Annotated in this window: 93 protein-coding genes and 2 pseudogenes (2 of these 95 cut by a window edge); 68 read left to right on the top strand and 27 right to left on the bottom strand. The window is 43.7% G+C overall.

The genetic code is table 11. From position 1 onward, the window contains the following. The 3 genes from FE296_RS28390 to FE296_RS28380 all read left to right on the top strand — a co-directional run. Positions 1–316, top strand: the 3' portion of a protein-coding gene (locus FE296_RS28390; protein WP_124114751.1) for a GNAT family N-acetyltransferase. The gene continues 248 nt to the left of window position 1, outside the view; 316 of the gene's 564 nt are visible here — the last part of the coding sequence; the start codon falls outside the window, past its left edge; its stop codon occupies positions 314–316. A 78-nt stretch (positions 317–394) separates the two neighbouring features. Further along, positions 395–580 (top strand): hypothetical protein, encoded by a 186-nt coding sequence (locus FE296_RS28385; protein ID WP_150367209.1) that lies wholly within the window; start codon positions 395–397, stop codon positions 578–580. Positions 581–934: 354 nt separating this feature from the next. Next, entirely contained in the window at positions 935–1,513 is a 579-nt protein-coding gene (locus FE296_RS28380; protein WP_150367208.1) for a hypothetical protein, read from the top strand. A gap of 530 nt (positions 1,514–2,043) precedes the next feature. Here the strand turns inward: FE296_RS28380 and arfA are convergent. Beyond that, a complete protein-coding gene (arfA, locus tag FE296_RS28375) occupies positions 2,044–3,552 on the bottom strand; it encodes an arabinosylfuranosidase ArfA (protein WP_124114754.1) in 1,509 nt (502 codons plus the stop codon). A 209-nt stretch (positions 3,553–3,761) separates the two neighbouring features. Between arfA and FE296_RS28370 the strand changes: the two genes are divergently transcribed. The 5 genes from FE296_RS28370 (at position 3,762) to FE296_RS28350 (ending at position 10,670) form a co-directional block, all read left to right on the top strand. Next, positions 3,762–4,694, top strand: a complete 933-nt coding sequence (locus FE296_RS28370) for an ArsR/SmtB family transcription factor (RefSeq protein WP_124114755.1) — start codon at positions 3,762–3,764, stop codon at positions 4,692–4,694. Positions 4,695–4,925: 231 nt separating this feature from the next. Then, the gene (gene licT / locus FE296_RS28365) at positions 4,926–5,774 is read left to right on the top strand and encodes a BglG family transcription antiterminator LicT (protein WP_150367207.1); all 849 of its coding nucleotides are present in this window, start codon (positions 4,926–4,928) and stop codon (positions 5,772–5,774) included. A 157-nt stretch (positions 5,775–5,931) separates the two neighbouring features. Then, positions 5,932–7,863 carry a beta-glucoside-specific PTS transporter subunit IIABC gene (locus FE296_RS28360; protein ID WP_150367206.1) on the top strand — a complete coding sequence of 644 codons (1,932 nt, stop codon included), beginning with the start codon at positions 5,932–5,934 and terminating at the stop codon, positions 7,861–7,863. A 42-nt stretch (positions 7,864–7,905) separates the two neighbouring features. Next, a complete protein-coding gene (locus FE296_RS28355) occupies positions 7,906–9,372 on the top strand; it encodes a glycoside hydrolase family 1 protein (protein ID WP_150367205.1) in 1,467 nt (488 codons plus the stop codon). A 173-nt stretch (positions 9,373–9,545) separates the two neighbouring features. Then, a complete protein-coding gene (locus tag FE296_RS28350) occupies positions 9,546–10,670 on the top strand; it encodes a phosphotransferase enzyme family protein (protein ID WP_223869076.1) in 1,125 nt (374 codons plus the stop codon). A 98-nt stretch (positions 10,671–10,768) separates the two neighbouring features. On the opposite strand, the gene FE296_RS28345 is transcribed toward FE296_RS28350, so the two are convergent. Then, positions 10,769–11,620 carry an AraC family transcriptional regulator gene (locus FE296_RS28345; protein ID WP_150367204.1) on the bottom strand — a complete coding sequence of 284 codons (852 nt, stop codon included), beginning with the start codon at positions 11,618–11,620 and terminating at the stop codon, positions 10,769–10,771. 176 nt (positions 11,621–11,796) lie between these two features. Here FE296_RS28345 and FE296_RS28340 point away from each other — a divergent pair, with 176 nt between their 5' ends. Next, the gene (locus FE296_RS28340) at positions 11,797–13,203 is read left to right on the top strand and encodes a family 4 glycosyl hydrolase (protein WP_150367203.1); all 1,407 of its coding nucleotides are present in this window, start codon (positions 11,797–11,799) and stop codon (positions 13,201–13,203) included. Positions 13,204–13,284: 81 nt separating this feature from the next. Here the strand turns inward: FE296_RS28340 and FE296_RS28335 are convergent, their stop codons facing one another. Beyond that, complete coding sequence (locus tag FE296_RS28335; protein WP_124114761.1) at positions 13,285–14,172, bottom strand: LysR family transcriptional regulator; 888 nt, start codon at positions 14,170–14,172, stop codon at positions 13,285–13,287. A gap of 385 nt (positions 14,173–14,557) precedes the next feature. Here FE296_RS28335 and FE296_RS28330 point away from each other — a divergent pair, with 385 nt between their 5' ends. From FE296_RS28330 to FE296_RS28320, 3 genes are all read left to right on the top strand, one after another. Beyond that, positions 14,558–15,304 (top strand): acetoacetate decarboxylase, encoded by a 747-nt coding sequence (locus tag FE296_RS28330; protein WP_124114762.1) that lies wholly within the window; start codon positions 14,558–14,560, stop codon positions 15,302–15,304. Between the two features lie 14 nt (positions 15,305–15,318). Continuing rightward, the gene (locus FE296_RS28325; RefSeq protein ID WP_150367202.1) at positions 15,319–16,350 is read left to right on the top strand and encodes a ketopantoate reductase family protein; all 1,032 of its coding nucleotides are present in this window, start codon (positions 15,319–15,321) and stop codon (positions 16,348–16,350) included. 192 nt (positions 16,351–16,542) lie between these two features. Continuing rightward, entirely contained in the window at positions 16,543–17,193 is a 651-nt protein-coding gene (locus FE296_RS28320) for a hypothetical protein (protein WP_150367201.1), read from the top strand. 38 nt (positions 17,194–17,231) lie between these two features. Here FE296_RS28320 and FE296_RS28315 read toward each other — a convergent pair whose 3' ends face one another. Together FE296_RS28315 and FE296_RS28310 are read right to left on the bottom strand one after the other, a co-directional pair. Next, the gene (locus tag FE296_RS28315; RefSeq protein ID WP_150367200.1) at positions 17,232–18,950 is read right to left on the bottom strand and encodes an AraC family transcriptional regulator; all 1,719 of its coding nucleotides are present in this window, start codon (positions 18,948–18,950) and stop codon (positions 17,232–17,234) included. A 169-nt stretch (positions 18,951–19,119) separates the two neighbouring features. Further along, positions 19,120–20,073 (bottom strand): ABC transporter substrate-binding protein, encoded by a 954-nt coding sequence (locus FE296_RS28310; protein ID WP_150367199.1) that lies wholly within the window; start codon positions 20,071–20,073, stop codon positions 19,120–19,122. A gap of 406 nt (positions 20,074–20,479) precedes the next feature. Here FE296_RS28310 and codB point away from each other — a divergent pair, with 406 nt between their 5' ends. Together codB and FE296_RS28300 are read left to right on the top strand one after the other, a co-directional pair. After that, positions 20,480–21,757, top strand: a complete 1,278-nt coding sequence (gene codB, locus FE296_RS28305; protein WP_105598770.1) for a cytosine permease — start codon at positions 20,480–20,482, stop codon at positions 21,755–21,757. Next, positions 21,726–22,994 carry a cytosine deaminase gene (locus tag FE296_RS28300; RefSeq protein WP_150367198.1) on the top strand — a complete coding sequence of 423 codons (1,269 nt, stop codon included), beginning with the start codon at positions 21,726–21,728 and terminating at the stop codon, positions 22,992–22,994. The genes codB and FE296_RS28300 overlap by 32 nt, the downstream gene beginning before the upstream one ends. A gap of 88 nt (positions 22,995–23,082) precedes the next feature. Here the strand turns inward: FE296_RS28300 and FE296_RS28295 are convergent, their stop codons facing one another. Then, positions 23,083–24,207, bottom strand: a complete 1,125-nt coding sequence (locus FE296_RS28295) for a GerAB/ArcD/ProY family transporter (RefSeq protein WP_124114769.1) — start codon at positions 24,205–24,207, stop codon at positions 23,083–23,085. A gap of 130 nt (positions 24,208–24,337) precedes the next feature. On the opposite strand from FE296_RS28295, the gene FE296_RS28290 reads away from it, so the two are divergent. Further along, positions 24,338–25,300, top strand: a complete 963-nt coding sequence (locus FE296_RS28290) for a helix-turn-helix transcriptional regulator (protein ID WP_150367197.1) — start codon at positions 24,338–24,340, stop codon at positions 25,298–25,300. Between the two features lie 56 nt (positions 25,301–25,356). Next, a pseudogene (locus tag FE296_RS28285) lies at positions 25,357–25,795 on the top strand (VOC family protein); the annotation flags it as partial. Here the strand turns inward: FE296_RS28285 and FE296_RS28280 are convergent. Further along, positions 25,792–26,643, bottom strand: coding sequence for an AraC family transcriptional regulator (locus FE296_RS28280; protein ID WP_223869074.1), 852 nt, complete (start codon positions 26,641–26,643; stop codon positions 25,792–25,794). The pseudogene FE296_RS28285 and the gene FE296_RS28280 sit on opposite strands and share 4 nt — an antisense overlap. A 129-nt stretch (positions 26,644–26,772) precedes the next feature. Between FE296_RS28280 and FE296_RS28275 the strand changes: the two genes are divergently transcribed. Continuing rightward, positions 26,773–28,710: a glycoside hydrolase family 127 protein gene (locus tag FE296_RS28275; protein WP_150367195.1), complete on the top strand. Its 1,938-nt coding sequence runs from the start codon at positions 26,773–26,775 to the stop codon at positions 28,708–28,710. 191 nt (positions 28,711–28,901) lie between these two features. Next, positions 28,902–29,165 (top strand): ABC transporter permease subunit, encoded by a 264-nt coding sequence (locus FE296_RS33640; RefSeq protein ID WP_223869073.1) that lies wholly within the window; start codon positions 28,902–28,904, stop codon positions 29,163–29,165. A 45-nt stretch (positions 29,166–29,210) separates the two neighbouring features. On the opposite strand, the gene FE296_RS28265 is transcribed toward FE296_RS33640, so the two are convergent. Beyond that, positions 29,211–29,840 (bottom strand): GNAT family N-acetyltransferase, encoded by a 630-nt coding sequence (locus tag FE296_RS28265; protein WP_150367194.1) that lies wholly within the window; start codon positions 29,838–29,840, stop codon positions 29,211–29,213. A gap of 173 nt (positions 29,841–30,013) precedes the next feature. On the opposite strand from FE296_RS28265, the gene FE296_RS28260 reads away from it, so the two are divergent. From FE296_RS28260 to FE296_RS28235, 7 genes are all read left to right on the top strand, one after another. Further along, entirely contained in the window at positions 30,014–31,321 is a 1,308-nt protein-coding gene (locus tag FE296_RS28260) for an AraC family transcriptional regulator (RefSeq protein ID WP_190945612.1), read from the top strand. 145 nt (positions 31,322–31,466) lie between these two features. Then, complete coding sequence (gene map, locus FE296_RS28255) at positions 31,467–32,207, top strand: type I methionyl aminopeptidase (protein WP_150367192.1); 741 nt, start codon at positions 31,467–31,469, stop codon at positions 32,205–32,207. 165 nt (positions 32,208–32,372) lie between these two features. Then, positions 32,373–33,611: a DUF418 domain-containing protein gene (locus tag FE296_RS28250; protein WP_150367191.1), complete on the top strand. Its 1,239-nt coding sequence runs from the start codon at positions 32,373–32,375 to the stop codon at positions 33,609–33,611. 172 nt (positions 33,612–33,783) lie between these two features. Continuing rightward, entirely contained in the window at positions 33,784–34,047 is a 264-nt protein-coding gene (locus FE296_RS33060) for a hypothetical protein (RefSeq protein WP_124114773.1), read from the top strand. A gap of 16 nt (positions 34,048–34,063) precedes the next feature. Continuing rightward, positions 34,064–34,435: a DUF7674 family protein gene (locus FE296_RS28245; protein WP_150367190.1), complete on the top strand. Its 372-nt coding sequence runs from the start codon at positions 34,064–34,066 to the stop codon at positions 34,433–34,435. Positions 34,436–34,851: 416 nt separating this feature from the next. Beyond that, positions 34,852–35,238 (top strand): ArsR/SmtB family transcription factor, encoded by a 387-nt coding sequence (locus FE296_RS28240; RefSeq protein ID WP_150367189.1) that lies wholly within the window; start codon positions 34,852–34,854, stop codon positions 35,236–35,238. Further along, positions 35,235–36,101, top strand: a complete 867-nt coding sequence (locus FE296_RS28235) for an aldo/keto reductase (protein WP_150367188.1) — start codon at positions 35,235–35,237, stop codon at positions 36,099–36,101. The genes FE296_RS28240 and FE296_RS28235 overlap by 4 nt, the downstream gene beginning before the upstream one ends. Here the strand turns inward: FE296_RS28235 and FE296_RS28230 are convergent. Genes FE296_RS28230 through FE296_RS33055 form a run of 3 tightly spaced genes read right to left on the bottom strand, consistent with a single transcriptional unit; the run spans position 36,095 to position 39,313 of the window. After that, positions 36,095–37,444 carry a response regulator transcription factor gene (locus FE296_RS28230; RefSeq protein ID WP_150367187.1) on the bottom strand — a complete coding sequence of 450 codons (1,350 nt, stop codon included), beginning with the start codon at positions 37,442–37,444 and terminating at the stop codon, positions 36,095–36,097. The genes FE296_RS28235 and FE296_RS28230 overlap by 7 nt on opposite strands. Further along, the gene (locus FE296_RS28225; protein ID WP_223869072.1) at positions 37,444–39,072 is read right to left on the bottom strand and encodes a sensor histidine kinase; all 1,629 of its coding nucleotides are present in this window, start codon (positions 39,070–39,072) and stop codon (positions 37,444–37,446) included. The genes FE296_RS28230 and FE296_RS28225 overlap by 1 nt, the downstream gene beginning before the upstream one ends. Further along, the gene (locus tag FE296_RS33055) at positions 39,044–39,313 is read right to left on the bottom strand and encodes a hypothetical protein (RefSeq protein WP_190945721.1); all 270 of its coding nucleotides are present in this window, start codon (positions 39,311–39,313) and stop codon (positions 39,044–39,046) included. The genes FE296_RS28225 and FE296_RS33055 overlap by 29 nt, the downstream gene beginning before the upstream one ends. A 155-nt stretch (positions 39,314–39,468) precedes the next feature. Here FE296_RS33055 and FE296_RS28220 point away from each other — a divergent pair, with 155 nt between their 5' ends. The 5 genes from FE296_RS28220 (at position 39,469) to FE296_RS28200 (ending at position 45,981) form a co-directional block, all read left to right on the top strand. Then, on the top strand, positions 39,469–40,353 hold the full coding sequence (locus FE296_RS28220; RefSeq protein ID WP_124115555.1) for an ABC transporter permease: 885 nt from the start codon (positions 39,469–39,471) through the stop codon (positions 40,351–40,353). An 18-nt stretch (positions 40,354–40,371) separates the two neighbouring features. Beyond that, complete coding sequence (locus tag FE296_RS28215) at positions 40,372–41,241, top strand: carbohydrate ABC transporter permease (RefSeq protein WP_017688372.1); 870 nt, start codon at positions 40,372–40,374, stop codon at positions 41,239–41,241. A gap of 292 nt (positions 41,242–41,533) precedes the next feature. After that, positions 41,534–43,219: a type 2 periplasmic-binding domain-containing protein gene (locus FE296_RS28210; protein ID WP_124114783.1), complete on the top strand. Its 1,686-nt coding sequence runs from the start codon at positions 41,534–41,536 to the stop codon at positions 43,217–43,219. A gap of 71 nt (positions 43,220–43,290) precedes the next feature. Then, the gene (locus tag FE296_RS28205; protein WP_150367185.1) at positions 43,291–45,009 is read left to right on the top strand and encodes a discoidin domain-containing protein; all 1,719 of its coding nucleotides are present in this window, start codon (positions 43,291–43,293) and stop codon (positions 45,007–45,009) included. A gap of 30 nt (positions 45,010–45,039) precedes the next feature. Beyond that, positions 45,040–45,981, top strand: coding sequence for a family 43 glycosylhydrolase (locus FE296_RS28200; RefSeq protein WP_150367184.1), 942 nt, complete (start codon positions 45,040–45,042; stop codon positions 45,979–45,981). Between the two features lie 78 nt (positions 45,982–46,059). Here the strand turns inward: FE296_RS28200 and FE296_RS28195 are convergent, their stop codons facing one another. The 3 genes from FE296_RS28195 to pdxR all read right to left on the bottom strand — a co-directional run bounded on the left by FE296_RS28195 (position 46,060) and on the right by pdxR (position 50,299). Continuing rightward, positions 46,060–46,587: a DinB family protein gene (locus FE296_RS28195; protein WP_150367183.1), complete on the bottom strand. Its 528-nt coding sequence runs from the start codon at positions 46,585–46,587 to the stop codon at positions 46,060–46,062. Positions 46,588–46,727: 140 nt separating this feature from the next. Further along, complete coding sequence (locus FE296_RS28190; RefSeq protein WP_150367182.1) at positions 46,728–48,749, bottom strand: ATP-dependent DNA helicase; 2,022 nt, start codon at positions 48,747–48,749, stop codon at positions 46,728–46,730. A gap of 59 nt (positions 48,750–48,808) precedes the next feature. Continuing rightward, positions 48,809–50,299, bottom strand: coding sequence for a MocR-like pyridoxine biosynthesis transcription factor PdxR (pdxR, locus tag FE296_RS28185; protein WP_150367181.1), 1,491 nt, complete (start codon positions 50,297–50,299; stop codon positions 48,809–48,811). A 147-nt stretch (positions 50,300–50,446) separates the two neighbouring features. On the opposite strand from pdxR, the gene pdxS reads away from it, so the two are divergent. The 8 genes from pdxS to FE296_RS28140 all read left to right on the top strand — a co-directional run bounded on the left by pdxS (position 50,447) and on the right by FE296_RS28140 (position 62,246). Further along, positions 50,447–51,331, top strand: a complete 885-nt coding sequence (gene pdxS / locus FE296_RS28180; RefSeq protein ID WP_200869424.1) for a pyridoxal 5'-phosphate synthase lyase subunit PdxS — start codon at positions 50,447–50,449, stop codon at positions 51,329–51,331. 205 nt (positions 51,332–51,536) lie between these two features. Then, positions 51,537–53,996, top strand: a complete 2,460-nt coding sequence (locus FE296_RS28175; protein WP_223869071.1) for a GH39 family glycosyl hydrolase — start codon at positions 51,537–51,539, stop codon at positions 53,994–53,996. 203 nt (positions 53,997–54,199) lie between these two features. Next, the gene (locus tag FE296_RS28170; protein WP_150367180.1) at positions 54,200–55,432 is read left to right on the top strand and encodes a PTS sugar transporter subunit IIC; all 1,233 of its coding nucleotides are present in this window, start codon (positions 54,200–54,202) and stop codon (positions 55,430–55,432) included. A gap of 19 nt (positions 55,433–55,451) precedes the next feature. Beyond that, positions 55,452–57,725, top strand: coding sequence for a beta-glucosidase (locus FE296_RS28165; protein WP_150367179.1), 2,274 nt, complete (start codon positions 55,452–55,454; stop codon positions 57,723–57,725). Between the two features lie 371 nt (positions 57,726–58,096). Continuing rightward, a complete protein-coding gene (locus FE296_RS28155) occupies positions 58,097–59,179 on the top strand; it encodes an ABC transporter substrate-binding protein (protein ID WP_124114791.1) in 1,083 nt (360 codons plus the stop codon). A 148-nt stretch (positions 59,180–59,327) separates the two neighbouring features. Beyond that, positions 59,328–60,176, top strand: a complete 849-nt coding sequence (locus tag FE296_RS28150; RefSeq protein WP_223869070.1) for a stalk domain-containing protein — start codon at positions 59,328–59,330, stop codon at positions 60,174–60,176. Positions 60,177–60,453: 277 nt separating this feature from the next. Next, positions 60,454–61,113 carry a TetR/AcrR family transcriptional regulator gene (locus FE296_RS28145; RefSeq protein ID WP_133384850.1) on the top strand — a complete coding sequence of 220 codons (660 nt, stop codon included), beginning with the start codon at positions 60,454–60,456 and terminating at the stop codon, positions 61,111–61,113. Further along, the gene (locus FE296_RS28140; RefSeq protein WP_150367178.1) at positions 61,110–62,246 is read left to right on the top strand and encodes an alpha/beta hydrolase; all 1,137 of its coding nucleotides are present in this window, start codon (positions 61,110–61,112) and stop codon (positions 62,244–62,246) included. Before FE296_RS28145 ends, FE296_RS28140 begins: the two co-directional genes overlap by 4 nt. A gap of 137 nt (positions 62,247–62,383) precedes the next feature. Here the strand turns inward: FE296_RS28140 and FE296_RS28135 are convergent, their stop codons facing one another. Beyond that, positions 62,384–62,722 carry a cupin domain-containing protein gene (locus FE296_RS28135; protein WP_150367177.1) on the bottom strand — a complete coding sequence of 113 codons (339 nt, stop codon included), beginning with the start codon at positions 62,720–62,722 and terminating at the stop codon, positions 62,384–62,386. A gap of 79 nt (positions 62,723–62,801) precedes the next feature. Next, positions 62,802–63,629: a helix-turn-helix transcriptional regulator gene (locus FE296_RS28130; protein ID WP_150367176.1), complete on the bottom strand. Its 828-nt coding sequence runs from the start codon at positions 63,627–63,629 to the stop codon at positions 62,802–62,804. A gap of 201 nt (positions 63,630–63,830) precedes the next feature. On the opposite strand from FE296_RS28130, the gene FE296_RS28125 reads away from it, so the two are divergent. The 6 genes from FE296_RS28125 to FE296_RS28100 all read left to right on the top strand — a co-directional run bounded on the left by FE296_RS28125 (position 63,831) and on the right by FE296_RS28100 (position 71,241). Continuing rightward, positions 63,831–65,300: a sensor histidine kinase gene (locus tag FE296_RS28125; RefSeq protein ID WP_124114797.1), complete on the top strand. Its 1,470-nt coding sequence runs from the start codon at positions 63,831–63,833 to the stop codon at positions 65,298–65,300. A gap of 6 nt (positions 65,301–65,306) precedes the next feature. Continuing rightward, positions 65,307–65,999: a response regulator transcription factor gene (locus FE296_RS28120; protein ID WP_150367175.1), complete on the top strand. Its 693-nt coding sequence runs from the start codon at positions 65,307–65,309 to the stop codon at positions 65,997–65,999. Positions 66,000–66,118: 119 nt separating this feature from the next. Continuing rightward, positions 66,119–67,627, top strand: coding sequence for an S-layer homology domain-containing protein (locus FE296_RS28115; RefSeq protein ID WP_150367174.1), 1,509 nt, complete (start codon positions 66,119–66,121; stop codon positions 67,625–67,627). A gap of 10 nt (positions 67,628–67,637) precedes the next feature. Continuing rightward, positions 67,638–68,342 carry an ankyrin repeat domain-containing protein gene (locus FE296_RS28110; RefSeq protein ID WP_150367173.1) on the top strand — a complete coding sequence of 235 codons (705 nt, stop codon included), beginning with the start codon at positions 67,638–67,640 and terminating at the stop codon, positions 68,340–68,342. Between the two features lie 311 nt (positions 68,343–68,653). Beyond that, positions 68,654–69,367 carry a beta-glucanase gene (gene bglS, locus FE296_RS28105; RefSeq protein WP_105598802.1) on the top strand — a complete coding sequence of 238 codons (714 nt, stop codon included), beginning with the start codon at positions 68,654–68,656 and terminating at the stop codon, positions 69,365–69,367. Between the two features lie 188 nt (positions 69,368–69,555). Next, positions 69,556–71,241, top strand: a complete 1,686-nt coding sequence (locus FE296_RS28100) for an extracellular solute-binding protein (protein ID WP_124114801.1) — start codon at positions 69,556–69,558, stop codon at positions 71,239–71,241. Between the two features lie 156 nt (positions 71,242–71,397). On the opposite strand, the gene FE296_RS28095 is transcribed toward FE296_RS28100, so the two are convergent. Both FE296_RS28095 and FE296_RS28090 read right to left on the bottom strand, forming a co-directional pair. Next, the gene (locus FE296_RS28095) at positions 71,398–73,074 is read right to left on the bottom strand and encodes a response regulator (RefSeq protein WP_223869069.1); all 1,677 of its coding nucleotides are present in this window, start codon (positions 73,072–73,074) and stop codon (positions 71,398–71,400) included. Beyond that, positions 73,050–74,759, bottom strand: coding sequence for a sensor histidine kinase (locus FE296_RS28090; protein ID WP_091018941.1), 1,710 nt, complete (start codon positions 74,757–74,759; stop codon positions 73,050–73,052). The genes FE296_RS28095 and FE296_RS28090 overlap by 25 nt, the downstream gene beginning before the upstream one ends. Before the next feature lie 146 nt (positions 74,760–74,905). Between FE296_RS28090 and FE296_RS28085 the strand changes: the two genes are divergently transcribed. The 4 genes from FE296_RS28085 to FE296_RS33630 are packed head-to-tail and all read left to right on the top strand — an operon-like array spanning position 74,906 to position 81,251. Continuing rightward, the gene (locus tag FE296_RS28085; protein ID WP_017688355.1) at positions 74,906–75,856 is read left to right on the top strand and encodes an ABC transporter permease; all 951 of its coding nucleotides are present in this window, start codon (positions 74,906–74,908) and stop codon (positions 75,854–75,856) included. A 15-nt stretch (positions 75,857–75,871) separates the two neighbouring features. Then, a complete protein-coding gene (locus tag FE296_RS28080; protein WP_017688354.1) occupies positions 75,872–76,750 on the top strand; it encodes a carbohydrate ABC transporter permease in 879 nt (292 codons plus the stop codon). Positions 76,751–76,793: 43 nt separating this feature from the next. Continuing rightward, entirely contained in the window at positions 76,794–79,922 is a 3,129-nt protein-coding gene (locus FE296_RS28075) for an S-layer homology domain-containing protein (protein ID WP_223869068.1), read from the top strand. A gap of 39 nt (positions 79,923–79,961) precedes the next feature. Then, entirely contained in the window at positions 79,962–81,251 is a 1,290-nt protein-coding gene (locus FE296_RS33630) for a carbohydrate binding domain-containing protein (protein ID WP_223869067.1), read from the top strand. 120 nt (positions 81,252–81,371) lie between these two features. On the opposite strand, the gene FE296_RS28070 is transcribed toward FE296_RS33630, so the two are convergent. Further along, a complete protein-coding gene (locus FE296_RS28070; protein ID WP_150367171.1) occupies positions 81,372–82,223 on the bottom strand; it encodes an aldo/keto reductase in 852 nt (283 codons plus the stop codon). A 181-nt stretch (positions 82,224–82,404) separates the two neighbouring features. On the opposite strand from FE296_RS28070, the gene FE296_RS33625 reads away from it, so the two are divergent. The 3 genes from FE296_RS33625 (at position 82,405) to FE296_RS28060 (ending at position 85,338) form a co-directional block, all read left to right on the top strand. Further along, positions 82,405–82,533: a DUF6254 family protein gene (locus FE296_RS33625; RefSeq protein ID WP_219845137.1), complete on the top strand. Its 129-nt coding sequence runs from the start codon at positions 82,405–82,407 to the stop codon at positions 82,531–82,533. Between the two features lie 364 nt (positions 82,534–82,897). Beyond that, positions 82,898–84,196 carry an NCS2 family permease gene (locus FE296_RS28065; protein ID WP_124114804.1) on the top strand — a complete coding sequence of 433 codons (1,299 nt, stop codon included), beginning with the start codon at positions 82,898–82,900 and terminating at the stop codon, positions 84,194–84,196. Between the two features lie 164 nt (positions 84,197–84,360). Further along, positions 84,361–85,338, top strand: a complete 978-nt coding sequence (locus FE296_RS28060; RefSeq protein ID WP_150367170.1) for an alpha/beta hydrolase — start codon at positions 84,361–84,363, stop codon at positions 85,336–85,338. 111 nt (positions 85,339–85,449) lie between these two features. Here FE296_RS28060 and FE296_RS28055 read toward each other — a convergent pair whose 3' ends face one another. Then, positions 85,450–86,601, bottom strand: a complete 1,152-nt coding sequence (locus FE296_RS28055) for a glycosyltransferase family 61 protein (RefSeq protein ID WP_150367169.1) — start codon at positions 86,599–86,601, stop codon at positions 85,450–85,452. 129 nt (positions 86,602–86,730) lie between these two features. Next, positions 86,731–88,083, bottom strand: a complete 1,353-nt coding sequence (locus FE296_RS28050; RefSeq protein ID WP_150367168.1) for an MATE family efflux transporter — start codon at positions 88,081–88,083, stop codon at positions 86,731–86,733. A gap of 136 nt (positions 88,084–88,219) precedes the next feature. Here FE296_RS28050 and FE296_RS28045 point away from each other — a divergent pair, with 136 nt between their 5' ends. Next, positions 88,220–88,900 (top strand): TetR/AcrR family transcriptional regulator C-terminal domain-containing protein, encoded by a 681-nt coding sequence (locus tag FE296_RS28045; protein WP_150367167.1) that lies wholly within the window; start codon positions 88,220–88,222, stop codon positions 88,898–88,900. A 193-nt stretch (positions 88,901–89,093) separates the two neighbouring features. On the opposite strand, the gene FE296_RS28040 is transcribed toward FE296_RS28045, so the two are convergent. Beyond that, positions 89,094–89,495: a VOC family protein gene (locus FE296_RS28040; RefSeq protein ID WP_150367166.1), complete on the bottom strand. Its 402-nt coding sequence runs from the start codon at positions 89,493–89,495 to the stop codon at positions 89,094–89,096. Between the two features lie 205 nt (positions 89,496–89,700). After that, the gene (locus FE296_RS28035) at positions 89,701–90,360 is read right to left on the bottom strand and encodes a helix-turn-helix transcriptional regulator (RefSeq protein ID WP_150367165.1); all 660 of its coding nucleotides are present in this window, start codon (positions 90,358–90,360) and stop codon (positions 89,701–89,703) included. A gap of 370 nt (positions 90,361–90,730) precedes the next feature. On the opposite strand from FE296_RS28035, the pseudogene FE296_RS34150 reads away from it, so the two are divergent. From FE296_RS34150 to FE296_RS27995, 6 genes and pseudogenes are all read left to right on the top strand, one after another. Beyond that, positions 90,731–91,077 (top strand): annotated as a pseudogene (locus tag FE296_RS34150) (winged helix-turn-helix transcriptional regulator). Continuing rightward, complete coding sequence (locus FE296_RS28015) at positions 91,067–91,426, top strand: HesB/IscA family protein (RefSeq protein ID WP_124114812.1); 360 nt, start codon at positions 91,067–91,069, stop codon at positions 91,424–91,426. The pseudogene FE296_RS34150 and the gene FE296_RS28015 overlap by 11 nt, the downstream one beginning before the upstream one ends. Before the next feature lie 21 nt (positions 91,427–91,447). Further along, a complete protein-coding gene (locus tag FE296_RS28010) occupies positions 91,448–91,735 on the top strand; it encodes a HesB/YadR/YfhF family protein (protein WP_091018911.1) in 288 nt (95 codons plus the stop codon). Positions 91,736–91,932: 197 nt separating this feature from the next. Then, positions 91,933–93,297, top strand: coding sequence for an MFS transporter (locus FE296_RS28005; RefSeq protein WP_150367163.1), 1,365 nt, complete (start codon positions 91,933–91,935; stop codon positions 93,295–93,297). Positions 93,298–93,367: 70 nt separating this feature from the next. Continuing rightward, positions 93,368–94,591 carry a macrolide family glycosyltransferase gene (locus FE296_RS28000; RefSeq protein ID WP_150367162.1) on the top strand — a complete coding sequence of 408 codons (1,224 nt, stop codon included), beginning with the start codon at positions 93,368–93,370 and terminating at the stop codon, positions 94,589–94,591. A gap of 138 nt (positions 94,592–94,729) precedes the next feature. Continuing rightward, positions 94,730–95,959, top strand: coding sequence for a multidrug effflux MFS transporter (locus tag FE296_RS27995; RefSeq protein WP_124114815.1), 1,230 nt, complete (start codon positions 94,730–94,732; stop codon positions 95,957–95,959). Positions 95,960–96,122: 163 nt separating this feature from the next. On the opposite strand, the gene FE296_RS27990 is transcribed toward FE296_RS27995, so the two are convergent. Beyond that, positions 96,123–97,097 carry a helix-turn-helix transcriptional regulator gene (locus FE296_RS27990; protein WP_124114816.1) on the bottom strand — a complete coding sequence of 325 codons (975 nt, stop codon included), beginning with the start codon at positions 97,095–97,097 and terminating at the stop codon, positions 96,123–96,125. Positions 97,098–97,202: 105 nt separating this feature from the next. On the opposite strand from FE296_RS27990, the gene FE296_RS27985 reads away from it, so the two are divergent. After that, a complete protein-coding gene (locus tag FE296_RS27985) occupies positions 97,203–97,685 on the top strand; it encodes a GyrI-like domain-containing protein (RefSeq protein WP_124114817.1) in 483 nt (160 codons plus the stop codon). A 106-nt stretch (positions 97,686–97,791) separates the two neighbouring features. Here the strand turns inward: FE296_RS27985 and FE296_RS27980 are convergent, their stop codons facing one another. Genes FE296_RS27980 through FE296_RS27970 form a run of 3 tightly spaced genes read right to left on the bottom strand, consistent with a single transcriptional unit; the run spans position 97,792 to position 101,454 of the window. Continuing rightward, positions 97,792–98,913 (bottom strand): Ger(x)C family spore germination protein, encoded by a 1,122-nt coding sequence (locus FE296_RS27980; protein ID WP_150367161.1) that lies wholly within the window; start codon positions 98,911–98,913, stop codon positions 97,792–97,794. Continuing rightward, positions 98,910–99,998, bottom strand: a complete 1,089-nt coding sequence (locus FE296_RS27975; protein WP_150367160.1) for a GerAB/ArcD/ProY family transporter — start codon at positions 99,996–99,998, stop codon at positions 98,910–98,912. The genes FE296_RS27980 and FE296_RS27975 overlap by 4 nt, the downstream gene beginning before the upstream one ends. Continuing rightward, a complete protein-coding gene (locus FE296_RS27970) occupies positions 99,991–101,454 on the bottom strand; it encodes a spore germination protein (RefSeq protein ID WP_150367159.1) in 1,464 nt (487 codons plus the stop codon). The genes FE296_RS27975 and FE296_RS27970 overlap by 8 nt, the downstream gene beginning before the upstream one ends. A 232-nt stretch (positions 101,455–101,686) precedes the next feature. On the opposite strand from FE296_RS27970, the gene FE296_RS27965 reads away from it, so the two are divergent. From FE296_RS27965 to FE296_RS27925, 9 genes are all read left to right on the top strand, one after another. Then, on the top strand, positions 101,687–103,984 hold the full coding sequence (locus tag FE296_RS27965) for a copper amine oxidase N-terminal domain-containing protein (RefSeq protein WP_150367158.1): 2,298 nt from the start codon (positions 101,687–101,689) through the stop codon (positions 103,982–103,984). 116 nt (positions 103,985–104,100) lie between these two features. Then, positions 104,101–106,386: a preprotein translocase subunit SecA gene (locus FE296_RS27960; protein ID WP_150367157.1), complete on the top strand. Its 2,286-nt coding sequence runs from the start codon at positions 104,101–104,103 to the stop codon at positions 106,384–106,386. Between the two features lie 165 nt (positions 106,387–106,551). Continuing rightward, the gene (locus tag FE296_RS33620) at positions 106,552–106,737 is read left to right on the top strand and encodes a hypothetical protein (protein ID WP_223869066.1); all 186 of its coding nucleotides are present in this window, start codon (positions 106,552–106,554) and stop codon (positions 106,735–106,737) included. Between the two features lie 199 nt (positions 106,738–106,936). Then, positions 106,937–107,884, top strand: coding sequence for an ABC transporter permease (locus FE296_RS27950; protein ID WP_150367156.1), 948 nt, complete (start codon positions 106,937–106,939; stop codon positions 107,882–107,884). A 13-nt stretch (positions 107,885–107,897) separates the two neighbouring features. Further along, positions 107,898–108,767, top strand: a complete 870-nt coding sequence (locus tag FE296_RS27945; protein ID WP_150367155.1) for a carbohydrate ABC transporter permease — start codon at positions 107,898–107,900, stop codon at positions 108,765–108,767. Between the two features lie 64 nt (positions 108,768–108,831). Further along, entirely contained in the window at positions 108,832–110,418 is a 1,587-nt protein-coding gene (locus FE296_RS27940) for an extracellular solute-binding protein (RefSeq protein WP_150367154.1), read from the top strand. A gap of 315 nt (positions 110,419–110,733) precedes the next feature. Continuing rightward, positions 110,734–112,251: a sensor histidine kinase gene (locus FE296_RS27935; protein ID WP_223869065.1), complete on the top strand. Its 1,518-nt coding sequence runs from the start codon at positions 110,734–110,736 to the stop codon at positions 112,249–112,251. Next, positions 112,251–113,861, top strand: coding sequence for a response regulator (locus FE296_RS27930; RefSeq protein WP_150367152.1), 1,611 nt, complete (start codon positions 112,251–112,253; stop codon positions 113,859–113,861). Before FE296_RS27935 ends, FE296_RS27930 begins: the two co-directional genes overlap by 1 nt. Before the next feature lie 98 nt (positions 113,862–113,959). Next, positions 113,960–115,343, top strand: the 5' portion of a protein-coding gene (locus FE296_RS27925; protein ID WP_150367151.1) for an FAD-dependent oxidoreductase. It continues 848 nt past the right edge of the window; the window shows 1,384 of its 2,232 coding nt (coding positions 1–1,384); its start codon is at positions 113,960–113,962; the stop codon falls past the right edge of the window.

Raw genomic sequence — 115,343 nt, 5'->3', positions numbered from 1 at the left:
TCAGAAGCTGCGCGGGTTGGGCATAGGAACCTGGATGCTGGAGCAGCTCAGAGCCTGGGCATTAAGGGAACATGAGATCAAAGGGATACTTATCGAGGCGGAGTCCGGGACAACGGGGGCTCATCAGGAACGTATTCAGTTCTGGCAACGCAACGGGTTCATCCTGACCTCCTATGTCCATCAATATAGAATGGTGCCAGAACCATATCAGGCAATGATGCTGCCACTGGGCAGAAGCATGCATGTGCCTGATGATGGTGAGGCACTGTTTCGCTATATCAATGCTTTTCACAAGGTTGCTTACCGAAAGAGTTAGACCCTCAAACTATTTCACAATGAAGACGGGCAGAGTGAACAGGTCAGGGAACACCTGCATTCGATTAAAAAGCAATGGATGCGATATGCGCTGCTTGCAGAAATTGAACGCAGATTGGGTCATCCCGAGAGAGCAATTCAGTACGCTCAGGAAGCAGTGAATGCCTCAAACGGCGTCGAGCGTTATATGCTGGTTAAAGAATATGAAAGATATAACGCCGCACCTGAACATATCATACATACCTCACCGGATCACGATGAATGAAGATAGAATACATTTGAATCACACATTGTGGCTTGTGGAGAAACGATTTGGACTCAAAACAAAGCGAAGTCTGGACCGGCTAAATTATGTGCGACTGAGTTAAATGAAATAAAATGAGAGAACGGAGCATATGCGGAGGTTGAGGTAGGAGATGGCAGAGGTTCCACAAAGCAATCTTTCCATCAATAATTACTCCAATCTAAAAATTTCCAGCATCATCTCGTTGTTGTGTATTTCTATCCCATAAAGCGCTGGTCATTTTTCAATTTCGGCACACGGATGTACTATTCGCACAGGCAAGTCGTCCACCCATTGCGTAGACTGAAGTAGATCAAGTCAAGTGAGGTGAATTCCATGGCTAAAACCAGTGAAATACACGTCCGGGTGAAACGGCTAAAGGATCGCCCAGTCTGCGTGACTCTTCATAATGGCGAAACGTACGTCGGGTACATCTCTGGCGTTAACAGCGAAGGCGTAGTTCTGACCAGGGGCGGAAAGGTTACTCAGGCCGCAATCACAGCACTCTCATCTGAAGGCAGTGCTCGCAAAACCAAACCTAAAGCAGGGGCTACTAGAAAAACAGCATCCTCTCGAAACCATAAACGGGTGAACAGTACTCGTAAGTCGCAGGTACGATCCCGGTCGATGTCTCGTTCAACATCTAGGCAAGCCCAGGTATCATCTTTCATGCCTATGCTAGGCTCATTGTTAGGTGGCTTTGGCGGACTTGGCGGTGCAGGCTCGATTGGAGGTATGCTAGGCGGTGGTATGCGGTTGTTTGGCATGATCCAGCGGTTTACACCTGTGGTCAAAATGGGGTATGGCATGATTAAGCAGATTCAGCCATTTATGGGGGCGGTTCAAGGGCTGATGACTCCAGCAAGCCAGGCTGCGGCAGAAGCCGAAGGTGAAGAGGAAGCACAACGAGGATAATACTTGAAAATGAAAATCGTGAAATAGAACACAACCTTCTTTTCATTTGGGAAGGAAGTATTGCTAGTGTGTTGGCTGATTTGATCTCTTTCTGATTTGATCTCTTTCTGATCTGTTCTATTCCTTATCTTCTCCGCTAGATGCTTAACTGAAAGCTGCTCTCCGTACGGCAAACGGAGGGTGGCTTATTTGCTTATGCTGTATATGAGATTCGAACCAGCTCGATTTCGCATGCTTGCTCAGTGCTAACGAACACAGCAAACCCTATTCGCTGCAAAATGCAAGCTAGAGTGAGAAAACGGCGCTGATTCTGCAGCATAGCTTCTCCTGTGTTCGTTAAATTCGTTCGTTGCGATGAACAAAAACTGAGATTTCCAATACGCACCAAACGTCTAACTTTGGAACTATGTAGTTGGGCCAACTACCCTCATGCAGCAAAAAGCACCGCGCGCAGGGAGCTGCACGCGGTGCGAAAAACAATGCTGATGTTGCAGAGTGGAAACCGATTCTATTCCGCTGTTATTAAGCCTTTATGCCTGTTTGGTTTTGAGGCGAATCACGTTCCATGATGCTTTGTTCAAGACTGCTTGCACTTTACCCTGGTCAATCGTTGTATATCCGCCATTGTGAGGAACAACGTTGCGCGGGTTTTCTTTCGTATTGGTTGCTTTCAGATCGTTGTTCTCCAGTACAATATGCTCCACGAATGTCGTTTCTCCGAAGGAGCGCAGGTCTACGTTGAGTTCCAACTGCTCATCCAGATGTCTGTTTACCGCAAAGATTGTGATTGTACCGTTCTCTTCATCATGCACACTGATCGCTTCGAGATAAGGTACATCTGTAAAGTCTTTGGAATCATATTTAGGTGAAGTTGTGATGGAGCGTAACACCGTACCGCGTCCGAAGTTGGATGCATGCATGAACGGGAAATAGGTCGTCTGGAACCAGATCGCTCCGTTATTCTCGGTCATGATTGGTGCAATGGTGTTAATCAACTGAGCAAGGCAAGCCATTTTTACACGATCGGCGTGTTTGAGTATGGTAATCAGGTAACAGCCCACAGCAAGTGCATCTTCATGTGTATACACATCTTCAAACTCTGGAGGCGCAATCTGCCACCGTTCTTCCATACGGCTTGTGCCGATGGATTTCCAGACATTCCATTCATCCAGAGACAGCATTAATTTCTTTTTGCTGCGTTTCTTGGCTTGTACAAAATCACAGATTGAAGCAACACTATCAATAAATTGATCCAGATCCAGCGATGTCGCCAGGAAGTCATACGTGTTGTCTTTATTGTTGTTGTAATACTGATGCAGGGACAAGTAGTCCACATTTTCATAGGTGAGATCCAACACGGTTGCTTCCCAATCTGCAAATGTACTCATGTCACGGCTGGAGCTGCCGCACGCGACGAGTTCGATATCCGGATCAACCCATTTCATCGCTTTGGCTGTCTCATTGGCAATACGGCCATATTCATATGCAGTCATTGCACCAATCTGCCAAGGCCCGTCCATTTCGTTGCCTAGACACCAGGTTTTGAATTTATGCGGGTCCTTGTAACCGTGAGAGATCCGCAGATCACTCCAGTATGTGCCGGATGGATGGTTGCAGTATTCGATCAGGTTTCTGGCCGCATCGATGCCGCGAGTACCCAGATTTACAGCCATCATCACTTCGGTTCCAACCAGTTTGGCCCAGTCTGCAAATTCGTTCGTTCCTACGGCATTCGTTTCAATCGTCCACCATGCCAGTTCAAGTCTGCGTTTACGCTCCGCTACCGGACCAACACCGTCCTCCCAATTGTAACCGGATACGAAATTTCCGCCCGGATACCGAACGATGGGTACGTTCAGAGCCTTGATCGCTTCAATGGCGTCCTGACGAAAACCTTGAGCATCGGCAGTAGGATGACCTGGATCATAAATACCGCCGTATACGGCCCGCCCCAGATGTTCTATAAATGAACCATAGACTCGCGGATCTACTTCAGCAATCTGAAAGTCTTTATCGATAAGCATTTTGGATGTAAGCATGGTAAGTACCTCCATTGGATGAGTTCATATTCTTGAAAGAAGTAATAGTGATATTGAATTCGCTTAAAAGCAAAATCAAATCATTGATTTGTTATTTAATATGTATCATAATGCTTATATAATGAGCAAGTTCATTTTAATGAGTTCGCAAAATAGCGAATCCTGAAATTGGGATAGATCGATTTTACTCAAAAAAGGAAGTGAACATCATGATGCTTGGGACAGATGCAGCTTCATTACTAATTTACGAGGCACTGGCAAGTGAAGCCCGTTTAAACATTGTGCGCCTGCTGCTACAAAACAGGGAAATGCATATCAATGCGCTTGCCCAAGAGCTTTTTCTGAGCAAAGCTATTGTAAGTACACATGTAAGCAAGCTGCAAAAAGCCGGGATTGTCGGTAGCCGAATGAAACGGGAGAACGGCGGAACCTATAAGTACTGTTTTATCGTACGAGAGTTCATGACTATTAACCTGTCACCAGAGCCTGTTGACGCTCCTTACCATGAAATATCCATACCGGTAGGTCAATATACAGATTATGAAGCATGGCCGACCTGCGGGATTGCGACAACTACGCAGATGATTGGACAGTATGACACACCTGCCTGCTTTATGGACCCGGATCGGGTGAACGCGGGAATCCTTTGGATGGCAGCAGGTTTTCTTGAATATAAGATTCCCAATTATCTGTACAATGATCAGCATCTTCGAGAGATTGAAATTTCCCTTGAATTAAGCTCGGAAGCGCCAAAGGTGAACGAAAACTGGCCGTCTGATATTCGCTTTACCCTTAACGGCAATGATCTCGGTACTTGGACAAGCCCTGGCGATTTCGGGGATCGGAAAGGTAAACATACGCCACTATGGTGGAAGCTGGATGTCAACCAGTATGGTGTATTGAAAATGCTGCGTATTAACGGGGAAGGCACGTTTATTGATGGTCAGCGCATCTCGGACGTGCGCGTTCAAGACCTGAATCTGGGTGCATCCACCTATTGGACCTTTGGATTAAGACCGGAAGAAGGAGTAGATGGCCGAGGGGGACTCACGCTGTTTGGCAAAGGTTTTGGCAACTATGATCAGGATATTCTGATTCGATACTATTATGATGCTCAGGAAAATAAGACTCCAGATGAATAGGTTATGCGTTTTGATAACAATTTATAGAGGGAAATTCCACGATGAACCACACGCAGAACAATTCCAGAGTAATGGTATTGACAACGATTACATAGCTGATATAAGATACAGCTATATAAGGAGTGTCACTGATTCGATCAGGCACCACCAAAGTCTGGATTTCACAAGTTTGTTTATTACTTGTGTATTGGACATTGGTGGTGCTTTTTGCATACTGGGGGTGATTGCATCATGAGGTTTAAAAAATCGTTAAATAACAACATCGCACTGGCGGAAGACGCCGAAGGCTGCGAAGTCATTGTCATCGGAACGGGTGTTGGCTTCAAAAAAGTAAAGGGACAGCCGATTGAGCAGAGCCAAATCCAGAAAATGTTCCGAATCGGCTCGAATGATAAATATCAGCGAGTCGAGCAATTTCTCAACGATATCCCTCTGCAAGTCATCGACATTACGGATCAGATTATTGAAGAAGGCAAGACGATGATTGGAAAAAAGCTGAATGACTCGATCCTGTTAACACTGGCGGACCATATTCATTTTGCGCTGGATCGTTTCAAAAAAGGCGTGGATGTGCAAAATCCGCTTCATTGGGACATTCGCCATCTATATCCTGCCGAATACCGTGCCGGAGAATGGGCAGTTCAAAAAATCAATGATGCTTTTCTAGTCTCACTGCCATCTGGTGAATCAAGTTCAATTGCCCTTCATTTCGTGAACTCACAATTCGACTCGGGCAGTATGAACCAAACGATTAAAATTACACAGATGATTAATGACACTTTAGGTATCATGACTGAACATTTTGGAATGGCACTGAATCAGGAATCTGCTGATTTTTCCAGGTTCATCACCCATCTGAGATACTTCATTGTTCGTCAGTTGAACCGTGAAGTGCTCTCGTTCAAAGATCAACAATTTCTATATGATGTATTGTCGGAGCGGTATCCTGTCAGTTTCCAATGCGCACTCAAAATAAAGGAGGCGATGGAGCAGCAACGCGGATTTGTGATTACTCCCGATGAGATGGTATATCTCATGATCCACATCGAGAGAGTGACATCCCGTACCGATACGGATTGATCTCATACAACCTGTTTGAAGTTATACCATCATCAAAATGAATTGAATATGGAGTGTTACTGATTCGATCAGGCACCACCAAATGTTTCCGACTCCGCATCTGCGGCGGGCCGGTATTACATTTGGTTTTTTTTTCGCCAAAAAAGGAGGAAGCAACATGAATCATCGGGAGTTGTCCAAAGAAATTATCCAGTTAACAGGAGGGCAAGAGAATATTACCCAAGCCTGGCATTGCATCACACGGCTTCGTTTCAACGTTCGAGAGCAAAACAAAGTTCAATTGGAACAGATCAAAGCGCTTGATGGTGTGCTCGGCGCACAGTTTCAGAACGATCAGTTTCAGGTGGTCATTGGCAACCAGGTTGCAGCCGTATATGAGCAGATCGAGGATCAAATGAAGCAGAGTAGCATATCGAAGCCCGAAACAGACGCGCCACGCTCTAAAGGGATTAATGCTGTTTTGGATACGATCTCCGGCATTTTCACTCCGATTCTGCCTGCCATCGTAGGTACAGGAATGTTAAAGGGGATTCTGGCACTGCTCGTTACCCTTGGAGCGATACAGGAGAACAGCGGTGAGTATCAAGTTCTGTCTTCAATAGCAAATGCGGCCTTTTATTTCTTGCCTTTTCTTCTGGCCCTATCATCAGCCCGAAAGTTCAAAGTGAATGAATATATCGCTCTGACGCTTGCAGGTACTTTATTGTATCCTACGATTCTGAACGCGTATCTGGCAAACCAGCTTGAACCGATTCGTTTTCTCTCTCTGCCCGTGTCCATTGTGAATTACACCCAGTCTGTTATTCCCATTATTCTGGGTGTGTGGCTTCTGAGTTATGTACATCGCTGGGTGGATCGTTTTATTCCCGGTCCGGTCAAAGTCATCTTTACCTCGATGATTGTGCTAGTCATCACGGTGCCGATTCTATTAATTGCTATTGGCCCCCTAGGGAATTACATGGGCATCTATCTGGAAATGGGCACTTCTTGGCTCTTTGCCCATTCGGGTCCGTTAACCGGCATTATTCTTGGCGGCTTCATGCCGCTGATTGTTATGACGGGAATGCATTATGCGTTCTTCCCAGGCACATTGCAGAATCTGAGCAAACTCGGATATGACGTACTTTTGCTTCCGATCAACCTGATAACTAATATGAGCCAGGCTGGTGCAGTCACGGCTGTTTTCCTCAAGACCAAAGATAAAAGAATGAAATCCATTGCTTTATCCAGTGGTATATCCGCCTTGCTTGGCATTACTGAACCCGCACTGTACGGTGTCACCTTGAAGCTGAAAAAACCATTTTACGCTTCACTCATCGGTGGAGCAGCAGGGGGTGGATTTATAACCGCAGTAGGTCTGAAATGCTTCGGTTTTGCTGTACCAGGATTGCTTTCACTTCCGTTATACATTGGCCCGAATGGTGGGATGTCCAATTTCTGGTATGCATTAATCGGAATCGGCATCAGCTTTAGCGTTTCCTTCGTGGTGACTTTGCTGCTCAAATGGGATGAGCCAAATACACGCAATTCCGCCCTGTCCGACTCAACACAAACATTAACCGAACAGGATACAACCATTTCCTCTTCTCAAGAAATGGTAACACCTGTCACAGTACATTCCATTGAGGAAAAGAAAGGGGAGGTGTTCAGCCCGCTCATTGGTGAATTGGTGCCGCTCTCAGAGCTTCCGGATCAAACGTTTGCCGAGGAATTGACCGGGAAAGGTATTGCCATTCGTCCGCAGGATGGACGTGTTACAGCTCCTTTTGACGGAACCGTCACGTTGGTTGCTAAAAGTAAACATGCGATTATGCTGACCTCCTCCAGTGGAATCGACATTCTCATTCATGTTGGACTAAACAGTGTGTCGCTCAAAGGGAAATATTTTGACGTGAAGGTTGTTGCCGGACAAGAAGTGAAGAAGGGTGAGTTGCTTCTGGAATTTGATATGGATGGCATTCAGGGTACGGGTATTGATCTTGTGACACCAGTCATCGTAACCAATACGCCGGATTACCTCGATGTAGTACCTGTTCAGGTGAAGGGGGTGATTCCAATGAATGAATTGCTTCTCCTCACCGTTCGTTGACAGCTTCATGAATACCACATACAAAAAAAGGAGAGAAACAACATGACAAAAACAATTAAATACTCATTTCCTGAAGGATTTTTATGGGGCGGAGCTACCGCTGCCAATCAGCTCGAAGGTGCATATGATGCAGACGGCAAAGGACTCTCTACCTCAGACATGGCTCCATTCGTACCTCATGAGGAGCGCAATGGCAAGGATTTTACCTTCGACGTCGATTCTGTTCAATTGGAAGAATACCTGAGCGGTAACACAGACGTATATTTCCCGAAACGGAACGGCGTGGATTTCTACCACCGCTACAAAGAAGACATTGCCTTGTTTGCGGAGATGGGTTTCAAAGTGTTTCGTCTTTCGATCGCATGGACACGGATCTTCCCGACAGGCGAAGAGGCTGTTCCCAATGAGGCTGGTCTGGCATTCTATGACAACGTGCTGGACGAGCTGTTGAAATACGGGATTGAACCGCTCGTAACGATCTCGCACTACGAAATGCCTGTAGAATTAACTCGTAAATACAACGGCTGGGAAAGCCGCGAGATGATCGATCTGTATCTGAAGTTTGCCAACACACTGTTTGACCGTTACAAAGACAAAGTGAAATACTGGATCACCTTTAATGAAATGAATATGATGCTGACAAGTCTGTATACTGGCGGCGGCATTCTGGAAGATAAAATTAAAGGTACACAGGAACAGGTGGCATATCAGGCAACTCATCATCAATTTGTTGCAAGCTCACTGGCTGTCAAAAGTGGTAAAGAGAAGATGCCCAATGCTCAGATCGGCTGTATGATCTGCCGCCTGGAAACGTATGCTGCTTCTAGTAAACCGGAGGACGTTCTGCAGACGATGAAGGAAGATCAGATGAACCTGTTCTACCCAGAGGTACAGGCACGGGGCGAGTACCCATCCTATATGCAAAGATATTTTGAGGAAAATGGCATTGAACTGGTTAAAGCACCTGAGGATGATGTCATTATCCGGGACAATACCGTGGACTTTATTGCTTTCAGTTATTACATGACGTATATCGGAAAATATGATCCCAATGACAACAGCAACTCTGGTATGCTGGTAAGTCAGATCAAAAACCCTCATCTGAAAGCTACTGAATGGGGATGGCCTATCGATCCGATTGGTCTTCGCGTCGCGCTGAACCGATTGTATGATCGTTACCGGATGCCGCTCTTCATCGTTGAGAACGGGCTGGGTGCTATCGACACACCGGAAGAGGACGGGGCAGTGCATGACCCTTATCGCATCAATTACTTGCGCAGTCACATTGAGCAGATGAAAGAAGCTGTCGCTGATGGCGTGGAATTGATGGGCTTTACCAGTTGGGGACCCATCGACATCATTAGTTGCTCGACTTCTGAAATGGGAAAACGTTATGGATTTATTTACGTGAATCAAGACAATGCAGGACACGGTTCATTGGAAAGAACCCGCAAGGATTCCTTCTACTGGTACAAACAAGTTATTGAAACGAACGGAGAAATCCTGTAATTATACAAAATTTTTACACGCCGCCCGTATGGGCGGTTCTTTATTCTACACTTGTAAAATCAGGGATAATTATATAAACTTGCGATATTCAAACAAGAGGAGTGAATTCAATGTCTAACAAGGTGATTGTGCTTTAGGTTCACAAAAGGATATTTGCGTTACAGAGATTCCTTTTGTGGACATTGCAGTGCGGGAAACCGTCCAAACAATGTTTACTGGAGGAGATTATTATTAATTTTAACAAAGCTGTTGACATCAGCAATACACATGTACTGAAGCTGGTACCCGAGCTGTTTCATCTGGAGGGTTACAATATTCAGCTTATTTCGCCTCATGAGGGTGGACGTAATGTCGTTTACACCTGCGAGCAAGAGGGGCGTGAATCGTTAATTCTACGGGTGTCTTTTTTGCCTGACAGAAAGCGGGAAGATTACATTGCCGAACTGGAGTATGTCCGGTATCTGTTTGAGCACGGTGCAAGTGTCTCGAATGTAGTCAGCTCAAAAAAGGGCTATTTGTTAGAAGAGATCACTTATGATGAGCATACATTCTTTGTCTGTATGTTTGTGAAGGCCAAGGGGAAGTTGCTGGTAGAAAACCATTATCAGTACCGTGAAGGGGTCCCACTTACCGAATATTATTATAATAGCGGAAAAGTTCTGGGCAGAATGCATCAGCTATCGAAAGGGTACACTCCCGTCCATCGCCGGCATCATCTGATTGACAATTACAGCGGTGAATATATCGATAATCTGGTACCTGAATCATTCTCTTTGCTTAAGGAGAAGATGGTCTTGCTCCTGAATACCTTACAAGGTTTGGATACAAACCAGGAAACATTCGGCATGATCCATTTTGATTATAACGATGGGAATTACTCGATCGATTTTGATACCGGTCAGATCACCGTGTATGATTTTGATAATTCATGCTTTGGTTGGTATATGTATGATTTAGCAGATCTTTGGACACACGGAGTAGGCTGGGTTCAATTTGAGCCGGATGTGGACAAACGCAAACAGTTCATGGATGACTATTTCCAAACCGCCCTCGCTGGATATACTTCAGAGACCAAGATCGAAGATTCGATGTTGGAGAAGCTGCCTTTATTTATTCAAGTCACCCTTCTGGAAAATATTCTTGGTCAATTTGAGGAAATGCAGCGTGCCGGCGAAGAACCGGAAGTTGACGAAGAACTGTTGTATCTCATTAAATGTCTGGAAGAGGATATCCCGTACAAAGGATTTTTCCATGAGATGTATTCCACTGAAGCTCCTTTTGAGTACGAGGGACGCTGAAGGGACCTGTACGTAAACTAAACCCGGAATAACCAAGGATTCATCAAGTGTGGAGGCAGCCGGATTGACCGGTTGCCTCTTTGTTTGTCTGTGGCATGTTATTCAAATTTGGAAGGGGGCACGTTGTAGAATTTTTTGAATGCTTTGGAGAACGTAAAGGGATCGGGATAACCCAGAAATCCGGCAATTTGCTGGATCGTATATTTTTTCTCATACAGATAGTCTCTGGCCCGGTTCATTTTGATCTGATTGATATACTGCCCAGGTGTTATACCGAGAATTTTTTTGAACAAAGAAATAAAATATTTCTCAGAGACGCCGGCAATATCTGCAAGTTCGTTAACTCGGATGGCACGATGCAGGTTTGCATCCACGTATGGGAAAACATTCTGCAGAACTTCCAGACTTCCTTCGATCTTCCTCGGTTTTCGGTCTTTCAGAAACTCACCGTGATACAGCCCTTGCCTATGTAATTCCAAAATTTTGGCGATGACGAGAAGTAAAGAGGCTTTCAAGTAAAGCGGACTTCCGGAAGCACCTCTACTCTGCTTGAACCTTCGATAGGATGAGGTGAACAGCGTTGATTCCTCTTGAATCAGATTGCCGGCTACAATGCCCGGAAGTTGAAACTCGGCGAGAATTCGCTTTTGCTCAGCGATGCTGAAATCAAAGTGCATGTATATAAATCGGCACAGATCTCCGGTCGTGGAAGCCATATAGGGCATATCCGGACAAAAAAACACCACGTCACCCGGTTCTGCCATATGCTCGATTCCATTGATGGTAATCTGGACGGAGCCTGCTGTAATGAACCACAGATCATAATCGGAATGAGACTTGTGCTCTGTCCAATTGCTGTCGTGCGTTTGTTCCAAATAAGAGCTCATGCGAAGTGTGATATACTCCGAAAGTTCGTCGATTACACTCATATTTACAGTTCCTGCATGCATCTAATCCAACTCATTCCTCTCCACTTTATGACATCCTTTATTTTTCACTATCATATCAAAGGAATTATCTCTTGTTAACTATCGTACGATATGACATGTATTGAAAACTATCACACATTCCGATTCCAGCCCACTCACCTATAATGAATTTATATCGTTACGAGGAGGGGTTATTGATGAATGCTACAAGTACACAGCAACCAAAGGTAGTTGTTATTGGGGCGGGCAGCCTGTTTTTTGGTCGGCAGTCCATCTGGCAGATGGTACACTCCCCATATTTGAACCAGGGAACGCTGGCTTTGGTGGATACGGACGAGGAACGGCTCTCGAAAATGGTAAAACTAGCGGAAATGGTCGCCAAGGAGAACAACGTATCCCTAAAGATTGAGGGTTCAGTGGACCGAAGACAGGTACTACCGGGAGCCGACTTTGTTGTACTCAGCTTTGCGGAAGAATCGGTGAAATATCGGGGCATCGACTGCCAGATTTCTCTAAAGTATGGGATTCGCATGTGTTCTGGCGATACGATTGGCCCGGGCGGGATCTTTCGTGCGATGCGTGAACTGCCGGTTATTATGGAATGCGCTAAAGACATTGAGGAGTTGTGTCCCGATGCGTGGGTGATCAATTATATTAACCCGTCTACCGTTCATGGCATCGCATTACATCGATATGCTCCGAAGCTTAAATCGTTTGCGCTGTGCGATAGTCATCATATGCCGCATAAGAAAGCCTATTATGCCGTACGAGCCGGAATCATCGAAAATACAAGCCAGTTCACCGCAGAAATAGACCAGAAATTTGATTTTCGCATCGCTGGTGTTAATCATTTCACTTGGCTGCTCAAAGCCGAGTATGATGAAAAAAATGTGATGCCCACCATCGCAGAAGCCATGCGCAAGATGGCAGGTGAGGAGAATAACGGCGGCGATCGCGGCGCAAAAGCTCTGTATAACGATGCGATTACCTACGAACTCTATGATATTTTCGGAATCATTCCCACTTGCACGGCTCATACGAAGGAATACGTTCGATATTGGCAAGGTCTTGGCAAAACTGAGGACACCATTCCTCCATTATCGATCTGGGAGACAGAGGACAGGTATGAGCGTCATGACGAAATGTGGCGTCAGGTGGATGACTTTCTTGCAGGGAACATCCCCATCGCCGATTACATGAGTACTTTTGGGCCGGATCATGCGACCGACATCATTGAGAACATGGTGGGGAACTTGGGCAAAAAATTCTTCATCAATACGCTCAATCAAGGTGCTGTAACCAATATGAATACCGATTCGTTCCTGGAACTACTGTGCGATGTAGATATGGGTGGAGTGAAGCCACTCCATATAGGCGAGATGCCACGTGGAATTAGAGGTATGCAAGAACTTGTACTGGATACGCATGAGCTTACGGTTGAAGCTGTTTTGGAACAGAGCTACGAGAAGCTGAGAAGGACGATGCTCACCGACCCGCTCGTAAGTTCCATCAGTGACGCGGACAAGATCATCCATGAATTGTTGGAACTGGAGCGTAAGATGATTCCGGACGTTTGGTATAAGGATAGACTGCAGTATAGCTGAGAATAGAGAACGATAATAGACCACGTCAGCTCCTTCAAAGGGCTAATGTGGTCTTTGCTCTTTACTATTTTCAAAAAAATCCTACTCCACTTTAAACAAGCCAGCATGGTCTTCATAGTACGAAGTAATAAAATCACGAAATTCTCTTACAGCAGGAGATAACCATTTTTGTTTGACCCAGGATAGGCTAATAGGATATATCGCTGAATCATCAGCAATTTTTACATAACGTAACCCTAGTGTTCTACATACGGAGATCGGAAGTAATGCAACACCCTGATTAAGCCTGATAATTTCAAGCAGCGTATGAGAATCGACCTCAAATGCATGTTTGGGCAGGAAACCTGCTTTTTCACAGAGCATGGAGGTAAACCGGCTGTACTCCTTATTATCGGCAAGGGAAATAAAGGGCTCATTTGCAACAACACTTAATGAAATGTTTGTTTCTCCGCCGTATGTATGATCCGTGGGCACAACCAGAACAATATCCTCCTCAACCAGGACAAAACTCTCAATCTCCTCATCCTGAATCGGATGCCCCGTAATCCCCAGATGCATGTCGCCTTTCTTCAAACCTGTAATAATTTCACTGCGGGTTCCAATACCCTGATGAAGCTTGGTTTCGGGGGAAGCGTTGATATAGTCACTAATGAGACCTGTGAGGAACCGAGTATTCGTAATTGAGATCCTGATTGTATTGGATATTTGCTGTTCCTCCGCTTTAATCTCCATCTCTGCATTTTCAATTTCAATAAAAATCCTGTTCACATGTTTCAATAAAATTTCACCTGAGGAGTTCAATTGAATGTTTCGTCCTCTCCTATGAAATAGGGGGGTACCCAGTTCATCCTCAAGTCTTTTAATCGTCAAGCTTAGGGAAGGTTGAGCAATATTCAATTGCGCAGCCGCTTTGGAGATGTGTTCAGTATAGGCAACAGTCTGAAAGTATTTGAGCTGAAGCAATTCCATTCACGTGCACTCCTTATTTATTTTGATAAATATATATAGTACTTATTATGTATTATATTAAATTTAAATATTGATGTAGAATTTTTTTATGAAATACAGTTCAAATTTTGAATACCAAAAACCTGACTATATAAGTTGAACTAATCATTTACACAATAACGGAGAGGACAGAAAAAATCTGAAAAAGCGAAGCTAAAAGCTTTCTGGAAGAAAGCTGCATCGGAAGCATACGCTTCGCCTTTATCACCGGATTTTCCCCCTTAGAAGGGGAATCGAAAAATCTGGGGATAACAGCGATTGGAAGGTTGTTCTGTCATCGAAGTGTCAGTGTAAATAATCTTTAGTTCAACTTATATAGAACCAAAACATAAGGTAGGTGTCTTTGATGAAAATCGATGTGAATAACATAGCTAAAAATCTGAATACACCGCTAACAGCTCCGGCATACCCAATGCCACCGTACAAATTTGTGAATCGTGAATATTTGAATATTATTTACCGGACCGATGAAAAAGCGTTGCGGGCAGCCGTACCAGAGCCTCTGGAAATTACGGAACCTTTGGTTAAATTCGAAGTGATGTGGATGCCGGATGTTTCTGGACTGGGGGCTTATACAGAAGCTGGACAAGTTATCCCTGTTCAATTTAAGGGGGAGGAAGGCGATTATGTGCATTCGATGTACGTAGACAATTTCCCCGCGATTGCAAGTGGTCGAGAGCTCACCGCATATCCGAAAAAGCTGGGAGCGCCTAAGTTGTATACCGATTCAGATACACTTGTTGGCACGCTTGATTATGGAACGCTGCGTGTAGCGACGGCAACGATGGGTTATAAACACGTGGAGATGGATAAGGAGCTCGCCAAACGTGAAATATGCCGACCTAATTTTATGATTAAGATTGCTACGGACTATACCGGGAATTTAAGAATATGTGATCTGATCCGTACTCAAATTACAGACATCGAAGTGAAGGAAGCTTGGACAGGACCTGCCCGGCTTCAATTGTTCGAACATGCGTTGGCACCTCTTGCAGATCTGCCTGTGTTGGAAGTAGTGTCCGCTTCTCATATCCTTACCAACCTAACCTTAAACGCTGCACAACCTGTATATAACTACCTGGAAGAGAAATAAGGAGGAAAAATAAAATGAGAATTGCAATTGTAGGAGCAGGATCTTTGGGAACCATTGTAGGCGCATATCTTGCGGATGGCGGAATGGACGTTGAGTTAATCGATGCATATCAAGAACATGTAGATGCTTTAAATCAGACGGGTGCTAAAGTGACGGGTACCACAGAGTTTCAGTCCAAAGTAAAAGCCATTACTCCTGATCAGAAATCAGGACAATATGATCTTGTCTTACTTTTAACCAAACAACTTTATAACGATTCCATTCTTCAGGAATTACTTCCATTCTTGAAAGAAGACAGTATGGTGTGTTCCTTGCAGAACGGGATTCCGGAAGAAAAAGTGGCGTCCATTGTGGGTGAAAAACGTGTCATTGCAGGCTCTGTTGAATTTGGCGCTACGTTCATTGAACCAGGTGTATCAAGTCTGACTACCGAGTACACTCAATTTAAGCAGTATGCTTTTCAGATTGGTGAATTAAATGGTGAAATCACCGAACGAATTCAACACGTGAAATCGGTGTTGGACCTTGTGGGTGGGACACATATTTCCGATAACCTGGTTGGAACCAAATGGTCCAAATTGCTGATCAACAATGCATTCAGTGGTTTGTCCGCTGCTTTGAATGGGGAATATGGGGACATTATTGATCACGAAGCCGGCATTGTGAGTGCAGCTCATATTGCGGACGAGACGATTAAAGTTGCTCGCGCCAATGGGGTCACCCTAGTTAAAATGAATGGATTCGACATCGCTTCACTTGAACTGAACAGCAAAGAAGATATCCCTGAACGGGTGAAAACATTACGTTACGTGATGGAGCCCTCCAGATTGCTCAAAGCAAGCATGCTTCAAGATCTGGAGAAGAACCGCAAAACGGAAATTGATTATATTAACGGGGTTGTTTCAAGCAGAGCAGAAGGTACCGAAATTGCGACACCTTATAATGATTTAGTTGTAAAACTGGTCAAATCTGCTGAAGAAACTCATACCGTTCCTGATTTTGACACGAATATAAAAGCTTTTGAAGAACTATTAAGTGCACAATAATAATTCAGTTATTTCAACTGAAAGTCGCTAATATAGCGGCTTTTTTGTTGTATCAGTAAATCTAGTCAGGCTTGATTTTGCGACAGATAGAATTTTCTTCGTGATTTCGTTTCCTAAAATTATACAAAAAGGGGGATTGAATTTGATATAATATAGACTTGCTGGTTATTTTTCTATTCGAAGGAGATACATATGAGGAAATCTTGGGGGGAATTCGTCTTTTATTTGGCGGTGTTTGTCTTTGTTTTGTTTATGACCTGGAATGACTATTCACTATTTTGGACAATAGGGGTCGTAGGCGTTACCATTCTTCTCGCATTTATTAAGCATGTTTTTTATCCTTTAGTATTTGATAAGCGTATAGACCGTTTAGAATCCTTTTTATTCAAGCAGCAAAATACACCTGGGACATACATTATTTATGTTCTTGCGAACAGACTTGATGATGAGGTAGAACTAGTTATGGAGCAAATTATGCAGAAATATAAGCGAAGAACAACACAAGCACAGTTCAAGGCAGCTTACGGATTATATCGCAAGGATATGTTTGCCATTCGGCAAGCTGTATCCCATATCAACTTATCGGACTACCGTACATATTACGAAAGCATTCTACTCTTGGAAGACGGGAAAAGTGAAGAGGCGCGTGAAAGACTTCAATCCATTAAAAAACAGTGGATGAGATCAACATTACTCGCGGGTATTGAACTCCAAGCAGAAAACCGCGATACCGCTATACAGCACGCGCATGAAGCACTTAACTCTTCCAGAGGTGTTAATCGTTATGTTTTATATAAGGAATATGAAAGAGTATTACCAGAAGTTGTTGGACACATATCGTAAAATAGTAAAAATGAAAAAAATAAACCGTGCTTCACGGTTTATTTTTTTTCATTTGCTAGCAGAGGTGTGAGTCCATCCTTAGCAAAAATAGAGGGTAGAATCGTCAATAACCTCTCACGGGTAAGGGGATCATCGTAGTTCCAGCCAGCATCTACTATATGTACTTTACTGGGTGCCAACATGCCAACCAAAATTTGGAGCGGAGAAGGTATATTTACATTCATCTCCTCCTGAGGTACCATGAGGAAGTTTCGGTCTCCACCGTATTGTGTGATTTTATTGTGATCGATTTGTATCCAAGGTCTTCCATTAATGATCAGTTGATTTACGGATTCGGTGGGTCGAAAGCCAAGTGATTCATACACGGTAGCGGCAAATCCCGTCTGTCCCATAACATATATGTTCTTACCCAGCACCAGATAGACAGTTGCTCGTTCTCCTGCAATATAATCATCCGCCAATTGTCGCCGTATCCTCCTGACACTTTCCTCATAGCGGTCGATCCACTGTTCAGCGGTTCTGCTTCGACCGAAAAGATCCGCAATATAACGAAGACGCTCAAAGGTGCTGGATGTTTCGCGATAGACGATGGTAGGGGCAATGGCATCCAGTCGAGGTAACTGTTGCTCACTATAGTTGCCTAACAGTATAAGATCAGGCTTCAGTAGGGAGACTTGTTCCGGAGCGCCTTGCAGTCCAATATCCGGGATCTGATGCAGTTTGTTTCGGTATATGACTTGTGATCTCATTGTAGTTATACCCGCACCCACTGGACGGATACCTAAAGCAAGCAACTCCCCAAGGGTATTGGTACCTGTGACCACAATACGATTAGCCGCATCAGGGAGGGAAATCTGCCTGCCGAGGGAATCGGTTATTGTTCTTTGCTTGGCACGTCTTAGTATATTGGCGTATGCCCGCGGAGGGTACCCTGTGAGCTGATGAAAGCGCCGACTGAAATAATACTCATCCTTAAAACCGACTTGTCTAGATATCTCACGTAAGGTCTCGGTAGAACTGGATAATAGCCTTTTAGCATGCTGGATCCTAAGCTCTGTCAGGTAATCTGTCGGCTTCTTGCCAGTCATCACTTTAAACAATTTGCTATATTGCCATCGAACCATGCCGGCCATTTCGGCCAATAACTCTACGGTCAGATCTTCGTTATAGTGCTGCTCCATATAGCTGAGTGTACGCTGTACCGCTTGGTCATTTTGCACTAGTGGATGAACGTTTTCTAGCTGAGCCATCAGGCTAAGTATCAGTTGCAGTCGGGTCTGAGTAACTGCTAATTTTGAATGATGAGTAGGGGTATATGTCTTCTCCTGCAACCGATTTTGCTTGTTGGATTGCAAAGGCAGCGGAGAAATCCAGTCTTCACTTGCCAACGCAAGTTTTATAGTGGAAAGAGACAGCCTGTAAGGAAAGCCCAGAATAAGAGGAGGGCAAGCCGGAAGCAGAGTCAACTGATGCGCTTGAAAAGAAAGAAAGGTCAATCGGGCTACATGAGCTTGCTTTTTTATCGTTTTGAGAATGTAGGATTGCTGAGTAGGGAGCACAATACAACTGCCTTGGCTCAGATCTTGGGAGATGTTGTTTGTTAACAGCCGAATTCCATGATCCAGAGCAATAAGCAATGTATATTCATTGGCAGCCTTGCTCTTGATTGATGGATTATGATGATTGGTTTCCTGCAGTGGTGTGAGCTGAAGCAGATCATGCTGCTGCAGTTGGATGTATAGGGAAGCCATTTGCATTCTGGAGCACTCCGATCTAGTGATAATAATTCTCAATTAATAGTTTACCACATTTTAAATGTTAGAGAATGTTTCGTTACAGACCTTATTACACGCAGCAAAAGTTCACAAAATCCAAAAATCCTCCATAGCCCAAAGGGGTTGGAGGATTTTTGACGTTATCTATGCGCTAGTATTGATTCATCCATTTGGGCAGTTCATCAAGCAATTGCTCAAGTGCCAGCAAGCTGTCCGTGTTCCAATCGGCAGCTGCCGTATAGACGCGTCCTTGCTGAACGGCAGGCAACGTTTTCCACAAGGTACTCTGTAACAAGCGATCCGATTCAGCTCGGCTTTCGTCATTATCCAACGTAAGGACAAAGAGATGATCTCCTGCATAGTCAGGTAGCAGTTCTTCCGAAAGTTCAACGAATGTTAGGTCCTTGTCGATAATATTTTGCTGAATTGCTGGTGGAATTGCAAATCCGTGCTCTTGATACAAGACTACGCCCAAGGAACGATTTCCCATCACATAGAGTTGTTTGCCCAACTGCAAGAAGATGGTCGCTGTCTCGCCTTCTGCCACGTTCAGCTTGTCCCACATCGCTTCCGCTTTTGTATCAAATCTGCTGATCCATTGCTCTGCCTCGTCCTTTTTGCCAAAAATGTTGCCAAGTTCGCGGACACGTTCCGTAAATGGTAACGCCGAGTTGAACGGAATGGTAGGCGCAATCTTCGAAAAAGCGGTGTTTCGATCAGCTTCTTGGTTATAACCATTCAAAATCAAGTCAGGCTGCAAGGCTGTTATTGCCTCCAAATCACCAGGATTTCCGACATCTTCAATACCTTCTAATCGGTCTGCGATATAGCTTTCGGAAGCATGAATCAGATTGGCTCCAACGACGGGAATATCCATGGCCAGGAGATCTCCAAGTGTTGAACCAAGATAGATCACCCGTTGTGGTTGAGTGGGTATTTCAATCACGTCGCCTGTTTGGGTTGTATAGCTTTTTGTCGTTTGCTCGTTGGTCTTCACAGCTTCTTGTGAAGGGGCGCTTTCCGAACGGCTGCATGCTGCAAGGATGGATAGAAGAAGGAAGCATGCTCCCCATATGAATAGGTGTTTCTTAATTGCACTGTTCATCGTTTGTTTCCCCCTGAGTTCTCTTTTTCTCATTGATAACCATTATCAATTACAACGTAATTATAGGTGCCTTTTCAGCGGCTTACAATGAAAAAAACGCAGTGAATTTATTTGTACAAATGTCAATGTGTGCACTTGGATAATAATTACATTGACAACTGCAGAGTTTTCCAAAATAATAGTATGTAATTGAATACTGGTACCTTTAATTCAGTCCAGAGAGGCTGGCAAGGGCAGCGGATTTCATAATCTCGCGAGAATCAGGGCATATCCCGTCATGGGAAGCTCTGTGTCTTCGCGCGGGTTATGATGCAAAAAGAGGCTACTTGTCAGTGTAAAACCTGATGAGTAGCCTCTTTTTTCTGCTTTTTTTGGTATCAGATACACTTTACGTTGGGGTATTCTGATGAGCAAACAAGATCAAGAGTTTTCATGGCAAGCGGTGCCGAAATCGCAAAGAAACCAATTTTGGAAGACGTTATCCGTCATGCTCGGTTTTACATTTTTCTCAGCAAGCATGCTGGCAGGAGGAACATTGGGCGTCAGCCTGACGTTCATGGAGTTCATTGGCATCGTACTTGCAGGTAATCTGGTGCTCGGTATCTATACAGGGGCACTGGCACATATCGCTGCCAAAACGGGCCTGTCCACACATTTGCTTGCCAAATATGCATTCGGTGCAAAAGGGTCGTATCTGCCTTCGTTCCTGCTAGGATTCACACAGGTTGGATGGTTCGGAGTCGGTGTAGCCATGTTCGCAATTCCGGTCGCCAAAGCCATGGATTGGAACGTGTATCTGTTGATCATTGTGTTTGGACTTGCCATGACGGCATCAGCCATCTTCGGTATGAAGTCACTCGTCATTCTTGGTTATATCGCCGTTCCTGCGATTGCCATTCTCGGTGGTTACTCCATGTTCGAAGGTGCAGGTTCGCTGGGTGGTCTGCAAGGGTTGCTTGATTACACGCCGACTCAGTCGCTTACCGCGGCGGCAGCATTAACGATCTGTATCGGTTCCTTCATAAGCGGTGGAACCCTGACACCCGATTTTGCCCGATTTTCCCGGACATCGAAACAGGCAGTTACCGCAACAGTGATTGCCTTCTTCCTGGGTAACTCACTCATGTTTCTGTTCGGTGCAGTTGGTGCGATGGCCTATAACTTGGCCGATATCTCGGAGGTCATGTTCCTGCAAGGATTGATCATTCCGGCGATCATCGTTCTGGGCTTGAATATCTGGACGACCAACGATAATGCACTGTACGCTTCAGGTCTTGGTTTTGCCAACATCACCAAAATCTCAAAAAAATTCTTCGTCATCGTAAACGGTATCGTGGGTACCGTATTCGCCATGTGGATGTACAACAACTTCGTCAGTTTCCTGAACGTACTGGGTGCGGCGGTACCATCCATCGGGGCTATTATTATCGCAGATTACTTCATTGTGAAACGTAGAAACTATAAGCCATTTGCCGACATGTCATTCAAAAATGTAAACTGGGTAGCGATGGTGGCTTGGGCCATCGGCGTAGCATTCGCCCAACTGGCTCCTGGCGTAACACCATTGAACGCGCTGCTTGGTACAGCAGTGGCCTATATCGTCTTGATGCTGATTATTCCTGCCAAAGAAACCAAAGAAATGGGGAAAATAAATGATTATACAGAACGCAAAATTGCGGGGTAAAGAAGGACTATGGAATATCGTTGTGAAAGACGGAAAGTTTGAACGAATTACACAATCGCTGGAATTGACCGAAAATGAGGAGATCCTGGATGTCAACGGATCGCTTGTGCTGCCGCCGTTCATTGAGCCGCATATTCATCTCGATACAACGCTCACAGCAGGTGAGCCGGAATGGAATCTAAGCGGAACGCTGTTCGAAGGCATCCAACGCTGGTCGGAGCGCAAGGCTTTCTTGACACATGAAGATGTCAAAACACGGTCCAAAACTGCACTGAAATGGCAATTGGCACAAGGTATCCAGCATGTACGGACCCATGTGGACGTTACCGATCCAAGCTTGATCGCCGTTAAAGCGATGCTTGAAGTAAAAGAAGAAATGGCTCCATATATGGACATCCAGCTTGTTGCTTTCCCACAGGAAGGCATTCACTCTTATCCAAACGGGGCAGAATTGCTGGAAGAGTCACTGAAAATGGGCGTTGACGTGGTCGGCGGCATTCCGCACTTCGAATTCACACGGGAATACGGCGTTGATTCAATGAAAGTTGCCTTTGATCTGGCTGAAAAATACGATCGTCTTATTGATATCCATTGCGATGAAATCGATGACGAGCAATCCCGTTTTGTTGAAGTTGTTGCCAAGGAAGCTTATGAACGTGGACTGGGTTCACGTACAACGGCAAGTCATACAACCGCGATGGGGTCATATAATGACGCTTATACGTACAAATTGTTCCGTTTGCTTAAGATGGCTGATCTGAACTTTGTCTCCAATCCGCTGGTCAACATTCACCTGCAAGGACGCTTCGACACGTATCCGAAGAGAAGAGGGCTGACGCGTGTCAAAGAGTTGCAGGAAGCAGGTCTGAATGTGTGCTTTGGTCACGATGACATCTTCGATCCATGGTATCCGCTCGGTACTGGCAACATGCTGCAAGTACTGCACATGGGGATTCATGCTTCGCAGTTGCTTGGTTACGACCAGATTGTGAATTCAATTGACCTCATTACGAAAAACAGCGCAAGAACGTTACACATTGAGGATGTATACGGTATTGAAGAAGGTAAACCCGCTAACTTCATCGTACTTGAAGCAGAGAACGAGTATGAGGCTGTTCGCAAACAAGCCGGCGTACTTTATTCCTACAGAGGCGGCCGTAAAGTTGCGGAATCGAAGCCGCGGGACACATCCATCATTTTTGAAGGCGGTACAGAAAAAGTTACTTTTAATAAATAATGAAGAAAATATACTCCCATTAAAAGTCGCTATTTTGGCGGCTTTTTTTGCTTTTTGGTACTGACTACATACAATAAGAACCAAACATTCAGCCTGCCTTAAGGGCTTCACTAGTTGCCTGCTTCCCGCCTTTTTTACGAACAAAACTAATGATCAGCAGTAGCAGTGGTAACAAGCCAAATAAAAAAATGGATATATTGCCAAGAAAATCACCCAAAGCTAACGTTTCCTCCAGGTTTTTAGGCAAGTAAGCAATTACATACAAGACTGGCAACATCGCGAATTGTATGCTCGTAATATTTTTGAGACGAAACAAATCTCGGATCCCGATTGCCGCAAAATAGTGTTTGAACGCATAGGTTGCAAAGATTTGCATCAGCCAAAACACAATGAACAGTGATTCATAACGTTCGAATAGAAACCCCTCAATTTCAAAACTCCGAACCATGTCGAACGTTGGCCACATTCGTGTTTGAATTCCTGGCAAGGATAAATTCCCCACCACGGTGACAATCGTGACCAAATATATGATCGTACAACTAAGTATGCTGTATATAGCAGCTTTATTGCTCGCTTTCACGTCCACCATGTAAGCTGTGATGATGAGTAAAACTTCATATCCGGAATAGGAGAGACACGAAGGTTTAAGACCCTTCAACACAGGCATGAATCCATCGCCCAGGAGTGGTCTGAGGTTATTAAGTTCAAACATCTTGGTGCTTAAAAGGAAAACCAGCGCTAGCAATACAAGCGTAACGGGCAACACGATTGAAAAGACCCGGATGATGACCTTAAGACCACCCGTTAACATATAAATCCCAATCCACAAACTGACCATAATGGTGACCCAAGTAGGCGTGCGCTCAAGGATGTACATACTTGTAATTTCGGCCATGACTCTAACTTCGAATGAACAAAGAACAACAAAATACACGATAATTAAAAGTCCCAATAGATAAGCAATCCACTGACCTGTAATTTCGGGTATAAATTCGAATACCGTTTTACCGGGGAATCTACGACACAAGGTTACAAGGAGGATGCTGATTGTGGTTACAATTAATCCTGATAAAATGACAGAAATCCATACATCTGGTGTCCCTACTGCTTTACTAATTGTGCGAGGGAGTGTTAAAATTCCAGCTCCGAGTATGGAATTGATAACTACAATAATAACCTCGGAGGTATTAATATTAGATGTGGCTTGCTTCATTGGCCTTCGCTCCAAACCGGAGAATATATTTCTAGGTAGTATCGCCCAACGCAGTTGTTTTATGTAAAATATGCTGTACTGATATAATGTAGGGATATCCAATAATGAATTGAAGATGAGGATGCAGGTTATGCCAAAGAACGATAATATGTTAGCCATTCTATGGATGCTGAATTCAGGCACCAAAGTAACTGCAAAACAGATGTCCGAAAAGTTAGAAATCAATATAAGAACCGTATATCGATATATTGATGCATTATGTGCCAGTGGAGTACCGATCATTTCCGATACAGGTCACAACGGCGGGTATAGCTTGCTGAATCAGCATATCAAAGCACCTCTGTTATTTGATATTGATGAAAAAAAGGCACTTCTCCAAGCTGCTGTGTTTGCAAAAGAAGCTGGATATCCTTTGAGTGAGGCATTGGACAATGCAACATCCAAATTGAAAATGTATTCAAATCAGGATCAGGAAAACACACTTCGTCGTCATTTAGCCGGATTTAACGTTATCAATCGCATGGGAGATCCATCGGTTCAGCCGATCTTGGCGGAATTGGAGCAAGCCGTGGCTAATGATTGCTCTGTCGAAATTGATTATCGCAGAAGCCGTGATGAACAACCCAAGAATAGAGTAATAGACCCGTATGGAATGGTTTACTGGAATAATAAATGGTATACCATTGCGTTTTGCCACTTGAGGAATGAATTCCGCAGCTTTCGGGCAGATCGTATTCTTCGAGTCAAGCTTACTCCGCTCCGCTTTAAGCGTTCGGAAGCTTTTTCAGCCCGTGAATTATTTATGCAAAATTTGTTACCTGATGTAGGGGAGAAAGAGGGGGTAATTTCCTTGGTTATCGAAGGCCGATCAGAGGCATTGGATGACTTGGGGCTGCATTGGTTTATGGGACATTATCTGAAAGAGCGGACTTCTAATCAAGCCATCTTTTTATTTGATGAAAAATCAATGGATACATACGTCCCCTATTTTCTCCTCTCCTATGGGAAATCCATTCAAGTCATCGAACCACAGCGTGTGAAGGACAGACTTGTTGCTGTTGTATCCGAGTTAATGGAATACTATCAACTTTAACAACTTCACTGACAGTAGATGTCAGTGAAGTTATTTTATAATGATGACAATCTCGGATTACTGAGAAGGACCCTTCTAAAGCAATCCATTTCTATAAAGTTGTTTTCAATGCAAGGGTGAAGGATATCACTGAGCATCCAGATGGAAAGGGTAATACGATTATTGTTCATGCCGAATTAGATTTTGGAAATGGTTTTTTGCAGCTGGGAGCAGCGAACCCGGCATATCAATTGGCTTTGCCCCCAGATCATGATCATGCATGTTATTCTTTAGGGGTTTACGTCATTAATGTGGATGAAACCATTGCAACTGCCGTATCCAGAGGGGCGAAAGTAAGAGAAGTGATTATTAACTTTGCGTCTGGTGATCGATTCGGAAGTATACTAGACCCTTTTGGCGTACGGTGGTCTTCTTACCCGGATTGAAGATTTATCGGAAGAAGAAAGTAGTCGGAGAGTCGCTGAGTGGGCCAAAAGCGTCTCCATGAACAGCTAGTTCAGATATTTCTTGCGAAACTGGAGGGGAGATATTCCAACACTTCTCTTGAAGCAGGTAGAAAAGTAAGGGGAATATTGAAAACCCACTTCAGCAGCTATACGATCTATCGACCATTCCGTCGAAACCAGAAGCTGCTTGGCCCGTTCAATCCTGAATTGTAATAAGTAATGAACCGGTGTGACACCGTATTTCATTTTCATACAGCGAACGATGTAGCTAGGGTGGAAGTGTAGCGCTGATGAAAGTGTCTCATTGGTGATTTCTTCTTGGTAGTGTTGTTGGATGAAAACCGCTACGTTCTCGGCAAGCCGTGCAGCGGGCGTTTTGGCCATATCTGAGATGCCATTTTCAAGTGTAGCCAGAAAACGAAATAACAGTTGCTGCTTCTCCCAGAAGGAATCACCTACCGGCAGTTCCAACAGCTTCTGCATTAGATCGAATGCGAGTTGAGGACTTAGTATTGTGGATTTCTTAGGTATTCGTATTGATTTTGGCTTATCGAATGGCGATAACGGAATTACCGCTTCCGATTCTTCTATTAAGGGACTCTGATGCCAGTTCACATGCTCAAAATGAACCCAGTAAAACGTTGTTTCCTGTTCGCAGGGCCTAAACGAGTAATGCTCACCTTCAGGTAGTAATACCAGTGCATCACCTGTACCCAGTGTCCATTCCGTCCCGTTCTCACCGATATGTAGTTCTCCATTAACGACGAGCAGTACATCAAACAGGCCGAAATTTCTTCGATTAGGATGACGATCGCCTACACGGAACGTTGAACGACCAGATTCCCAGTAATATGGAAGAGGTGGGGTTTGTAAGGCAACAACTAATTCTTCATTCAATGAATTAACCTCATTTTTTAGTGTCATTTTGTATAGAAAAAGGCTTATTCCATTCCTATTCTCACTTTAAGAAAAAGCATATACTCGACTTTGGAAAGAGTCAAATTTTATACTTTTGAGGTGTGTTTAATGGGACAGAACCAGATCCAAATTCAAGATCAATTTTGGAATACATATTCCAATCTTGTACGAGAAACGGTTATTCCCTATCAATGGGAAGCTCTGAACGATAGGGTAGAAGATGCAGAGCCGAGTCATGCCATTCGAAATTTCCGTATTGCTGCAGGCTTGGAGCAAGGAGAGTTTGGTGGATGGGTATTTCAGGACAGTGATCTCTACAAGTGGTTAGAGGCCGTTGCTTATTCGCTCCGTCATCATCCAGATCAGAGGTTAGAGAAGATCGCTGATGAATCCATCGAATTGATTGGCCAAGCCCAACATGACGATGGCTATCTGAATACCTACTTCACGATCAAAGAACCTGGGAAGCAATGGACCAATCTTTATGAAGCTCATGAGCTGTATTGTGCGGGTCATTTAATTGAAGCGGCAGTTGCGTATTACCAGGCTACGGGGAAGCGTAAGTTACTAGACATCTCATGCCGATTCGCTGATCTGATTGATCGTATGTTCGGAACAAAGCCGGGACAAATAAGGGCTTACTGCGGTCATCAGGAAATTGAATTGGCTCTGGTTAAGTTATACGGTGTTACGGGAGAAGAGCGTTATTTGAATCTAAGCCAATACTTCATAGATGAACGCGGTAAGCAGCCCAACTATTTCATCGAGGAATGGGAACGCGGAAGCCGAACAAACATCTGGTCTCAGGGAGCACCTAATCTTGAGGTCTATCAATCTCATCTTCCTGTTCGTGAGCAAAAGGTAGCTGTTGGACACTCCGTTCGGGCAGTTTACATGTACACGGCGATGGCTGATCTTGCGCGACTAACAGGTGACGAGGGACTGAAGGCGGCGTGTGAACGACTCTGGTCGAACACAACAGGCAAACAAATGTATATAACCGGGGGCATTGGTTCAACACATCTCGGGGAAGCCTTTACGTTTGACTACGATCTTCCAAATGATTCCGTTTACGCAGAGACCTGCGCCTCGATTGGTTTGATTTTCTGGGCACGTCGCATGCTTCAATTGGAAGTTAAAAGTGAATATGCGGATGTGTTGGAGAGAGCGCTGTACAACAATGTGCTGGGCAGCATGTCTATGGATGGGAAACACTTCTTCTATGTCAATCCACTTGAGGTATGGCCAGAAGCAAGTCTCAAAAATCCTGATAAACATCACGTAAAGCCCGTCCGACAGAAATGGTTTGGTTGCTCCTGTTGTCCTCCAAATGTTGCACGGTTGCTAGGTTCGTTAGCCGATTATATTTACGACGTGTCTGAGGATGGCAGAACGATCTATACCCATTTGTATATTGGAAGTAAAGCCTCATTTGAACTTGCCGATGCCATAACCTTGCATCAACGCTCCGAGCTGCCTTGGAACGGCCACGTTGAATTCTCGGTTCAGCTTCCCAAGGATAGCGAATGTGCGGAGTTTGAGCTTGCGCTGCGTATACCGGATTGGTTCCAGAACGGACAGCCCACCTTGAAAGTAAATGGTGAACAGCAAGATATTCATGTTGAGAATGGTTATGCGAAAATAAATCGCAGCTGGTCAGATGGAAATACAGTGGAGTGGCTGCTTCCGATCGAGCCGAAGTTAGTTGCCGCACATCCTTTAATTCGGGCAGATGCAGGCAAGGTGGCCATTCAACGCGGCCCGCTCGTTTATTGCGTAGAAGAAGCAGACAACGGGGCACCGCTCACTTCGCTCGCGTTGGCTTCGGAGCCACAATTAACCGCGTATGCTGATCCAGATTTGCTAGGTGGTTGTATCGTAGTAGAAGGGGATGGTCTCGTGACTGACGACAGCGATTTATGGTCAGATGAGAAGCCGTACCGTTCTTATATTAAGCAAACAAAGGCTGTACGTTTCAAGGCCATTCCCTATTATCTGTGGGGTAATCGCCTGGCTGGTGAGATGAGCGTGTGGCTGCGCTATTAAAGAGGAAGTAAGGATGTACTTTTACAATTCCACAAAAGGAACCATCAAAAAAACGAGCGCACCCTGAACATGGATGCGCTCGTTTTCTACTGTCCGTAATCCTATACGTCTGTATCGGTCGAAGTATCCTCATTGAGCTTCTTATAATCTATTCCCCATGTTTCCATCACACTAATGAAGGAGGGAACATGTTGCAAGAAAGCTTGTGGATGCAATTGGTAACTTATTTCCACTCGGAAAAGTGGAATGTATCGCTGATTAAGATTTTGCGGATTGTACCTAGCCTGGCTGTTTTACTTCTATTAATTCCGTTGATGGGCACTGGTATTAAACCAGCGTTGATTGCTTTAATCTTATTGGGGATACCTCCCATACTGATGAATACCATATCCGGTTTGAATCATATTCCTGTTGAGCAAGAAATCAGTATGTTGTCATCAGAGCGTTTAAAATAAATGGTTGCTGCTATTAACGTCGATACAAGAACCGCTTGGCCTCCTTTATTCTGATTTGATTGATGAATGGGTGCTCGATAAGCATTTTTGCATAAATATCACTTTTTTGAAGCCTGCCTTGGCAGTAAACGGGCCCGATTTCAGTTCTTTTTTAAGCATATAACCGAACCGCTCATATAATTTTTGTGCTGAAGGATTCGTATCGACGACCTCTAGATTGATTATAGTAATTTGCTTATTTCTTGCGACTTGCTCCAACTTACTTAATAGCAATTTACCTATGCCATGACCACGTGCTTCTTCAGATACGGCAATAGGGTCAATATGCAATACATGTTCGTGATACAAATGAAATTTCAAATAAAACGCATAAAATAAAAATCGCCAAGTTGCTACCACTGGGGAGTACACGTTCCGAAAAGCTGCATAATTGGCAGGTGTGAACGCTTTTTTTCCTATATTGTATCCAAGAAAACCAACCACTTCTTCATTCCTTAATGCGTAAATGCCTTGTTCAAATTGAATAGACTGAGCTAATAGTTCTACTGCTTGTTTTTTCGTTTTTGCATAAAACCAAAGATGTGTTACTTTCAATGGAAAAGCTTCGTAAAATAAATGAGCAACTTGTTCTTGTTGTTGTGCATTAAGCTGCTGTGTGATTTGAATTTGGTTCATTTATATCTCCCCAATCCTTCATTTAAGATTTTGTTGATGTTCTATCATTTATTTTCCTAAAATGCAGAAGCGTGGACAATTCACATTTCTTTGAGTTGTGGGTTCATTTCTTAGATTTCCTTCGTATGTTGCTTGCGACTCGTTGGATTGGATTGGAAGGAGGAGATCACAAGATGAGTGGTAGGGGTTATTTCACCGACAGTTCTCCCATGAACGTACAGTTTCTAAAGTTCAAAGATGAACCGTTCCGATGGCATAATTCCATTGAAGTGGTGATTATATTGGAAGGTAGCATTCATGTTGCCATTGCAGATGAGCAAAGAACATTAGGTGCTGGTACAATAGAAATTTTCAATATCAATCAAGTTCACTGTCTATGGCAGACCGATGAAAACAATGTCGTCCTCCAAATAAATATCGATGCTGAATTTGCAAAGGAATATTACCCTGATTTATCCTATGTCTGGTTTGCGCATGAATTTAGCCCTAGAGCATATCTAGGTTTAGAACGAGCAGAAGGAATCATTGAGGCCATATGCACGTTAATAACTCCAATTGTAACTAAGAGTGAGATGCCATTTTTAACGTTAAAGAATACAGTCGAACAGTTATTGGACCTGCTTATTATGAATTTTGATGCGAAAAGAATGTTCGAAGGGAACCCAACCAAGCTGCAACGAATAGGAAGAATATATGATTACTTATTCAATAATAGGGGGTTTATTAACAAGGCATCTTTGAATGATATCGCCAAGCACACAGAGGAATATTTAAATTTGGATTATTTATCATCACAATTCAAGTTATTAATAGGAGATACGCTGCAAAACTTGCTTCATTACTTGCGCATTGAGCACGCAATCAAACAATTATTGACGACAGATCGAAGTCTGGTAGAAATATCAATTGAGAGTGGTTTTTCTTCACCAAGATATTTTTACCAACGATTTAATAAGATTTTCCCGGAAGGACCGAAAGCATTTCGTGAACAACATAAAAAGAAACAGGAAATGAAAGATCACTGTAGGGAAATCATCGACCCAGCATTAGTTTTTGCAAGACATCGTAGATTATTTGAAATCCCTGAGACGATAAACAGCGAACTAAATAAATGGATTCACATCGATATATTTGGACATGATGAACAAAATTCAACTTCTCCATATTTGATCAAGCTATCTGAATTAGTAAAAGGCGATTCACATGCGTATCTTAAGAAGATCCTTCAGGAAAATAACGTAAGTCCCAACAACCTTTTTCGATTTGAAGAAACTTTGGATACTGCAAACCGTGACGATTTTCAAGTTTTGACATGGCTTCTCAACCAATTCAGGGAAAACGATATCTTGCCTGTATTTATCGTCAGGACTAGTAGTAACGCTATTCCAGAACAGATAACCACCATACAAGGACTACTTCAAAACTATACCCTCACTTATGGCGCAGAATATATGAAGGGATGGAGAATTGAACTTCAATAATACGAAGGAACAAGAGAACAACCACACTCATAATGTTGATAAAAAAGTTGCGAAGCTTTGCTGCTTTGGATATGATTATCTAATGTGCAATCAAAGATAACACTTATGTAATCAATTAGTAATAAAAGATAGTGAGGTAGAAAAAATGATCGCAAGAACAGAAGAAGATTTTAATGGCTTGAAGGAAATTGGCAAAATTGTGGCTTTTATTAGAGATGAATTGGTTCAAAGAACCATCCCAGGCATAACGACTAAAGAACTTGATGATTTGGCAGGAGAGCTTTTTGAGAAAGCTGGCGCAGTTTCTGCTCCAAAAAGTGAATATAATTTCCCGGGATTTACTTGTATTAGTGTTAATGAAGAAGTGGCACATGGTATTCCTGGAGATCGGGTTATTCAAGAAGGGGACATCGTCAATATTGATGTGTCTGGTTCCAAGAACAGTTATTTTGCAGATACGGGAATCTCGTTTGTCGTAGGCGAAGGTGCAGAAGTATTAACGAAAATATGCGACGTTGTTAAACTGGCATTTGAAGCAGGTCTTAAAAAAGCAAAACCGGGCTCCAAAAAAAGCGGAATCGGAAAAGCCGTATTCCAAACTGCCAGACAGCATGAATTAACGGTTATCAAAAACCTTACAGGACATGGTGTTGGACGTGGAATACACGAAGCACCTGACCACATCTATAATTATAATGATCCATCGGATGATGAATTGTTAAAAGAAGGTATGGTTATCGCATTCGAGCCATTTATCTCAACTTCAGAAGAAGAAGTAGAACAAACAGGAGATGGCTGGACCTTTGTTACTAAAAACAGCTATGTAGCTCAAATAGAACATACGATTATTCTTACTAAAAATGGTCCAATTATTGTCACTCTTTAAGGTGTTTAAACTGAAAGTCGCTAAATTTAGCGACTTTTTTTGTTTTTGTTTTAATGGTACTTCAAAGTAAATCATAATCGTTCACTTATTATTTTATGTTGAAATTATGGAAGGATTTAACGTATATTTAGATCTGATCTTTATGTTATAGACAGAGGTGATTGATTGAACACATCAAAAAAGCGCGTTCAAGTGATTGATGGACTGCGTGGATTCAGTCTGGCCGGCATTGTGCTGGCGAATATGCTGGCTTTCCAATATGGAATGTATGGCCAGAGCAAACCCCAACTGTTCGGGATTGGCGGAGCAGATCAGGCTTTCCTCTCGTTCCTGCTGATCACTGTGGTGGGCAGTTTTATGCCGATTTTTGCATTTATGTTTGGCTTTGGAATGGTTAAGCTCTCGGAAAGCCTAAAATCACGAGATTTACGACCAAAGTGTCATCTGGCACGCCGTTTTCTACTACTGTTTGGAATCGGATTACTGCATATTATCTATCTGTGGGAAGGGGATATCCTGGCATTTTATGGCGTACTCGGTTTTTTCCTGCTCATGTTCCTTAATCGGAAGCCTATAACGCTGCTTATTTGGGCGGTACTGCTACTCGTGGGAGCGGGCATACTTGGTCTCCCGGCATCTAATCCGATGAACCCGCTGGCGATTGAGTCCATTCATATGGAGAACTACATCATTCAAAGTCAGGATGTATACGGCAACGGCACATATGCGGAAATCAGGAATTTCAGTAATAACGGCGATCCATTTGGCGGGGATTTGGAGCTGTCATATGCCCTGATAGCCCTGATGTTAGCACCACTCATGACGGTGCCGATGTTCCTGCTCGGCATGCACGCTGCCAGAATCGGCACGTTTAGCGATCCGCAAGCGATGCGGCGTATTTTTCTTCGCCGTGCCTCGTTTTTGATTCCAGTTGGTTTAATCCTCAAAGCATACGGCGTATTGGCGCCACAATTGGGTGCGGAAGGTTGGCTCGGAATCGGAATCGGGGGGACACTTGGAGGAACGTTACTCGCACTGGGATACATATACGCATTTGCGCTGTTGTATACTGTAAACCGCCGTTCCAGCCTGATGAGCAGGTTCGAGGCGGTCGGCCGTCTCTCGTTGACGAATTACCTGATGCAGAGCGTAATCTGTACGACAATTTTCTATGGATATGGCCTGGGACTGTTTGGAAGTGCTGGTGTGTTTATCGGAGCAATTATTGCTCTTGCTGTCTACGGCATTCAATTGTGGCTCAGTCCGCTATATCTTAAGAAATTCAGCAATGGGCCAGTCGAGTACTTCCTACGGATTTGGACATATCTGTCCTGGAAAGGGCAGCCAAGAAAGAAGAAAAGATCGAACTTAACTACGAATGAAAACGCGCCTGGTGTTCAGTAAGCATAAAGTGCTATCGTGAAACGCAAAAAGAAGCTCGTTCTACCAAAAGAAAGGGCTTCTTTATGCCGTAACGATCATATTCCTAAACTTAAAGCAAGACACGAATTATCAACCCTAATACATAAGCTAACTATTATAGTGCGGGCAGTGGTAAGGTAATGCAAAATGAAAGATGAAGCATATCATTCAACTGTTTCCACTCAAGCTTGAAAGGATCATTATTGTGCTAAAAATAATTAATTTTCTTCTTTTCTTGCTGATCATTTGGGTAGTCATCTTTTATCCTTTTCGTTTTGCTTGGTTTGAAGGTTTGAAACAGATTCCCGCAGATCTTCATGGTGTTTATTTACTTTTTTTGTTCTTTGGATATCTGATCTGTTCATCTGCTATGGGACTTATGGTTGGCAAGATGTTTTTTAAACGAAAAGAACAGTAATTATGGAGGTTGGAGAATGGAAAATGACATTTTAATCGATCAATTCTTAATACTTTTTCCTGAATTCCACGATTGTTATATAGAACATTTGGATTTATATCAAGAGTTTCTAGGACATGTGTTTTTTGGTGATGAAGTGGCTAATTATGTTGAAGGCTTGCTTCGTGAGAATGATGACAAAGAAAAAATTGAGAAGTTTTTCAATTTTTTTGAATGGATGGCAACTCAAACGAGCCTTTATATTGTACAAGTGTTATCTACTACAATCTTGTATGATCTAGGTGGGCAAACAGATATTTTGCAAAAAGCTCAATTTTATATGAAACTACATACTAAAAGACTTTCTCAAGAAATAGAAGATTTGCACTCAGGGAAATATTTTTCATAGAATAATCTGCTGGAGATTAGGTATTCAATGAGTTTGAATCTTTGGTTTATAATATCATTCAAGGTCGCTAAAGCAGCGGCTTTTTTGTTTTATCCATGTAATTTCCTATCTTAGGGGTTGAGGGGAAAGGACTTATTCCAATGATCGATTAGATAATTATGGATAACTTTTGCTTTGGATACGTCTTCAATCGCATCAACCAGCGCGGCGGAAGCAATGAAGGAGTTTACTACATTTTTCGAAGAACTGGGAGGCAACTAACACATTAGATTGGATCAGTTTGCATCTGGACATATATCCATTGTCTTAAGACATGGGAAAAATAGGTTCTTGAATTTCTTTCCCGATGTACAGCCGAATCCGAGATTGTGTTAGGCTTTATCTACAAAAGTATTACACGTTTTAAATGGAAGGGGATGATTTACCTGGATCAAGAACTTGCCACCACGATTGCTATCGAATTTAAGAACAATCAGAAGGTGTTGAATGCGATCGGAGACGAGACCCGGCAAGCCATCCTCATAGCCTTGATTCAAGGGCCACATAAACCCGGCATGCGCGTAGGAGAGATCAGGATGAAGACTCACCTTTCCCGACCGACCGTATCACATCATCTGAAAATATTGAAAGAATCACAGATAATAAGTGTTCGTAAAGAAGGAACTCTCAACTATTACAGCCTTGACTCCGGTAGCAAGTTGAAATTGTTGAAAAACCTGGTGAATCAAATAGAAAAGTTGCTAGCGCAATGCGAAGAACAAGCATCGGAACAACAACTAGGAAACAGGGGGAGTTGCGAATGAATCAGACAGTCGCAGCGGCAAACGGAGTGGGCATTCCTCAACTAGGGTTCGGCCTATATAAGATCAAAGACGGGGGAACCTTCGAGAGGACTGTCGAGGAGGCTATTCGCATTGGTTATCGCCATTTCGATACGGCCAAAATTTATGGTAATGAAGCGGTGTTAGGTCGGGTCATCCAAAACAGCGGCATTCCCAGGGAGGAGTTCTTCATTACCTCCAAGGTATGGACGACAGACCTGGGGTACAGTGCGACGAAAAGGGCGTTTGAGCAGGCTTGCCAGAAGCTGAACGTAACATATCTCGATATGTATTTGATTCATTTTGCTGGTCCTCAATACGTAAATGCTTGGAAGGCGATGGAAGAGTTATACGACGCAGGTAAAATCAAAGTTATAGGTGTAGCCAATTTCGAGATCCGGCATCTGGAGCATCTGAAGAAACATTCCCGGATTTTGCCGATGGTAAATCAGATCGAGACCCATCCGGAATTTCCGCAACATGAATTGCATGATTATATGGTTCGGCATCGGATTCTGCATGAGGCTTGGGGACCGTTGGGGCAGGGTAACAAAGCGCTGCTGGAGCATCCGGAGCTGGCGGCAATTGCCCTTCGTCATAAGAAGTCGGTTGCGCAAGTCATTTTGCGCTGGCATCTGCAACGTGGAATTATTGTCATCCCCAAATCATCGAATCCTCAAAGGATAAAAGAGAACAGCGAAATATTTGACTTTGAGTTGAATGAGGAGGAAATGGAACAAATACGACGGTTGGACACGGGTAAGAGGTATTCTGTAAGTCCGAATGGCTACATGATCAACCCGTTTTATATCAATTTGATGAAGTTATTTATTCGCTCTCATTGATGGATCATATTTCTGCGGTACTGATAGGGCGTAACTCCGTATTCCACTTTGAACAACTGGATAAAATATTGATTTTTTCGGTAACCTACCATCTGCGCTATATCGGCTACACGGAGTTCCGAATCTTGAAGCAGTTGAGAAGCCTTCTCCAACCTCTTCCTGGAAATGTAGTTTGACACATTTTCGCCCGTCTCCTGTTTAAACAGTTTGGAAAAGTAGACGGGATGGAGGTGTGCAACTTTGCCCAGTTCATCCAGGCTAAGGCCATGTGACAGATGGTCTTCGATATACGTTTGTACTTTGTCAACGATGGTTTGAATGGACATCTGTTTGTTGTTTCTGATCCGACTGACCCGATCCATGAGAGTTGAGGATAGTTCATCAGGATAGCGTAACTGGTTGAATATCCACTCCACGGTTTCAGAGAGATCGCGATCCTTATCCGACAGATATACATATAGAATGGTCTCCAGAAGAAAGATTACTTTTTGCTTTTGGAGACGGATTTGATCATATTTTTTAATGATATTTCCCGCCGACTCCCAATCACCGCATGATGGAGAATGGTTGAATATGCCAATGAAGTCTTCCGGGCATACTTCCTCATTATGGAAGAACCTGTAGAACATCTGTCGGGTCACGTTTCGATCAGCCAACAAAAATGGAGGAGAGACGACCGATTGCTCCAGTTTGATAGTCAGTTCCCCAGCAGCTTCTTCCGGAATAAAAGCAAACAGTCGTGTTCCCGCATTCCAAACGAGACGATCCAATTTGTCTCCGACAGCATGTTTTATAACATCCTCATGTTCCTGTGTAAAACCCTCGAGCTTGAAGCAGCACATACGACGACGCCCTAAAAATTCAGTATAAGCATCATATTGCTTCCTTAATGTCTCGTTATGACCAAGAAGCGAAAGCAAATACCCCAATCCATTGAAGTTCTCCCATGCGACAGATTGAGCGGGCCGAGTCTTTGTGATATTATTGATGGCTTTGGACATGGCTTTCTCCACATCATCTTTGTCGACAGGTTTGAGCAAGTAGTCGAGCGCACCTAAACGGATTCCTTGTTGCGCATATTCAAACTCGGAATAGCCGGAAAGGATAATCACTTTGGTTGACAAGTTATGTTGGTGGATATGTTGAAGCAGATCAATACCAGAGACTTCAGGCATTCGGATGTCAGTAATCAGAATATCGATGTGGTTTTGAGTCAACATGTCTCTGGCTTCAATTGAATTGGTCATCGTCTCAATCTGATTAATGCCGAAGGTGTTCCAATCGAGCAAATGCTTCATATATTCAACGACATAATGTCCGTCATCCACAATTAATAATCGCATTAGTTATCTCCTTTCACCTCGGGAATGCTGATGAGCAGCAAGACGGACAAGCCGCCCCAATCATTAGTAGTAAAATGTAACCCGCTAAGTTCGCCGTACGTATTTTTCAGACGTTGATTTACATTCCAGAGCCCTACGCCTTTAATTCCTTCAGGCGGGGTATCACTCTCAAGCCGAGCCTCCAGGCTGCGGATATCATCGAGTGAAAGACCTTTGCCGTCATCGGAGACCTTGATTGTTATTGCAGCTTCCGTCTGTTTTACATCAATCGTCACCCGATGGGCACCTTGTTGTCCTTCAATTCCATGTTGAATCGCATTTTCAACCACGGGCTGGATGATCAGCGGCATGAGGGGAAGGCAGGACAGTTCTGGCGGCAGATCAATGCTGTACTCCATTTTTTTGCTAAGAGCCATAATAATCAGGAAATGTTCCGCAAACTGAAGCTCGCTTTCCAGCGTGACTTCATGCCGGTCCAACTTCGTTAAATAACGATAATATTCAGCTAGATGTTTGCTCATGCGCATGACAGAATCAGGTGAGAACTGAGCCACCGACATGATGAAAAACAAACTGTTGTACAAAAAATGAGGATTGATCTGAGCCTGGAGTTGTTGAAGTTCCGCACTTCGTCTGAGTTCCGTTTCCGTCTTCAAGGATACGAACAGATCCTGGATTTCGGTAACCATATGATTAAAACTTCTGAACAGGCTGTAAAACTCTCTATCCGTATTTTCGGTAATACGTGTATTGTGATTGCCTTGTTCGACCTGTGAAAACTTCCGCTCCAACAAACGAATATTACGGTAATAGTTCCGGTAAAACGTAAAGATCACAACCAGACCAAGCGTGAAAACGGCTAAAATGCTGGCAAAAAAAACTTTACGGTTGCGGTCAATCGGTTGCAGAAAATCATTCGTCTGTGTATATGTAATCAGGTAGGCGTCGATTGATTCAATATATCGGGAAAGAACATAATAGTCGTCTGAATTGGTGTGATAATCATATTTCAAAGTGATCTCCGGCTGTGGAGAAAGCATTTCAGTAACCGCTTTCAATAGATCGTGGTCGACTTCTTTCTCACTCCATAACTGATGGGAATTAAACCAAAAAAAAGCGTTTGAGCTGTCGTTGTTCACAGCCTTTTTCAGCAGATTTTTCAAATAATCGGTATTCAGCTTTACACCAACGACGTACTGAGTCGGTTCATTTTGTCCGGATTTTTGGATGTAAGGGTAGAGCGCAAAGTAATACAAACTATTGCCAACGATCTGCCATCCCCGCTCATGAACATCCTTGAACGGAAGTCTCGCCTCCGGCGTACTGTTGGTGGACAGAAATGTTTCTTCAGACTTCCAGTAAATGCCGATCGATTCAATCGATCGACTGGATAAAAGTGTTTGCCGCAAGCGATCAACGATATCGTTTTTCTTCATTTGGGAATCGTAATTGCTCAGCTCGATAACATGCCTTTGGTAAAACCGGACATCACTGTCTGCCGCAAACTGAACCCCGTACATGTTAGCCTCGTATATAATCCCGTCAAGAATGCCTTTCACATAATCAAGCTGGTTCTTGGAAGCACCAATCAGATTTTCTTCAAGTGTTTTGGAGCTCAATCGGTTCATCACGAAAAACAAACTTAACGTCAGCAGCAGAAAAAAAACAAAGAAATAGATAAATCGCTTCATATACATTTTTCGGATCATATGTGTTTCCTTTCATATCGCCAAACGTAGAAGTTAAACTCCAGAACGGATTAACTTTAATATAAGCCAAACCTTCACAAAGCGGAAGGGCAGCATCAACAATAAATGAAAGCGGTTTAAAATGCTTCAGGATGGGGTGATGATCTTGAAATTTTGGCATTTTGGAGTGAAAGCGCTTTTGTTAAGCTTATCTTCAAGGATCGCTTTCGAAAAGCCATCATAGAGGAGGTATGCAACATTAACGAGATTGTGCCCGCCAGATCCGCAAAAAAAACAAAAACAAAGCTTTCCCAGCGGACTTCATTCAAAAAGGAAATCAAGAAAAGCTGGCCTTTGTACGTACTGTGTATTCCCGCATTTGTGTTTGTCTGCATCTTTTCATATGGCCCGATGGTAGGTTTGCTCATGGCATTTCAGGACTACAAACCATGGCTGGGCATTACAGGTTCACGGTGGATCGGGTTAGATAATTTCGAACGAATTTTCCAGTACAAAGAAGCCACACAAGCGATCGTTAATACGTTAATTATCGCCGTTTCTAAAATTATCGTTGGTATTATCGTTCCAATCGTTATGGCTATCCTGCTAAGTGAGATCCGAAATATGGGCATTAAGAAAAGTGTACAGACACTGGTGTATCTGCCGCATTTCTTGTCCTGGGTTACTGTGGCAGGGTTGATGATTGACATTCTCGGATTAGACGGGGGAATTAATCACATCTTGACCCGGATTTTCGGGAACGATCCCATTTACTTCTTGGGTGATCCTGATCTGTTTCGATTCACTGTTGTGGTGAGCGACGTGTGGAAGAGCTTTGGCTTCGGCATGATTGTTTATCTGGCGACCATTGCTGGAATCAATCCTTCTTATTACGAAGCAGCTGAGATCGATGGCGCTACACGCCGGCAGCAAATTCGATACGTCACTTTGCCTAGCATGTTGCCCATGATTATCGTCATTTCTACGCTGAGTCTGGGCAATATTCTGGACGCGGGCTTTGATCAGGTCTTCAATCTGTACAATCCGCTTGTCTACAGTACAGGAGATATCATTGATACCTATGTCTACCGTTCATCCTTGTTAAACGGGCAATACGGCTTCGGGACCGCTGTAGGACTGTTCAAATCGGGAATTAGCTTGATCTTGATCGTTGTCTCTTACAGGCTGGCCTATAAATATGCCAATTACAAAATATTCTAACAAGGAGGGAGAGGGATCATGTACCATAAGACGACAGGCTATAGAGTATTTTCCTATTTTAATTACGCGTTCATGATACTGGCGGGTCTGGCGTGTTTTCTTCCACTGCTTCATCTGTTGGCACAATCGCTCAGCAGCAAAGCGGCCATTAGTGGTAATATGGTTTCATTTTGGCCGGTCGGATTCAACGTGGATGCCTATGTAAAAACGTTCAACAATTCCAATTTCAACGGTGCCATGCTGACATCCATTACTCGAACCGTGTTGGGTACAACCATCAGCATGTTTATCCTTACCTGTGCAGGATATGCCCTGTCCAAAGAATTCCGGGGACGCAACGTGCTCATGTGGTTTTTTATCTTTACCATGCTCTTCTCGGGGGGATTGATACCTTCTTACATATTGATCACAGCCCTTGGTTTAAAGGACACGATTTGGGCTCTTGTGCTACCGGGAGCTTTCGGTGCTTATAATTTGATTCTTCTCGTCAATTTTTTCAAAACGATTCCCAAAGCCCTGGAAGAAGCAGCTTTCATTGACGGAGCGTCCTTTTTCGTAATTCTCAGCAAAATATATTTACCATTATCTCTGCCTGGTATAGCGACCGTATCCCTGTTCATTATGGTAGGGCACTGGAACTCCTGGTTTGACGGGATTTTGTATATGTCGGATGCGAGCAAGTATCCGCTGGCTTCGTTCCTACAAACTGTCGTCGTGCAGAGCAATATGCAGAATATGGCGATGAGCCAGTCTGAGGTGGCAGCCATGTCTGAACAGAGCATCAAGGCAGCACAAATTTTTGTCAGCACGCTCCCGATCATTTTGGTATATCCATTTTTACAACGATATTTCGTAAAGGGGATTGTACTAGGAGCCGTCAAAGAATAGTTAGGATGACGACAAATTGGATTACTATAAGTTCATCTAAACATTTACACGATAACGGAGAGGACAGAAGAGACCTGAAGAAGCGGAGCGTTCGCCTAAAAGCTTTCTGAAAGAAAGCTGCATCGGAAGCATACGCTATTACCAGAATTTCACCTTTGAAAAAATGAATCAAAAATTCTGGTAATAACAGCGATCGGAAGGTTGTTCTGTCTTCGGAGTGCCAGTGTAAATATGCAATTAGTTGAACTTATATAGAAAACAAATTGAGTATGAGTGAAGGGGGCATGTTTCCATGAAGAAAAGAACTGATTTATGGAAAATGGTAAGTATGGTTATGCTGTCGGCTATTCTTGTGGCTGGCTGTAGCAAAGGGGAGAGTGCTTCCGAGACCGCACCGGCATCGGTGCTTAAGGACGGAAAATATGATCCGCCAATTACGATCACCATCGCCAAACAACAGGATGAAAATGCTGGAAAGTACATCAATGGTGAGACGTTGAATGACAATGTATTGACCCGCTGGGGCGAACAAAACCTGGGTATCAAAATCCAAACCACCCTGCTGGGAGGTGATGCTTCACAATATAATACCAAGCTGCGGCTGGCACTGACGGGTTCCGAGAAGCTGCCAGACGTTCTGCCCGTCTATGATACCATGCTGGTAAATGATCTGATCGAGTCGGGGCAGGTCAAGGAGATTACGGAAGACATCTCAACCTACATGCCTGAACGGATAAAGGAAATATATAAACAATACCCGACCACCTTCAATCCAGTGGTTAGGGAGGGCAAGGTCTACGGGATGGCGATTGCGCCGAATCTGACGGAAGGCGAAGTCATGCTGATCCGTCAGGACTGGTTGGATAAATTAAATTTGAAGGCTCCAACAACGATTGATGAGTTTGAACAAGTCATCGCTGCGTTCACCAATGAGGACCCGGATGGGAACGGCAAGAAAGACACATACGGCTTTACTTTTTCAGGTAAGGATTCCTACAATACGGGCTGGGTCAGCGATCCGGTCATGATTTTCAGCGCATTCACGGGCAAACATCTTCCAAGGCAATGGCATAACGACAATGGCAAACTCACCTATGGATCTGTGGCTGATGGCAACAAAGAGGCACTTGCCAAGTTACGCGATTGGTATGCAAAAGGGTACTTGAACAAAGAATTGGCTACCCAAGGTGCATGGGATGCACTGTCTGATTTTACGGAGGGGAAAGCTGGCATCATCATTGGTCGTCCTTGGCTGTACGACAGTGTGAAGGACGTGGAGAAAAATGTAGAGGGGGCAAAAATTAGTGCTTATCCGACCATTCAAGGCGTGAACGGTGATAAGACCTATCAATCCGCCCAGTTGAACGATGGTGTGTTCATGTTTAACAAGGATTTTCAGAACATGGAAGCCTTCTTCTTGTACTACGATAAAATGTACGACGCGGCGTTCAGCACGGGGGACTTCAAATACGGCTACGCTCAGGGATACGATTACGATATCGTTAACGACGAAGTCACTTTTGATCCAACGAAATTCAATAAGCCATTAGAAGCCGTGCAAGGTGTTGGGAAAATGGCATTCACCAAAAATACACCGAGTGTTGATGGTCCCGGCCAATCGTACTACGATCTGGCGAATGGAGTTAAAGCCGACACGGGTGTCCTCATTCAGAGCGCTTCAAAAGATCAAACGACGCAGGACGGATATCGGATTTCATATGAAAACAAGGATGTTTTGCTGCCCAATGCGTTTAATGGTCCACCAACGCCAACGATGCAAAATGTGTGGGAACAGTTGACTACCATGGAACAAGAGACGTTTACCAAAATCATATATGGCAATGAGCCGCTTGAAGCATTTGATACCTTTGTGAAACAGTGGCACGAAAAAGGCGGAGACACCGTGATCGAAGAAGTGAACGAATGGTACAACCAAGCCAGCGAGACGGATGTAATGACACTGATGAATTTGAAATAAAGTCAAGTTTCACTTGGACCAGCCTTCCTGCAACAGGGGGTTGGTTTCCTAAAAAAAGGAGATGATGAGGCATGATCAAAGGTAAATCGTGGATGGCTATCGTCATTGCATTGATGTTGTTAACAGTTCATTTAACGTCCTCAGCTCAAACCGTTCATGCTGCTGCTGGTGAAGAGACCAAGATCGCTGCAACACTATTTGTGCTGAAGAATGAATCCGAAGTATCCAATGCCAAAATTCATTGGGCACCTGTCCAGGGAGCGACTGCATACGAGTTGTACAGATCCGAGAACAATGCGCCTTATACGTTATTACAGACCTTAACCGGTACAACGACGGATGATTATGAACTCAATATAGGTAACACATACAAGTATCAAGTGAAGGCATATGCCGGAACTTCCTTGTTAACCTCCGCTGTTTCGCCAGAATGTACCCCTTACAGCCTTCCAGAGGACCTCACAACTTTTGATAACACAACGCAATCCACTCTGAAGCTCCCGAATGAACTTAAAGTGGGGGATACCTATTACAGATTCAATTTTGTACAAAAACCAACTGGTGGTTTTGGCGAAATGATTCAACAGACTTCAACAGATGATATCACGTATGGTGACGACAAAGTGGTCCTTTCCTACACGGATCACCCCGATCTGGCGAATTCCAAATTTGAAGGGATTAATATTCTATACCATGCGCCCACGAATAAGTTTGTTTTTTGGGCTCACTATGAAAACAGTACAGACTACACACTTGCCAGAGTATCGGTGGCTTCGGCCACGCCTGGAGAAGACTTTACATTTCACAAAAGCTTTCGGCCAGAAGGGAACCAATCCCGGGATATCTCCATTTTCAAAGATGATGATGATTCGGCGTATCTGATCTCTACCGCCAATAATAATTCGGACACCATCTTATATAAGTTAACCTCCGATTGGCTGGATGTGGATCATCAAGTTTCTGTTATTTATCAGAATCAACACAGGGAACTGCCCAAGATGATCAAAAAAGATGACATTTATTATTTGTTCTCTTCCCAAGCGGCAGGTTGGTACCCGAGTATACCCTTGTATTCATCAGCAACAACCATCGACGGAGATTGGTCTGAATTACGGACGATTGGCAACACGTCAACCTTCTCGGCGCAGTCAGGTTCCGTCATGCGGGTGAAGCCAGATACGGGCAACAACGTGGTTATGGTTGCGTATCGCTGGATGTTCGGCTGGGCAGGCACGCAAAATGGAACAACGGAAGAACGACTGCTTCCCGTTTGGTTCTCCGATGGTTACGCATTTTATGATTATTTTGATCAAGTCCTGTACCACACAAGCGATGATGTTGTCGTTCCCGTTCAAAATGGAAAACTGCTGTCGCAAGGTAAACCTGCAACAGCCCAAACGGCTACTGGAACAAACCCGGCAAGTTATGCTAATGATGGTAACTATCAAACTGAATGGGTCGGCACAGGCAGTTCTTGGCCACATTGGTGGAAGGTCGATCTCGGCTCTGTTCAACAGTTGAATAATGTGCAAATCTCCTGGTGGATGCAAAAAGGCTCCGAAGGTTTTTACAAATATAAAATTGAGACCAGTACGGATAATGTAAACTGGACCGTGGCATTGGATCGAACCAACAATACATCTTACGGTTTTACCTCAGACAATCTATCGAACACTGCTGCCAGATATGTACGAATTAATATGCAAAATGCGGCACTTCATAACAATCCAAACAATTGGTACACGCCAAGACTTTGGGAAGTGAAGGTATTTGGATCGGGCACCAATTAACGATGTTCTTAAAAGAAGAGAGGTAACGGTGTGAATAATCAACTAATTAATGGTGGCATCTGGAATGATTCAAGTGGTAATCCGATCCATGCCCATGGTGGACATATGTTATTCCATGACGACTATTATTACTGGTATGGCGAAGATCGGAGAGACGATATATATGTGAGTTGTTACCGTTCCAAAGATCTATTCAACTGGGAGTTTCGTAACCATATCTTGACCACCTCTACGCCAGCTGCACCCATTCGAGTTCGAACAAATCTGGCATTAGTGAACGATAAAGGTGGAAAGGTGAATCTCGAACGGCCTAAAGTGCTGTTCAACGCGTTGACAAAAAAGTTTGTGCTCTGGGTTCACTATGAGAATGGTAACCATTACAACGATGCCGCATGCGCCATTGCCACATCTGATTCTCCGGATAGCCATTTCCTGTATCATGGCAGCTTCAATCCGTACGGGTATATGTCGCGTGACTGCACGCTCTTTCAGGACGATGACGGGAAGGCATATTTTATTTCGGCTGCCAGAGACAATGCGGACCTGCACATCTATCGCCTGCAGGAAGATTACCTTAATGTGGAAAGTCTTGTCGGAAAGCTGTGGCAGGGGGAATATCGGGAGGCGCCAGCTGTCTTCAAACAGAAAGGGAAGTATTATATGGTGACCTCATTTTGCACCGGTTGGGAACCCAATCAAGGAAAGTACGCGATGGCTGATACGATGGATGGACCATGGGGGATGCTCAGTGATTTTGGCGATGAAACGACGTACCGCACGCAACCAGCATTTGTGCTGAAGCGATCAGAAGAGGACTACCTATACTTTTCAGATCGCTGGAACGGATCGGATTATTTTCAGTCCAGCTATGTGGTCCTGCCCATTGAATTCAATGGGGACATTCCGATTCTAGATGAGTATTCCACGTTATCTTTGCGAGAGGATGCACATCTGATTCATTTTGAACGATAATTTGAACGATAAACCGACTGATCAGAAAAGACTTTGATCCTACAGAGAATGCAGGTTCAAAGTCTTGCTGGATGAATTTTATAATTTTAAATCTAACGAATAGCGATCGCGAAGTACTGATAAATGGTGGAGCTCATGTCCAGCCATAACAAATGCAATCGATCGAGCTGAAGCAGTGTTATCACTGACGATCCCTCTACAGAGCCATGCTTCCGGGGTGAGGCGACGAAGCATAAGAATGGTTGAGCGGCGTGTGACGGCATATTCTTCGCTCAAATCGGCCATGGTATACGCATTGAAAGGGTGGGTCTGCATAAGCACGTCCTGATCGTAGCCGGGATGATTTGTTTGGTCACCTCTGGCGATGCGAAGCAATCGGCTGCTCATGATGCGTTCGTTATCCAAAAGGTGACCGATGACCTCCTTCACGCTCCATTTGCCTTCGGCGTACCGATAATTTGCTTGCTCCTCTGTCAATGAAGAGAGCAAAGCTGGTATGATCTTGGCTTGCAGCTCTAAGCGTTCGATGATGTTCCCTTCAGGAACAAGCTGGATGTACCCTGCATAATAAGCTGCATATTCCTCTGTAGTTGGTCTTTCAACCATGGTAATGCCTCCTTTGGGATTCGTAGATCTGGAATATATTGTAGCATATATCTTACAGCATGAAATTAGCCCTCCGCTTTATGGCGGAAGGGCCTTTTCATGTGTTTCAAGCAGTTTTGTATCGTTTGGTTGTACCACTTCTAATCCGAACGTCGTATCCCTTTACTTTGGACAAATTTCTCCAAAACCTCAAAATCCTCTGTCACTTTTTTGAACGGCAATGTGTCCAGCACTTGTTCCCGGTAACTCTTTTTAGCCGCTGCGCTGAGACGGGAGTCAAGTATACTGAGTACGCCAAGGTCCGTTTCACTGCGGATCAAGCGTCCCGTTCCTTGACGTAATCGGAGAAGCATGTCCGGTACAAACACCTCCATGAACGGATTCTCCGTTACAGATGCCTTATATTCATAAACAGGATCCGATGGAACAGGGAAGGGCAGCCGGAAAATAATGACCTGTGACAGGTCAGACCCCTCGATATTCACACCTTCCCAGAATACACCGGTACCGAGGAGTACACCGTTGCTTTTCCTAAAATCGGCGATGACACTGTCCTGTGATGATCCCTCTTTTTGAACATGGACTGCCCATGTGTATTCACTAGCCCTTGAGATCAACTTTTTGTGAATGTACTTCATGTCCTCTTTTGCTGAAAAAAGGACGATTGTTCTTCCCTGAGTTAGATTACAGAGTTGAACCACTTCCTTGTACGCTGCTTCAAGATAGTTTTCGCGCTGATCGTGGTGGTAATAGGGAACTTTGTTCGAAATATACATCATGGCATGATTGGTGTAGTCAAAAGGGGAGGGTTGGCGCTCTAGGAAATCTCCCTTATAACCAAGGGAGTGCGTCATATAAGAATATTGTTCCTCCAGCGTATCCCCGCCTTGGCACAGCGTTGCTGATGTTAGGATTACAGGTACCTTGCCATTAAATAAAGCGTATTTCAGAAATTGGCTTATATCTTTGGGACAGATGCTGATTGTGGTTACTCTAAGAGGACTGCTTGCCCATAAAAGATAATTGTCCTCAATTTCAGATAAGACACTAATAAGAGTAATAAGCCCGTTGATGGCTTCAAAAGCGTCATCTATTTCCCGCTCGTGACGGGAGGTCAAAATGGAAAGGCGCAGACTGAGATCTTTTAAATCGTTTAAGACTTGGTTTAACGGTATTCCTTTGATTTCCGACACTTTGATTCGGTCGTTATCCTGCTTGGCATGGTCGAGCAAATCCGCGTTTACCTGTTTGAAGATGCGATCAGCGCAGTTTTTGATGAACTTGGATTGTGAGAAGAGACTTTTATCCGCAGACTGCTTCGTGAGAAGCTGCACCGTGGTATCCAGAATGCGGCAAATTCCGCGATAAGTGAACTCATGTGTTCTGGCATCCCGAACTTTTGCTTCCAGATTATGCGCTTCATCAATGACGATCAGAGCAGGCTGTTCTGAGATGATGCTCTTGGTTCCTTCTTTTTTCTTCATCAAATCCCGGATGAGCAAGTCCTGGTTCACGATAATAAAATCAATCTCGTGAGATTTTGCATTTAATTTCGCTCTCATACCGTAAAACAAACATGCATTTTTATGATGACAACGTTCAAATTTGCAATCATTCACGGAAACGTGGGACCATTCGGCATCACTAATTCCAGCTTTAATATCGGTTCTTTCATCAATTTCATAATCTAATATGCGCTGTGCAAGGGTAGATACGGAGGAGTTTGCATTATCAAGACTGATCCATTCCGCTGCTCTACTTCGACAGGCGTACTGACCCATGCCTTTCCCCACCACGGATCGAACCGTTGAGAATCCCAACCGACTACCAATGATCCTTAAATCTTTATGTATCTGTTCCGAGAGCTGAATGGAGGATGTCGCTATAATGACTGGTTTCTGAGACATTTGATTCGTGAGCAGACTTGGGATCAGGTACGCAAAAGACTTACCAATTCCGACACCAGCTTCAATCATGGCGTTATGCCCATGGAGATAAGCATCGGCGATATCGAGAGACATTTCTTGCTGTCCGATCCGCTCTCTAAGGCCAATTCGGGGGAAACGGTCATAAATTCGGAAGATGGCGTTAACCAAAGAACGTTCGATATCCTTGTCCGGTTCCTGTTTATTCATTTTGTAGAGTTCATTTAACCAATTCATAACGATCGCCCCTCTTCCGAATGATGATCTTCTTGTACTCACTTTGGAGACGATTTACCTCACAATGCAGTTGTAACGGCATTTTTTAATCTGGATACGCCTTCCTGTAATTGTTCATCTGACAAATGTGCAAAAGATAAATAGATACCATACTTCGTACCAACAGACGTTGAACTGCTGACTTCTGAGTATACCACACCTTGTGACCTAGCCGATTCCCGAAAGGCCTCATAAGTGGACACATTACCTCGCCACCAGCCAAACACGTGCAGACCCGCTTCATTCTCGACCCAATCAAACCATGTAGAGAGTTGCTTGTTCAAAAGTTTGAGTAACAGATGGAATTTACGACTGTATAATCGATTCATTCTGCGCAGGTGACGCTCATATTGACCACTTGTCATGAATGCAGCTAATGCCCGTTGTTCGATCAGGTTGACGGGTCTAGGCTCGTATAAAGCCTGTGCCTTTCTAAAGGTGTCAGCCAAGGTAGGGGGAAGAACCACATAACCAAGTCGTACTTCTAAAGGCAAGGTTTTTGTAAAGCTGCCCAGATAGATTACGCGTCCTGCTTTATCAAGTGTTTTCAGTGGTTCAACATGCATTCCGCGATATCGGAATTCACTATCATAATCATCCTCAACAATCATGGCATCATTTCGCTGTGCCCAGTCCAGCAAGGTTTGTCTGCGTTCCAGACTGAGCATTTCACCAGTAGGAAATTGTCGTGACGGCGTGACAAACAACATTCGTGCTTCCCAGTCTTGGGGCACAACTCCCTGACCATCGAGATTGGCTTCAATCAACTTTGCACCCGCAGCCAATATGGCTTTAGAAATCCCGACATAACAAGGACTTTCTGTCACTACATAATCCCCAGGATCAGCAAGTAATTGAGTGAGTAGAGCTATAGCTTGCATGGAGCCTGCAGTTACTGCAATATGATCCGGATCGACTTGAATGCCCCGCATCCTCCGAAGATAGGCAGCAATGGCTTCTCTCAATTTTGGATCCCCGGTTGAACTAACCATGGCAGAGGTTGTTTTCAGGTGATGCTCACGCTGCCTTATCTCTGCATACAATCGATTATTCCATTCATCGTAAGGAAACTTGGAGAAGTCAGGTTGATATTTGCTAAAGTCGATCACTTCGTCGCTATTCATTCTGGAATCATGTGTATGGGCATTGGCAGGTGCATTTCTTTGAGTCGTCTGTTGTTCAAACTGCTGAATACGATTTCCCCAGGCGGATAAGTGATGCGTGCAAGCTTTCACGGTGGACGCATTATTGTTCAAATCCAACTGGTAAGCAACAAAAGTTCCTCTTCCATGCTCTGAATGAATGTAACCTTGAGCAGTCAACGTATCATAGACCTGATTCACCGTTCCTCTGGAAATGTGATACGTCGTAGCTAACTCTCGAGTAGAGGGTAACTTCTCGCCATGTATAAGATTACCTTCATGAATTGCATCACGAATGGCATGATAGAGAGCCTTCATCTTCGTATATTTTCGGTTCAAATATGAACTGTAAGCTACATGAAATTGCATAGGACCTCCAGAGTTATCATTGAAGTGGTACAATAAAAACCGAAAATATTGGATCTTTTTATATGACCATTCTCATTCTATACTAAATCATAGATTAGAGCGATGCCTTTATTGAAAATCACCCAAAAGTTACTTAGGAGGACTACAATCATGCAAACAGGTACAGATCGTGTAAAAAGAGGAATGGCTGAGATGCAAAAAGGTGGCGTCATCATGGACGTTATGAATGCAGAGCAAGCTAAAATTGCTGAGGCGGCAGGGGCAACAGCTGTTATGGCTCTTGAACGGGTACCTTCCGATATTCGCGCAGCCGGCGGTGTAGCTCGTATGGCAGATCCAACCATCGTTGAAGAGGTTATGAAGGTTGTATCTATTCCAGTTATGGCCAAAGCACGTATCGGTCATTACATAGAAGCCAAAGTGCTTGAATCCCTGGGTGTGGACTATCTCGATGAAAGTGAAGTTCTTACACCTGCAGACGAAGTGTTCCATATTGATAAACATGAGTTTACTGTACCATTTGTATGTGGAGCCAAAGATTTGGGAGAAGCTCTTCGCCGTATTGGTGAGGGTGCATCGATGATTCGTACAAAAGGTGAGCCTGGAACGGGCAACATTGTTGAGGCAGTTCGTCATATGCGTCTAATTAACAGCCAGCTCCGCAAAGTGCAAAACATGTCCAAGGACGAGCTGTACGCTGAAGCCAAAAATCTGGGTGTAGCTTATGAGTTGCTGCGCGAAGTTCATGAAAATGGAAAACTTCCTGTCGTTAACTTTGCAGCAGGCGGTGTAGCTACTCCGGCGGACGCTGCATTAATGATGCACCTGGGAGCAGACGGTGTGTTTGTAGGATCAGGTATTTTCAAATCCGATAGCCCTGAGAAATTCGCTCGTGCAATCGTTGAAGCTACAACACATTACACAGATTACAAATTGATTGCCGAAGTATCCAAAAACTTGGGTGCCCCGATGAAAGGGATCGAAATTTCTAAATTGGCTCCAGAAGAGCGCATGTCCAACCGCGGTTGGTAAGATAACAGGGCATCTAGTTGAATAGATAGTTTGAACATTTATATAGAAGAGCCGATCAATTGAACCTTAATTGATCGGCTCTTTTGTTATTACTGTTTAGCTTGTTGATATCTTCAAAATGCTGTGCCTATAATAATCGGTATGAAGGAAGGTGCAGACAATTCGCTATCTATATGAGTTTATTCAACATCAGGACGATCTGCCTATGAAACTCTTCGTGAACTCGGTAAAACATATTGATTTCCATTGGCACAAGGAAGTGGAAGTTGTATATGTTCTCCACGGTTCAATCATCATGTATCTGGACCAGCAGCAATATACACTGCATGAAGATGATGTGATCGTGGTTAACAGTATGTCCGTCCACAAGATCGAACGAACCAATCAGGACAATGTGTTATTAACATTGCAGTTCGGTCCCGAGTTGATGAACAATAATGTGTTTATCTCCTGTAACTCTGCTATGAACGTGGAACAAAACGCTCCTCGCCTGCAAAGTATTAAACAATATCTTGCGCAAATGGTATGGGAGATCAACAAAAAAACGCGGGGTTATCAAAATTTTACAATGGGCAGATTACAGATGTTATGCGGATGCCTGCAGAGGTATTTTTCCAGTGGAACAAATTTTGCATTGGAAAACGGCAGCAGGGATTATGACTATAAAAGACTGAACAGGGTCCTCACATATATTGATTTACACTACAATGAGAAGATTACGCTGCAGGATATGGCCGATTCCGAACATTTAAGTTTGCATTATTTCTCCCACTTCTTTACCGATAAAATCGGGATACCTTTCCAGAAGTATTTGACGCTCATTCGCTTGGAGAAGGCTCAAGTTCAGCTGGCAGCAAACGATAAAAATATTTCGGAGATTGCGCTGGATTGCGGATTTGCCAATGTGAAGCTGTTTAACAAATACTTTAAGGAAAAGTACGGCTGTACGCCCGGTTCCTATCGGGAAGCTTCTCGTACACCGGAACTCCATCAGTTAAATGTAAACCGCAAACCCAAAACATATGAGGAGTCTTCAAGCGGAGATTATTACGAGATGGAAACACTGAATGCGATTGGCTTACTGTATCGATATCTGGATGTTAAGGTTGACGCCGTTCAGGACACGCTCCCTGTACCGTCTGTACATCTGTCAGACCAGACTTCTATTGAAATTCGTGCAGATCAGACGTCGTCTGTCTATGAAAAGCACTGGAATATGACCATGACGGCAGGGAGAGCCATTGAAGGTTTGCGTGAAGATTGGCGGAAGCAGCTCTCGGCGCTGAAAGGAAAAGTATCTTTTCAATATATTCGATTTCACGGCATCTTTAATGACGAGATGATGGTGTACAGCGAGAACGAGCAGGGCATCCCCCTCTATAACTGGTCTTATGTGGACAAGTTGTATGATTTCCTGCTGGATCAGGGTGTTCGGCCATTTGTGGAATTAAGCTTTATGCCGAGCCAGCTGGCGAGATCCAAAGAAACGCTGTTTTGGTGGAGAGGGAATATTAGCCCGCCATCCGACCCTGCCAAGTGGCAGGCGCTTGTTGGCGAATTCGTTTGCCATTGTTTAAATCGTTATGGAGTGGAAGAGGTGAGACGGTGGTATTTCGAAGTATGGAACGAGCCTGACCTGGCGGGTGTTTGTTGGGCAGGAAGCAAGGAAGAATACTTTGCGTTTTACGAATCGACCGTTCATGCCATCAAATCGATTTTGCCGGAACTGAAGGTGGGGGGGCCAGCTATGGGTTACGGTTCTCTCTGGAACGATACCTGGGCTGAGGAATTTTTGTCCTATTGCCGCAAGCGTGAAGTGGCTCTCGACTTTTTCTCGTTTCACATCTATTCGGAGTATCCCAAGCTAAAAGTTGAAGAGGATCGTTTAACCCAGATCATGCCGCCTGCTTTTTATAAAGAGAGTATTGAACTTATGCGGCAAAAAATGAATGCGTCATCGTACGGTCATGTTGAACTTCATGTCACTGAGTGGAACTTTTCGCTGTATGACCGGAATTTGCTGCACGATACCATGTTCATGGCTCCGTTTGTCATTTACCACACCATGAACACACTTGGTGACGTGAAAGCGATGGCTTTCTGGTCCTTTACCGATGTATTCGAAGAAAGTATCGTTCCCGCTTCTCCTTTCTACGGAGGTTTTGGCCTGATTAACCGCGATGGGCTGAAGAAACCCAGCTATTTTGCATTTGAGCTTATGCAAAAGCTTGGGGATGAGCTGATGGTCAAGGGAGACGGTTATGTTGGAACCCGAAAAAGGGATGGAAGCATGCAATTTTTGTTCTATCACTATGTTCACGTAGACCGGCTGTTTGCAAGTGGAGATTGGTCGGAATTATCCAGCTCAACCCGCTATGACGTCTTTGAGGAAAAAGGCAGCAAAGCTTATGAACTTAGCCTGAGCAATCTCGAGGGACCTTACAAATGCACCAGTTATCAACTAGATCGGGAGCATGGATCGGTATTTGATGAGTGGACCCGCATGGGATCGCCCTATTCCTTGACGGAAGAAGAAATCTTCTATTTAAACGGAAGGAGCGGCCCGGTGATGGAGACAGAGATGGTAAGGGATGAATGTTGGCGCAAGGAATTGGTGCTCCCCCCTCATGGCGTGATGTTACTCATTTTGGACAGGCAATATTAGAAAAAGTGCCCTTAAGACATCCCTTTCAGTATTGAAGGGATGTTTTTTGTTGTTTATTTCTTGTTCAGGCTGGCAAGCTAGAACTGTAGCGATGGATTGGGCAAAAAACGATCCATGATGCGGCAAGTTCCAACAAGAAAGCGTTAACACAAATCGATATACTATGGTTGTGGCAGCATAGAGGAAGACAGGGGGAGTTTTGGATGAAGCGTTTCATGAAATGGATGACAGATTCGTTTGCGCCAAGATTGGAGGCGTTTACGAACAATATTTGGGTTTCTTCGATTCAAGAAGCCATCATGGTCGCCATTCCGATGATTTTCATCGGTTCAATTATCACATTGATTTCGATTTTGCAGGATTTCATTCCGGGAATGCCGGACCTGACACCCATCACAACATTCAGTTTTGGTTTGCTGGGGTTGTTTATTGCTTTTTTGACACCTTATGTCGTGATGGAAAAAAGAGAACGACATAAAATCAAGTTGCTTGCGGGAATGACGGGGATATCTCTGTTCGTTATGCTGCTTAACCCAACTCTAAACGAAGACGGTACCATTCAGTTCATCCTTGAACGATTTGGACCCTCGGGGATGATTACAGCACTCTTGGTAGGTGTATTTGTCGCTCTTGTAATGATCATGTGCAACAAATTTTCGTTCTTCAAAAAGGGATCTTCACTTCCCGAATTCATTATGGACTGGTTCGATTTTCTCGTCCCGATCGCCCTGGTATTAACAACAGGATGGTTGCTTGTATATCAGCTTCATTTTGATATTTTTGGACTGATCGTGAACGTATTTGAGCCGATCAATGCCGTAGGGCAAAGTTTAACCGGATTTTTATTGTTCAATTTCATTGGTGTTGTACTGTATTCTTTCGGCGTAAGCCCGTGGGTCATGACACCGATCTGGTACGCGATCTGGATACCTGCAATCGAAGAAAATGCAGCTCTTGTGGCAGCGGGACAAGATCCCGTCAATATCAACACGTTTGAAACCTTTTTCTCCGGATGGCTGGGTATTGGAGGAATGGGAGCGACCTTGCCGTTAGTTGTTTGGTTCCTGATGGCACGTTCGAAAAAACTGAAATCTGTCGGCAAGGCGACTATTATCCCATCCTTGTTCAACATCAATGAACCCGTCGTATACGGAGCACCTATTGCCTTTAATCCATTACTCATGGTGCCGATGTGGATTAACTCACTTATCACGCCGGTGATTGTGTACTTGGCTCTCGACTGGGGTTGGGTACGGATTCCGAGCAAGATCTTCCAGCTATGGTACACGCCGATCGGCCTCTCCACCTATATTATGTCCGGACTCAATGGGCTGATCTTGCTGGCGGTCGTCCTGGTCATTGTATTTATTGTCTGGTTTCCGTTTTTCAAACTGTATGATGCACAGGAACTGAAGAAAGAACAAGAACAAAATTGATATCAGAAGGGTGAGTACGATGGATAAATCAATCAATGAATTGTTGTCGGCATTGACGCTGGCCGAGAAAGCTTCGCTCTGCGCAGGATTGAATATGTGGATGACAAAAGGAATTGAGCGGTTAAACATTCCGCCGGTTCATATGTACGATGGGACAAACGGTATCCGTAAAACGAACAGCGATGAAGAAATGGGGATTACAACGGAAAATGTACCCGCAACCTGTTACCCTACGGGTTCAGCCATCGGCTCTTCGTGGAATACGGAATTGTTGTATGAAGTTGGTGTGGCACTGGGACGTGAATCAAAAACCATGGACGTTGAGTTGCTGCTTGGACCTGGTGTCAATATGAAAAGAACGCCACTTGGCGGAAGAAACTTCGAATACTACTCTGAAGACCCATACTTGACGGGGGAACTTGGAGCGGCGTTTATAAACGGGATCCAAAGCGAAGGAGTGGGCGCTTCTGTCAAACACTTTGCGGGTAACAACCAGGAGTTCGAGAAGATGGTAACCAGTTCGGAAATCGATGAGCGAACGCTCCGCGAGATTTACCTGAGCGCCTTTGAACGTATTATTAAGAAATCCGATCCTTGGACGGTTATGTGTTCTTATAATTTATTGAATGGAACGTATACAAGTGAGAACGAACATTTGCTGAATGACATTTTGAGAGAAGAGTGGGGTTATGAAGGTGTTGTTCTATCCGACTGGACAGCTGTTAATGATCGCATACGCGGTCTGAAGGCTGGGCTTGATCTGGAGATGCCGGGTCCCGCCAATTACAATGCTAAAGCAATCATTGAAGCGGTTCAGAACCGAAGCCTCTCCGAAGAACAGTTGGATCGAAGCGTGGGCCGGATTTTGAAACTGGTTGAGCGGGTAACGGGCAAGAAAGACATGGATTCTTCTCCAGATTCGGACTATCATGCACTCGCACGTAAAGCGGCGGCCGAAAGTATTGTGCTTCTGAAAAATGAAAACGCGATTCTCCCGCTAGGGCAGGAGTCCATTTCGTCGATTGCCGTGATCGGACGCTTTGCCAAAAAACCGAGAATTCAGGGAGCGGGCAGTGCGAAGGTAACACCCACAAAAGTCGATATTCCATGGGACGAGATAAAAAATCTGGCTGGCGATGCCATGACCATGAATTATGCAGAAGGGTACCCGGAGGATGACTCCATCAATGATGAGCTAATTAACGAAAGCGTCTCATTAGCCATGAATTCCGATGTTGCTGTACTGTTTGTTGGCCAACCGGAATATGCGGAATCGGAGATGCATGATTTGCAAGGCATTGATCTTCCCGAGCATCAAGTGAAATTGATTCTCGCGGTAGCCTCAGTTCAGCCCAAGTGTATTGTCGTAACGAGCAGCGGTTCCGCACTGGCGATGCGTCCATGGGTACAGCATGTACCTGGTGTGATTCATGCTTGGTTGTCGGGTCAAGGCATGGGTAAAGTGATTGCAGATGTATTATTCGGACAGACGAATCCTTCGGGCAAACTGTCTGAGACATTCCCTGTCAAACTGTCGGATAACCCTTCACATATGCGAATTCGCGGAGAGAACGGCAAGCTGTATTATCGTGAAGGCCTGTTCGTGGGTTATCGATATTATGACCGGAAAGAACTGGCACCTCAATTCCCGTTTGGACACGGATTGTCTTACACATCGTTCTCCTATACGGATCTGGAAGTGTCTCAGACCCATACCGGTGCTACTGTGTCTTTCCAATTGAAAAATACCGGAAAGCGCAAGGGGAAAGAAGTTGTTCAATTGTATGTTCACGATGAAGAGTGCACATGGACCCGTCCAGAGAAAGAATTGAAAGCTTTTGCCAAAGTTGAATTGGAGCCGGGTGAAAAACGCAAGATTACCTTTGAACTGGAAGAGAGAGATTTCTCATATTACAACACCAAGTATAACCGTTGGGTGGCTGAGACCGGGTTTTTCCAAATTTCACTTGGCAGCTCGTCCAAAGATCTCCGAATTACGGAACGTCTGCATTGTGACTTTGGTAAGGAAGAAATCACGTTCCACAAATTCAGTCTGCTCAGTGAGTGGATGAGTGATCCTGTAGCGAAAAAGGAATTGGAGCATCGTCTGAATGAAATGAACGAGCATGTTACGGACAAGGTATACCTTAACGAGGAGTTTGTGGGATTCTGGGCAGATTTCCCGATGATCAAAGTATTCCAAATGTTCGGTCAACAATGGATGAATGAGCGTTCACCTGATGAAATTATTAATGAACTTATCGCCAAGGTTAATCAGGAACGTAAAGAATAGTTAAGTAAAAGAGAAACCAAGTTCAATCCTAAACAAAGGACATGAACTTGGTTTTTCTAACGTTTCGGGATATATCGTTATGGAACGTAACCTTCGAACCAGGATGCGGCAACAACTGTCATATTCAACGTGACGGATTTCAGCTCATGTTAGTCACCAGAGGAGAAGGGCATTGAACCTGTCACAGATTAAGTTTACGATAATGCGACGAAATGAGGCACCCTTATGGAGGGTTCTTTTTATTTATCAGATAAATGATATTGATTATTGTTCTCATTTACACGCTTCGACATTTACTGTATACTGACAATAGTTATTTTACATATTGGTCAAAAAGACAAGAGAGAATTCAAAAGGGAGAGATTATTTACATGTTGGTATCCGTTAAAAAAGGGATGTTTCTTTGTTTAATTACTGCAATGATTCTGGTGCTCGCAGCGTGTTCAAGCAGCAATGGTGGCAGCAAAGAGGCAAATGGCAGCTCACAGCAAGCTGCGGAGAGCAGTGTCACGAATGAAGCAACAAACGGGGAAAAAACCGACGCAGACGCTTCAGCACCTGCTGAAACAACTTACCCGGTAACCGTTTCAAATTATACAACAGAGAACGGCACATGGGTGAAGAAGGATCAAACGTTTGACAAGGCACCTGAACGAGTAGTTGCCAATACACAAGGTGCAGCCGAGCTGATGATTCGCCTTGGTTTGACAGACAAACTTGTAGGTGTAGCTGCGTTGTTTGGTAGTGTACCTGAAGATATTGCTGACGAGTTTAAACAAGTTCCTGTGCTTGCTGAAGGCTATGTCGGTAAGGAAGTGACAATAGGGGCTACGCCTGACTTGGTTGTAGGGCGTGGTGGATTGTTTGAGGATGCCGATTGGGGTGTTGGTACAGTAAGCAGCTTGAATGATATGGGGATTAAAACTTACGTGCAAAGTACCAGTGTTCCTGACGCATCGTTAGATAGTCTGTATCAGGACATTACTGAATTAGGTGAGATATTCAACGTACAAGCGAACGCAGCGGCATATATTGAGAAGCTTAAAGCACGCGAGACTGCGTTGTCGGCTCGAGCTAGCGCTGAAACGATCAACTATGCATCATTTTCGGATAATGGTGATGGAACCATTGGAATCTACAACGGAAATGGTGATACGTTTATTGAAAGTGCAATGTCATTAATCAATATGCATAATATGCTGATTAATGAAACCGGCACACTCAGTCTGGAGAAGTTAATCGAGATTAATCCGGATGCAATGATTATTTCGAGGTATGCAGGTGGTATTGATCCTGAGCAGACGATTGAAAAGCTGCTTGCCAACAAACAGGTACAAAACATTAACGCAGTTAAAAACAAAAAAATCTACATTATTGATTTCAACAACTTCTGGGGTTACGGGGATTCCATCTTCACAGGTGTTGAAGGACTCGCTGATGATCTCGGGTTGTAAATGAGTACCATTAAAAGTCGCTATTTTAGCGGCTTTTTTTTGTTATCAGGGACCCAATTCTTGTTTCAAGCTGATCAAACTTTTATTGGAAACTAACGTTATTATTGTAAGATTAAAAATTACATGAAGTGGGTGAGTCGCTGTGAGAATGAAGCAAATTAAAAAAGTAGTTGTCGTTGCATTAGTGATGTCGGTGTTATTACCATTGGGGGCTCAAAAATCTGAAGCAGCATCCAAATATGTTGATTTGGAAATTCAGTGGGCAGACGGTCGTATCAACCATGTTCAGACGTTAATCAAGGATGGAGTCACTTACGGAAGTTTTTTCTCACTGGGTATTAAGGCAGGCCTAGTGTGGGGGATGGAAGATGATAATACGGCCGTACTGAAGAGCAGTCAGAAGCATATTGTTGTGCACTTGGGAAGCAGCATTGCCGAAGTGGATGGTCAAAAAGTAGATATGGGCAGAGAACCGGTGTGGTATATTAGTCACCTTTATGTACCCATAGGATTTCTTGCATCTGCTTTGGACGGGGAAGTGACTCATCAAGATATGAAAACGAACAAGGTAACCGTGACTGGATTGAGCAATTATACTGATACTTTTTATGGCAGCAACATGGGTTACACCTATGTCATTCGCACTGCAAAAGGAGATCTTGAGATTACGAATGCTTCTACTGGACAAAAGAGTTCGATTCCCTTAGGGATCAAGGACATGAATGTGAACACTCATGATCTTAAGATAAATTTTAACAGGAGTCCCCAAAATCTACTTATTGTCAACATTGAACACACTAATCGAAAAACGGAAGACTACGATCTTTACACGTTGGTATTCAAAAATAAAGGTCTGATTCGCAAATCCATTGCTCACGGGGTAACGGGGCAGCATGAAATTTTGAATTCAGATAGTACCATTCAACTCATCGAAGACAACAGTATACGTATTATTGAAGATGGAAGTGGTAAAGTGCTTGAAGTCCTTTCTCGTTGAATAGATATCTGATCCGATATTCATGAATTACATCCCCTCACCAACTGAATAATAATACAAACATCTCAAAGAGCAGCTGATCAGAGTGATCAGCTGCTCTTGCATATTTCTTCCCAAATCTTTTCACAATCAAAAGTAGTTAAAATATCTTTTTGTAAATCTAAATACAGTGGTTTTAAATTTTTATAAAGATATTAATCTTTCAAGACTAGTTGACTTGTGAATGTATTATCGGTATAGTGTGAATCAGTTCACAGTATACATTAAGGAGTAATCTATGCCAAAAAATTCGTTCTTTCGCTTAGATGAAGCAAGGCGCGAGGAAATATCGAATAGCGCTATGCATCTTTTTGTTAATAACCTTTACGAGGATATAACTATGAAGATGGTTTTGGATAGTTTGTCCATGCACCCCGGAACATTTTATCGGTATTTTGAAGACAAAGATGACCTTTATTGTCACTTAATACGTAATGTGACTCAGAAAAGAGCTGCATATTTTAATAACAGTAATGAAGATTCCCTTTACAGCTATTTCCTTACTGGCTTATTTGGTAACGTTAATGGCATGGTGACCGAGCCACTGAATGAGTTGGAAATCAAACTGACTAAAACATTTTCATATATTCCTGAGGACATTTTGCTTAAAGTATATGTGAATGTGTTAAAGGGCGAGTCATTCCCCATGATCAAGGACATTTTACGCCGAATGAGAGTTGATGGGTATCTCCGACCTGATGTTGACGACGACCTGATTTCTTTTATGTTTGAGTCAATGCAGCTTAATTTAATCTTGTTTTTTAGGGAATTCGATATTAAGGACTCTAAGCTGCAACATAAGATCAGCAAATACTTTGCTGAATTTATGGGCCATGGACTGCTTGAAGATCATAAATATTCTGAAATGGTTAGCGATCTCAAGGGGGAAAGAAAATGAAAACCTATGACGTATTTCCAGAACCAATTGGCGGCTATACTGTCGGTCGAACCCAGATGGATTTTGAGTACACGGCATCAGATTACTCCAAAAGAGAACTGACCGCTTTTGTGTACTATCCGTCTGACAGTAGCGAAGGTAAGACTACATCAAGGTACATGTTTCCTGAAGTCTACGGGATGTTTAATGAGCAGCCACTTGTCACTGCGTTGAAGGATGTTTTCTCTATAGATATCAAGACCCAGTGTTACGACGACCTTGCTCTCTCCGGGAAGGAAAAGCGCTATCCAGTGTTATTCTATGTTTGCGGTGGAGGCGGTTCTCCAGAATGGGGTACAGTGCTCTGTACAGACTTGGCAAGCATGGGGTATGTTGTGGTAAGCATCGGCCATCAGAATAGCACGATGTATAAGCGTAAAGATGGACGTCTGTTTAATGTATCCAAGGATTTTTCGGATGTCATTACAGCGTTTGGTGAAGATCCGGAGATGCTGGCGTTGGCTGGTAAGATGGAGTTGCGTCCTGACGATGAAACTGCCATTGAGATGTGCCGTAACGTGCTTGCACAACCGATACTTTCCAAGATAACAGAGTATAGTGAATCACAGGCAGAAGATGTAAGGTATGTAGCCGATTATCTTTACAAACTGGACTCTGGAGAACTGAATTCCATCTTTAAGGACAGATTGCTGCTTGACATCGGCATGGGTATAGTCGGACATTCTTATGGAGGGCCTACGACGGCGATGGTTTGCCGGGATGACGACCGGTTCGCCTGCGGGATTGGCTTGGATAGCGGTGCGTTTGGACTTCTTGACAGCGATCTTAAGAAACCCTTCTTGCTACTGTTTTGTGAACCTAACTATAATATGAATGCGATTATTGGCGCTAACAATAGCATGGAAACCTATTATTTCTCAATTGATCGTGTTGCACATTTGGATTACTGTGACATCATGTTTACCAGTGTTAATGAGGAACTCAGAGGTGAACGGGATGCTATGGAGATGCGAAATATTGTTACAGACTATGCAAAGAACTTTTTTGATCATTACATACTGCAGAAGGCAGCAAGTGTGGAAAGCCTGGCATACGATGGTGTGGAATTGATCAAGAAGACCAGCAACATGTGACATAACCGAGAAATTGCTGATTAATGCATGTCAAAGAGCTAGCCGTACAGACGCAGAGCCGATAACCCCTATTACGCGGTTATCGGCTCTCTGGCTCTGATATTGCAAATTGACTTCCTGGTTCCAATAACTGACGCTTATTCGGCCTTAGTACCGCCAGTGTTTACTTCACCTCCAGGCTCCATCAACATGATATGACATTCTTTTTCGGAGGAAGGCTTGATCTCGACTCCCTTAGGGACAATATACATCTCGCCCTTGGAAATCTTCACTTGCCCATCACGAAAATCAATTATCATTTCCCCTTCGAGCACAAAAAATAACTTATCGGTCTCCTCATGAACATGCCACTCAAAATCTCCAGCAATCTTAACGATCTTAAATTGATAGTCATTCATTTCACCAATGAGTTTCGGAGACCAAAGATCGTTTAATTTCGAAAATTCCTCATTTAATTGAATAGCTTGATAGTGCATTGTCATTCCTCCTGTGTATTAATCCTTTATGTTCAGTATACTGATCTAGGCTTTTGTATAACATGGATACCTATTGAAATCAGGATGGATTATTGATGAACTTCAGACGATACTCCGTAGGAGAAATACCACATTGTTTCTTGAACACTCTGCTAAAATAAAAGGGGTCAGCAATGCCAACGGTCTCAGCAATCTGTTGTACAGACGCATCACTTGCCAATAACATTTGCTGTGCCATGTTTATACGATATTTCAATACATATTCTGCTGGACCCATACCTGCATGTCTTCTAAATACGTAGGAAAGTCGATTTCGATTAACGTTATTTTGTTCTGCCAGCGATGCGACAGTCAGACTTTGATCATAGTATTCTTGGATATAGGTAGAGACCCGTTCGAATAAAACATCTGATTCACAACTATTTTGCCTATGATCAACACATATTAAGGTCTCATTCAGTACATCGCGAAACAGCATCTCGGTCTGAAACTTTGAAATACCTCCGTGCTGATTATACACATGCCAAAGACGCGTGATTAATTCGATCAGACGTGGGGATTGACCCGTTGATAATTCAAAATGCTGATGGGAAAAGCTTGTCTCCTCGAGGTCCGAACTACATATCCGGTATAAAACGAGAATGTATTCCCAGTCCGTTCTATGAAACACGGTTTGATCCAGTTTCATTTTCGCGCCCCCGTGTACAACTTTTCCTGGTGAAAAGATATAGGGCGTACCCTCAAATTGAAATTGTATTTTTCCTGTAAGAGGAAATACAAATCCAGGAAAAGAATCGGTATAGTCAGCCTGGGGAACCCCCGGATTTCTAGCATATCGATATACTCCTTCTACTTGAAAAGGAATATGTGCAAAATGCGCTGCTAACTGATTAACGTCTACGTTCACATTTCGTACCTCATTTCAATAATGTTTGTCGGTGATTCTGAGATCAATCGTTGTGCACCTTCTCCAACATTATTGATAACGATTATCACTGTCAACATATATAATGAAAAAGAAAGCTCTTTTTACATATGGGCAATAGAATCCATCTTGTGTTAACATGTGCACTAACTAATCCAATGGCTTGTTTGAGAAGGGGAACCCATGTCAATTCGAATAAAAATGCTGCTGTCCTTCACGGGCATGCTTGTTATAAGTCTGCTGTTCATCCTGCTTACGGCAAGTCTGTATACGATTGCGGCCACAGGGGATCTACAGAGTTTCCGCGATATTTACAAGGTACATTATCAGATCAACCCCCTGACTGAACAGGGAGAATCGATCTTTCAAGAGATGAAGTTCCTGGCCAAAAATGACCCGGATGATCTGCAGAACAAGGTTTTACTGCGTGAATATGACATGAAGCTGCGGGCTGAGAAGTCAGGGCTCTACGTCAGACGGGAGAATAGCCAGATTTTCGAATCGCTGACCTTCAATCAGCCAGAACTGAAGCAAGCACTACCTGCCTATGATCTTAACAATTATCAGATTCGAAGCACCTTCAATATTGGTGAGCGGTTTTATGCGTATGCAAAATTTGATTTTCAATATTCAGACGGGGAACGGGGGAGTATCTTTGTCATTCGCGAGAGAAGCCCCTTTGCGGAGCTTACTCGCAAGCTGCTGCCTGTGATGTCATTCCTGCTTATTGGCGTCCTCATCATTGCAAATCTGCTCTTGTTCCGCTGGATCACGCGCAGCTTCATTAAGCCATTGAATCAACTACGAAGTTCAGCCGAACATATTAAGGATGGCAATCTATCCTTTAAACTTCAGCTAAACTCCAATGACGAGGTTGGTCAACTCAGCGAAGCGTTTGAGAGCATGCGGAATCAATTGCAGCGCTCTTATGCGTTACGTCAGCAGGACGAAGTGAACCGCAAAGAGCTTATCTCCAACATTTCGCATGATCTCCGTACGCCGATTACCAATATCAAAGGTTATATTGAGGGCATTCGTGACGGAGTGGCTAATACTCCGGAGAAAATGGAGAGTTATGTTAATATCATTCACTCCAAAGCAGTTAGCATGGATAAGCTGGTGGATGAACTGTTTTTGTATTCAAAGCTCGATTTGAACCAAGAACCTTTCCTGTTTAAAACAGTTGATCTCGCTGATTTCCTTGAAGATAGCATTGAAGAACTGAGATACGATTTGGAGGATAAAGGTGTTGCCCTGGATTGGAATAACCAGGTGTCTGGGCCAGCTATGGCTGCTGTGGATCCGGAGAAGTTAAAACGTACCGTTGTTAATGTGGTGGATAATGCACTCAAATACATGGAGAATGAACATAAACGATTCGAGATTACACTTCAAGCCGATGAGAAATGGATTACGATGGGCTTTAAAGATAATGGCAGGGGAATACCTGAAGAGGCACTGCCTTATATATTTGAACGCTTCTATCGTGCAGAACAATCCCGGAATTCCTCAACGGGCGGAAGTGGGCTCGGGCTGGCAATTGCCCGGCAAATCATTGATGGACATGGGGGCTTCATCTGGGCAGAAAGCCAGCCCAATGATGGCACGAGCATATATATCAAACTGAAACGACTGAATGAAGAGAGGGACTAATAAGTAATGGCAAACATTTTGATCATTGAAGACGAAACAACGATTGCGGAACTGGAACGGGATTATTTTGAGCTCAATGGATTTTCCGTGGAGCTCTGTCATACTGGAGATGAAGGCCTGAAGCAGGCACTGGAGGGGGACTATAATCTGATCATTGTTGATCTGATGCTTCCGGGACTCGATGGCTTCGAATGTTGCAGGCGCATTCGCGAGGTAAAGGAGGTGCCCATCCTTGTTGTTTCCGCAAAAAAGGAAGAAATCGATAAGATCCGGACGTTCAATCTGGGAGTGGATGATTTTATTACAAAACCGTTCAGCCCAAGTGAGTTGGTTGCACGAGCAAAGGCTCATTTGACCCGATACGAGAGACTTCTTGGCAAAAACAAACCAGCTGAGCAGGATGAAATCCACATTCGGGGGCTTCACATTGACAAAGGATCACGCCGTGTTTTCGTTAATGGAGAAGAGGTGGCGATTACAACCAAGGAATTCGAGTTAGTTGTATTTCTTGCGAGTCATCCCAATCGTGTATTCAGCAAATCTGATCTGTTCGAGCGGATCTGGGGCATGGATTCCACCGGAGATATTGCAACGGTAACCGTCCATATTCGCAAACTGCGTGGGAAGCTGGAGACAGACCCCAAAAATCCGGAGTATATTGAGACCGTCTGGGGCGCAGGCTACCGATTTACTGCATAAGTTTCCTGAAAATTTAGAGCCAGTTTATATTTTGTTAATAACTTTATCCTTGGGAGTTTCTTTTTGTCCTCTATTCTATAGATACAGGCAACTACAACCTATAGAGGAGGAATTCAACTATGAATTCGACAACCCGCAAAATCGCTACATTTCTAACCATAACTGCATTAGGTACAGCAGTATTCCCGCTAACTGCGAATCACGTACATGCAGCTACATACGTTACTAACATTGCGGCAACAACCGCACAGCTTACCCAACAACAGATCGAAGCTGCTATGAAGGATCTGAATAGCTTGGGGATCATGAACGGATATGCAGATCAATCTATGGGTGAACATCGAGCGATTACCCGTGCGGAGTTAGCTTCATTGGTTTTCAAAACGTTTAATTTGGAGAGCAAGATGGGAGAAACCGTAGAATTAACGGATGTCAATCCCAATGCATGGTATGCGCCATATGCGTCAAAGCTTGTTGAACTCGGCATCATGCAAGCTAACGATGGACGATTCAATCCGCAGACTCAAGTGTCGGATGCTGAACTCGAACAGGTCGTATCCAAAGCGATGCAACGTGATGTAAAGTCCGTTCACCATTGGATGAACGAGTTTTACTCCGAGAACGGTTCGGCAACGCGTGGCGAAACAGCAGTGTTGTTGCAAACCGCACACCAAGCTATTCCTTCGGAGCAAGCTCAAATCAAGAGCGTTAGATCACTGAATGCCATTACGTTAATTGTCACATTCGACAAGCCGCTGACAGCAACGAATGAAGCTTTTGCCAAGGCACAAACGGACTTTGCATTTAGTGGCGGGTTGACGTTAACCAATATGCCCCGTTTGAAAACAGGGGCGATTGCGACTTACATCGTTCCAACGTCCGTACAAGATGCTGGTGAAGTGTACAACCTGACTTACAAAGGCCAAGACGCTGGTTCCTTTGAAGGCAGTGCCACGAAAATAAACATGACAACGGCTAGTCAAGTAACGAATGATACATTCGAGATTGAAGCACTGCAAGTGAACGGTGTAGTGGATTATGGTTACATCATTTCGGCTTACAGCGGTGGTCGAGGAGCTAATGCATTCGTGCTGAATGATCAAGAGCAAGCAGGAGGCAAAACGGTTCAAATCATCTCTTCCATGCAGGCAAGACAAGTTGTAATTACGCCAGAAGGTGGCGAGCCTATCATTGCCAGATATGTTCCGTTCACGCAATCCACAGATGGTAAACAAGAACCGAAGTTCCGTTTGCCTGAAGGACAAACGCTGAAATCAGGTGTCACATATACGGTTTCTTCGGATTGGGCCAACATCGAAAATGCTTCATTTACGGCGAAATCGTTTGATGCACTAGTGGTTGCAAATGCTCAAGCAGTGAGCGAAACCTCCATTGAAGTTACGCTTGACCAGGACCCTGGGGATGAACTGTTCTCTGGTCGAAGTGTAACGTTAACTTCACCTAGCGGGGATGTTCTGACGGCCACTTATAAATATTCAAGTCGAAAAGGTGCGACGGGTGTATTCGACCTAACGAATGATGGGAAGTTGACTCCGGGTACTACGTATACAATAAACCCAGTTGGGGGTTGGAGTATCGCTTCTTCGGTCACCTTGACACTGGAATAAAGGAGACAGTATGAGTAAATCGCTGATCATCGTTGTCCTGATAAGTAGTATGTTGATCGTCCAAGGCTGCGTGCCTGAAATGAGAAACGACTCTAACGTAGAGGTAAAGGCCATGACTTCAGCAGATGAACAGCTGTTCAAGGCAGTAGAGGACAGCGATACTGAACGCATCGAACAAATGATTCAAGCAGGCGCCAGTATCAATGCTCAAGATCAGACTGGACGAACCGTTACAATGATTGCAACTTACAATAATGATCCAACATCGGCTAAAGTGTTAATTGAAGCGGGGGCAGACGTGAATATACAGGACGATATGAAAAACACCCCGTTTCTGTATGCTGGCGCTGAAGGATACTTGGATATTTTGAAGCTGACAATCGAGGCCGGAGCGGACCCAACGATAACGAATCGATATGGAGGGACAGCACTTATTCCAGCTTCGGAGCATGGATATGTGGATGTAGTGCAAGAATTACTGACTCAAACTTCGGTGGATGTGGACCATGTGAATCAATTGGGATGGACAGCACTACTCGAAGCGATCATTCTTAACGATGGCAATGCTCAGCAGCAGGAGACGATACAATTACTCATTGATCATGGAGCAGACGTGAACATACCAGATCGTGATGGGGTATCACCGCTCAGTCATGCAAAGAATAAAGACTTTAAGGAAATTGAAGAAATTTTGGTACGAGCTGGTGCGAAATAGACCCTTTTAGGGTGAATAAATTAACAAACATGTTGAGATATAGGTAAAAATGGTTTTCATGGAGCGCCTGATTCCTTCTATGCTGAAGGGCAGGCGCTTCATTCAATCAATCTTACGTTTATGAAACTGGCATAGTCTTAACATGACATGCTTAGATACAAGAATGAGGATCTTAAAAATTGAATATCTCTGCTTTGAAGTTTGCTATAGTGTACCACTATACTTCCAGATAAAATGGAAATACCAACCATGTAAGCGCTATCTATTATTGTTCTGCTTGTACATGTTGGAATCATTCATGGAGGTGTATGATGAAAAGGAAGTCTTGGTATACTTTGGCGGTAACTGGTGTCATCTCTTTGTTTTTTTCGGTAAGCGCTTTCGCGGGTTATGTTTTCTGGGAACCTCTAACCTATTTTAACGCAAGTACGTGGCAAAAAGCGGATGGGTATTCCAATGGGAGCATGTTTAACTGTACGTGGAGGGCTAACAATGTTAATTTTACAAGTGACGGCAAGCTTAAGCTTGGTTTGACCAGCTCTGCACAGAACAAGTTTGATTGCGGAGAGTATCGTACCACAAATACGTATGGGTACGGCTTGTATGAAGTCAGTATGAAACCTGCCAAGAACACAGGTGTAGTATCGTCTTTTTTCACATACACAGGCCCTGCACATGGCACCCAATGGGATGAGATTGATATCGAATTTTTAGGAAAAGACACAACCAAAGTGCAGTTTAATTATTATACCAATGGCGTTGGTAATCATGAGAAGGTTATCAATCTAGGTTTTGATGCATCCCAGGGCTTCCATACGTATGCATTTGACTGGCAGCCGGGACACATCAAATGGTATGTTGATGGTGTATTGAAACACACGGCAACCAGCAATATTCCTAAAACACCTGGAAAAATCATGATGAACCTCTGGAATGGAACAGGAGTAGATAGCTGGCTCGGTCCTTATAACGGGGCCAATCCGCTCTATGCTGAGTACGATTGGGTTAAATATACGAGTAATTAAGCAGACTGAAGCAGCCGTTAGCGGCTGCTTTTTTCTATATTCAGGCATTGTATTTATTCAATATATGTATTCAATATCCAATATCCTAAATTAATGCAATAAATGTTGCAATATTAGTATGGGCATAAATATCATACATTCATTATGATTAACCTGTAAGCAACATTACATAGACTGGGGGAACGAAGTTGGACACAAGTAAAAAGAGACGAGTAGGCAGTTTGGTCATGATCGGTGTATTGGCCCTATCTGCAGCCTTGAGTGGGTGTAGTAACGGGAACGACAAGAAAACAGAATCGAGTACACCAGCGACAACGTTGGAACTCAAAAATGGGAAGTATGATCCACCAGTATCCATTACGTATTTACGACCATGGGGTCCAGACGTGAAGTTTAAGTCAGGTGAGGATCAGGATAACAACGTCCATACAAAATGGGCCAAGGAGAAACTCGGGATTGAGTTGAAAAACCAGTGGATATCTCCTTCTACCAATAATGCATTTGAGACAAAACTGCGTCTGTCACTGGCTTCCAATGCGGACATGCCGGACATTATTTCATATCGCGGCGAATTCAATCTGGTGCGTGAATTGATTGAGTCCGGAAAATTTGTCGATGCCGGCGAGTTGTTTGACAAATATGCCAGCGACACATGGAAAGCAGCTGTAAACGAAGATCCTTCCGTATGGTATCCATACATGCAAGATGGCAAAAAGATCGGTATTCCGATTCTGGACTATTCCTATAATGGTGATCCTGTCATGTGGATCCGTGAAGACTGGATGAAGAAATTTAATCTGGAAGCACCTAAAACTATAGATGATCTTGAAGTCATTATGGAAACGTTTACGAATCAAGACCCGGATGGCAATGGGAAGCAGGACACTTACGGACTCACCATTGGCTTCAAGAACTGGCTGAACACATGGATGTCTGAAGCTGGGTGGGTATTTGGCGCTTATGGTACAATGCCAAACCAATGGAATCTGACGGCAGACGGAAAACTTGAATACGGTTCCGTTACACCTGGTGCAAAACAGGCTTTGGCCAAATTACAGAGCTGGATGAGCAAAGGTTATATCCCGGAAGAAGCCGGTGTGTATGACGAGACAAAAGCTGCTGAAGAATTTACTGCCGGAAAAGCAGGTATTGTGGTCGGTCCTCATTGGATGCCATCCTGGCCGCTGGAGGATGTGAAGAAAAACAATCCTGAGGCTGAATACAAAGCGTATCCCATTCCTTCCGGTCCAAACGGTCAAGCAGGCAGACATGGGACGTCGAACGGAAATGGCGTAGTTCTGATTAACAAAGACATGAAAAATCCGGAAGCCTTTTTCACCTATCAGAACTATCTCTTTGATCACTATGCGAATCCTAAAGAGGGCGATGAGTTTGAGCATGGATTTGCGGAAGGATACGATTGGGTTATGGTAGATGGGAAACCATCAACCGATGCAAGTCTTACGGGTGGTTATGCTCCCGAGAAGTACACTTTGACTTTTGATGGAGCGCGTATTCCCAATCTAAGCATGACAACACTTGCCAAGCTGGCAAGCGGTGAAGAAGCAACTACACCGTTTGAGAAGAAAATCAAATCAGGTGTACCAGTACCTATGCTTGATGCAGCCAAGATTGTTTTGGATCAAAAAGATATCGTGTTCAATCAAATGTTTACCGGTGCACCTTCAATGACAATGCAGATGAACAATGATATTTTGACGAAGATGGAGAAAGATACCTTCTCTCAAATTGTATATGGCAAAACCTCTGTTGATGCGTTCGACTCATTTGTTGAGAAGTGGAAGTCTTCAGGCGGAGATCAGATTACGAAAGAAGTTAACGAGTGGTATGATTCCGTGAAAAGCGGCAAATAGGATGACGCAGGGATGGATGAATTGATTCATCGCGGCCACATAAGCACCAAAAAGGCATTGCCGGAGAAGATCTCCGGCAATGCCTTTTTGTATTTGATATGGAGAAGGGGAAACCGAAGAGATTGCCAGAACGTCAAGTCTGGCTTTAGTACTTTTTTAAACCGGCAGATTTTCCCGATATTCCTGCGGTGTAAGATCATAAAATTTCTTGAAAACTCGAATAAAATATGCGGTATTGTTGTAACCGACAAGTTCTGCAATCTCAAACACTTTGGCGGTTGATGTTCGCAAATGATAGGCTGCTTTCTCCATTCTTAACCGGTACACATAAGCAGTAAGTGCTTCACCTGTCTCCGCTTTGTATACCTTGGACAAGTACACTGGATGCAGATGCACATGGTCGGCAATTGCAGGCAGCGATACATCTCCAGCCAGATGAAGGTCGACGAAACTTTTGACGCTGCGCACAATGGTGCTGTGATTGTCTCTAAGCTCTTGTTCAGCATCATCTCGTATGTAATGAAGTGTACGCAAGGACCAGTCCTGTAGCTGCTGCGCAGTGGAGTAGCTGGGAGCTTGAAAGTAACGATAGGACTCTGCTGGAATCAAAGAAGAGATTTGTTTGCCATTTTTATGAATGATGTACGCAAAGGCGCCTGCAATAGCAAAATACACCTCGAAGGTTGACTCCGCAATATCATGATGTTCATTGGAATGCAGCAGTTCCTCAAATATGTGTTCGATTTTCTGTTCCACATCCTCAAAGCGACCAGCTTCGAGCAAGCTAATCAAGGTTGGTGGCTGATAAAGCGACCTGATCGTATGTAGAGGATTAGCATCCGTTTCATCGGAAGCGGTGACAAACAAACCTTGCACCTGACCCATCCGTTTACGCATGGACATAACCGTTCGCTCATAGAGTTCTCCAATTTCGTGGGGAAACTTGCCCCAACTGGAGACGGAAATGGAGATTGCACCTTTCAGGTATAACTGAACATTGGTTTGAATCTGGGCAGCATACTGCTCAAGCAATGTCTGAGGCGTCTCACTCCGGCTATAACTCATCGTTGTGGAATGTTTCATGCTTACCAGAACAACAATGTAATCGTGCACGTCACGTGTATGCCAGATATGAAAATGATTATGCATTACTTCACTTATGATATTACATATCGCATATTCCATTAGGGCCAGGTCACCGTGCGCCATATCGGATAGATGTTTCTCCATACGGATAATCAGCATGCCGAGATCTTCTCCTACGGAGTAAGGAAGCTCCAGCAGATCAAGCTTGTCTGCCAGCGTCTTCTGATCATAGACTTTCCCAGTCAGCAACTCATGCAGCATCGTGGATTGAAGCAATGGCAGATGATCCTGAAAGGCGTGTAAGGCTCTTTGATGAGATGCTGCTGTTTCCCACTTTTCTTTAATTCGATGAACAAGACGTTGCACGGATTCGATCAGATCTTCATCGCTAACAGGTTTCAGCAAGTAATCAAAGCTTTCCTGCGCAATTGCCTGTTTGGCATATTCAAAGTCGGCGTGACCTGATAACAGAATCGTCTGCACATGAGGCCACTTTTCATGAATCGCTGTAATCAGCGCAATGCCTGACATTTCGGGCATACGTATATCCGTAATTACAATGTCAATGTCGTGGTTGTCCATAATTTCCAGCGCTACTGCACCGGATAAGGCTTCATGAACTGTACCGATCCCGCAGCTTTCCCACGGAATGGTCTCTGCCAGCGTTTCCACGACGGAACGTTCATCGTCAACTAGTAATATTTGCAGCATGGGTCGTTCACCTACTTGTCTGTATTGTCGTGCCATGTGATGTTAACTTTAATCCCACCCATTGAAGAATGATCATAAGATAGTCCAGATCCTTCACCGTAGAGAAAAGATAAACGCTGATGGACATTCCATGTACCACATCCCATATTCTCATCCAGCGGTTTAAGAAGATTATCTCTCAGATGATCAAGCTGTTTCTCAGACATGCCAAGCCCGCTGTCCTCCACGATAATCGTGTACACATCATCCTCGCAGTCCGCATAGATTTTAATCTCACCATCTACCGATTTGGGCTCCAGACCATGAATAATAGCGTTCTCAATAATAGGCTGGAGGGTTAGTCTGGGAACTGTTTTATCTAAAATATCATGGGGCACGTCGATTGTAAAATGCATTCGTTCCAGACGAAGTGACTGGATTTCCAAATAATTTTTGACCATCGTCAGCTCTTCACGAAGCGTGGCTTGATCCTTTTCGGACCTGGTTATGTATCGGTAATACTCCCCCAGATTCAGTGCCATGGCTACCACGGCCTTTTCATTTTTCATTCGGGCCATGTTCTTGATATAGAACAGGCAGTTATATAGAAAATGCGGATTAATCTGCGACTGCAACTGTTTGAGCGTGGCTTCCCGACTTCTTAATTTCTCCTCATATACATTCTCGATTAATTCTTGAATTCGTTGAGCCATGATGTTGAAACGTGCAAATAACAAGCTGAACTCATTGCGTGCAGAATGATGAAGCCGAACGGAAAAGTCCCCAGTGGACAAGCGATTTGTCCCTTTCACCAACTGTAAGAGTGGAAGCTGCACACTTCGGTAGAGTGTATATAATACAACAACACTCATCACGATCAGAACGGCAATTGAAGCGTAAAAAAGATTCCGGCTGCTCGTAATCGGTTTCAAAATTTGCTGCATAGGCACATAGTCAACATAATACCAGCCGAGGCTCTTGGATTGAATATAGGAGACGTAATATTCCGTTTTGTTCAACGTTGTACTGAATCCACCGCTGGCCTGCAGTTTTGCGTCTTTCAGGGAAGGCAGGATTGCGTTCAAGGTTTCCTTTCCAGAACTATTGCTGATTAATCCATAATCGGGATGGAACATGAACGGATCACCTTTATTATTTAATTTGTTTTGATTAAGAAGTGCAGTTAAGTGATGAACTGGAAAACTGATTTTGGTAATCAATCTTGCTTTGCCAGGTCTCGCCATCGCTGTCGTTGGATCGGTAGTGTACCAGATAAACTGATTGTCGGCATAGGTCCAGGACTGCGAGAGAGGCTCCTTAAATTCATCATCCCTGTACGGAATGTAAGCATAATAATCCGTTGATATCACTTTTTGCATCCTTGGGAAGTATAGTGTGATGGTCGAATGCCATTTGCTTGCTGCGTTGTACAGATTCATCTTTTCCAGAATGGCACTTCCAACTTTCACACGTTCATAGGGAATGTCCTTATAGTCGGGGCGTTGATATTCCTGAATACTCGAATCTTGCCCAATAGACATCCCATACAATGACAATTGGTAAATGTTGGATTCTACTGAATCAGCAAATGTCGATAGATGATTCATCGTATTGTTCTGAATCTCGTGTTCGATAACACGCACGCTTTCCCGGTTCGAGTATGTATAGAGAAACAGCACCAGAATAAGCAGCATCACAAACAACAGTGTAATTTTGGTAAAGACATTCAAGCGTGTGAACAAAGTCCAACCTCCTTAATCTTATTAAAATATTGATATCGTTGTTGCAATATTAGGATATAGATCACAAATTTCCATTGCTATAATTTTAATATACAAGTTCACGATGACTTGTAAAATACAAAATTTAGAACATGGGGGATGCAGGAGTGAAGGAACATACGTTAGAAACGCCGCATAAACGGCGCTCCACCAGGGTTAAACAGCGCTGGAATATGCAACGGAACTGGACCTTGCATATGATGCTCATTCCAGCTGTATTGCTGGCACTGGTGTTTCAGTACATACCGATGGGTGGCATTGTAATTGCTTTTCAGGATTTCAAGCCATACTTGGGATTTTCTGAATCCAAATGGGTGGGTTGGGACAATTTTCGATATTTATTCTTATATCCGGACGTAGGTCAGGTGATCTGGAATACGCTGGTCATTGCATTTTTCAAAATCATCGCAGGACTGTTCGCTCCATTCCTGTTTGCCATTTTGCTCAATGAAGTGCGCTTGACGGCATTCAAGAGAGTGAGTCAAACGCTTGTGTATCTACCGCATTTCCTATCATGGGTTATTCTCGGTGGTATTCTGCTCGATATCCTGTCTCCTCAGGGCGGCATGGTCAACCAGCTTGTCGTAGCCTTTGGAGGAGAACCGATCTTCTTCCTAGGGGACGGTACATGGTTCCGAATAACGCTGATCCTCAGTGATGTGTGGAAAGAATTTGGTTTTGGTACGATCGTATTTCTGGCTTCTCTCTCAGGAATTAATCCTGCACTCTACGAGGCTGCCGAGGTGGATGGGGCCAACCGATTTAAACAGACGCTGCACATTACGATTCCGGCATTAATGCCGATTACAATCGTACTGATGACACTCTCTATCGGCAATATCCTGAACGCCGGTTTTGATCAGGTATTCAACTTGTACAATCCGCTTGTGTATGACAAAGGCGACATCATTGACACCTTTGTATATCGACTCGGGATTCTAAACGGGAAGATGAGCTTCGCCACAGCAGTGGGGTTATTCAAATCAGTGGTAGCTACCATTTTGATTGTTATATCGTACAGAATGGCTTACAAACTAGCTAATTATCGAGTTTTCTAGAGAGGAGAAAAGGGCTTGTATTATAAAACAAAAGGATACCGCATATTCAGCATCGCTAACTATACTTTTCTTGGGATATTATCGATACTCTGCATTTTACCAATTATTCATATATTGGCTGTTTCATTCAGCAGTATGGCGCCAGCATCATCAAACCTGGTTACCTTCTGGCCCATCGGGTTCACAACCGACGCATATGTGAAAACATTCGGGAATTCAAACTTCATTAACTCCTTGATCGTATCACTTAAACGGACTGTAATTGCGACGATCATTGGTATGGTCATCATGCTCTTAACCGCATTTCCGTTGTCGAAGGAAGATATCAGTTTTAAAGGACGCTCCTTATATACGTGGTTTTTCGTATTTACCATTTTGTTCAGCGGCGGTTTGATTCCAAGTTACATTCTGATCCAGAAGCTTGGCTTGATGAATACAATCTGGGCACTTATTCTGCCTGGAGCACTGTCCGTGTGGAACGTTATTCTCATGATGAACTTCTTCCGCGGACTGCCCAAAGAACTTGAGGAAGCAGCCTATTTGGATGGAGCAGGTCATATCAAAACGTTGATTCTGGTCTACGTACCACTGTCGCTTCCAGCTATTGCAACCTTGTCCTTATTTACGATGGTGTATCAGTGGAACTCCTGGTTCGACGGCATGATCTATATGTCTGATATTAAAAATTATCCGCTTGCATCTCTATTACAGACCATTATCGTTCAGCAAGATCTCAGCAAAATCAACGTCGATCCTTCCATGTTGGAAAATATCTCGCAGCGAACCGTACGGGCAGCACAGATCTTTATCGGCGCGCTTCCGATCCTGATGGTATACCCGTTTTTACAACGTTTCTTCGTTAAGGGGATCGTTATTGGAGCAGTCAAGGAATAGGCTATGCAAATGCAAGGATAACTGAGCTGAGGGAGGAAGAAGGATGAGAAAAGGACTGGCATGTATGGTGGCATGGAGTTTAATGGCTTCTCTCGTTTATCCAGCAACTGTTGGAGCAGAAAGTGTACAGGGTCAAGCGGAGGTGGGAAATGTGCAGGCGAAAAGCCTGCACTTCTCTGTTCCCTATACAGACCTGACCGGGCATTGGTCACAATCTGCAGTTACACGGTTGCAAGATTTGAATCTATTGAAAGGTTATACTGACGGTACATTCAAGCCCAGTGAGGTCATTAGCCGAGCTGAATTCGTGATGATTCTCGATCGAGCCTTTGGTTTCACTGGTAATGCGGCGACTGGTTCACATGTGGATGTGACTTCAGACGATTGGTACTATGACGTGATGGTACGAGCGAATGGTTCTGGCATCATCGAAGGAACAGATCGTGATCATCTGTCACCACAACAACCGATTACGCGACAAGATGCAGCGGTTATGGTAGATCGAGCTTTTCAACTTTCAGCGGCTACAAATGAAGATAGTGAACAATTGAAATTTCAGGATGCAGCTGATATTTCAGGTTATGCAAAGAAAGCGCTTACCTATATGGTGAACGAAAATATTCTTAAAGGTTTCCAAGGTAAATTAAATCCCAAATCCCCGATTACACGAGCAGAGACGGCAGCAATGTTGTCGGAGATGATTGCAGATGTGAAAAGTGCTCCTGGTATTTATGAGTCGCGGGTGGATGGCAACTTGATTATTAATTCAACGGATGTCACGTTAAAAAATATGATTGTTAATGGAAATCTGCTGCTGGCAGAAGGCATTGACGAGGGATCTGTTGTTCTTCAGGGCGTAACTGTCACAGGAAGTGTCATCATTAAAGGCGGAGGAGGTCATTCCATCAACATTAACAACTCCAAGCTGCATCGAGTAGTCGTTGACAAACGTGGGGAGCCCGTCAGAGTTGCCATTACGGAAGAAAGCAACATTCAGGAGATGCATGTAATGCAGAGATCCATTCTGGAGATCTCTTCAAACAGCCTGATTGATTCCATGAATATCCATGCAGAAGCGAGTCAGACTCGAATGGATACCAAAGGTACGATCCAAAAGTTGAGTGTAGATGCCGATGAAGTTGTGATCAACGGAGAGAAAGTAAAACAAGGATTGCGCACATCCATGGTGGGTGAAGCCCAACAACCTGTTTCCTCGCAGCCTGGTGGTTCAACAAATGTGACAAGCACACCCACACCATCTTCTCCAGACGGACAATCACCGTCTACACCATCAACACCAAGCAATCCGGCGGGCGAAAAACCGGTTCCTGCAACAACGATTCCGCATGATCAATGGGAGCTGGTCTGGAATGATGAGTTCAACGGGCCCGCGATTGATTCTTCCAAATGGACCGTGCAGGATACAGGACTCGTTTATAACAATGAAATGCAATATTACAGCCCGGATAACACTCGCATTACGAAAGATCAGAATCGAAGCGTGTTGCAAATTGAAGCAAAAAAGGGTCCGAAAAATGGTAAGGATTACAGCTCTGGCAAACTGATCTCCACGGGAAAAGGCGACTGGACCTACGGTAAAGTAGTTGTACGTGCAAAGCTTCCTATTGAAAAAGGCATGTGGCCTGCCATATGGATGATGCCAACGGATGAAGCACATTATGGTGGATGGCCTGCCTCTGGAGAAATCGATATTATGGAGCTAATTGGTGGCAAAGAGAGTAATAACAAGGTATATAGCACATTGCATTATGACAGTGTGAAGCCTGACGGCTCCCATGGACATGATCAGGGAAGCCTTACTCTTCCCAAGGGAGAAACTTTCGCTGACGATTATCACGATTTCCAGGTGGAATGGTTGCCGGGTATGATTCGTTTCTATGTGGATGGAAAGCTGCATCATGAAGTGACCAACTGGCAAACGAAGGCTGCGGGCCAACCCGAGTATTATACATTCCCTGCACCATTTGATCGTCCATTCTATCTGATTCTGAATCTGGCAGTTGGAGGAGACTGGCCGGGCTCACCTGAAAGCAACTTCACTTCCGAAAAGATGAATGTTGATTTTGTGCGAGTATATTCTTACAAAAATCTAGACACATGGCCTGATGTAACAACAAATCCCATCGAGCCTGCACAACAACGTGAACCACAAACCGATGGCAATCAAATCTACAATGATCGTTTTTCGGAAGGGTCTGCAGACAATGGAGTGCCTCTTCAGTGGAAATTCATTACAAATGCTGATGGAGCTGGCAGTGTCAAAGTTGTAACGGATGAGCAGAAAGGGAAGGCAGCAGAAGTTACCATTGATGCATCAGGAACTGAAAACTACTCGGTTCAACTCACTCAGATGCCGATGTATATCAAGAAAAACAAAAAGTACAAGATACAATTTGATGCGAAAGCATCTGCTAACCGTACAATCATGTCCAAAGTGAACCAATTCGAAAAAAGTTGGACCAATTATTCGGGTGATAACACCTTTGCACTCACGACAGATTGGCAAACCTATGATTATACCTTCAATATGCGGGATGGATCGGATAACAATGCCAGATTCGAATTTAATCTGGGGCTGGATGATACAATCGTTTGGTTTGCCAATGTCAGACTGATCGAGGTGGGTGAAGCTGATCCGTTAACTGTCGAACGAAACGCCCTACCTGATGGCAACTTTATTTACAATGGCACATTCGATCAAGGCAAGGAGCGTCTGGGATTCTGGTCAAACAGCATTCAGGACAGTGCGGCAGCCAATATAAGTGTAAATAACTTTTCGAAATTCCCGATTATGGAGCGTCAGCTAGTTGTTGATGTTACTCAAACGAATGGTGACCCACAGCAAGTATCGGTGAACCAACCGGATTTGAAGCTGGAAGCGAATACAACGTATGGTTTCTCCTTAGATGCCAAGGCAGACACACCGCGAAGCCTCGACATTGATGTTGTCAGCAGTAATGGGCATACGGTGCAGGTCCATCAAGGACAAAACCTCTCCTTGAACCAAGAAATGAAAACATTCACTGGAGAAATTATCATTGGAGATGGAGCAACAACCGCACAATCCGAGTTAAGACTGTTATTCGGCAGTTCTAAAGGTAAGGTATATGTGGACAATGTTCGTCTGACGAAACGCGGAAAACCTCTGTAAGTGCATGGCTACGCACATGTACCTGCAACCGAAGCCTGGATGATGCAAGGCTTACAACTGGAGGACTCCGTAGAAGGAGGAAAACATGTCAGTTACATGGATCAGGGAGATCTGCTGCAATATAAAATCGATGTAGCTCAAGACGGAGTATATGTTCTGTCTGCCCGAATGGCCAGTGGAAAAAGTGATTCCAAGGTTCAGTTCAGCATTCAGGATGAACAAGGGACAACCGTTGCACAATCAGACCTGAGTCTCGGAGACACGGGTGGATGGCAAGCATATAAAATGGTGTATTTTCCAGGGGTCAACTTGACAGCAGGCAAACCCTATTATGTGAATTTTGAAGGAGCAGATTATAATACACGTTGGGTGGATATTTCACACAACAAAATTCAGAACAGTGAGCTAACAGCTGATCTGAATCATTGGGAGCTAATTCCTAATCATCTGACAGCCTCACATGACGAGGGCGAAGGATTAACGATTAAATTGCCTGGTACAAATGAACATTGGTGGGATGCTTTGTTGCAACAAGGTCAGATCAAACTGGATGCAAACAAAACGTACCGACTTACCTTCGAGGCATCTGCTTCAGGTCCTAAATCCATGCAAGCGGTTCTTTCTCAGAATGCAGGGGATTTTGTGAAGTATTTTGAAGAAGAAGTGGAATTAACTGCGGATCAAAAGTCGTATACTTATACTTTCACCATGGGGGATACCTCCGATTCGGCAGCCATGCTTGCATTTGGATTAGGGTATCCGCTATCTACAGGTGAACACTCGATTAACATCAATAACGTGCAGTTATATGAAGTTAATCCGAATGCAGATCAAGGAGGGCAGCCAGCTCATGTTAACCTTATTCCCAATGGAGACTTTTCCAAAGGTAAGGAAGGTTGGTTTACCCACGCGGATGATAATGCAGCGGACCTTGAGATGCAAGTTAGCAATCAACAGCTTCATGCCAAGATTGGTCATGCAGGACAGCATCCATGGGATCGTCAAGTCATCAATGAAGGATTTGGCATACAGCAAGGTTTTAAATATAAATTAACGTTTAAAGCCAAAGCGGAGAAGTCCAGGAAATTGGGTTTGGGGATTGGATGGGTCGATGCCGCTGCCAACTATGAATGGCATGGGTTCTTTGGGGCACGAGTTGATTTGACTCCAGAAGAACAGGAGTTCACGTTTACATTTGATGCAACAGAAGACAGCTATGCGAATACTCGAATCTCATTTGATCTGGGTAACATTGATGGTGTGCAAGATGGCAACACAACCGTCTCATTATCCGAGGTCAGCTTGATTAATCTGGGTCCTGCCAATTAACTTCTGAATTCTCTATATATTGAGGCGCAATAAATGAAAAATCCGATTCCGAGATGCCGGAATCGGATTTTTTGACCTCTCCGTGAAGAGAAGGAATAGATTGTTATTGGATAGATAGGATTAAATATCTAGTTTGCGAGTACTAATCCATTTCACCATTTCAGGATCGTTATGGGAGAAGAATAGGCTCTGTTGGGTATCTAGCGCAGTAATCGACTCAATATCTGCTTGGCTTAATTCAAAATCAAAAATATTGAAGTTCTCAATAATTCTTTCTTTACGAACCGATTTTGGAATAACAACGACTTCACGTTGCGTCAACCAACGCAAAACCACTTGAGCAGCCGATTTGTTGTACTTTTCACCAATTGATAGCAATACCTCATTCTGGAACAAGTCATTTTTCCCTTCAGCAAATGGTGCCCAAGATTCGATCTGAACATTATTTTCTTTCATGAATTGTCCAGTTGTGATCTGCTGGTTGAAAGGATGTGTTTCGACCTGGTTTACAGCAGGGGTTACTTCGTTTTGCAGAATCAAATCGATCAGACGATCTGGCTGGAAGTTACTCACTCCGATTGCACGTACTTTTCCTTCACGATACAACTCCTCCATTGCATGCCAAGAACCATGTACATCTCCAAATGGTTGATGAATTAAATATAAATCCAAATAGTCCAATTGCAATCGTTCCAAAGATTTTTCAAATGCTTGTTTGGTACGTTCATAACCCGTATCCTGAACCCAAAGTTTTGTCGTGACAAATAATTCTTCTCTGGCCACGCCACTACGTTTGATCGCTCTGCCCACGGCTTCCTCGTTTAGATAAGAGGCAGCTGTATCAATGAGACGATACCCAGCCGATATGGCATCCATAACACTTTGTTCACATTCGTTTGCATCTGCAATCTGAAACACACCAAAGCCGAGAATAGGCATCTCAACACCATTATTTAACATTACTTTGTGCATATATTAACCTCCGGTTGTGGCATGTCTATATTATTGCATTCCTGCTCTAAAAACCGATATCTAATTTGTCTTATATGCTTGCCTAATTCTCTTATTACCTATGCATGCAGAATAAAGTTGTCCAGGAATGACATCATAAAGAAGTAGTATACATCTCAGTTTCCAGAGGAGGATATCTTGTATGGCTGACCAGAAGAAAAGAAAAGAAGCTGCCTGGAAGTCACGAAAGCAAGAACAGCATCCCCATGGCAAAATCAAATCGCTTAAAGAATTATCCAGCGAATATGAAGAGAAACCTACTACGAATTAAGCAAGAGACTGTCAGTGAACATTGCTGGCAGTCTTTCTTCATATATTGCAGACATTGAGCCTTACGTACATACTTTATTCTAAAAACGAATGAACGTAAGATATAATGTCTATATAGTTCGTAAATAACTGTGAACAAATCGTTAATTCATTGACATTACATGTAATTTTAATTAGAATACGAAATGGACTTCAGGTTGAAAACAGATTATGAGTATCTTTATGTTTAGTTTAGAGCTTAGCTGTTGAATCTTTAAATCCTAACAACGAATATAGGAGCGACAATATTACAATCCTATATGAAGATTAGGATTTTTTGTTTTTAGCTTTGGAGTATAATTTGAAAGTTGGAGGCTGGCTTTACCATGGACAAATGGTTCAAACTTAAAGAACGAGGCACGAGCATCCCCACAGAAATTATCGCAGGGGTTACAACATTTTTCACAATGGTATACATAGTTATCGTAAACCCAGGAATACTCAGCAGCACAGGCATGGACTTTAACGGAGTATTCATAGCAACGGTACTGGCAAGTATTGTGGGAACTCTGATTATGGGAATATGGTCCAATTATCCAATCGTCATCGCGCCGGGTATGGGCCTGAATGCATTCTTTGCCTATAGCGTAGTTGCAGGGTATGGCGTGTCTTGGCAGGTTGCACTGGGAGCCGTATTTATAGCAGGGATTTTGTTTATTATTTTATCACTGACTTCATTCCGTTACATGTTGCTAGATGCAATTCCTGCTAGCTTAAAACATGCCATAACCGCAGGGATCGGATTGTTTATTACGACGGTAGGTTTGCAAAATGCCGGGATTATTGCCGATTCAGAATCGAATTTGATTACGATCGGAAACTTGGCTGAGCCAATGGCTTATCTGACTATTATCGGATTGATTATTACCGTTGTGCTGATGGCTTATAATGTGAAAGGTTACCTGTTCATCGGAATGGTGGTAACAGCGATACTTGCCTGGATCATGGGACTATTCCAAATGCCGGAATCGATTGTATCCATGCCGCATGGCCTCGCTTCAACGGCTTTGCAACTGGATCTGGCAGGGGTATTCTCGAATGGTTTGTATACGATCATATTTACGTTCCTGCTGATCACGCTGTTTGATACGACAGGCACGATGCTCGGCGTTGCTGAACAAGCAGGATTGCTTAAGGATGGCAAATTCCCACGCTCGCGTGGCGCATTATTGGCAGATGCCGTAGGAACAACCAGTGGCGCTTTGCTGGGAACAAGCCCAACATCAGCTTATATCGAGTCCAGCACAGGGGTAGCCGCAGGAGGAAGAACGGGACTGACAGCGGTAACGGTAAGTGTGCTGCTTGCGCTGACCTTGTTCTTCACACCGATCGTAAGTGTAATATCAAGCATTCCGGCGATCACTTCTCCGGCACTGATTATTGTTGGGTACTTTATGATTAACGTTATCAGCAAAATCAAATGGGATGATCTCGAAGAAGCATTTCCTGCCTTCCTGATTATCATCCTTACTCCATTGACACATAGTATTGCGACAGGCATCGGAGTAGGTTTCATCTTTTATCCGGTACTTAAGCTGCTCCGCGGAAAAGGTAAAGATGTTCATCCAATCTTCTACATTTTTGCGGTATTGTTCTTCATTCAGCTCGTGTTCCTGGACCACTAAAACTGGTCTAATCAAAAAGAGAACTGCTTTAACAAGCAGCTCTCTTTTTTTGCTTGTTCATACTCCGTTCATATTCCCGTCACGAAGGGGACATCTTCCATGGTTACACTATATCTATGTCGCAAGAGCGGCTCTACAGGTATAAAGGACAGGAGAAGATGGATATGGCAGAAACAGTGGATGTAACAACAACGGGGACTAAGGGCCGTAAAAAACGGAACTTATGGTTAAAAATAATAGGTGGTATTGTCGGCGCGCTGGTGCTGTTCATGGGCATCACGTTTGTCGTTCATACGATAAGTAATGGGGCCGAGAAAAAGAAAATCGAATCGTACGGCCAATATGTCAATGTCGATGGGAAGAATATGAATGTGTCCATTCAAGGCAGCGGCGAACAAACCATCGTGCTACTTCCCGGACAAGGAACCCCTTCGCCAGTACTTGATTTCAAATTGTTAATCGATGAATTGACGCCTGATTACAAAGTTGTGGCGATTGAGCCTTTCGGTTATGGGTTAAGCGACCAAACCGAAACGGAGAGAACCACCGAGAATATTGTTAGTGAAATTCATGAAGCTGTACAGCAGCTCGGTATAGATCGTTATATTCTGATGGGGCATTCCATCACGGGACTGTATGCGGCGACTTATGTGAACACGTATCCGGATGAAGTCTCTGCTTTTGTCGGGATCGATAGCAGTGTTCCGAATCAACCTGGCATGGATGTTAAATTACCTTTGAACCTAATGAAATTCCTTCAAAAATCGGGCTTAATGAGAGTCCTCCAAGCAGTAAGCGGTGATTCATATGCATCACTTGCATACGATGAACATACCAAAGAACAGATGAAGTTGATTTCGAATCAAGTCTCGACAAATCCGACATTAGTAAATGAGCTTAAACATCTGGGTTCCAATTTCAAAAATGGAGAAAAACTCACGTATCCTCGTGATCTGCCAGTGCTTCTCTTTGTTCTTTCCAATAACGAGAAAAACCCGCAGTGGATTCCGCTACATGAAGCACAAGCCAAACAATCCGCGCAGGGCAAAATGATCCCAATGGAAGGTTCACATTACCTGCATCATACGAAATACAAAGAAATCGCCGAGGAATTCAAATCTTACATGAAAGAAATCCAATAGCATAATGATCCTTATACTGCGGTGCCAAACTTGGTGCCGTGGTTTTTTTGTTATCAGAACGGCCAACAAGTTAAAACAAATATAATCATACTTTAGCTTTGGTGTAGAAACTTAGCTATGTTCAGTTAGTCCAGCTAAACGAAGAGTCTGTTCCAGCCGATCCAGATCCACGTAGAAGTCCTCCAACCCCGGAAAACGCTCCTGTGTTGTCCCGTCTTCTTGCCCATACATCATGTAATAATCAAGTTGGTTATGGTTACTGATCATCCAGTAAGTAGGTACAACATGCCGGATATGAAAAATTTCGATAACACGAGTTCCCTTAGTACAAAAAGCAAGATTGGCCAGTCCGGCTCCATGGGGTGAAACGATTGCTTTTGCGGAAGCAAAAAGCTGGACTTGTTGGGATATGGTCCAATCCTCCAGGCAAACTGGAATAAATCCGTAGGCCTCTAAACGGCGGATGACTTCATCTTCATTAGCTATTCGTCGGGCAGAGGCTTTGCTCCGAGATATGAAAATGCGAACGGGGGAATGGAGTGTTGTGTCACGTCCGGGTAGCATAAATGTCCGAAGGATAGTTGTGGCCCAAGGCGGATAGTGGGAATTCATCATTAGGGAAGGAACGATCAATTGATCGGCCTGAATTTCCAGGTCATCTCTAGTACGAATCACAGCCGAATCCGAGACGCCAAACATTGCTAACGTTTCTTTCACAAAAGAACCATGAGGATTCGGATTCATGACCAGAGATTCAAAAGGAATATTCAGCATCCGAAGCATACCCAGTCGTGGCAAAACATCATATAACCAATGAAAATAATTATGACTTCCGCAAAAAGTTAAAACGGCAGCAGTCCCCTGGATATGTCGAGGTTCTTGAGATATCTCGCGATGCAAAGCGGGGTGTTCTTCCAATATCATCATTCTATTTTGTCGTGCATCGTATTCCGGGGAAAGGTCGAAGATCAGTTTTCCGTCGGATGCGAGGATAGCACCTGATGTTCCCCATACACGCCCATTCGATATATATGCAATATACCCACCTTGGGGATGCAGGGTATATGGCATCAAATAACGGTGAATCTCCGTTTCAAGGGTTTTGGGGAGCTTGAATTCAGCAGCTCCGCCAAAATCAAAAGGGTCAAGTTTATCTTCGCCGCCGGGAGAAACGGAAGTCATCCATTCCATAATGTCTCTATAAAAACCGAACTTATTTGGATTGGCGTCTATCGACTTAACATTTTTGCATATTTCATTCATTGTTCATCCCTCCGAGACCCTTGTTACTTATGATGCTAATTTATGCAAACAGCGATCAAAGGAGACGAAGATGGGAAAATAGGTAGCAAACTTGGGGCGGTGTTATTTTTCTGAAAAACATTTTCGAAATTACTGTGCCAAATGTTCCAGATCGGGCTGCAATTTGGTCCGCAAAACATATAACATGATGGCCCCAACTAGGAACGCCACCGCATCCGCAATAACGAGTGACCAGATCACTCCATGAAAGCCGTTCATTTGATTAGCGATATACAAGACTGGAATTAGTGTAATCCCTTGAATGATGGACATAACAAACGCCGCGGTTCCTTGGGCTGTTGCTTGGAAGATCCCCATAAACAAAGAAGTCATTCCTGTAATGAACAAGGATAAGAAGGTTACATGCAGAATGTAGCTACCCATTTCAATTAATTGCGGGTCAGTCGTAAATAAACCAATCAAGTGGTCAGAGATCAGATAGACGACAACCCCAAACAGGACGGCTAACGCCAAAATAGATTTGATCGTGAATCCAATCGTTTGTTTCATGCGTAATTTGTTCGCTGTGAATGAGAAGGCAATCAACGGCACAACTCCCTCGCACAAGCCCATCAGAATAAACTCAGGAAATTGCAGTAAACGTGATGAGATTCCATACCCCGCAACGGCCTGATCTCCATATTCAACAAGAAAAAGATTAAGAATAAGCGACATTGCACCCAAGAAGACACTCATAACAAAGACGGGAACTCCAATTTTCATTACATTGCTCAGGATGTCCTTGGTCACCTTGAACCATTTCAAGGAGACGGTTAAGAATTGACTTTTATAACTCATATGGAAAGCGTAAAATGCACTCGCAACCAAGTTGGAGATAACAGTAGCAGATGCAACACCGATCACACCCCAATGGAAGACAAAAATGAATAATGCATCAAGAACAATATTTATAACAACACTGAGAATCATACCGGTCATTGAGGTGATTGCTGAACCTTCTGAGCGCACGATATTCTCCAGCGTGAAGAATAAGATGACGAAGGGTGAACCAATAAGCATAATCGTGACATACTCTTTCGTAAATCCGATGGACTCTGGCGTTGCCCCCAGCCCATGAACGATTGGTTCGATCAGCGGGAGCCCAACGGCCATCACAATAATTCCGAGAACTAAACTACTGTAAAAGGCGAATGAAGATACATGCTTCAGATCATCGACTTTTTTCTCTCCCAGCAAACGAGAAATGAATGTACCGCTGCCTATACCAATTAAATTACCAAGGGCCATGATGACCGCGAATAAAGGTAAAGTTAGTGCGAGTGCAGTTAACATTGCCGTATTACCCAGTGTGCCAAGGAAATAGGCATTCAAGATGGAGTAAATAACACTCATTGACGTGCCTAGCATCATTGGGACAGCAAAGTGAGCTACGGCTTTGGCGATTGGTGCTTTTTCAAAGTAATGGAGGTTTTCTGCATCCATGTGGGTCACTACTTTCTTCGTTAATATTGATCTAATCTAACACCGTTAGATTGAACCTTACAGTGTTAGATGTTATCATGAACTTATGAACCTGTAAAGCATAAACTTACACTGTTAGATAAAAGGGCGGATACCGATGAAAAAACAACAGCCTCAGATTTCGGAAGATAAGATTTTGGAAATTTCGTGGGAGCTTCTCGGAGAAGAGGGCATCGAGAAATTCAGCATGAGACGATTGGCAGACAAGCTGGGGATTCAGGCTCCATCTCTATACTGGTACTTCAAGAGCAAGCAGACGCTCTACCAGCGTCTGGCCAACCAGATATCAAAAATTATTCTGGACGAGTTTCACACTGAAGGAGACTGGAAGGAGCAGATGGAGGGGCTTGCGGTGACGGTACGGAGTGTGCTCAGCAGATACCCGTGCTCCACACAGCTCATGATGATGACGCTGCCCCATGAACCGGACATGATCCGCTTCACCAACCGCATGTTGCTCTGCATGGAATCAACACCACTAGAGCAAGAGCAGAAATTACAGGCAGTTCTTACACTGGTCAACTATGTATTCTATTTCGTACTGGACGATTATCAGCATCAGCGCAATATATCTGCTGTCCTTAAGGACAAGGAAGCACTTGAGGGTGAAGAGATGATCCATCTTCTGGACTCTATGAGTGAGAAGGAAGCTGGACTCTTCAGTAGGATGTATAAGAATGGTCTGTTTGAGGTTATGGGAACCGACGGAGCTTTTGAGTTTGGCTTGAAGCTGATTTTGTTGGGGATAGAACAAGTGGTAAAGGAACATGAGAAGTAGACGTGTGAAGAAATAGAAAAAGTAACGAGGATTACCAGGTGGTGAATGAATATGTATAACAAAGAATGATAACAACAATTTGTCTAAAGTAGTGGCTAGTTGTTGTTATCATTTTTGTTGTTGGAGGATCAAGAAATGATTCTATCGGAATCTGCAGCGCCAATAACCTTAAACAAGGACCGGCGTTTTCATATTAGTTCTTAGGCATTTTGCTCTCATCCATATACAACAGGTTCCAGCGGTGGCCGTCCAGGTCGGCAAATCCCGCGCCGTACATCCAGCCGTCTTTTTCACCTGGCTTGCCAAAGATGGTTCCTCCAGCTAACTCGACTTTTTCAATAAAAGCATCAACTTCTTCTCTGCTGTCAGCACCAATGGAAAATATCACTTCTGCGCTATGGGAAGTATCTGCGGTTTTAGCACCTGTAAATTTCTCAAACGTTGCATCCGGAAACAGGAGAATCGTTGTTGAGCCTATGACAAGCTGGGCTCTCTCGCTACCAACATTCTCCCCATGGAATCCAATCTCATTGAAAAAGGCAGTGGATTTCACAACATCTTTCACCGGCAGGTTCATCCAGATTTTTTGTGACATGGCTGTAGCCTCCTAGAGTATATTTTCAACACTCTTACTATACTCTACCTCAATTCAAAATTACATAATCGGGTACATACGATTATGTAAGAGTTAGAAATAACTTGTGTAATGAAGGATGATTTAGAGAAATGAAATCCGAATCGTTCTAATCAATTCAAATTCCAAACCAAAAGAGCAATCTCCAATGAGGTTGCTCTTTTGGTCATGGCTTATTTTGCCTAACGCTGTATACGCAGTTTCTTCCTCCGGCTAGAATGTATTCTCCCCGTTCAATATGAACATTATCGCCTAGAACTGTTTTGAATAAATGTAGCTCATTCTTGCATAACCCGGTACATACCGCGGCCGCTTCACAGATCGGACAATGCTTCTCAATAAATAGAAGACTGCCATCATCCTGCTCCTTAACCTCGGCCATATAACCTTCATTGGTACGAATTTCGGCCAATTTCTCCAATTTCTCTCTGACTCCTGATGAATCGCCAAGATGCTGAAGATATTGTTCTTGCATATTTTTATTTCGAACAGCCAGCAGCTTGTCCAGCCCTTCAGTACCAAAAGCTTCTTTCATCGAATTGATGAGGCTGACGGATAAATCGGAATATCCACTTGGGAAAAAACGGTTAGCCGCGGGAGTTAATATCCATAACTTGGTGGGGCGACCCATGGGACGGGCCTCTTCCACAGTGGTAACCAATCCTTCTCCTTTTAGCGCATTCAGATGTTGACGAATAGCCATTCCGGATAACGAAAACTGAGAGGAGAGAGTGACTACATCCATTCCCCCGCGCTCTTTTAACAGATTAATAATTGCTCTCCGGGTACTGGTCGAGACATCCTTTTTAGTTTGATTTCCGTTCATGGTGCACCTCCTTGTGACGCTACTGAATCTACATGAATAACTACATTTTAAACAAAAATGTTGACAAAGTCAAAGCCGAACTGTAGCTTAGACATTATAAACAAAAATGTTTAACAAGTATATATTCTTCCGTCCATGCTCGGTCCATATGTTGCCCGTCTTATCGCAGATCAGTGGTCCTGGCGCTTTGTTTTCTGGGGGATCTTACCTGTGCTGGTGGTTTCAGCATTGCTTAGTTTACCTGCCTTTAGGAAATTGAAAGTGCAGAAGACGGGAGGGGATAGCGGATCTGGGTCTCCATCTCTTGTTGATCGTCACGAGTATCATTGCCAGCACTCGGATCTCACCACGCGGATGAATAAGAAAGTGGGTGTGCGAACCATTGTTCACTGAAGATCCGAATAAAATATTTACAGCTTATCGCATCATCGGAACGAAATGGACGATCCATATTTTATGTGCTCTGTCTCAAGGCCCGAAGAGATTCGGTGAAATATTTGATAGCATTCCTTCCATTTCCGAAATGATCCTCTCCAGACGTTTAAGGGTCTTCAACATGATCATTTGGTCAGAAGAACAATACGGACACGTCCTACACAAATTATTTATGAACTTACGCCAAAAGGAGCTGCTCTTTCGACATTCATACCCTGTCTAATGGACTGGGATACCAAATTTCAAAATGATACCACCGGGAGGAATAAAGATGATCATTGAGGTCAGTGATTCAGCATCGGACAAAATCGTTGAGATCTTATCAAGTGCGGATATACAAAATGCCTTCCTTAGAGTAGGCGTTGATGAAGGGGGATGCAGTGGTTTATCTTATACCCTTATCGTGGATGAACAGCAGGCAGAAGAAGACATTGTGTTACATAAAAAGCAATTTAGGATATTGGTGCACGCAAAAAGTATTCCATATATTGATGGTCTTGAGATTGACTATGAAGAGAGCGGAATGTTAGGCGGATTCACCATGAATAATCCAAATGCCAAAGTTTCGTGTGGATGCGGGGCCAGTTTCAGAATGGCCAATTATCGTGGCGAAGTGAAAAAATGTGATTAATGAAAGAAGGAGTGCAAAGCAATGATCTCATTTGTAATATCTGAACAAGCAATCGATTCATTTAAGAATGAATGGGAATTGGAAGAGGACCAATATGTAAGGATTTACGCAAAATATGTCGGAGGAGGCTCCGATGCTTTTACCATTGGCATCAATGCGAGTGCTACACCGGTCGATCCCGCATTGGTTCAATCCATCGGAGGATTTCATTTCTTTGTTGAAAAAACAGATGCCTGGATCCTGGAGGATGAACTTCTCCAAATTGACTGTAATGAAAATGGCATATTTTCAAGCAAAATCTCTTATTGAACATGGGAACCCTATTCTAGACCATAATCTTACTTTTTAAACATTTAACTTTACAAAGTATAACACTTCATGTATATTCAGGAAGTAAAAAAGGTTTATTTTACCATAATATCCATCGAATTATGGAGGTGTAGAAGACAAATAACAATCAGATTGGGATTTTTGATGCTCAGTACAGGGCGCCTACAATTGGTATTATGCTGGTTCTGGCAACCGTAGCTTTTGAAGGACTGGCTATCACAACGATTGCCGCGAAAATGGCACAAAGTTTAGAGGGCATTCATTTATATGGTTGGATCTTCAGCGCATTTTTGTTATCTCAGCTTATTGGAACCTTGGTTATGGGTCAGCAGATTGACAAACGCGGTGTTTTTACATCCATGCTGATATCTTTTAGTGTTTTTGTGTTAGGAACTGTGGTCTCCGCTATTTCTTTCGATATGCATATGCTTATTGCCGGAAGAGCCCTTCAAGGTTTTGGAGCAGGGGCCCTGATTACATGCGTTTATACCTGTGTGACGTTACATTATCCAGATACACTTCGTACTCAAATCCTGGCCGCATTCTCCATGGCATTTGTCTTGCCTACCTTAATCGGACCTTATGCAGCAGGCCTTATTGCTTCCTACATCTCGTGGCGATATGTTTTCTGGATTGTTTTACCCTTGATTGGAATAGCGCTCAGTCTCACATTCCGTTCTTTTCGTAATTTGCAGCTTCAGCAAGATCTGACAGGTCCAGCGCGAGCAACCGACTCAAAGATTATGTATGCGATTCTGCTTGCCGTTGGAACGGGGCTGTTACTCACAGGCCTTGGTATGATAACCGATGGGAAAGGTATAGTACTCGCTTCGGCTGGATTAGTCGTCATGATCACACCAATGCGTAAATTGCTGCCTGTGGGCACTTTTTCAGTAAAAAAAGGATTGCCTGCTACTTTGGTTTCGAGAGGGCTATATGTTGCTTGTTATTTTACAACGGAAAGTTTTGTGATCTTGGCACTAACCGAAGTGAAGGGGTTATCAGCTGACCTTGCCGGCCTCATTGTAGCAGCAGGTTCTCTGAGCTGGTCCGCCGCAGCGTGGTTACAAGCCAAGCTTGATGCACGAGATCAAGGTCGTGCCCGAAAGGGCAGGGTCATGACGGGCATTGGGATTATGATCGTTGGAACTGTACTTGTGATCATGGCTCTTATTTTGACGGACGGCGGGATTATACTCATCCTTCTCTCACAAATGATTACAGGGTTCGGTGTTGGCTTGGCCAACCCTACAACGGCAGCCATTGCTTTACAACATGCCTTGCCCAGGAAAGAGGGAGAAATGTCCGCGAATCTGCAATTTGTGGATTCCTTCTATATGGGAGTAAGCATTGGAGTTGGTGGCGCTCTGATTGCTTTGTCCGAAACTTTAGAGTGGGGCATATCTACAGGTGTTTTGATCGTGTTAACACTACAATTACTATGGGCCTTGTTAAGTTTCTTAGCATCACTACGAATTACCAAACTCGTTCATCAAGAACATCATCCAATCAACCAAGTGAAGAATAACATCTCCATGTAACGGATGACGACCGCGTCGTTAAATACATCATGAAGAACGGGGGGACTAATTGCATTGGGAGGTGGATAAGATGGCACGTGTAGTAGTAGTCATTACTCCAGCTGAAGGACATGTGAATCCGTCGTTAGGATTAGTTACTCAGTTGATGAACAATGGTGAGGAAGTCATCTATGTGTGCACGGAGGAGTATCGTTCCCGAATTGAACAAACCGGTGCCCAGATCATTACCTATCCGTTTCCACAAGATGCCTTCTCTCATGATCCGGTGTTGAAACCCCAGGAATACACGCACTCTTATCAGTTCATTTATATGATGGTAAGCGGTATTATTCGGAGGATCATACCCGAGGTGCTAAAGGTGATAGAGGATCAAAAGTTCGATTATATGATCTTTGATTCCCTGATGGGATGGGGAGGGACTATTCTTGCAGAAAAACTGGGAATTCCTGTGGTGTGCTCGATTGCGTCCTTTGCTTTTGTGGAGCCTCTAGGGTCTAACTCAGTTCTAAATGAGACGGAGACGAAGGAGCTTTATGAGGCTACGATGAAGATCATAACGGAGTTAGCCGAAGAGTTTCAAGTGAGTATTCCAGCCATGGAAGAGATTCCGGCACATGCAGGTCAGTTAAAGCTCGTGTACACCAGCCGTTATTTTCAGCCTCAGGCAGAAAAGCTGGATGATCGTTTTATTTTCACGGGTCCTTCGATCATAACACGTCAAGATGCTCCAACCTTCTCGTTTGAGTTGCTTCGTGAACGGTACCCGCAAACCGTGTACATTGCTATGGGTACGATTTTAAATAAAAATTTGGATTTCTATCAGCTTTGCTTTGAAGCATTAGGGGATCTACCCATAAATGTTGTTCTATCTTCAGGAAAGTACACGGACATGACGCCGCTGGCGGATCAAGTTCCTCCTAATTTTATCGTCAAGCCGTACATTGCCCAGTTGGACATGTTGCAGCATACCGATGTTTTTATTACACATGCTGGAATGAACAGCACGAGTGAGGCGTTATATTACAACGTTCCGATGGTGATGATTCCATTAACATCGGATCAGCCTCTTGTCGCCAATCGGGTACAGGAGTTGGGCGCGGGTATTGCTTTAAATAAACATAACCTCAGTGCAACTAATTTGAGAGAGGCATTAACAGAAGTACTACACAATTCGCTTTATAGACGGCAGGCTTACCTGATTGGTGAATCTTTAAGGCAGGCTGGCGGTTACAAGCGAGCTGCCGAAATGATCATGAGTCATATGGGTTCAGGCCGGGGAAGTTACACAATTTAATGGTTTTCCATGCAAAGTCGCTTAATAAGCGGCTTTTTTTGGTTTTAATAATCTAAAGACTTGACCTACAGTTAACTCTATGACTTATACTCCGATTAGGCTTGCAAATTATATGAGGAATTGGAGATTTTATTTATTATGGCAAAGAGCACGAATTGGAATGTTTTTGGACTGGCAGTACTACTAGGTTTATTTTCTACATTAGGTCCATTTACGATTGATATGTATTTACCGGCTTTTCCGGAGATTGCACAAAATATGAATACAACGGCATCACTTGTACAATTTAGCCTTACTGCTTGTTTATTAGGACTGGGTGTAGGACAACTCGTTATGGGTCCTTTGAGTGACGCATACGGTAGACGTAGACCATTATTGATCTGCATGGCAGCTTATATTATTTGTTCCTTGGCATGTGCTTTTGCTCCGAATATCGGACTATTGATTTTGTTTCGTTTCACGCAAGGATTTGCCGCATCAGCTGGAATTGTCATTTCCCGTGCGATAGCTAGAGATCTGTATAGTGGACATGAACTCACTAAATTTTTCTCTTTGCTGTTGCTTGTAGGGAATCTGGGGCCTTTGGCAGCACCGATTGCAGGAAGTGGGGTTCTTTCCTTCACAACATGGATTGGCGTATTTATCTGCCTTTCATTCTTGGGGATTTTTTTATTAATCATGACAAAGTGGAGCTTAAAAGAAACACACCCCGTGGAAAGACGTATGGTTCCTGACTTCAAACAGCAATTGGGAAATTACAGAATGCTTCTGCGTGACCGCAAGTTTGTTGGTTACATGCTGGCACAGGGAATCATGACGGCAGGGGTCTTTGCTTATGTGGCGGGAACACCATTTATTTACCAAAATATATATGGAGTTACACCCACGGTATTTGCTATATTGTTTGCTTCGAACGGCATCAGCTTGATCATCGGATCTCAAATCGTGGGTCGATTGGCCAAACGTATCCCTGAGCAGACGCTGCTATTATCGGGACTATGGCTTGCTATAATAGCAAGTGTGGCTGCGTTGGTCGTAACCCTGGCTCATGGTCCACTTTTCGCGTTGGTGATTCCATTGTTCTTCTTCGTATGCTCGATCGGCATTACGTCTACAGCGGCATTCCCGCTTGCCATGGAGAGTCAAGCCAAGATGGCCGGAAGTGCAGCAGCACTGCTCGGCGTTGTGCCTTTTCTACTGGGTGCACTGGTTGCTCCTCTGGTCGGTATCGCGGGTGAGGACACTGCCGTCCCGTTAGGACTCACTTTATTAATGACCAGTATCATTGCGATTGTTACTTATTTCCTACTCGTTAAAAACGTCCCGCAGCATACACCTAATCATGCCCAGTCTAATGCTGACTTTTAGTATAGAAGGAACAGCTCGCCAAGCATTGGCGTGAGACATGAATGAATATGAATCCATTACAAGTCGCTGCAATAGCGGCTTTTTTGGTTTTTCTTACTGAACGCCAGCCTGAATTCAGGTAAGACATTGTTAGATATGGAGAGACTGGGGAGGAGGGGGCTGCTCACTGCTTCATTTGGTATAAGCTTAATCTCTCTTGTACAGCATTCAGGACTTCTTCCGGAATCTCCTTGACCTTGATATCTTCACCTAGAAAAAGCAACCAATTGGTGATTTCGGTTAATTCTTCTAAGTTATGAACATTCATAAATGCCTTTAGGAGGGCCGTAGTTTGGTATGGATTTGTATAGGCAATTGAAAATTTTAAAGGATGGTATTTTTTGAATTGCGCAATTGCCTTTGGACCAAGTTCCAGGACAAGGTTGATAACTTCTTCCTGCGTGTTTCGTTTTAGTTGCTCTACAATCTTTTTTGTACTCAGTCTTTTTTTCGCCGGGTATGCTTCGACATGTATGAGGTTGTCAACGGATACGATTCGTCTTTTTTCTTCCTCCAAGTCAAAACCTTCAATGATCCAATGGCCTTTTTGATGATGAAGGTGCAAGAGAACGATGGGATAGGACTTTGTTTTCTTCTCTTCTTGGACAGTAACTAACAAATAACGTTCTATAAGAAGAATTTGGATGAGTTTTTCCAAGGTAGGGTGAGGCAGGTCTGACAGATCAAGCAAATCTGGATTATGGGGATTGGTCCCTTCAAAAAGCAATATTTGATTCAAATGCACAAGGTCATCTTGCTGATTTTCTGAGATAAGGCCTAATAATTTTTCAGCCAAAGATTGACGACTCTTCAGATAAGGAAGCTGTTGATTTCTTGTCGCCATAAAGGCAATGAATAACGCTTTGATTTCATTATCGGTAAAACGAACCGTGGGCAGGAGCGAGTTGTTCATGACAAAATAACCTCCGTCCCGCCCAACTTCAGCGACAAGTGGCATTCCCATGGCTTCAATTTCTCTGATATCTCGAATGGCTGTTGAACGAGAAATATTAAATTCTCGCATGATTTCAGAGATGGTAAAGTGTGCACGGTTATTGATATACCGCGTGATGATATTTATGCGTTCAACTTTCTTCATTGGCCCCCCTAAACAGTATCATATTCTGACATGATTTAAGGTTATTATAAACCTATCAAGTGAAAACACAAATCAATTGAAAATTTAAAGAGGACGGTGTAAACCATGAGTAATTATCATTTCGAAGAAAAAGACAGCTTTATCGTTTTAGGTATTGGAACAGAACTTAAAAGCGACTACACAGACTATGCTGGTATCAGCAAGGAGAAGGCGGATTTTTGGTCCACTGTGAAAGAGGATGGAAGCCTGGACACATTAAAGTCCCTAGCTACTAATGACTATATTTTCGCTGTAAACGAAGCAGTCAATAACAAGATGATGCATTATGCTGGGGTCATGACAGAAGAATCTCTGCCAGAAGCAACGAGAGTAATTCAATTTCCTAAGGGAAAATACCTTGTTGTGAAGGGTGAAGCAGAGACGGCTGATGCGCTCAGTAATATGCTTACTGGCATTGCCTTTGGTCAAGCCCTTCCCGCAGAAAAGGATTATGCCTATGTTGGCGGTCCGAATACAACAGTTGAAATGGGAGAGAAAAACGGTTTGGTATATGGTGAAATGTGGATTCCTGTTGTAAGGAATGGATAAGACGTGAAGATCTGAAAACTTTTGAGTTGAATATGAAGGAGAAAGCTCTCTTCCAAATGGAAGAGAGCTTTCCCAATTGCACGACAGCATGCATGACAGCAAGTTATTAATTTAAAACGCCACTTCCGACTATGGTAACCTTTACTTCCGGGTGAAAACGAACTTGGGCATATTGTTTATTCCAGTTTAGGCTTTTCCATAAGTCCGGGTGATGGGCAATTAAATGTCTGCCAATACCGAAGGAATCACAACCACTTTGCTGAAGTGTCTTGATAATTTGTTCTGCGTCCTGAGTCATGTCATCGGATAACTCGCTGTTCAGACGTTCAATCGTGTCTTTTTCCTGAAGATGATTCATTGCATACTCAACGACCGTTACTGGAAGTTCGATCTGAAGACTCACATCAATTTGGCTATCATTTGCCACCTTTACCGCGAGTTTGCGCTTAATTTGTTCGATATTCGCTTCGTAAGTGACATAGTTGCGCGGGTTGTTGGAAGGCCCCGGGTGAATCTTTTTGACAAAACGCGCCGCTTCATTCCATTTACCACTCATAATAATGTATAAAGGAGCCTGTTCGGTATTGAGACTGCCACTGAACCTTTGCCCATGAAACAAGGCGATTCCACGAGCATCAATTTCCTCTCCATCCTTATATAGATAAGGCAGTGTAAAATCCTGTCCCGGATCCAGCATGGGAGGGAGAAGAGTCTCTAACGTCATTTCAGGAAAAATACATAATTCCTCCAGACTCTTAATTTTTTTCGTAATAAAATCACCAATCAATATGCTGCCAACTCTTTTTTGGTGTAACAAATCTCCGGCATCGCCATCCACAACCGCAATTTTCACATGTGAGGTCGGGTAATCCGGTTCCCGATATAAGACGTCCAGGTATGGGTAGATATCATTTTGTGCGAGTTTGTTTCCGTATAAGATCATCCCATATTTGAAAAACCGGATATCACCAGTCACTTTAGTGCGAATTCTATCCGTGCTTTGACGGACGGATCTCCCGGTGCCTGAATGGACTTCATTAACGCTGCTCCCTTGTTGACTCTCAAAATCATCGACAATTTCAAGCGTCTGTTTAATTTCACCCTCTGAGGTGATATCAAACGCCGAAGCATTAGCCAGTCTTGCATCTTTTAAACTATCCTGATCCCAGCATCCCGTCATCACCATGAGCAGGAACAGGAGGACAAGGATTTTTCCTCGTTTACTCATATCATCTTCTCTTTCCGTTTCATTATATAAGATAGGACCAACAACAACAGAGGCAGGATCATGAGAAAAAAGTATGCCGATCTGTTGGCAATCGTACTAATTAACTCAAGTTTTTCCTTCTGTTGTGGCAGATAGGCAATTATGCAAGAAGCAAGAACGACATAAGGCACCGCTTTTTTATGGTGTTTTTGTTTGAAGAGATAACTTATACCATAGGATGCCGTATAGTAATAGCCACATATGGCCCCGAAAATTGAAATTAACCAGATAGGGAGGAATAGAAAATCGGCCCGATCCATTGTTCCGAGTGGGATAGAGCGAAGCAGATATATGACCGGTTCAGGCATTAAGTCAAGTTGCTGGGGGCTGAACGCCGTTGAACAAATGAACACGGTGAATGCATACAACACCACGACTACAGCACTTGCTGAAGCAACAGACTTGAGTTTGTCCCCGCTGCTACCTTCAACCATAGGAAACACAACGAGAAAAAACTCGAATCCGAACATAGCCATTAATGTTTCGGTTGATCCACTAATAATATTGGGCCATCCCGCTTCGTTTAAAGGCAAAAGATATAACAGATTGATTTCCTTGAGTCCATAACTGATCAATACCATCATCGGCAAGACCAAAAAGGAGATGAGTACCAGTACTCGCGCAATGATTCGTAATTTTTGCCGAACCAAATAGATACTGCTGAACAAGAAGAGGGCTAATATAGCCCATCGAGGCGTATCCTGCAGCATCCAACGGTTAATCACACCGTAAGCGTTCACCAGAACAGAAGTGCCCATTAACAGGAAATATCCAACGTAGGCAATGATCAGCAACTTGCCAATCCATTTACCGGTAATCAGCGTTACAATGTGATAAATGGACGAACTCGGGAATCTTCGCATCAAAAGCCAGCACAACAGTATGACAAGTTGGATCAGGAACCCTCCAAGGAAAACAGAGATCCACCCACCTCCTTTAGAGATAAGGTGTATACGGTAAGGGAGGGACAAAATATCTATACCAATTTCAAATTTCAAAATGAGCAAGAATAATTGTCCCCGAGTGATTGTTGTTTCTTTATTCACGTTTTTTCCCACTCCTATAGAACTTCTGCTGCTTCAGCCGCTGCGGGCGGGCATCATGAGGACGCTCGCGAAGCGCCCAGATGGGAAATCGAATCCATACATCCTTCAGGTCAGCTAATCGGAAAGGGGCCACTGGAGCAAAATAAGGCGATCCGAAGTTTTCCATCTTACAGAGGTGAATGGTTAGAATCACCAGACCAAATGCGATGCCAATATATCCAAAAAGCGCCGCTCCAATCATCATTGGAAAGCGGAGAATACGTACTGCCGAACTCATCTCATGCGAAGGCACCAAAAACGACGAGATAGCGGTTAGTGAAACCACAATAATCATTGTATAGGATACAAGCCCCGCACGAACAATAGCATCTCCGATAACCAAACCGCCAACGATGCCGATGGTCTGGCCCACTCGGCTGGGAAGTCGGACTCCGGCTTCTCTTAATACTTCAAAGATCAGTTCAAGCAACATTGCCTCTACAAGTGCAGGAAAGGGGATGTTCTGCAATGATTTCTTGATTGTGTGTGCCAGCTCGATCGGTAAAATAGCGGAGTGAAAAGAGATGGTTGCAATATAAACAGCAGGTAATGTAAAAGCAATGACAAAACTCATCATGCGAATTAAACGTAAAAAGGAACTGACAATCCAGCGACCATGATAATCATCCGGACTTTGATAAAAAGCAAAAAACGTAACTGGAGCGATAAGAGCAGAAGGACTTCCTTCGGCAAGTATGGCGACACGTCCTTCCATCAAATTGGCAATAACCCGGTCAGGTCTTTCTGTACTGAGCTGCTGGGGAAACAGAGAGAAGGGGTTATCCTCCACAAACTCTTCAATAAAACCTGGAGCGAGCACCATATCTGAAGATATGGATGTGATTCGCTCTTTTACTTCGTTCACCAACTCCGGATTGGCCAAGTCCTGAAGATATACAACTGCAATTTTGGTATGTGTCTTCTCGCCGACGTTAAAATATCGAACGATTAAGGATGGACTGATAATTTGTCTACGGATCAGATTCAAATTAACCGAAAGCTGCTCTACGAATCCATTGTGTGGCCCTCGAATAACCCCCTCGTTTTCCGGTTCGGTTGTGCTACGGACATACATTTTCTCGGTAGAGAGAATGTAAAACTCCGGGTGCCCGTCGATTATGTAAAGACATTTCCCTTGAATAAGTGAGACTATTCCACGTTGCAGATCCGTATCTTTTCGACTTTCTAATGTGGTGAACGATGGGTAGATTTCCGAATGAGCTTGGCCATTCAGTGCTGTTAATACATGTGTTTGAATGATCTCCTGATCTACAAGTGAATCGATATAGAGAAGCACACTCTGTACACCATTAAGTAGAAGCAGTTGTTGTTTCAAATCGTCAGTACAGTAGAGGGACTGTTCCACATAAGAAATATTCGTTTTTAATTCAGAGAATGCCTGATTGGTTAGGGTCATTGATCCACCTCTTTATAAAATGCGACATGGATTATCTTGTGCAAAAGCAAGACTATTATTCAATAGGTGTTTCTTATTCAAAGAACTTATAACCAAACATTAAAAAAATAGCTGTACTAAAATCCATAATTTACAATTCAATTAGAAACTTTTCCCTAAATCTAGCGTCTAATACTATGACTTTTTGAGGGGTTATAAATTACTAGAGAGTAGAAGGAGCCAAAGACAACGCATGAATATGAAGAAGAAATTATCCATTTTTACCGCTTTAGCCGTTTTTCAAGCATTTGCAGTTGGTTCTGCGAATGCGCAATCAGCACCACAAGGGGATACTGCGTCAGTAAACACGGCCAATGTAGAATCAGTTGAAGTGTTAAAGCAAGAGCAGCCGATTGCAGAGCGTGAAGTGAAGACGGAGAGCAATAACAAATCTACCAATACTCCGCCCACTGAAGCCAAGGACACTCAAACCTCGACCGGTACTGAGGCAACACCTAAAACAGATAGTGAGAAACCTGCATTGGATGGGGGAGAGACCACTACAAACGAAACGGGTACAAAACCTGCAGTTCAAGAGGAAACACCTGAGGAGGAAACACCAGCTACACCTGCTCAAATAGAGCAACCATCCATTGATGGAACGTCTCCTGTAGCAGCAGGTGGGAATCTGACGTTGTACATGAATAGCAACAAAATGGAGCAGGATGGAAAAACGTATCTTGCTGGCCAGCCAATGGCTGTAAAAAACGGTGTATCCTATGTTGCAATCCGTGCGCTGGTTGACCGTGTGGGATACGGCGTCAAATATGATAACAAAACCAAGGAAACCATCATTATTAGTGGTGAGGATGAACTCCGATTCAAGACTAACAGCAAGGACTATACGGTAAATGGAGAGACCAGAACGATGAAAGGCCCTGCTTATCAGCAAAAAAGTACATTCATGGTGCCGTTAACTTCCATTACTCAAGCTCTGAACATCACCTATAAAGTGAATCAGTCGGCTAAAACGGTTGTGTTGAATCTTAATACAAAACCTGTTGCAAGCTTCATCATTTCTCAAAAGGAAATCTTTGCAGGAGATCAAGTGGACTACGTGACTTCTTCCAGTTCTCCAAATGGACTGGATATCGTTGACGAACGCTGGACTGGTCGCCAGGATTCATTTGATCAAGCAGGTACATATACGATTTCATATCAGGTTCAGGATTCCAATGGCCAATGGAGCGATCCCTATTCAACTACGATTGAGGTTATGAGTCCTAACCTTCCTCCTGTAGCCATGTTCGCCACGGATAAAGAACAGTATAAAATGGGCGAGAAAATAACATACACAGACCAAAGTACAGATGACGAAAATAATATTGATAAAGCGGTATGGGAGAACAATTCACTTGCGTTCTTTGAACCGGGTCCAAAAACGGTGACTCTTACGGTTACTGACAATCACGGCGCTACGAACACGTACTCCAAAGTCATTACCATAACCAATGAGACCTTATATTCATTTACCGACTTCAATTTACTTTTCACGCCAGTAGGACAGAAATTTACCTTTAACGGCGGCGAAGTGACTACGATGGAGAAAGTGCCTTATACGTACATGGATGAGCCAAGTTTGCTGATCCGTAGTAACAGTCCGGAAACTGTGAATACGGAAGGCATTGTATATAAAGAATCATCTTCGGGGCAGACCCGTTTCATGATTCACCACGTGAACAATACAGGCAAAAGAGTAAAAATGTATGTGATTGCAACCAATAACAATCCAAATCCGGCAGTATTTGAACAACAGAATATGGGCTTTGCCGGACCTACACCATATGCTACCGTAGCTGGGAAATTGTCTATTGATAAATGGTTCAAGTCGATTCAGACTGGAGCGGATCAAAAGAAAGAGTACCTTCAACCTGGGGAAAGCAAATTGATTTTGACTGAACTCAATAAAACGCCGATGAAAGAAGGACAAGTCATCTCTCTCTATTCGGACGCTTATAGTGATTATTCCCTAGACTATAACGTTATCCTGGTGGAAGAAAATAAAGATCCGTTCGAAGCCTTGCCATTGCTTCCCGTGCTTGATCGTGACGGCGTGCATAACCGGGGTACGTACCCGAACGCGACTCGCGTCATAAAGTACGATGAGCACGTGGGACTCAAACCGGCTCGTCTGCCACTTGGTGACAATTCAAGCGATCCCAATCTGGTAGGAACAGATCCGATGGCTTACACAGATGCATCCAACGCGGGTAATTTCGGCGTATTGTACAGAATTACGCTCACCAATGTTGCACCGCGTACGCTTATCTCCTTTAACCCTCGTGGAGGGAAGTACTCCGGAGTAGCGCTGGTGAACAACCAGTTGGTATCGATTGCCGAAGGCAACGTTGCCGTTGCCAATTCAAGTGAACAAAGCGTTCTTTACCGCACAGGGTTAACTGGAGAGAGCGTAACGATTCTATTCTCTGCCGCGCCAGGAAGTAACCTGCCGGTCAATCTGCTCTTCACACCGCTCCCATCGGAGAAGTAATGCAGTTGTCTCTTATAACGAATGGTTTGGTGGCACGTTAATCATCGACAGAAAAGACTCCATATGGAGTCTTTTCTTTTCACAACTTATTTCTACTAAGGAGGAATCAAATTCCGATGAATGTAGTCGTCAAGTTGATACGTGAATTCAAAGAGCGCGATACCCGGCGTTTGTTGAAAGATTATCGAGACAGAGTGGAGCTTATAAGGAAACGGAACTTGGAAACTTGGGACGATCAGCGCCTGCAAGCGGAATCCCTTCGGCTGCAAGAAGAAGCAAGATCAGGCATGTCTTTGGATGAGCTGCTTGTTGATGCTTATGCTTTAGTCTGCGAGGTTGCGAAGAGAACACTCGGATTACAGCCTTACGATGTGCAAATTATGGCTGCGATTGCTTTGCACGAGAGATTTTTGATCGAGCAGCATACCGGTGAAGGAAAAACACTCTCTGCTGTTATGCCTGTTTATCTCAACGCATTGACAGGCAAAGGCGTTCATGTACTCACATTTAACGACTACTTGGCAAATCGAGATGCAGCGTGGATGGGCCCGATCTACCGTTTCCTCGGGTTAACGGTAAGCTCGGTTCAAGCGGGCATGAGCCTGTTAGAGAAACGGGAAGCTTACGCCAAGGACATAACCTATGTTACGGCTAAAGAAGCAGGGTTTGATTATTTGCGTGACACAATCACATTCAATGAAGCCGATACCGTACACCGTCCTTTCCATTACGTCATCGTCGACGAAGCGGATTCATTGCTTCTTGATGAAGCGCGGGTACCGCTAGTCATTAGTGGCGATTCGAGTGCTTCCAAGAGTGATGGCAATCTTTTCGCAGAAGTGGCCCGGCTGCTGCAGCCAGGAGAGCACTACGATTTTGACGAGTTCCAGCGGAACGTTTACTTGAATGAAGCGGGTAGTGCAAAAGCGGAGTTGCTGCTGGGATGTGGCAATTTGTACGATAGCCATAACAGTCATTGGTTAACGTCATTGAATTGTGCGCTGCATGTGGAATCGTTATTAAAAAAAGACGTCGATTACATCGTCCGGGACGGTGTAATTGAGCTAATCGAAGAACACACCGGCCGTGTGGCCGAGAACAGATATTTGCCGGACGGGTTGCAAGCTGCACTGGTGGCGAAAGAAGGATTGCAGTGGAAGGCCGGTGGTAGAATTCTCGGCACGATTACTATTCAGCACTTTATTAGCCTATATTCGGGAATTTGCGGAATGACGGCAACGGCGCACGCTTCAGCAATGGAATTTGAGGATATCTATGCGTTACAGGTCGTGCAAATACCGCCAAACCAGCCAAACATACGGATCGACCACAAGCACCGAATTTACACCCATAAAGAAGCCAAATATAAGGCGCTTGTACAGGAAATCTCTTCCGTCCATAGGATGGGACGCCCCATTCTTATTGGCACGTCAAGCGTCGAGGAATCTGATATGCTGTCGGAGGCGCTTGCCGCTGCTGGCGTACCTTGTCAGGTTCTGAATGCAAAAAACGATGCAAAAGAAGCCGAAATCATCGCTAAAGCGGGAGAAATAGGCGCGGTAACGGTATCTACGAATATGGCAGGGCGAGGCGTCGACATTCGTCTCGGCGGTGGTAATCCCGCTCAGGCAGAAGTGGTTGCCAAACTGGGCGGATTATACGTGATAGGTACATATGTGAACGAAAGCATGCGGATAGATGACCAGCTGCGCGGGCGTTCCGGCCGCCAAGGTGACCCTGGGTCTTCCGTATTTTATATTAGCTTGGAAGACGAGTTGATGCTTCGCTTTGGCATTCATAAACTGTTTCGCGCTCCAAATCAGGACGAGGTTCTTGATGATCCGGCGCTCCGCAGCAAAATCGAGCATATTCAGCGCGTTATTATAGGTCAAAACTTCGATATTCAGCGGGAATTGAACTGTTATTCGGATATGGTGGAGGATCAGAGGCGAATTTTATATGAAGAAAGGCTAGGGATTTTGAAAGCTGAGAGACTGATGAGTCCATCGGAGCAGCGCGTACGGCTTTTTTATATCGACGAGTTCTGGGCTGACCATCTGGCATTCGTTTCTTACATTCGTGAAAGCATCCATCTCGAGAGCATTACCAGTCGCAATCCAATCGACGAGTTTCATACGCAAATCACCCAAGCATTCGAGCAAATTCCGGCTAAAATAGATCATGAATCTGCGAATATGCTTAGAAAACTCGGAGGTTCGAATGATCCCGAGAAATGGGAACAGTTCGGTCTGAAGAGTCCTATTTCGACTCGGACTTATATGATCAACGATCAATACAGCCAAGATAAGCGCAGTTCATGGACCGGAACGACGGTATTTGCTTTTTGGGGCAGTAAAATTTTGAAGCTGTTACTGAAGCCAGTATATAGGATGTCAAAATAGTGATGGGAGCGTGACGATCGATGAACAATAGAGAACGGTTTTCGAGCCGGGTCGATTCTTATTTGAAATACCGCCCGAGTTATCCAAAAGAGGCTATTGACTATTTGTACGACATCGTTGGTTTACGTGTGAACAGAAGGTTCAATGCATGAAATGCGATTCAGAATGAGTCAGGAGTTCGATTTCGAGGGATTGAAAGGCCGGTTGCTATCATCTTCCTACAGCCCTGCACCAGGGCATGCAAATTACGATCCTATGATGTCAGAACTAAGGAATTTATTTGATAAAAATAATCAAGATGGTCTTGTTGAATTCGATTATGAAACTGAGATTTTTTGGGGAAAAGTTTAAATAAGGCATTTGAAAGTCGCTATTATAGCGACTTTTTTTTATTTTAGTGGAACAAGTTTTTGTCTCACTTGCCGGGATCAGCTGTTGGAACGAGCCAAAGCACACTTCTTAAAATCTTATAAGAAATTCTTGATATTTCAGAAATTTATCCGATAGGCGGGTGCTATTATACAAATACAAACAAAGACGAGGTGATGAAATGCAAGCAAAATTGGCAGCGGACGCCGTTCCCATCTCCACAAAGCGAAAGTCATGGATAAGGACGATAAAAAAGCACAAAGTGATGTATGCTCTCTTATTACCAGCCTTAATTTACTTTGCCGTGTTCAAATACATTCCTATGGCGGGAATCATGATTGCTTTTAAAAACTACAACCTGGCTTTGGGACTATGGGATAGCCCCTGGGTGGGATTCAAAAATTTTACGGATTTTATGAACGGCGTTTATTTCTGGGACATCATGAAAAATACGATCATCATATCGCTGTATAAGCTATTGTTCGGATTCTCCGCGCCCATCGTACTTGCTTTACTCCTCAATGAAGTGTATAGCCAATGGTTTAAGAAAATCGTACAGACCATCACTTATTTACCTCATTTTCTGTCATGGGTCATTGTGTATGGAATTATGGTGGCATTACTAGCCCCAGGCGATGGTCTCTTTAACATGATTATGAAGGATTTTGGTTTTGAACCCATCTCGTTTCTAACGGAACCTGCCTGGGGCAGATTGCTAATCATCTTATCTGAAGTATGGAAGGATATTGGATGGGGGGCAATATTGTACCTTGCCGCCTTGGCAGGAATCGATCCAAGCTTATATGAAGCAGCTCGAATGGATGGCGCTTCCAAATGGAGACAACTATGGCATATCACGTTACCTGGTATTCGAGGAGTCATTATTCTGATGCTGATTCTAAAATTAAGCCATATCCTGGATGCGGGTTTTGACCAAATATTCATGTTTGCCAATACCTTTAATCAGGAGAAGATCGACATTATCGACACATGGGTATACCGTGAAGGGTTGGAGCGTCTCAAGATTGGCTTGGCTACTGCTGTAGGATTGTTTAAAGCTGTCATCGGATTTGCTTTGGTGTTGGCAGCGAATAAGCTCGCCAAAAAATTCGATGGGCAAATTTGGTGAGGTGGTCTTTAGAATGATCCATATGACAATTGGTGAAAAAGTCTGGCAAACCGTCGTTTATGTGATGCTTATTTTGTTATCCCTACTTTGTGTGCTGCCCTTCCTATATGTGGTTGCTGTCTCCGTAACGCCAGAGTCGGAAGTATTAAGAAGAGGGATTGTGATTATACCCGAATCCTTTACTTTACTGGCCTATAAAGAAGTATTCGTTTCTCAGGGGATCTGGCAGGCGTATAAAATTACGTTGTTTCGAACGATTGTAGGGACTGCGTTAAATGTATTTTTTACAGTAATCGCGGCATATCCGTTATCCAAAAAATATTTACCCGGAAGAAGTCCGTTTTTACTCTTCATTGTGTTTACCATGATGTTCAGTGGGGGATTAATTCCGACATATTTACTAATCCGCTCTCTGGGATTGTTAAACAGTCCTTGGGTATTGATTATTCCAAATCTCATTAGTGCATTTAATCTGGTGATTATCAAAGGTTTTTTTGAGCAATTACCTGGTGAAATCGAGGAATCAGCGAGGGTAGACGGTGCCAGTGAACTTCAGACGTTATGGCGGATCATTTTACCCCTGTCCTTACCCGTACTTTCCACCATTTCCTTATTTTACGCAGTCGGGCATTGGAACAGTTATTTTGATGCCATTGTATATATCAATGATTCCAACTACATGCCACTTCAAGTGATTCTGCGCAACATCCTGCTTAACGTCGCAACTCAAAGCGCTGATTCGCTCGCCAATTCCGGGGCTGTCAGTACGTTCGCCGTGCAGATGGCTACAGTTGTTGTAACTACAGTCCCGATATTGATCGTTTATCCATTTTTGCAAAAGCATTTTACCAAAGGTGTACTCCTGGGATCCGTTAAAGGATAAAAGGTGTTCCAACCTAACTTATTACGGTAAACCGTGATAATATACAAGCAAAGGAGAGGTCAATATGCAGCGTAAAAAGATTTCATTTGCTATTCTGTCGGCAATCTTAGGACTTGGAACGCTTTTGTCAGGATGTGGGGGAAATGAAGAAGTTACATCGACAACCTCGAGTAATTCGCAAGGCCAGTCTGGCCAGTTTGCAACCAAAATGAAGATCTCCATGTTTAACCAAGGTACATTCAATGCTGCAGCTCCGGTACCTCCACGGGATGAAGATATTCAACGCCAAATGTTGGAAGAAGAGATGAACATCGACTTGGAGATGATGATTCCTCAAGCGGGTCAAGCAACAACCAAACTGAATACACTCATTGCTGGCGGGGATATTCCAGATTTGCTCTTCTTGAAGAGCCGTGCTGATCTTGCGCAATATTACGATCAAGGCGTGCTTGCGGATTTGACACCTTATCTGGATCAGTTTCCTGAATTACAGAAACGGTTTGGCAATGACTCCTGGGAGGCGATGTCCTATCAAGGGAAAACGATCGGAGTTCCAGGCTATGATAATGTAAACGGTATCAGTCGTAGCTTCTTCATCCGTAACGATTGGCTGAAAAAGCTGAATATGGATGTGCCAACGACACCTGATGAGTTGTTTGAAGTTATGAAAGCCTTTACAGAGAAAGATCCGGACGGTAATGGCAAAAACGATACGTACGGATTCATCGGCGGTATGAATAAAGAAGGCAATCTGCAAACCTACGGCTTTGATAGCCTGATGTGGATGTTTGGCGTTAATCCGCCTTCGGCCGTTGAGATTAAAGATAATGAACCGGTATTTCTGTTTATCGATCCCAAAATGAAAGAGGCACTTGCTTACATTAATAAAATGATGGCAGCCAAAGTCGTAGACCCGGACTGGGTGACGATGAATTCACCTGATCTGTTGGACCAAAAGATGTTTAAGGGTAAAGTTGGTTTCATGATCAGGGATGCCCGCAGACTGGAGCCAGATTATCAGCAGAAAATGAAAGAAATTAGTGGAGAGGTGCCGGAATGGATCGTTATTTCTCCGATGAAAGGTCCTTACGGGGATCAAATTGTAGAGAGAAAATCGTTCCAGGGTAATTCATGGGCAATATCCGCAAAAGCGGACGAGGACAAAATCATTCGCATCTTGTCCATGCTGAATTATCTCTTTACGGATGAAAAAGCCTATCCGAATTTTGCATACGGAATCAAAGGGATTCATTGGGATGTCGTAGATGGCAAGATCAAAAATAAAACCTCGGAGTTATCGAAGGAAATGAAAGAGAAGTACCTGTGGGTCGATCATTATAGAATGCCGCGGCGTGGTGATGATGCGGAGTACTTCAGCTTCCAGAATCCGAAAACAGTGGAAGCGTTCAAGAACAATCAGCAATATGTGGGGCCAACGTTACCCGGTAATTTATTGACCCCAGACCCGAGCGACACCTTGGATGCTGACCGCCAACGGTTCATTAATGAAAGCTTAGTCAAATTTATGACGGGCAAAGAACCTCTTTCCAACTGGGACAATTTCCTCCAAACGTTGGATACCAAGTTTAACATGCAGAAGTATAAGGAAACAGCCACCCAGCAATTTAAAGACGCCGGCCTCATCAAGTAAAAATAAACAAAGAGAGAGTGGCTATTCGTAGCCCCTCTCTTTATTAGCATATGCTATTCTTAGTTTAAAACGGAGCTAAAAGGAAGATGATGGATGCGAAGAAGAATCAGCTTGCCTTTAAAATTATTTTTTATCGTGTTTGCCTTTGTATTAGGCTGCATCATCTTGATAAGCCAATTGTCTTATCGCTATGTTCAAAAGGAAATAAGAACCAATGACATTTTTTACACCAATCAAATACTAGACAAGGTTGACCAGTATTTCACCGTTAATTTTTCCTCCTTCCAGACGATTCTCTTCTCAGTTGAAACATCAGTGAAAGCCAACATTAACAATACCGAAGTGATTAAAAAGCAATTAAGGGAGCTGTATGAACTCAACAGTATTTATGTCAGTAATATTTATTTGATCAAAAGCGATTTATCCATTCTGGGTGGAAGTACACCTACTCGAATATTCGATGAACCTTTATCGGAAAGAGCCCCTTTATTTGATGCGACTGACAAGAATAGAAGGACTACCTTTGTTAGTGAACCTTACAAATCGAAGTATTCCGGCTGGACCGTTACGATGGTTCGATATCTGAACGGTGCTCCGGCTCCTATGGCCATTGCGGTTGATTTGGATCTAAATGCCATCGAAGAAACCTTGTTCAAGATTAATAAACAGGAACAAATGAATCTGGCTCTGATCACTGCGTCAGGTAAGATCATTGCCGGATTTTCTGAAAATAAAGGACCTCTGAATATCCAAGATCATTCTTTTTCGATCGGAGAGACGTCAGCGGAAGAAATTCTGGATACAACAGAAACAAACCTTCAACTGTATACCAACGATGGCACTCCGGTCTCCCTTTTGAAAAAACCAACGGAGAAATTCAACTGGACCATCATCTCGATCAACGATGAATCACGCTTAAAAGCAGCGTTATCCAGATTGGAAACCTATTATCTCGAGCTTCTCGCTGCAGGTCTTCTTTTAAGTTTGTTCATTTCTTTTTTGGTTGCCAAATATATAAGAAAACCACTCTATACGCTCAAAACAAAAATGAAGCAGGTGGAACAAGGTATCCTCACAACGACAATAACGATTAATCGAAACGATGAGTTTGGCGATCTTTCACGAGCATTCGATCGTATGCTTCAGCAGATTGTTGAACTGATTCGTCGAGCCGAGCTTCATAATGAACTTGAGCGGAAGTTGGAAATCCAGGTGTTACAGTCTCAAATTAACCCTCATTTTCTGTATAACACACTTGGTTCGATCAGCAATGTGATACGTCTCGGACAAATAGAGAAAGTAGATGTGGTGATCGGGTCGCTCATTTCATTATTGGAATACGGAATAGACGATGCTTCTGAGAAGGTTTCCCTACGCCAGGAATTACGCAATGTAGCGGACTATATCGAGATCCAGAACATTCGGTATAACCGAACCTTCAACTTGATTGAAGATATCGAAGCAGGGTTAATGGATTTTCCGGTTTTCCGAATGCTGCTGCAGCCCCTTGTGGAGAATAGTATCTTCCATGGTTACAACGGAGGAGGAATTGAGGGGCCAATTACGATTCATGCGTACAGGGAGGACGGCATCGTCATCATCGAAGTTGTTGATCAAGGTGAGGGAATTCCAGCTGATAAAATAAAACATATTTTAATCTCAGAACCAAGTGAAGAGGAAGTAAAAAGAAAACGAATCGGGCTGAATAATATTCATGGTCGAATAAGACTTCACTACGGAGATCAATTCGGACTGGATATCATTAGCATACCTAAGGAAATAACCCGTATACGCGCTGTATTCCCGGCAGAATTGCCAAAAGGAGATGCATAATGGGGAGAGACTACACCTGCTTCATTGTTGACGATGAAGATCTGATCATTCAACGATTGGAATTGTTTTTTAATGAACTCTCTCATAGGGATAGACGATTTGTTCTGGTGGGCAAAGCGAATAATGGGCTGAATGGGATCGAGGAGATCATAAAACTTAAACCGGATATCGTCATATCCGATATTGTAATGCCGCGAATGGACGGAATCTCCATGATTGAGCAGCTAAAGGCGGAGCTCCCCCATACCCAATACATACTGCTGACCGCCTATTCATCCTTCGAATACGCTCAGCGGGCGATTCAAGCCAACGTATTGGAGTACATTGTAAAGGTTCCGCTGAGGGAAGCCGATTTGAATCGAGCGTTGGATAAGGCAGCAGGAATTTTAAATGAGTTTGAGAAAAAAGAAGCGGAATTTCACTCGTTAAACGTATCCGTGCTTGAAAATAAATACAGAGTCCGCAAGCAATTTTTTAACGAATTGATCCGAGGTGAAATTCCTTCTCATCGGGCATCGGATTTTGCCAATCGCATGCAGTTTCATTTCTTTCAAGCCAACTATTGCTGTTTCATTGTTGAGATGAATACGTATGAAAGTTTCCGAAACGAATACGCGGCCGCAGATCAAAACATCTTGAAGTATGCGATAACAAATATCATCGAAGAAACAGTGATGAATGGTAGCAGTGGGGTAGCTGCGGATCTGTCCGATAATCGTTTTATTGGTTTTTTATCCTGGGAAAATAACCGCAGTGATATGGAAACGGAATATGCTTGCCTATCCTTGGGAGGGCAGATCATCTCTCATTTACATCAATATTTGAATAAGAGAGTATCTGTCGCTTTTGGAAGTCCACACCGAGGCTGGGAATCGATCAAACAGGCTTATACGGAAGCTAAAAATGTGAGTGAGGATTTCTATTATCATACCGAAAAAGTCGTAAAAACACCGATGCATCGGTTCCAATACCATAATGACAAAAAAACAGACTTTCAGCAGAAGCTTGCTGATTTTCTTATACGCCTGAAGAGGAAGGTTTCCAAGGAAGAGCTGGACAATGCACTTGCCGATCTGTCGCAATTTGTTACGGACTATAAAATCCACAAGTCCATCATGGTGCCAATGATTAGAGACTTGTACAGAGACATTACCGTGAAATTTAAATCGGGAAATAAGATGGCCACGGAAGTTCCAGACTTCCCCATGGAATTTATGGCTTTTCAGGAGCAGCTTGCCTATATTGGTGACTTCACATTTGAATACGTACACGCGGGCCAACTATTACATCGTGCAGAAATTATGAGTGCTATGTATTATATAGAGACAAACCTGAAACAACGTTTAACGTTGGAGGCAATTGCCGAGGAAGTGAATTTAGCGCCATCGTATTTTAGCAGCTTATTCAAAAAAACAATGAACGAAGGTGTGATCAGCTACATCAACCGTAAAAAAATCCATCTCGCCCTCGAGTTGTTAAACGTTCGGGATTATTCATTATTGGAATTGTGCGAGGAAGTAGGTATCGTCAATGAAGGGTATTTTTGCAAACTGTTTAAAGAATATACGGGGGATACACCTAAGCAATATCGAATAAAAATGACACGGTAGAAATCCTAATAAGGATGCAAAAAAATGTATGATTTTTTCGCGAAATCCTGTAAAAAAAAAAGGTGCCAAAACCATTACCATGATAGGAGCATCTAATCATGGAGGTTATCAAAATGGAGCTTATGAAAACAGATGTAACCGTCATAGGTGGAGGAATTGCCGGGATATGCGCTGCCATTGCTGCCGCACGCCAAGGGCTGCAGGTTTCACTTATCAATGATCGGCCAGTTCTGGGGGGAAATGCGAGCAGTGAGGTCAGGGTTCATATCAACGGGTCGGCATATCTCGGAAACAGTCCATCCTATTATGCTCGCGAAGGCGGGTTGGTGGAAGAACTCAAACTGAAGATCTTTCATTATAATCCGTTATACAACAAAAAGCTTATGCTTTCGCTTTCGGATACAGTCTTGCTTGACATGGTTTATGATGAGCCCAATATTTCTCTATTCCTTAACACATGTGTGCATGAAACAGGCGTGGAGAACGGCAGAATCAAGTGGGTGGAGGGCCTTCAATTGGCTTCCGAAAGAAAATTTCGTTTTGAAAGCCCTACCTATATCGATTGCTCCGGCGATGGAATTGTTGGGTACCAAGCAGGTGCTCACTTCCGATGGGGAAGAGAGGCGAAGCATGAATACCAGGAGGAGCTCGCTCCAGAAGTGGCGGATCATTACACGATGGGTGATACGATTCTGTTTCAAGCCCGTGGCGTAAACTATCCCGTTCCTTACAAAAGGCCAGGCTTTGCGTATGATATTACGAAGCTGGAGTTTTTTGATAGTATCCGAAAAGGATTAAACCATCGGTCTTTTCCAAGAAAAATCAATGGGCTTGGCGGATTGTGGTGGCTGGAATACGGCGGACATATGGATATTATCAAGAATAATGAAGACATTGCCTTGGAACTGCGGAAATTGGTGTATGGGATATGGGATTATATCAAAAATAGCGGCGAGTTTGATGATGTGGACAATCTCATTTTGGATTATGTATGTCCGATTCCGGGGAAACGAGAGTCGAGGCGGTTTATAGGGGAGCACATGCTGTCTCAGAATGATCTTACAGCAAAACCTCATTTCGAGGATGCGGTATCCGTCGGAGGCTGGTATATGGATCTGCATGCGAATAAAGGCATCTACGATGAGGGGCCGGCTACCGCATGGAATTTTGTACCGGGATTGTATAATATCCCTTTCCGCAGCTTGTTTTCACGCAATATCCCAAATCTCATGTTCGCTGGCCGTAATATAAGCGCTACCCATGTGGCTTTTGGGTCTACAAGAGTGATGGCAACCTGTGGTTGTATGGGGCAGGCGGTAGGAACAGCTGCTGCGTTATGCGTAAAATATGATACAGACCCCGCGGCCATCGTCAAAGCCCATATGGGTGAGCTTCAGGCGCAGCTGCTTCGAGACGGGCAAACGATTGTAGGGCTTCAAGAGCCGTTGGATCCTTATTTCGCAGATGGATTAACGATTCGCG

This window comes from Paenibacillus sp. UASWS1643, assembly GCF_008693195.1.
Taxonomy (GTDB): Bacteria; Bacillota; Bacilli; order Paenibacillales; family Paenibacillaceae; genus Paenibacillus; species Paenibacillus amylolyticus_B.
This window is presented reverse-complemented; position numbering and strand designations above follow the sequence as displayed.

Bases quoted from the DNA above. Each gene is read 5' to 3' on its own strand.
- FE296_RS33620 (WP_223869066.1), top strand. From the start codon at position 106,552: ATGAGTCAGGAGTTCGATTTCGAGGGATTGAAAGGCCGGTTGCTATCA.
- FE296_RS33060 (WP_124114773.1), top strand. From the start codon at position 33,784: ATGAAGCATATCATTCAACTGTTTCCACTCAAGCTTGAAAGGATCATT.
- FE296_RS28005 (WP_150367163.1), top strand. From the start codon at position 91,933: ATGCTGGTTCTGGCAACCGTAGCTTTTGAAGGACTGGCTATCACAACG.
- FE296_RS28190 (WP_150367182.1), bottom strand. From the start codon at position 48,749: ATGAATTGGTTAAATGAACTCTACAAAATGAATAAACAGGAACCGGAC.
- map (WP_150367192.1), top strand. From the start codon at position 31,467: ATGATCGCAAGAACAGAAGAAGATTTTAATGGCTTGAAGGAAATTGGC.
- FE296_RS28360 (WP_150367206.1), top strand. From the start codon at position 5,932: ATGAATCATCGGGAGTTGTCCAAAGAAATTATCCAGTTAACAGGAGGG.
- FE296_RS27930 (WP_150367152.1), top strand. From the start codon at position 112,251: ATGGGGAGAGACTACACCTGCTTCATTGTTGACGATGAAGATCTGATC.
- FE296_RS28150 (WP_223869070.1), top strand. From the start codon at position 59,328: ATGAAGCAAATTAAAAAAGTAGTTGTCGTTGCATTAGTGATGTCGGTG.
- FE296_RS28385 (WP_150367209.1), top strand. From the start codon at position 395: ATGCGATATGCGCTGCTTGCAGAAATTGAACGCAGATTGGGTCATCCC.
- FE296_RS28295 (WP_124114769.1), bottom strand. From the start codon at position 24,207: ATGAAGCAAGCCACATCTAATATTAATACCTCCGAGGTTATTATTGTA.
- FE296_RS28225 (WP_223869072.1), bottom strand. From the start codon at position 39,072: ATGAACCGATTGAGCTCCAAAACACTTGAAGAAAATCTGATTGGTGCT.
- FE296_RS28110 (WP_150367173.1), top strand. From the start codon at position 67,638: ATGAGTAAATCGCTGATCATCGTTGTCCTGATAAGTAGTATGTTGATC.
- FE296_RS28165 (WP_150367179.1), top strand. From the start codon at position 55,452: ATGGATAAATCAATCAATGAATTGTTGTCGGCATTGACGCTGGCCGAG.
- FE296_RS27965 (WP_150367158.1), top strand. From the start codon at position 101,687: ATGAATATGAAGAAGAAATTATCCATTTTTACCGCTTTAGCCGTTTTT.
- FE296_RS28265 (WP_150367194.1), bottom strand. From the start codon at position 29,840: ATGAACCAAATTCAAATCACACAGCAGCTTAATGCACAACAACAAGAA.
- FE296_RS28045 (WP_150367167.1), top strand. From the start codon at position 88,220: ATGAAAAAACAACAGCCTCAGATTTCGGAAGATAAGATTTTGGAAATT.
- FE296_RS28155 (WP_124114791.1), top strand. From the start codon at position 58,097: ATGTTGGTATCCGTTAAAAAAGGGATGTTTCTTTGTTTAATTACTGCA.
- FE296_RS28240 (WP_150367189.1), top strand. From the start codon at position 34,852: ATGATTTACCTGGATCAAGAACTTGCCACCACGATTGCTATCGAATTT.
- FE296_RS28205 (WP_150367185.1), top strand. From the start codon at position 43,291: ATGATCAAAGGTAAATCGTGGATGGCTATCGTCATTGCATTGATGTTG.
- FE296_RS28335 (WP_124114761.1), bottom strand. From the start codon at position 14,172: ATGGAATTGCTTCAGCTCAAATACTTTCAGACTGTTGCCTATACTGAA.
- FE296_RS28070 (WP_150367171.1), bottom strand. From the start codon at position 82,223: ATGCACAAAGTAATGTTAAATAATGGTGTTGAGATGCCTATTCTCGGC.
- FE296_RS28325 (WP_150367202.1), top strand. From the start codon at position 15,319: ATGAGAATTGCAATTGTAGGAGCAGGATCTTTGGGAACCATTGTAGGC.
- licT (WP_150367207.1), top strand. From the start codon at position 4,926: ATGAGGTTTAAAAAATCGTTAAATAACAACATCGCACTGGCGGAAGAC.
- FE296_RS28300 (WP_150367198.1), top strand. From the start codon at position 21,726: ATGATTATACAGAACGCAAAATTGCGGGGTAAAGAAGGACTATGGAAT.
- FE296_RS28260 (WP_190945612.1), top strand. From the start codon at position 30,014: ATGAGTGGTAGGGGTTATTTCACCGACAGTTCTCCCATGAACGTACAG.
- FE296_RS28140 (WP_150367178.1), top strand. From the start codon at position 61,110: ATGAAAACCTATGACGTATTTCCAGAACCAATTGGCGGCTATACTGTC.
- FE296_RS28345 (WP_150367204.1), bottom strand. From the start codon at position 11,620: ATGCATGCAGGAACTGTAAATATGAGTGTAATCGACGAACTTTCGGAG.
- FE296_RS27985 (WP_124114817.1), top strand. From the start codon at position 97,203: ATGAGTAATTATCATTTCGAAGAAAAAGACAGCTTTATCGTTTTAGGT.
- codB (WP_105598770.1), top strand. From the start codon at position 20,480: ATGAGCAAACAAGATCAAGAGTTTTCATGGCAAGCGGTGCCGAAATCG.
- FE296_RS28315 (WP_150367200.1), bottom strand. From the start codon at position 18,950: ATGCAAATGGCTTCCCTATACATCCAACTGCAGCAGCATGATCTGCTT.
- bglS (WP_105598802.1), top strand. From the start codon at position 68,654: ATGAAAAGGAAGTCTTGGTATACTTTGGCGGTAACTGGTGTCATCTCT.
- FE296_RS28010 (WP_091018911.1), top strand. From the start codon at position 91,448: ATGATCTCATTTGTAATATCTGAACAAGCAATCGATTCATTTAAGAAT.
- FE296_RS28050 (WP_150367168.1), bottom strand. From the start codon at position 88,083: ATGGATGCAGAAAACCTCCATTACTTTGAAAAAGCACCAATCGCCAAA.
- FE296_RS28210 (WP_124114783.1), top strand. From the start codon at position 41,534: ATGAAGAAAAGAACTGATTTATGGAAAATGGTAAGTATGGTTATGCTG.
- FE296_RS28135 (WP_150367177.1), bottom strand. From the start codon at position 62,722: ATGCACTATCAAGCTATTCAATTAAATGAGGAATTTTCGAAATTAAAC.
- FE296_RS28235 (WP_150367188.1), top strand. From the start codon at position 35,235: ATGAATCAGACAGTCGCAGCGGCAAACGGAGTGGGCATTCCTCAACTA.
- FE296_RS28175 (WP_223869071.1), top strand. From the start codon at position 51,537: ATGAAACTCTTCGTGAACTCGGTAAAACATATTGATTTCCATTGGCAC.
- FE296_RS28040 (WP_150367166.1), bottom strand. From the start codon at position 89,495: ATGTCACAAAAAATCTGGATGAACCTGCCGGTGAAAGATGTTGTGAAA.
- FE296_RS28125 (WP_124114797.1), top strand. From the start codon at position 63,831: ATGTCAATTCGAATAAAAATGCTGCTGTCCTTCACGGGCATGCTTGTT.
- FE296_RS28115 (WP_150367174.1), top strand. From the start codon at position 66,119: ATGAATTCGACAACCCGCAAAATCGCTACATTTCTAACCATAACTGCA.
- FE296_RS28380 (WP_150367208.1), top strand. From the start codon at position 935: ATGGCTAAAACCAGTGAAATACACGTCCGGGTGAAACGGCTAAAGGAT.
- FE296_RS28230 (WP_150367187.1), bottom strand. From the start codon at position 37,444: ATGCGATTATTAATTGTGGATGACGGACATTATGTCGTTGAATATATG.
- FE296_RS27980 (WP_150367161.1), bottom strand. From the start codon at position 98,913: ATGAGTAAACGAGGAAAAATCCTTGTCCTCCTGTTCCTGCTCATGGTG.
- FE296_RS28015 (WP_124114812.1), top strand. From the start codon at position 91,067: ATGATCATTGAGGTCAGTGATTCAGCATCGGACAAAATCGTTGAGATC.
- FE296_RS28120 (WP_150367175.1), top strand. From the start codon at position 65,307: ATGGCAAACATTTTGATCATTGAAGACGAAACAACGATTGCGGAACTG.
- FE296_RS27960 (WP_150367157.1), top strand. From the start codon at position 104,101: ATGAATGTAGTCGTCAAGTTGATACGTGAATTCAAAGAGCGCGATACC.
- FE296_RS28310 (WP_150367199.1), bottom strand. From the start codon at position 20,073: ATGAACAGTGCAATTAAGAAACACCTATTCATATGGGGAGCATGCTTC.
- FE296_RS27950 (WP_150367156.1), top strand. From the start codon at position 106,937: ATGCAAGCAAAATTGGCAGCGGACGCCGTTCCCATCTCCACAAAGCGA.
- FE296_RS27990 (WP_124114816.1), bottom strand. From the start codon at position 97,097: ATGAAGAAAGTTGAACGCATAAATATCATCACGCGGTATATCAATAAC.
- FE296_RS28095 (WP_223869069.1), bottom strand. From the start codon at position 73,074: ATGGCACGACAATACAGACAAGTAGGTGAACGACCCATGCTGCAAATA.
- FE296_RS33630 (WP_223869067.1), top strand. From the start codon at position 79,962: ATGATGCAAGGCTTACAACTGGAGGACTCCGTAGAAGGAGGAAAACAT.
- FE296_RS28290 (WP_150367197.1), top strand. From the start codon at position 24,338: ATGCCAAAGAACGATAATATGTTAGCCATTCTATGGATGCTGAATTCA.
- FE296_RS28275 (WP_150367195.1), top strand. From the start codon at position 26,773: ATGGGACAGAACCAGATCCAAATTCAAGATCAATTTTGGAATACATAT.
- FE296_RS28170 (WP_150367180.1), top strand. From the start codon at position 54,200: ATGAAGCGTTTCATGAAATGGATGACAGATTCGTTTGCGCCAAGATTG.
- pdxR (WP_150367181.1), bottom strand. From the start codon at position 50,299: ATGCAATTTCATGTAGCTTACAGTTCATATTTGAACCGAAAATATACG.
- FE296_RS28355 (WP_150367205.1), top strand. From the start codon at position 7,906: ATGACAAAAACAATTAAATACTCATTTCCTGAAGGATTTTTATGGGGC.
- FE296_RS28330 (WP_124114762.1), top strand. From the start codon at position 14,558: ATGAAAATCGATGTGAATAACATAGCTAAAAATCTGAATACACCGCTA.
- FE296_RS33055 (WP_190945721.1), bottom strand. From the start codon at position 39,313: ATGCCAAAATTTCAAGATCATCACCCCATCCTGAAGCATTTTAAACCG.
- FE296_RS28060 (WP_150367170.1), top strand. From the start codon at position 84,361: ATGGCAGAAACAGTGGATGTAACAACAACGGGGACTAAGGGCCGTAAA.
- FE296_RS28370 (WP_124114755.1), top strand. From the start codon at position 3,762: ATGATGCTTGGGACAGATGCAGCTTCATTACTAATTTACGAGGCACTG.
- FE296_RS28075 (WP_223869068.1), top strand. From the start codon at position 76,794: ATGAGAAAAGGACTGGCATGTATGGTGGCATGGAGTTTAATGGCTTCT.
- arfA (WP_124114754.1), bottom strand. From the start codon at position 3,552: ATGCTTACATCCAAAATGCTTATCGATAAAGACTTTCAGATTGCTGAA.
- FE296_RS28245 (WP_150367190.1), top strand. From the start codon at position 34,064: ATGGAAAATGACATTTTAATCGATCAATTCTTAATACTTTTTCCTGAA.
- FE296_RS27995 (WP_124114815.1), top strand. From the start codon at position 94,730: ATGGCAAAGAGCACGAATTGGAATGTTTTTGGACTGGCAGTACTACTA.
- FE296_RS27945 (WP_150367155.1), top strand. From the start codon at position 107,898: ATGATCCATATGACAATTGGTGAAAAAGTCTGGCAAACCGTCGTTTAT.
- FE296_RS33625 (WP_219845137.1), top strand. From the start codon at position 82,405: ATGGCTGACCAGAAGAAAAGAAAAGAAGCTGCCTGGAAGTCACGAAAG.
- FE296_RS28065 (WP_124114804.1), top strand. From the start codon at position 82,898: ATGGACAAATGGTTCAAACTTAAAGAACGAGGCACGAGCATCCCCACA.
- FE296_RS27970 (WP_150367159.1), bottom strand. From the start codon at position 101,454: ATGACCCTAACCAATCAGGCATTCTCTGAATTAAAAACGAATATTTCT.
- FE296_RS28055 (WP_150367169.1), bottom strand. From the start codon at position 86,601: ATGAATGAAATATGCAAAAATGTTAAGTCGATAGACGCCAATCCAAAT.
- FE296_RS28000 (WP_150367162.1), top strand. From the start codon at position 93,368: ATGGCACGTGTAGTAGTAGTCATTACTCCAGCTGAAGGACATGTGAAT.
- FE296_RS28195 (WP_150367183.1), bottom strand. From the start codon at position 46,587: ATGGTTGAAAGACCAACTACAGAGGAATATGCAGCTTATTATGCAGGG.
- FE296_RS27940 (WP_150367154.1), top strand. From the start codon at position 108,832: ATGCAGCGTAAAAAGATTTCATTTGCTATTCTGTCGGCAATCTTAGGA.
- FE296_RS28215 (WP_017688372.1), top strand. From the start codon at position 40,372: ATGTACCATAAGACGACAGGCTATAGAGTATTTTCCTATTTTAATTAC.
- FE296_RS28145 (WP_133384850.1), top strand. From the start codon at position 60,454: ATGCCAAAAAATTCGTTCTTTCGCTTAGATGAAGCAAGGCGCGAGGAA.
- FE296_RS28320 (WP_150367201.1), top strand. From the start codon at position 16,543: ATGAGGAAATCTTGGGGGGAATTCGTCTTTTATTTGGCGGTGTTTGTC.
- FE296_RS28035 (WP_150367165.1), bottom strand. From the start codon at position 90,360: ATGAACGGAAATCAAACTAAAAAGGATGTCTCGACCAGTACCCGGAGA.
- FE296_RS28340 (WP_150367203.1), top strand. From the start codon at position 11,797: ATGAATGCTACAAGTACACAGCAACCAAAGGTAGTTGTTATTGGGGCG.